This window comes from Actinomycetospora succinea (assembly GCF_004363095.1).
Lineage (GTDB): Bacteria > Actinomycetota > Actinomycetes > Mycobacteriales > Pseudonocardiaceae > Actinomycetospora > Actinomycetospora succinea.
Genome location: NZ_SNYO01000003.1, coordinates 508,767 through 624,109, shown reverse-complemented (window position 1 = coordinate 624,109; position 115,343 = coordinate 508,767). Strand labels below are relative to the sequence as shown.

100 protein-coding genes (2 of these 100 cut by a window edge) are annotated in these 115,343 nt (G+C 74.8%); 42 read left to right on the top strand and 58 right to left on the bottom strand.

Annotated elements, in window-relative coordinates; translation table 11 throughout:
- Window positions 1-799, bottom strand: partial view of a carbohydrate ABC transporter permease gene (locus tag EV188_RS14215; protein ID WP_133826888.1) — the 5' portion only. 149 nt of this gene lie to the left of the window's left edge; only the first 799 of its 948 coding nucleotides appear in the window; its start codon is at window positions 797-799; the stop codon falls past the left edge of the window.
- Entirely contained in the window at window positions 796-2,097 is a 1,302-nt protein-coding gene (locus tag EV188_RS14210; RefSeq protein ID WP_208114181.1) for an extracellular solute-binding protein, read from the bottom strand. Before EV188_RS14210 ends, EV188_RS14215 begins: the two co-directional genes overlap by 4 nt.
- Before the next feature lie 184 nt (window positions 2,098-2,281).
- Here EV188_RS14210 and EV188_RS14205 point away from each other — a divergent pair, with 184 nt between their 5' ends.
- Together EV188_RS14205 and EV188_RS14200 are read left to right on the top strand one after the other, a co-directional pair.
- Window positions 2,282-3,310 (top strand): LacI family DNA-binding transcriptional regulator, encoded by a 1,029-nt coding sequence (locus tag EV188_RS14205; protein ID WP_243741686.1) that lies wholly within the window; start codon window positions 2,282-2,284, stop codon window positions 3,308-3,310.
- Window positions 3,307-4,599, top strand: a complete 1,293-nt coding sequence (locus tag EV188_RS14200) for a DUF4032 domain-containing protein (RefSeq protein WP_133826886.1) — start codon at window positions 3,307-3,309, stop codon at window positions 4,597-4,599. The genes EV188_RS14205 and EV188_RS14200 overlap by 4 nt, the downstream gene beginning before the upstream one ends.
- On the opposite strand, the gene EV188_RS14195 is transcribed toward EV188_RS14200, so the two are convergent.
- The gene (locus tag EV188_RS14195; RefSeq protein WP_133826885.1) at window positions 4,600-6,243 is read right to left on the bottom strand and encodes a glycoside hydrolase family 13 protein; all 1,644 of its coding nucleotides are present in this window, start codon (window positions 6,241-6,243) and stop codon (window positions 4,600-4,602) included. It lies immediately after the preceding gene.
- A 29-nt stretch (window positions 6,244-6,272) separates the two neighbouring features.
- Window positions 6,273-6,752 carry a hypothetical protein gene (locus EV188_RS14190; RefSeq protein ID WP_133826884.1) on the bottom strand — a complete coding sequence of 160 codons (480 nt, stop codon included), beginning with the start codon at window positions 6,750-6,752 and terminating at the stop codon, window positions 6,273-6,275.
- A 108-nt stretch (window positions 6,753-6,860) separates the two neighbouring features.
- On the opposite strand from EV188_RS14190, the gene EV188_RS14185 reads away from it, so the two are divergent.
- Window positions 6,861-7,244, top strand: a complete 384-nt coding sequence (locus EV188_RS14185) for an HNH endonuclease (protein WP_133826883.1) — start codon at window positions 6,861-6,863, stop codon at window positions 7,242-7,244.
- Here EV188_RS14185 and EV188_RS14180 read toward each other — a convergent pair.
- From EV188_RS14180 to EV188_RS14160, 5 genes are all read right to left on the bottom strand, one after another.
- Window positions 7,226-7,864, bottom strand: coding sequence for a TenA family protein (locus EV188_RS14180; RefSeq protein ID WP_243741685.1), 639 nt, complete (start codon window positions 7,862-7,864; stop codon window positions 7,226-7,228). The two genes, EV188_RS14185 and EV188_RS14180, sit on opposite strands and share 19 nt — an antisense overlap.
- Before the next feature lie 182 nt (window positions 7,865-8,046).
- A complete protein-coding gene (locus tag EV188_RS14175) occupies window positions 8,047-8,877 on the bottom strand; it encodes an aldo/keto reductase (RefSeq protein WP_133826881.1) in 831 nt (276 codons plus the stop codon).
- Between the two features lie 53 nt (window positions 8,878-8,930).
- Window positions 8,931-10,487: an asparagine synthase (glutamine-hydrolyzing) gene (gene asnB, locus EV188_RS14170; RefSeq protein ID WP_133826880.1), complete on the bottom strand. Its 1,557-nt coding sequence runs from the start codon at window positions 10,485-10,487 to the stop codon at window positions 8,931-8,933.
- 135 nt (window positions 10,488-10,622) lie between these two features.
- Window positions 10,623-11,240, bottom strand: coding sequence for an NUDIX hydrolase (locus EV188_RS14165; protein WP_133826879.1), 618 nt, complete (start codon window positions 11,238-11,240; stop codon window positions 10,623-10,625).
- A 25-nt stretch (window positions 11,241-11,265) separates the two neighbouring features.
- Window positions 11,266-11,604, bottom strand: coding sequence for a DUF3024 domain-containing protein (locus EV188_RS14160; protein WP_133826878.1), 339 nt, complete (start codon window positions 11,602-11,604; stop codon window positions 11,266-11,268).
- A 147-nt stretch (window positions 11,605-11,751) separates the two neighbouring features.
- Between EV188_RS14160 and EV188_RS14155 the strand changes: the two genes are divergently transcribed.
- The 3 genes from EV188_RS14155 (at window position 11,752) to EV188_RS14145 (ending at window position 13,790) form a co-directional block, all read left to right on the top strand.
- On the top strand, window positions 11,752-12,252 hold the full coding sequence (locus EV188_RS14155; RefSeq protein ID WP_133826877.1) for a hypothetical protein: 501 nt from the start codon (window positions 11,752-11,754) through the stop codon (window positions 12,250-12,252).
- Between the two features lie 107 nt (window positions 12,253-12,359).
- Entirely contained in the window at window positions 12,360-12,932 is a 573-nt protein-coding gene (locus EV188_RS14150) for a peroxidase-related enzyme (RefSeq protein WP_133826876.1), read from the top strand.
- Between the two features lie 9 nt (window positions 12,933-12,941).
- On the top strand, window positions 12,942-13,790 hold the full coding sequence (locus tag EV188_RS14145; RefSeq protein ID WP_133826875.1) for an NAD(P)-dependent oxidoreductase: 849 nt from the start codon (window positions 12,942-12,944) through the stop codon (window positions 13,788-13,790).
- Window positions 13,791-13,852: 62 nt separating this feature from the next.
- Here EV188_RS14145 and EV188_RS14140 read toward each other — a convergent pair whose 3' ends face one another.
- The 5 genes from EV188_RS14140 to EV188_RS14120 all read right to left on the bottom strand — a co-directional run bounded on the left by EV188_RS14140 (window position 13,853) and on the right by EV188_RS14120 (window position 21,267).
- Window positions 13,853-14,890 (bottom strand): glycoside hydrolase family 6 protein, encoded by a 1,038-nt coding sequence (locus EV188_RS14140; protein ID WP_133826874.1) that lies wholly within the window; start codon window positions 14,888-14,890, stop codon window positions 13,853-13,855.
- A gap of 226 nt (window positions 14,891-15,116) precedes the next feature.
- Window positions 15,117-17,075 carry a radical copper oxidase GlxA gene (gene glxA, locus EV188_RS14135; protein ID WP_243741684.1) on the bottom strand — a complete coding sequence of 653 codons (1,959 nt, stop codon included), beginning with the start codon at window positions 17,073-17,075 and terminating at the stop codon, window positions 15,117-15,119.
- Window positions 17,072-19,981 (bottom strand): glycosyltransferase family 2 protein, encoded by a 2,910-nt coding sequence (locus EV188_RS32250; RefSeq protein WP_208114180.1) that lies wholly within the window; start codon window positions 19,979-19,981, stop codon window positions 17,072-17,074. Before EV188_RS32250 ends, glxA begins: the two co-directional genes overlap by 4 nt.
- A 341-nt stretch (window positions 19,982-20,322) precedes the next feature.
- Window positions 20,323-20,859 carry a metallophosphoesterase family protein gene (locus EV188_RS14125; RefSeq protein WP_133826873.1) on the bottom strand — a complete coding sequence of 179 codons (537 nt, stop codon included), beginning with the start codon at window positions 20,857-20,859 and terminating at the stop codon, window positions 20,323-20,325.
- Window positions 20,860-20,862: 3 nt separating this feature from the next.
- Window positions 20,863-21,267, bottom strand: a complete 405-nt coding sequence (locus tag EV188_RS14120; protein ID WP_208114179.1) for an SRPBCC family protein — start codon at window positions 21,265-21,267, stop codon at window positions 20,863-20,865.
- 107 nt (window positions 21,268-21,374) lie between these two features.
- Between EV188_RS14120 and EV188_RS14115 the strand changes: the two genes are divergently transcribed.
- The gene (locus EV188_RS14115) at window positions 21,375-22,718 is read left to right on the top strand and encodes a cytochrome P450 (RefSeq protein WP_243741683.1); all 1,344 of its coding nucleotides are present in this window, start codon (window positions 21,375-21,377) and stop codon (window positions 22,716-22,718) included.
- Here EV188_RS14115 and EV188_RS14110 read toward each other — a convergent pair whose 3' ends face one another.
- Window positions 22,719-23,915 carry an acyl-CoA dehydrogenase family protein gene (locus tag EV188_RS14110; protein ID WP_133826871.1) on the bottom strand — a complete coding sequence of 399 codons (1,197 nt, stop codon included), beginning with the start codon at window positions 23,913-23,915 and terminating at the stop codon, window positions 22,719-22,721. It abuts the gene before it with no gap.
- A 159-nt stretch (window positions 23,916-24,074) separates the two neighbouring features.
- Here EV188_RS14110 and EV188_RS14105 point away from each other — a divergent pair, with 159 nt between their 5' ends.
- From EV188_RS14105 to hchA, 3 genes are all read left to right on the top strand, one after another.
- Window positions 24,075-24,254 (top strand): YegP family protein, encoded by a 180-nt coding sequence (locus EV188_RS14105; RefSeq protein ID WP_133826870.1) that lies wholly within the window; start codon window positions 24,075-24,077, stop codon window positions 24,252-24,254.
- A 305-nt stretch (window positions 24,255-24,559) separates the two neighbouring features.
- Complete coding sequence (locus EV188_RS14100; protein WP_133826869.1) at window positions 24,560-24,814, top strand: hypothetical protein; 255 nt, start codon at window positions 24,560-24,562, stop codon at window positions 24,812-24,814.
- Between the two features lie 93 nt (window positions 24,815-24,907).
- A complete protein-coding gene (hchA, locus tag EV188_RS14095; RefSeq protein ID WP_133826868.1) occupies window positions 24,908-25,795 on the top strand; it encodes a glyoxalase III HchA in 888 nt (295 codons plus the stop codon).
- A 30-nt stretch (window positions 25,796-25,825) separates the two neighbouring features.
- On the opposite strand, the gene EV188_RS14090 is transcribed toward hchA, so the two are convergent.
- A complete protein-coding gene (locus tag EV188_RS14090; protein WP_133826867.1) occupies window positions 25,826-27,037 on the bottom strand; it encodes an acyl-CoA dehydrogenase family protein in 1,212 nt (403 codons plus the stop codon).
- Between the two features lie 13 nt (window positions 27,038-27,050).
- On the bottom strand, window positions 27,051-27,584 hold the full coding sequence (locus EV188_RS14085; protein ID WP_133826866.1) for an SCP2 sterol-binding domain-containing protein: 534 nt from the start codon (window positions 27,582-27,584) through the stop codon (window positions 27,051-27,053).
- A gap of 81 nt (window positions 27,585-27,665) precedes the next feature.
- Here EV188_RS14085 and EV188_RS14080 point away from each other — a divergent pair, with 81 nt between their 5' ends.
- Entirely contained in the window at window positions 27,666-28,331 is a 666-nt protein-coding gene (locus EV188_RS14080) for a TetR/AcrR family transcriptional regulator (RefSeq protein WP_133826865.1), read from the top strand.
- A gap of 97 nt (window positions 28,332-28,428) precedes the next feature.
- Here EV188_RS14080 and EV188_RS14075 read toward each other — a convergent pair whose 3' ends face one another.
- A complete protein-coding gene (locus EV188_RS14075) occupies window positions 28,429-28,839 on the bottom strand; it encodes a hypothetical protein (RefSeq protein ID WP_133826864.1) in 411 nt (136 codons plus the stop codon).
- A 155-nt stretch (window positions 28,840-28,994) separates the two neighbouring features.
- On the opposite strand from EV188_RS14075, the gene EV188_RS32595 reads away from it, so the two are divergent.
- Together EV188_RS32595 and EV188_RS14065 are read left to right on the top strand one after the other, a co-directional pair.
- The gene (locus EV188_RS32595; protein ID WP_243741682.1) at window positions 28,995-30,911 is read left to right on the top strand and encodes a sensor histidine kinase; all 1,917 of its coding nucleotides are present in this window, start codon (window positions 28,995-28,997) and stop codon (window positions 30,909-30,911) included.
- Window positions 30,908-31,549 (top strand): response regulator transcription factor, encoded by a 642-nt coding sequence (locus EV188_RS14065; protein WP_133827121.1) that lies wholly within the window; start codon window positions 30,908-30,910, stop codon window positions 31,547-31,549. The genes EV188_RS32595 and EV188_RS14065 overlap by 4 nt, the downstream gene beginning before the upstream one ends.
- Before the next feature lie 71 nt (window positions 31,550-31,620).
- Here the strand turns inward: EV188_RS14065 and EV188_RS14060 are convergent, their stop codons facing one another.
- The 5 genes from EV188_RS14060 to EV188_RS14040 all read right to left on the bottom strand — a co-directional run bounded on the left by EV188_RS14060 (window position 31,621) and on the right by EV188_RS14040 (window position 38,604).
- Window positions 31,621-32,112: a hypothetical protein gene (locus EV188_RS14060; protein WP_133826862.1), complete on the bottom strand. Its 492-nt coding sequence runs from the start codon at window positions 32,110-32,112 to the stop codon at window positions 31,621-31,623.
- 147 nt (window positions 32,113-32,259) lie between these two features.
- Window positions 32,260-35,946, bottom strand: coding sequence for an ATP-binding protein (locus EV188_RS14055; RefSeq protein WP_133826861.1), 3,687 nt, complete (start codon window positions 35,944-35,946; stop codon window positions 32,260-32,262).
- Complete coding sequence (locus EV188_RS14050) at window positions 35,943-37,280, bottom strand: sensor histidine kinase (RefSeq protein WP_133826860.1); 1,338 nt, start codon at window positions 37,278-37,280, stop codon at window positions 35,943-35,945. Before EV188_RS14050 ends, EV188_RS14055 begins: the two co-directional genes overlap by 4 nt.
- 53 nt (window positions 37,281-37,333) lie before the next feature.
- A complete protein-coding gene (locus EV188_RS14045) occupies window positions 37,334-37,999 on the bottom strand; it encodes a response regulator transcription factor (RefSeq protein WP_133826859.1) in 666 nt (221 codons plus the stop codon).
- Window positions 37,990-38,604 carry a sensor histidine kinase gene (locus EV188_RS14040; RefSeq protein WP_166659877.1) on the bottom strand — a complete coding sequence of 205 codons (615 nt, stop codon included), beginning with the start codon at window positions 38,602-38,604 and terminating at the stop codon, window positions 37,990-37,992. Before EV188_RS14040 ends, EV188_RS14045 begins: the two co-directional genes overlap by 10 nt.
- Before the next feature lie 197 nt (window positions 38,605-38,801).
- On the opposite strand from EV188_RS14040, the gene EV188_RS14035 reads away from it, so the two are divergent.
- The 5 genes from EV188_RS14035 to EV188_RS14015 all read left to right on the top strand — a co-directional run bounded on the left by EV188_RS14035 (window position 38,802) and on the right by EV188_RS14015 (window position 46,242).
- The gene (locus EV188_RS14035; RefSeq protein WP_133826857.1) at window positions 38,802-41,390 is read left to right on the top strand and encodes an Hsp70 family protein; all 2,589 of its coding nucleotides are present in this window, start codon (window positions 38,802-38,804) and stop codon (window positions 41,388-41,390) included.
- Window positions 41,391-41,506: 116 nt separating this feature from the next.
- Entirely contained in the window at window positions 41,507-42,697 is a 1,191-nt protein-coding gene (locus EV188_RS14030) for an ATP-binding protein (protein WP_133826856.1), read from the top strand.
- A gap of 232 nt (window positions 42,698-42,929) precedes the next feature.
- Window positions 42,930-43,259 (top strand): GroES family chaperonin, encoded by a 330-nt coding sequence (locus tag EV188_RS14025; RefSeq protein ID WP_133826855.1) that lies wholly within the window; start codon window positions 42,930-42,932, stop codon window positions 43,257-43,259.
- Complete coding sequence (locus EV188_RS14020; RefSeq protein WP_243741681.1) at window positions 43,256-45,349, top strand: VanW family protein; 2,094 nt, start codon at window positions 43,256-43,258, stop codon at window positions 45,347-45,349. Before EV188_RS14025 ends, EV188_RS14020 begins: the two co-directional genes overlap by 4 nt.
- Window positions 45,346-46,242: a DUF1206 domain-containing protein gene (locus EV188_RS14015; protein WP_166659876.1), complete on the top strand. Its 897-nt coding sequence runs from the start codon at window positions 45,346-45,348 to the stop codon at window positions 46,240-46,242. Before EV188_RS14020 ends, EV188_RS14015 begins: the two co-directional genes overlap by 4 nt.
- Here the strand turns inward: EV188_RS14015 and EV188_RS14010 are convergent.
- Together EV188_RS14010 and EV188_RS14005 are read right to left on the bottom strand one after the other, a co-directional pair.
- On the bottom strand, window positions 46,208-47,101 hold the full coding sequence (locus tag EV188_RS14010) for a DUF72 domain-containing protein (RefSeq protein WP_133826853.1): 894 nt from the start codon (window positions 47,099-47,101) through the stop codon (window positions 46,208-46,210). The genes EV188_RS14015 and EV188_RS14010 overlap by 35 nt on opposite strands.
- A gap of 3 nt (window positions 47,102-47,104) precedes the next feature.
- Window positions 47,105-48,964 carry an acyl-CoA dehydrogenase gene (locus EV188_RS14005; protein WP_133826852.1) on the bottom strand — a complete coding sequence of 620 codons (1,860 nt, stop codon included), beginning with the start codon at window positions 48,962-48,964 and terminating at the stop codon, window positions 47,105-47,107.
- Between the two features lie 151 nt (window positions 48,965-49,115).
- Between EV188_RS14005 and EV188_RS14000 the strand changes: the two genes are divergently transcribed.
- Complete coding sequence (locus EV188_RS14000) at window positions 49,116-51,557, top strand: FUSC family protein (protein ID WP_133826851.1); 2,442 nt, start codon at window positions 49,116-49,118, stop codon at window positions 51,555-51,557.
- On the opposite strand, the gene EV188_RS13995 is transcribed toward EV188_RS14000, so the two are convergent.
- The 3 genes from EV188_RS13995 to EV188_RS13985 form a co-directional block, all read right to left on the bottom strand.
- Complete coding sequence (locus tag EV188_RS13995; RefSeq protein WP_166659875.1) at window positions 51,500-52,804, bottom strand: D-arabinono-1,4-lactone oxidase; 1,305 nt, start codon at window positions 52,802-52,804, stop codon at window positions 51,500-51,502. The two genes, EV188_RS14000 and EV188_RS13995, sit on opposite strands and share 58 nt — an antisense overlap.
- Window positions 52,805-52,894: 90 nt before the next feature.
- Window positions 52,895-53,476 carry a DoxX family protein gene (locus EV188_RS13990; RefSeq protein ID WP_133826849.1) on the bottom strand — a complete coding sequence of 194 codons (582 nt, stop codon included), beginning with the start codon at window positions 53,474-53,476 and terminating at the stop codon, window positions 52,895-52,897.
- A 209-nt stretch (window positions 53,477-53,685) separates the two neighbouring features.
- Window positions 53,686-54,249 (bottom strand): hypothetical protein, encoded by a 564-nt coding sequence (locus EV188_RS13985; protein WP_133826848.1) that lies wholly within the window; start codon window positions 54,247-54,249, stop codon window positions 53,686-53,688.
- Window positions 54,250-54,620: 371 nt separating this feature from the next.
- On the opposite strand from EV188_RS13985, the gene EV188_RS13980 reads away from it, so the two are divergent.
- Window positions 54,621-56,222, top strand: coding sequence for an SDR family oxidoreductase (locus EV188_RS13980; RefSeq protein WP_133826847.1), 1,602 nt, complete (start codon window positions 54,621-54,623; stop codon window positions 56,220-56,222).
- Window positions 56,223-56,261: 39 nt separating this feature from the next.
- Here EV188_RS13980 and EV188_RS13975 read toward each other — a convergent pair whose 3' ends face one another.
- Together EV188_RS13975 and EV188_RS13970 are read right to left on the bottom strand one after the other, a co-directional pair.
- A complete protein-coding gene (locus tag EV188_RS13975) occupies window positions 56,262-57,137 on the bottom strand; it encodes an aldo/keto reductase (RefSeq protein ID WP_133826846.1) in 876 nt (291 codons plus the stop codon).
- Window positions 57,138-57,288: 151 nt separating this feature from the next.
- Window positions 57,289-58,215, bottom strand: a complete 927-nt coding sequence (locus tag EV188_RS13970) for an NAD-dependent epimerase/dehydratase family protein (RefSeq protein ID WP_133826845.1) — start codon at window positions 58,213-58,215, stop codon at window positions 57,289-57,291.
- Window positions 58,216-58,257: 42 nt separating this feature from the next.
- Between EV188_RS13970 and cutA the strand changes: the two genes are divergently transcribed.
- On the top strand, window positions 58,258-58,605 hold the full coding sequence (cutA, locus tag EV188_RS13965) for a divalent-cation tolerance protein CutA (RefSeq protein WP_133826844.1): 348 nt from the start codon (window positions 58,258-58,260) through the stop codon (window positions 58,603-58,605).
- 11 nt (window positions 58,606-58,616) lie between these two features.
- Complete coding sequence (locus tag EV188_RS13960; RefSeq protein ID WP_133826843.1) at window positions 58,617-59,825, top strand: MFS transporter; 1,209 nt, start codon at window positions 58,617-58,619, stop codon at window positions 59,823-59,825.
- Here the strand turns inward: EV188_RS13960 and dnaB are convergent.
- The 9 genes from dnaB to EV188_RS13915 form a co-directional block, all read right to left on the bottom strand.
- A complete protein-coding gene (gene dnaB, locus EV188_RS13955) occupies window positions 59,822-61,213 on the bottom strand; it encodes a replicative DNA helicase (protein ID WP_133826842.1) in 1,392 nt (463 codons plus the stop codon). The genes EV188_RS13960 and dnaB overlap by 4 nt on opposite strands.
- A gap of 583 nt (window positions 61,214-61,796) precedes the next feature.
- A complete protein-coding gene (gene rplI, locus EV188_RS13950; protein ID WP_133826841.1) occupies window positions 61,797-62,246 on the bottom strand; it encodes a 50S ribosomal protein L9 in 450 nt (149 codons plus the stop codon).
- Window positions 62,247-62,257: 11 nt separating this feature from the next.
- On the bottom strand, window positions 62,258-62,494 hold the full coding sequence (rpsR, locus tag EV188_RS13945) for a 30S ribosomal protein S18 (RefSeq protein ID WP_133826840.1): 237 nt from the start codon (window positions 62,492-62,494) through the stop codon (window positions 62,258-62,260).
- Window positions 62,495-62,533: 39 nt separating this feature from the next.
- Window positions 62,534-63,088: a single-stranded DNA-binding protein gene (locus tag EV188_RS13940; RefSeq protein ID WP_133826839.1), complete on the bottom strand. Its 555-nt coding sequence runs from the start codon at window positions 63,086-63,088 to the stop codon at window positions 62,534-62,536.
- Window positions 63,088-63,414, bottom strand: a complete 327-nt coding sequence (gene rpsF, locus EV188_RS13935) for a 30S ribosomal protein S6 (RefSeq protein WP_243741680.1) — start codon at window positions 63,412-63,414, stop codon at window positions 63,088-63,090. The genes EV188_RS13940 and rpsF overlap by 1 nt, the downstream gene beginning before the upstream one ends.
- 159 nt (window positions 63,415-63,573) lie before the next feature.
- Window positions 63,574-64,545, bottom strand: coding sequence for a hypothetical protein (locus tag EV188_RS13930; RefSeq protein ID WP_133826838.1), 972 nt, complete (start codon window positions 64,543-64,545; stop codon window positions 63,574-63,576).
- A 172-nt stretch (window positions 64,546-64,717) separates the two neighbouring features.
- Window positions 64,718-66,382, bottom strand: a complete 1,665-nt coding sequence (locus EV188_RS13925) for a glycosyltransferase family 87 protein (protein ID WP_133826837.1) — start codon at window positions 66,380-66,382, stop codon at window positions 64,718-64,720.
- 36 nt (window positions 66,383-66,418) lie between these two features.
- Entirely contained in the window at window positions 66,419-69,304 is a 2,886-nt protein-coding gene (locus EV188_RS13920; RefSeq protein ID WP_279536740.1) for a transglycosylase domain-containing protein, read from the bottom strand.
- Window positions 69,305-69,378: 74 nt separating this feature from the next.
- Window positions 69,379-69,786 (bottom strand): DUF5318 family protein, encoded by a 408-nt coding sequence (locus EV188_RS13915; protein WP_133826836.1) that lies wholly within the window; start codon window positions 69,784-69,786, stop codon window positions 69,379-69,381.
- A gap of 200 nt (window positions 69,787-69,986) precedes the next feature.
- On the opposite strand from EV188_RS13915, the gene EV188_RS13910 reads away from it, so the two are divergent.
- Both EV188_RS13910 and EV188_RS13905 read left to right on the top strand, forming a co-directional pair.
- On the top strand, window positions 69,987-70,661 hold the full coding sequence (locus tag EV188_RS13910; RefSeq protein WP_133826835.1) for a PadR family transcriptional regulator: 675 nt from the start codon (window positions 69,987-69,989) through the stop codon (window positions 70,659-70,661).
- 54 nt (window positions 70,662-70,715) lie between these two features.
- Window positions 70,716-71,792: an inositol-3-phosphate synthase gene (locus tag EV188_RS13905; protein WP_133826834.1), complete on the top strand. Its 1,077-nt coding sequence runs from the start codon at window positions 70,716-70,718 to the stop codon at window positions 71,790-71,792.
- 177 nt (window positions 71,793-71,969) lie between these two features.
- Here EV188_RS13905 and EV188_RS13900 read toward each other — a convergent pair whose 3' ends face one another.
- Window positions 71,970-72,920, bottom strand: a complete 951-nt coding sequence (locus EV188_RS13900; protein WP_133826833.1) for a hypothetical protein — start codon at window positions 72,918-72,920, stop codon at window positions 71,970-71,972.
- A 289-nt stretch (window positions 72,921-73,209) separates the two neighbouring features.
- The gene (locus EV188_RS13895; RefSeq protein ID WP_133827117.1) at window positions 73,210-76,137 is read right to left on the bottom strand and encodes a leucine--tRNA ligase; all 2,928 of its coding nucleotides are present in this window, start codon (window positions 76,135-76,137) and stop codon (window positions 73,210-73,212) included.
- A 137-nt stretch (window positions 76,138-76,274) separates the two neighbouring features.
- On the opposite strand from EV188_RS13895, the gene EV188_RS13890 reads away from it, so the two are divergent.
- Window positions 76,275-76,757: an SdpI family protein gene (locus EV188_RS13890; RefSeq protein WP_133826832.1), complete on the top strand. Its 483-nt coding sequence runs from the start codon at window positions 76,275-76,277 to the stop codon at window positions 76,755-76,757.
- Between the two features lies 1 nt (window position 76,758).
- On the opposite strand, the gene EV188_RS13885 is transcribed toward EV188_RS13890, so the two are convergent.
- From EV188_RS13885 to EV188_RS13855, 7 genes are all read right to left on the bottom strand, one after another.
- Window positions 76,759-77,247, bottom strand: coding sequence for a DUF427 domain-containing protein (locus EV188_RS13885; RefSeq protein ID WP_133826831.1), 489 nt, complete (start codon window positions 77,245-77,247; stop codon window positions 76,759-76,761).
- A 63-nt stretch (window positions 77,248-77,310) separates the two neighbouring features.
- Window positions 77,311-78,102, bottom strand: coding sequence for an endo alpha-1,4 polygalactosaminidase (locus EV188_RS13880; protein WP_208114178.1), 792 nt, complete (start codon window positions 78,100-78,102; stop codon window positions 77,311-77,313).
- Window positions 78,099-78,725, bottom strand: coding sequence for a spherulation-specific family 4 protein (locus EV188_RS13875; RefSeq protein ID WP_133826830.1), 627 nt, complete (start codon window positions 78,723-78,725; stop codon window positions 78,099-78,101). Before EV188_RS13875 ends, EV188_RS13880 begins: the two co-directional genes overlap by 4 nt.
- Entirely contained in the window at window positions 78,722-80,164 is a 1,443-nt protein-coding gene (locus EV188_RS13870; RefSeq protein ID WP_133826829.1) for a hypothetical protein, read from the bottom strand. The genes EV188_RS13875 and EV188_RS13870 overlap by 4 nt, the downstream gene beginning before the upstream one ends.
- Window positions 80,155-81,636, bottom strand: coding sequence for a GT4 family glycosyltransferase PelF (pelF, locus tag EV188_RS13865; protein WP_133826828.1), 1,482 nt, complete (start codon window positions 81,634-81,636; stop codon window positions 80,155-80,157). Before pelF ends, EV188_RS13870 begins: the two co-directional genes overlap by 10 nt.
- A complete protein-coding gene (locus EV188_RS13860; RefSeq protein WP_133826827.1) occupies window positions 81,633-83,606 on the bottom strand; it encodes a hypothetical protein in 1,974 nt (657 codons plus the stop codon). Before EV188_RS13860 ends, pelF begins: the two co-directional genes overlap by 4 nt.
- Window positions 83,607-83,755: 149 nt before the next feature.
- Window positions 83,756-84,346 carry a YqgE/AlgH family protein gene (locus EV188_RS13855; RefSeq protein WP_243741679.1) on the bottom strand — a complete coding sequence of 197 codons (591 nt, stop codon included), beginning with the start codon at window positions 84,344-84,346 and terminating at the stop codon, window positions 83,756-83,758.
- 172 nt (window positions 84,347-84,518) lie between these two features.
- Between EV188_RS13855 and EV188_RS13850 the strand changes: the two genes are divergently transcribed.
- Entirely contained in the window at window positions 84,519-85,979 is a 1,461-nt protein-coding gene (locus EV188_RS13850; RefSeq protein WP_133826825.1) for an MFS transporter, read from the top strand.
- 513 nt (window positions 85,980-86,492) lie between these two features.
- Here the strand turns inward: EV188_RS13850 and EV188_RS13840 are convergent.
- Window positions 86,493-87,995, bottom strand: a complete 1,503-nt coding sequence (locus EV188_RS13840; RefSeq protein ID WP_279536738.1) for a CCA tRNA nucleotidyltransferase — start codon at window positions 87,993-87,995, stop codon at window positions 86,493-86,495.
- Window positions 87,996-88,173: 178 nt separating this feature from the next.
- On the opposite strand from EV188_RS13840, the gene EV188_RS13835 reads away from it, so the two are divergent.
- The 9 genes from EV188_RS13835 to EV188_RS13795 all read left to right on the top strand — a co-directional run bounded on the left by EV188_RS13835 (window position 88,174) and on the right by EV188_RS13795 (window position 99,841).
- Window positions 88,174-88,602 carry an NUDIX hydrolase gene (locus EV188_RS13835; RefSeq protein WP_243741718.1) on the top strand — a complete coding sequence of 143 codons (429 nt, stop codon included), beginning with the start codon at window positions 88,174-88,176 and terminating at the stop codon, window positions 88,600-88,602.
- Window positions 88,599-90,905, top strand: coding sequence for a DUF6049 family protein (locus EV188_RS31575; protein ID WP_166659873.1), 2,307 nt, complete (start codon window positions 88,599-88,601; stop codon window positions 90,903-90,905). The genes EV188_RS13835 and EV188_RS31575 overlap by 4 nt, the downstream gene beginning before the upstream one ends.
- A gap of 599 nt (window positions 90,906-91,504) precedes the next feature.
- The gene (murJ, locus tag EV188_RS13825) at window positions 91,505-93,469 is read left to right on the top strand and encodes a murein biosynthesis integral membrane protein MurJ (protein WP_243741717.1); all 1,965 of its coding nucleotides are present in this window, start codon (window positions 91,505-91,507) and stop codon (window positions 93,467-93,469) included.
- Between the two features lie 125 nt (window positions 93,470-93,594).
- The gene (locus tag EV188_RS13820) at window positions 93,595-95,520 is read left to right on the top strand and encodes a protein kinase family protein (RefSeq protein WP_133826823.1); all 1,926 of its coding nucleotides are present in this window, start codon (window positions 93,595-93,597) and stop codon (window positions 95,518-95,520) included.
- Window positions 95,521-95,577: 57 nt separating this feature from the next.
- Window positions 95,578-96,249 (top strand): RNA polymerase sigma factor SigM, encoded by a 672-nt coding sequence (gene sigM / locus EV188_RS13815; protein WP_133826822.1) that lies wholly within the window; start codon window positions 95,578-95,580, stop codon window positions 96,247-96,249.
- The gene (locus tag EV188_RS13810) at window positions 96,246-96,914 is read left to right on the top strand and encodes a hypothetical protein (protein ID WP_133826821.1); all 669 of its coding nucleotides are present in this window, start codon (window positions 96,246-96,248) and stop codon (window positions 96,912-96,914) included. Before sigM ends, EV188_RS13810 begins: the two co-directional genes overlap by 4 nt.
- A gap of 49 nt (window positions 96,915-96,963) precedes the next feature.
- Window positions 96,964-98,070 carry a thioredoxin-disulfide reductase gene (gene trxB / locus EV188_RS13805; RefSeq protein WP_133826820.1) on the top strand — a complete coding sequence of 369 codons (1,107 nt, stop codon included), beginning with the start codon at window positions 96,964-96,966 and terminating at the stop codon, window positions 98,068-98,070.
- A 46-nt stretch (window positions 98,071-98,116) separates the two neighbouring features.
- A complete protein-coding gene (gene trxA / locus EV188_RS13800; protein WP_133826819.1) occupies window positions 98,117-98,443 on the top strand; it encodes a thioredoxin in 327 nt (108 codons plus the stop codon).
- Window positions 98,444-98,683: 240 nt separating this feature from the next.
- Window positions 98,684-99,841, top strand: coding sequence for an N-acetylmuramoyl-L-alanine amidase (locus tag EV188_RS13795; protein ID WP_133826818.1), 1,158 nt, complete (start codon window positions 98,684-98,686; stop codon window positions 99,839-99,841).
- An 18-nt stretch (window positions 99,842-99,859) separates the two neighbouring features.
- On the opposite strand, the gene EV188_RS13790 is transcribed toward EV188_RS13795, so the two are convergent.
- The 7 genes from EV188_RS13790 to yidD all read right to left on the bottom strand — a co-directional run bounded on the left by EV188_RS13790 (window position 99,860) and on the right by yidD (window position 106,086).
- Window positions 99,860-100,549 (bottom strand): GNAT family N-acetyltransferase, encoded by a 690-nt coding sequence (locus tag EV188_RS13790; RefSeq protein ID WP_133826817.1) that lies wholly within the window; start codon window positions 100,547-100,549, stop codon window positions 99,860-99,862.
- Window positions 100,550-100,744: 195 nt separating this feature from the next.
- Window positions 100,745-101,836 carry a ParB/RepB/Spo0J family partition protein gene (locus EV188_RS13785; protein WP_133826816.1) on the bottom strand — a complete coding sequence of 364 codons (1,092 nt, stop codon included), beginning with the start codon at window positions 101,834-101,836 and terminating at the stop codon, window positions 100,745-100,747.
- Window positions 101,833-102,765, bottom strand: coding sequence for a ParA family protein (locus EV188_RS13780; protein ID WP_133827112.1), 933 nt, complete (start codon window positions 102,763-102,765; stop codon window positions 101,833-101,835). Before EV188_RS13780 ends, EV188_RS13785 begins: the two co-directional genes overlap by 4 nt.
- A gap of 115 nt (window positions 102,766-102,880) precedes the next feature.
- Window positions 102,881-103,585: a 16S rRNA (guanine(527)-N(7))-methyltransferase RsmG gene (rsmG, locus tag EV188_RS13775; RefSeq protein WP_133827111.1), complete on the bottom strand. Its 705-nt coding sequence runs from the start codon at window positions 103,583-103,585 to the stop codon at window positions 102,881-102,883.
- A 97-nt stretch (window positions 103,586-103,682) separates the two neighbouring features.
- Window positions 103,683-104,255: a Jag family protein gene (locus EV188_RS13770; protein WP_133826815.1), complete on the bottom strand. Its 573-nt coding sequence runs from the start codon at window positions 104,253-104,255 to the stop codon at window positions 103,683-103,685.
- Window positions 104,256-104,422: 167 nt separating this feature from the next.
- On the bottom strand, window positions 104,423-105,742 hold the full coding sequence (gene yidC / locus EV188_RS13765) for a membrane protein insertase YidC (RefSeq protein WP_133826814.1): 1,320 nt from the start codon (window positions 105,740-105,742) through the stop codon (window positions 104,423-104,425).
- The gene (yidD, locus tag EV188_RS13760) at window positions 105,736-106,086 is read right to left on the bottom strand and encodes a membrane protein insertion efficiency factor YidD (protein WP_208114177.1); all 351 of its coding nucleotides are present in this window, start codon (window positions 106,084-106,086) and stop codon (window positions 105,736-105,738) included. The genes yidC and yidD overlap by 7 nt, the downstream gene beginning before the upstream one ends.
- Before the next feature lie 147 nt (window positions 106,087-106,233).
- Between yidD and EV188_RS13755 the strand changes: the two genes are divergently transcribed.
- Window positions 106,234-107,022, top strand: coding sequence for an FkbM family methyltransferase (locus tag EV188_RS13755; protein ID WP_208114176.1), 789 nt, complete (start codon window positions 106,234-106,236; stop codon window positions 107,020-107,022).
- Here the strand turns inward: EV188_RS13755 and rnpA are convergent.
- A complete protein-coding gene (gene rnpA, locus EV188_RS13750; RefSeq protein WP_133826812.1) occupies window positions 107,012-107,368 on the bottom strand; it encodes a ribonuclease P protein component in 357 nt (118 codons plus the stop codon). The genes EV188_RS13755 and rnpA overlap by 11 nt on opposite strands.
- A gap of 112 nt (window positions 107,369-107,480) precedes the next feature.
- On the bottom strand, window positions 107,481-107,624 hold the full coding sequence (gene rpmH / locus EV188_RS13745) for a 50S ribosomal protein L34 (RefSeq protein WP_133826811.1): 144 nt from the start codon (window positions 107,622-107,624) through the stop codon (window positions 107,481-107,483).
- A 398-nt stretch (window positions 107,625-108,022) separates the two neighbouring features.
- Here rpmH and dnaA point away from each other — a divergent pair, with 398 nt between their 5' ends.
- The 6 genes from dnaA to gyrB all read left to right on the top strand — a co-directional run.
- Window positions 108,023-109,693 (top strand): chromosomal replication initiator protein DnaA, encoded by a 1,671-nt coding sequence (gene dnaA, locus EV188_RS13740; protein WP_166659872.1) that lies wholly within the window; start codon window positions 108,023-108,025, stop codon window positions 109,691-109,693.
- A 696-nt stretch (window positions 109,694-110,389) separates the two neighbouring features.
- Window positions 110,390-111,622: a DNA polymerase III subunit beta gene (gene dnaN, locus EV188_RS13735; RefSeq protein WP_133826810.1), complete on the top strand. Its 1,233-nt coding sequence runs from the start codon at window positions 110,390-110,392 to the stop codon at window positions 111,620-111,622.
- 87 nt (window positions 111,623-111,709) lie between these two features.
- Complete coding sequence (gene gnd / locus EV188_RS13730) at window positions 111,710-112,609, top strand: phosphogluconate dehydrogenase (NAD(+)-dependent, decarboxylating) (RefSeq protein WP_133827109.1); 900 nt, start codon at window positions 111,710-111,712, stop codon at window positions 112,607-112,609.
- A gap of 8 nt (window positions 112,610-112,617) precedes the next feature.
- Complete coding sequence (gene recF, locus EV188_RS13725; RefSeq protein WP_133826809.1) at window positions 112,618-113,796, top strand: DNA replication/repair protein RecF; 1,179 nt, start codon at window positions 112,618-112,620, stop codon at window positions 113,794-113,796.
- Window positions 113,797-113,857: 61 nt separating this feature from the next.
- Entirely contained in the window at window positions 113,858-114,514 is a 657-nt protein-coding gene (locus tag EV188_RS32590; protein ID WP_424922928.1) for a DciA family protein, read from the top strand.
- 233 nt (window positions 114,515-114,747) lie between these two features.
- Window positions 114,748-115,343 carry the 5' end (the start) of a DNA topoisomerase (ATP-hydrolyzing) subunit B gene (gyrB, locus tag EV188_RS13715; RefSeq protein ID WP_133826807.1) on the top strand. It continues 1,426 nt past the right edge of the window, so only the first 596 of its 2,022 coding nucleotides appear in the window; the start codon lies at window positions 114,748-114,750; the stop codon falls past the right edge of the window.

Genomic DNA, 115,343 nt, shown 5'->3' with positions numbered 1-115,343 from the left:
ACACCGTCTCCGTGTTGTTCGCGCCGGCCGTCATGACGAACACGGAGTCGAAGACGCGGAACGCGTCCAGCGTGCGGAACAGGACGGCGACCATGATCGCCGCCTTCATGTTCGGCAGCGTCACCCGCCGCAGCCGCTGCCACCACGACGCGCCGTCGACCTTGGCCGCCTCCTGCAGCACATCGGGCACCTGGGCGAGGCCCGCGAGCAGCAGCAGCGAGATGAACGGCGTGGTCTTCCAGATCTCCGCGAGGCAGATGACGAACAGCGAGAGGCCCTGGGTGCCGAACCAGTCGGTCTCCGGGGTGGCGCCCAGGAACGAGAACCAGGAGTTCACGAAGCCCGAGTCGACGCTGAACGCGAACTGCCACGCGAACGCGGAGACCACGGTGATCACCGCGTAGGGGATGAGGATGACCGTGCGCAGGACCGGCCGCAGCGCCTTGAGGGCGTTGAGCATGACCAGGGCGAGCCCGAACCCGAGGACCAGCTCCACCGCCACGGTGACGACGGTGATGAACGTCGTGACGCCGAACGACGTCCACCACACCGAGTCGGTGAGGATCACGCCGTAGTTGCCGAGCCCGACGAACGAGGAGTTCTGCGGGTCGGTGAGGCGGTAGTCGAACAGCGAGTCGAAGACCGCCTGGACGATCGGGTACGCCGTGACCAGCAGCATCACGACGAACGCGGGGCCGGCGAGGTACCAGCCGAGCTTGCGCTCGGCCCGCGACTTGTCGTTGCCACGACCGCCGCTCGGGTCGACGGCACTGACCGGGCGATCGAGTGTGGCGCTCACAGCAGCGCCTCCTTCCGCAGCACCGCGGTGATGAGGGCCGTCGCGGCCTCGTTGGTGGCGCCCGGCGTGACCGAGCCCGGCGGGTGGAAGGTCCGCTGGATGCCGCCCGAGACCTCCGCGTAGTACGCGGTCTGGGGCCGCGGCGCGGCCAGGGTCAGCGACTCACGGATGGTCGGCGCCATCGGGAACTCCGCCAGCACCTCCGGGTCGTCGAAGACCGAGAGCCGCGACGACGGGTTGCCGTTCGAGACGAAGTAGTACGCGGAGTTCTCCGGGCTGGTGATGCAGGTCGTGGCCTCGTAGGCCAGGTCCGGGTGGTTGCTGAACGCGCCCACGCCGAGGTTGATGCCGCCGAGCGGCGGCGCGCTCGGCCGGTCCGGGAGCACGCGCGGGTAGAGCGTCCAGCCGTAGTCGTCGGGGACGGACTGCTGGAGCGTGCCCTCCTCGACCGCGGACTTGGCCTTCCCCCAGATGAACGGGTAATTGACCATGAACGAGGCGTCGCCGGACTGGAACGACTCGGCGTTGGTGTCCTCGTCGGCCGTCGGGAACCCGGGCGGCGCGACGCCGGCGTCGCCGTAGGTGCGCAGGACGCGGGCCGCCTCGATGCCGGGCGGTGCGGTGAGCCCCAGCTGGACGAGGTCCGGGTTCTCCTCGCCGACGTTGGTGATGATCGAGCCGCCGGCGGACTCGACGAGCGCGTTGACCCACACCGTCAGCGACTCGCCGCGCACGCCCTGGGCGGCGATCTGGGTGCGGTTCTGCGCGGCCGCCTGGATGATCCGGTCCCAGGTCACCGGCTGGTTCATGTCCAGCCCCATCGCCGCGACCGCGGACTTGCGGTACCAGAGCAGCTGGGTGTTGGCCCAGAACGGGACGACGACGAGCTGGCCCTGCCAGGTCGAGGCCTCGATCGAGCTGGGGACCCGGTCCTCCCGCGCGGCCGCCGCGACCTGCGGCGGCATCGGGGCCAGGAAGCCCGCCTGCGCGAACTCGGGCACGTAGGGCGGGTCGATGCTCATGATGTCGATCGACGAGTCGTTGGCCGCGAGGCGCCGGACGAGCTGCTGGCGCTGCTCGGAGGCCTGACGCGGCAGCGTCGACGTCGCGATCGTGTACCGGCCGCCGGCGGCGGCGGTGCAGCGGGCCGCGATCTCGGCCTGGCCCCCGTCGTCCGGGTTGATGTACCAGGTGAGCACCGGCGGGCCCGACGGCGCCGAACTGCACGCCGCGGCCATGGCCGCGATCACCGCGACGGCGAGGGCCACCGCGGTGAGCCGCCGACGTTGGTGGCGCATCGCTCTCCTTTCGGACACCCACACGAGAACTGGAAGCGCTTGCGGGTGGAGCGTGGTGATGCGGGTCTCACAAGTCAAGCACGAAGAGCGACGAACTGGTCGCACTAGGACGTCTGACACGGTCCGGTCGATGAGGGCCATTGCTGCTCTGGAAGCGCTTGCGGACCGGTGCCATGCTGACGTTGTGACCGGGGACACGCAGAGCTGGCGCCGTGCCGCGCCCGCCTCCCCGGTGACCCTCGACGACGTCGCGCGCCGCGCCGGCGTCTCGCTCGCCACCGCGTCGCGGGCCCTCGGCGAGCACCCGCACGTCGCCGCCGCCACCCGCGCCCGCGTCCGCGAGGCCGCCGAGGCGCTCGACTACGTCGCGTCCCCCGAGGCGGCGCGGCTCGCCGGCGGGCCGACCGGGCGCGTCGCGGTCCTCGTGCCGCACCCGTCACGGTGGTTCTTCGGCGAGCTCATCGAGGGCCTCGAGGCCGCGCTGCGCGCCGCCGACCTCGACCTCGTGCTCTTCCGCGTCGGCGGTCCCGAGGAGCGCGCCGCGTTCTTCGACCGCCTGCCGGCCCGCCGCAAGGTGGACGCGGTCGTGGTGCTCGCCGTGGCCGTCGACGACGCCGAGCACGCCCGGCTCGCGTCGCTGGGCGTCGACGTCGTGGTCGCCGGCGGGCGGGTGGCGCCGTACCCGTCGGTCGGCATCGACGACCACGGCGCCGGGCGCCAGGCGATGGACCACCTGCTCCATCTGGGCCATCGGCGGATCGGGCTGATCGCGGTGGACGACGACGCGCGGGCGTCGGCGTGGCGCACGGCCCTCGCCGACGCCGGGATCGAGCCCGAGGACGAGCTCGCGACCACCGTGGCGTGGGGCGGCGAGGGCGGCGCCGAGGGGATGGCGCGCCTGCTCGGGCTGCGCACCCCTCCGACGGCGGTCTTCGCCCACGACGACGAGACCGCGCTCGGCGCGATCCGCACCCTGCGCCGCGCCGGCCTGCGCGTCCCCGAGGACCTCTCCGTGATCGGTGTCGACGACCACCCGCTGGCCGCGCTGACCGACCTCACCACCGTCGCCCAGCCCGTCCGGGAGCAGGGTCGCCGCGCCGGGGAGCTCGTGGCGGCCGCACTGCGCGGCGACCTGCAGGAACCCCTCGCCGAGGTCCTGCCCACCCGGCTCGTGCTGCGCGGGACGACCTCACCTCCGGGAGCACCACGATGACCGCACCGGACCTGCGCCTGCGCGTCCCCTCGCCCGGCCTGATCGCCCTGCCCTGGGACCGGCCGCTGGCGTCGTGGGACCCCGCCGACGTCCCGCTGCGCGAGCTGCCCGTCGGCCCCAGCCGTCACCTCGTGCGGTTCGTCGAGGTCGACGGGACGCTCTGGGCGCTCAAGGAGCTGCCGCCGCGCATCGCGGGCAAGGAGTTCGACAACCTGCGCCACCTCGAGTCCGCCGGCCTGCCCGCCGTGCGCCCGGCGGGGCTCGTCACCCAGCCCGACCACGACTGCTCGATCCTGCTGACCCGGTACCTGACCGGCTCGTGGCAGTACCGCCGGCTGATCGCCCGTCTGCCCCCGAACCGTCCGGCCCAGCGCGCGCGGCTGTTCGACGCCATGGTCGGCCTGCTGGTCGAGCTGCACCGCCACGGCGTCTACTGGGGCGACTGCTCGCTCGCCAACACGCTGTTCTCCCGCGACGGCCAGCTGTTCCAGGCCTGGCTCGTCGACGCCGAGACCAGCGAGGTGCACCCGTCGCTGTCGGACGGGCAGCGGCAGATGGACCTCGAGATCCTCGTCGAGAACGTCGCGGCGGGCATGACCGACCTCGCCGCGAGCCTCCACCGGCCGCCGGAGATCGAGCCGCAGCTGATCGCCGAGGCGATGGAGCTCCCCGAGCGCTACGAGGCGCTGTGGAGCGTGCTGCACGGGCAGGCGCAGTTCGCGTTCGGCGACCGGTACCGCGTCGAGGGCACCGTGCGCGAGCTCAACGACCTCGGCTATGTCGTCGACGAGGTGAGCCTGGCGCCCGCCGACGACACGGCGGGCGGGATCGTGCGGCTGCGCGTGGCCGTCGGCGAGCGCAACCACCACGCCCGCTACCTGCGCGGGCTCACCGGCCTGGAGGTCGGCGAGGGCCAGGCGCGCATCCTGCTCGGCGACCTGCGGGCCACCCAGCGCGCGATCGCCCGCGAGCACCCCGAGCGCCGGGTCACCGAGGAGCAGGCGATCGCGAGCTGGCGCCACGACGTGCTGGCCCCGGGCATGCGCCGGGCCCACGCCGCGGTGCGCCACGTCGGCACGGCCGTGCAGGCCTACTGCGACCTCCTCGAGGTGCGCTGGCTGCTCTCCGAGCAGGCCGGGGCCGACGTGGGCACCGCCCGCGCGCTGGAGGCCCTCGCCGAGCGCGCGCCGACCGACTCCGCGGCGCGCTCGGTGGTCGTCGACACCGCCTCGGACATCCCCGTCGTCGAGGCGGACCCGGCGGTGCCGGACGTGCCTCCGGAGTGGTGATCAGCTCACGGCGAGCCACACCGCGGCGTCGGACCCCAGCCGGCCGTCCTCGAGCGGCACGCTCGCGAGCAGGACCTCGTCGTGCGCGGGGAGGTCGACGGGCTCGGGGCCGAGGTTGACCAGGCATGCGAACCCGGGCTCGCGGCGCAGGTGCAGCAGCGTGTCGCCGGGCGCGGACACCCAGGTCAGCTCGCCGTCGCCGAGCGCCGGGTGGGCCCGCCTCCGGTGCAGCGCGGCCCGGTAGAGCTCGAGCACCGCGCCGGGGTCGCCCTGCTGGCGGTCGGCGGCGTAGTCGGTCCACCCCGAGGGCTGCGGTAGCCACGGCGCCGCTGCACCCTCGGGGCTGAAGCCGGCCGACGCGCCGTCGGTGGCCGACCACGGGAGCGGCACGCGGCAGCCGTCGCGCCCGCGGACCGTGTGTCCCGAGCGCTCCCAGGTCGGGTCCTGCAGGGCGTCGGAGGGGATGTCCTCGACCTCGGGCAGCCCCAGCTCCTCGCCCTGGTAGACGTACATGCCGCCGGGCAGCGCGGCCTCGAGCACCAGGGCGGCCCGCGCGCGGCGGGTGCCGAGGGCGAGGTCCGGGGACTCGTCCGACGCCTGCGGCACCGCGGACGTCGGGACCTCCTCGGGCGCGCGCACGGGACGGCCGTAGCGGCTCGGGTGCCGGACGACGTCGTGGTTGGACAGCACCCACGTCGCGGGCGCGCCGGCGGCCCGGAGCCGGCCGGTGGTGACGTCGATCGTCTCGCGCAGCGCGGCCGGGTCCCAGGGCGCGACGAGGTAGTCGAAGTTGAACGCCGTGTGCAGGCGCCCGGGCGCGACGTAGCGCGCGAGGCGGTCCGGCGCCGGGGTCCAGGCCTCGGCGACGAACATGCGGTCGCCGGGGTACTCGTCGGCCACGCGCCGCCAGGCCTCGTAGACCTCGAGCACGCCGTCGCGGTCGACGAAGGGGTGCGTGCCCGGCGCGTAGGTGCGGCCGATGAGGTCGCGGGCGTCGGTGAGGTCGGGCAGCGCCGGGTCCTTGACCAGCCCGTGCGCGACGTCGATGCGGAACCCGTCGACGCCGCGGTCGAACCAGAAGCGCAGGACCGCCTCGAACTCGGCCGCGACCTCGGGGTTCGCCCAGTTCAGGTCGGGCTGGCCGGGGTCGAACAGGTGCAGGTACCAGGAGCCGTCCGCCACCCGCGTCCACGCGGGGCCGCCGAAGTGGGACTGCCAGTTCGTGGGCGGCTCGGCGCCGTCCGGACCGCGGCCGGGGCGGAAGACGTACCGCTCCCGCGCGCCCGGCTCGTCGGCGAGGGCGGCGACGAACCACGCGTGCCGGTCGGACGTGTGGTTGGGGACGATGTCGGGGATCAGCCGCAGGCCGTGCTCGTGGGCGTCGACGATCAGCTTCTCGGCGTCGCTGACGGTGCCGTACGCGGGCTCGATCGTCCGGTAGTCGGCGACGTCGTAGCCCGCGTCGGCCTGCGGGGACGCGTACCAGGGGTTGATCCACAACGCGTCGACGCCGAGGTCGGCGAGGTACGGGAGCTTCTCGCGGATCCCCGCGATGTCCCCGATCCCGTCGCCGTCGGCGTCGGCGAAGCTGCGGATGTAGACCTGGTAGATGACGGCCTCGCGCCACCAGGGCGTGTCTGTCACGCCCTCCACGATGCCTGACGGCCGCCGGCTCAGACGCGGGCCGTGGCGCGACCCTCCTCCTCGTCCTCGAACTCGTCGTCGACGTCCTCGTCGTCCTCGTCGTCCTCGTCGTCGAAGTCCTCCGGCGCGGGGATCTCCTCGAGGTCGGGCGCCTCGTCGATGCCCTCCGGCGCGCGGCGCTCACGGAGCCGCTCGGTGGCGCGGCGCAGCATCTCCAGCGCCTGCGAGGCGAGGCGGACGACGAACGCGAGGAACAGGCGCGCCTGCTCCAGGAGGAACGCGAACGCCGCGCCCGTGCGGCTCTGCCCCTCGGCGGGCTTCGGGGTGCGGGCCTGGGTGTCGGTGCTCTCGTGCAGGCGGTCGGCGAGCTGGTCGACCTTCTCGACGGCCCGGTCGGTGACGGCGGCCAGCACGCGGCCGGCGAGGACGGGGAGCATGCGGCGGGCGGCCTCGCCCAGGATCTGGTTGCTCATCTGGCTGGGGCGGGGAGCGGTGCCGTTGGTGGTCATCCCGCCTGACGCTAGGCGTGGATCACCGGGCGGACACTCCGCCGACGGCACCCACCCGCCGCGCACATGCGAGGTTCGCCGCCCGCATCCGGTGGCATCCTGGACACGATGCGACAGCCGGGGCGCCGTGAGCGGCTCGACGCCGCGCGCGAGCGTGACGGCGACGCCTGCCTGTGGTGCGCGCGCCCGCTGACCGGTGCCGTCGCGGCCACCACCGACCACGTCGTGCCCAAGGTCAAGGGCGGGCCGTCGTGGCTGGAGAACGAGGTCGCCGCGTGCCGCCGCTGCAACGGCGAGCGGGGAAACCGCGGGGCCGTGGACTGGCTCGAGGAGTGCGAGCGACGCGGGTGGTCGCCCGACGTGGCACGCCTCGAGCGGGTGCTGGCGTCGCTCGCGGCGGCGATCGTCGAGCGCGGGGGCCAGCGGCGGGCCCGTCCGCACCTGGACGCCCAGCTGCGGCGGCTGCGCAAGCGTCACCCGGCGGCGGCGTAGGCGGCGTCGAAGAAGACGAGCTCGAGGTCGACGGCACGGGTGAACAGCTCGGTCATGCGCTCCCGGGTCGTCCGGTCGGCGTCCCCGGCGACGCGGTCGGTCTCGCTGCGCAGCAGGTCGACCCACGCCGTGAACGCGGGGCCGCGGTGCAGGTCGATCCACTCGCGGTGCAGCCAGTCGTCGGGCGCGGCTCCTGGGTGGGAGGCCCAGTCGAGGTAGAGCCACTCGGCGACCAGCAGCACGGTCAGCGCGTCGCCGTAGGAGGTCGACCGCCGCGCCTCGTCCATCAGGTCGAGGAAGCCCCGGGTCGCCGGCAGCGGATCGGTTGGAGCCGTCGCGCCGAGGCGGGCGAGCGCGCGGTCGAAGTAGTCGTTCTCGTCCCCCGCGACCAGCCCGAGCTGGCGGGCGATCGCGAGCCGGGGAGCGGTGCGGTCGGCGGACGCGACGGCCTCGCCGAGCAGGGCGACGAAGCGGTCGAGGAACAGGGCGTCCTGCGCGAGGTAGCGGGCGAGCACGGCGTCGTCGACGGTGCCGGCCCAGAGCTCGTCGACGAACCGGTGCCCGACCGCGGCCTCCCACGTCGCCGCCGTGGCGACCCGCATGTCGTCGGCGAAGCCCACCGGACCTCCTCGCGTCGCACCGAGCTGGCGGATTTCCTGACGTTCAACGTCAGCGTGGCCGCCACGCTGACACACCCCGGACATGGCGCGGCCCGGGCATCGGCGGGCGGGGGCTTCCGCCGATGACCGGGCCGCGTTCGGGCATCCCGGCGCGCGGGGTGGTGTGCGCCGGGAGAACGTCTCTAGCGGGCGAACGTGTCGGGGTCGGGACCCAGACGCTCCGCCTTCTCCATGCCCTCGATCTTCTGCATGTCGTCGTCGGTGAGCTCGAAGTCGAAGATGTCGAAGTTCTCGCGGACACGCTCGGGCGTGACCGACTTCGGGAAGATGATGTTGCCGATCTGGACGTGCCAGCGCAGCACCACCTGCGCGGCGCTCTTCCCGTGCGCCTGCGCGATCTCGCCGAGCTCGGGGGCGTCGAGCAGGCCCTTGCCCTGGCCGATCGGGCTCCACGCCTCGGTCTTGATGCCGTGGCGCTCGTGGTAGGCGCGCAGGCCGGCCTGCTGCATGTGCGGGTGGAGCTCGATCTGGTTGATCGCCGGCACCGTCTCGGTCTCCTCGAGGAGCCGGTCGAGGTGGTGCGGCTGGAAGTTCGAGACGCCGATCGTGCGGACCTTGCCGTCGGCCCGGGCCTCCTCGAAGCCCTTCCACGTGTCGACGTAGAGGTCCTTGCCCGGCAGCGGCCAGTGGATGAGGTAGAGGTCCACGTGGTCCAGGCCGAGCTTGGAGAGGCTCTCGTCGAGGGCCTTCTGCGCGTCGACCCGGCCGTGGTTGCCGTTGTTGCACTTCGTCGTGATCCACAGCTCGCCGCGGTCGATGCCCGACTTGGCGATGGCCTCGCCGACCTCGGCCTCGTTGCCGTACATCTGCGCCGTGTCGATGTGGCGGTAGCCGACCTCGAAGGCCGTCTGCACCGACTCCGCCGTGTCCGACGGGTCGATCTGGAACACGCCGAACCCCAGCTGGGGGATGACCGTGCCGTTGTTCAGCTCGATACCGGGGACATCGCTCATGTCCAGCGGTTACCCCGGGTGGTCCGGAACTCAACCACCCGGGGACACCCTGCTCAGGCCTCCGCGAACGCACCCAGCGTGCGGTCGGGGCGCACGCCGGCGAACGAGCGGTGCCACGTCCGGTAGTACGCGACCTCCTCGTCGCTGCGCAGCTCCCAGCCGTGCTCGACCGTCGGGGGCTCCGCGTTCTGGGCGCCCTCCTTGGCCTTCTCCTTCTCGACGAGCTTGGAGAGCACGTCCTTGGCGCCGGAGCCGTCGCCGAACTGCTCCTTGCCGCGCCAGATGATGTCGAACGGCACCATCCCGTCGAACGCCTCGCGCAGCAGCTGCTTCTCCACGCGGTCGTGGATCTTGAGCTTCCACTCGGCGGGGAGGGCGAGCAGCTCGCGCATCACGGTGGCGTCGAGGAACGGCACGCGGGCCTCGAGGCCGTAGTTCATCGTGGTGCGGTCGCAGCGCTGCAGGTTGAGCTCGTGCAGGCTCTCGATCGACCGGACGAGCTCGGCCTGCAGGGCGTCCGGGGTCGAGAACTCCTCGCTGTGGATGTACTCGTAGCCGGCGAAGAGCTCGTCGGCGCCCTCGCCGGTGAGCACGACCTTGACGTGCTTCACGGCCTCGCGGGCCAGCAGCAGGTTCGGCACCGCGGAGCGCACGAGCGCCGGGTCGAAGTGCTCGATGACCGTGACGGCCTCGTCGAGCGCCTCCTCCAGGTCGTCCGCGGTGGGGACGATCTCGTGGTGGTCGGTGCCGAGGAAGTCGGCCACGGCGCGGGCGGCGAGCAGGTCGGCGGAGCCCTCGGTGCCGACGGCGAAGGTCGGCAGGCGCTCGCCCTTCTCCTCGGCGACCTTGGCGGCGACGGCCGCGACGATCGCGGAGTCGAGCCCGCCGGAGAGGAACACGCCGACCGGCACGTCGCTCATCATGTGGCGGCGGATCGAGTCGGTGAGGACGTCGCGGATCTGGCCGAGGTCCTCCTCGGTCCACTGCTTGTCCGGGGCGTTGCGCGCGGGGCGCACCTCGACCGGGACGGCGTCGGCGAAGCGCACCATGGCGCCCTCGGCGACGTCGCTGCCGGCGATGCCCGGCGTCCACACGTGCCCGGGCGGGAAGGCCTCGACGAAGGGCTGGTCCTCGGGGTCGAAGGCGCGCAGCTCGCTGGCGAAGATGGTCACGTCGTCGAGGCGGGCCCAGTACAGCGGCTTGATGCCGATCGGGTCGCGCGCGACCGCGCCGCGCCCGTCGGTGTGGGCCATCGCGAGCGCGAACATGCCGCGCACCTCGTACAGCGCGGCCGAGCCGTCGCGCAGCACGAGCCGGAAGGCCGACTCGGTGTCCGAGTCCGTCGCGAACCGGACCTCGGAGAGGACGTCGCGGATGTCCTCGTGGTTGTAGATCTCACCGTTGCCGACCACGTAGGCCGAGTCGGTGTCATCCGCGATGGGCTGCTTGCCACCGCTGACATCCATGATCGACAGGCGCTGGTGGCCGAGCCACGCGTTCTCCAGCTGCACCCGTCCCGTGTCGTCCGGTCCGCGGTGGTGGATCCGGGCGAGCATCCGCTCACACTTCTCGGGGTCGATGACGCCATAGGCGGCGACGATTCCGCACACGTGTGTTCACGTTCCTCGTATCGGGGTCGCTCTCCACATAACCACGATGGATGCAAGACACGCACCGCAACGGGGTCTGTGTCACGTGGCCTTAACGGTCAAGCAGCCCGATCTCCACGCCGCGTGTTTGATCCGTCACCGCCAGGCGAACACCGGTTGCTCGAGCCCGTCGACGCGCGTCGAGCGCCCGTGGAGCGCGACCTCGCGGAACTGCAGCAGCACCGCGCCCGTCGGGGCGTGGATGAAGTGGCCGACGAGCGGCATCTGGACGACGGGCCGCGGCGACTCCTCGATCGTCAGGTACCGCGGGTCGACGTCGAGCTCGTCGTAGGTGACGTGGAAGAGCTCCGCCACCTCGTCGGGCGAGGGCACGAGGTCGGCCACCGCGCCGGCCGCCGCCATCACCACCGGCGTGATCACGAAGCCGGACCGGGTCGGGTAGTCGTCGAGGAGGCCCAGGACGGCGTCGTCGCCGAGGCGCAGGCCCAGCTCCTCGTCGAGCTCGCGTCGCGCGGCCGTGACGACGTCCTCGCCGGGGTCGACCGACCCGCCCGGGAGGGCGAACTGCCCGGGGTGGTCGCGCAGCCGCGACGTCCGCCGGGTGAGCAGCACGCCCGGTCCGCGGTCGGGGTCGTCGAGCACGACGACGGCGACGGCGGCCGCGCGCAGGTCGGGGCGCTCGGCGACGCGGCGCTCGTCGCGGTCGTGGTCGCGGACGCGCGCGGCCACGTCGGCCGCGGTGGCGGTCGTCATCCGGGGCGACTCATCGGGCCGTGGTTCATCCCCAGAAGATGCCGGTCGGGTCCGCGTCGACGATGTCGAGCAGCGGGGCGGGGGAGCTCGCCTTGGTCTCGTCGGGGTAGCGGTGCCACCGTCCGCTCGAGTCCGGCCAGAGCAGGATCCAGCGCTCCTCGTCGGGCACGAGGCGCAGCTGCGCGATCGGCTCGGTGGTCCACCCGCTGCCGAGCTCGGGGAACACCGGGGAGCGGCGGGCCGAGATGGTGATGCGGCCGGCGCGCTCGGTGTAGGAGATGCGGACCTGGTCGCGCTGACCCTCGGGCACGCGGCGCGCGCACCACTGGCGCACCATCGCGCGGTGTTCGTCGGCGACCTCCACGCCGCTCACTGTGACACGCGCGCCCCGGCGGCCGGGAGTGGGCCGCACCACGGAAGTCCGGTGGCGTCCGATCAGCACCCGGTCCGGGTGGGGCCGGTGGGCCCTGCCAGCATGCTCGGCGAAGTGGAGCGTCGAGAGGGGCCGTCGGTGACCGCAGGACTCGAGCGGGCGGGCCGTGCACTGGCCGCGACGACCGCGGGCCTCGGGCTCGTCCTGGGCGTCGCGGCGTGCGGCGGCGGCTCGTCGGAGGCACCGGCCCCGGCGGGAGCGAGCGCACCGGCCGCCTCGGCCGCGCCCGCCACCCCCGACCCGGCCGTCAAGCCCTACTGCGACGCCATCACCCGCGTCCAGACCGAGCAGGCCGCGCCCGGCGCCGGCGGCAACGGCGTGCTCCCGTCGTCGGACGAGGCCCGTCGCCAGGTCGCCGACCTCGTCGCCACCGCCCCGCCCGAGATCGCGGGTGAGTGGCGCACCGTGCAGAGCCTCACCGAGCAGGCGCTCTCGTCGCTCGCGGAGACCGGCGGCGACCCGACCCGGATCGACCGCGCCGAGCTCGAGCGCCTGCAGCGCGAGGCCCAGCCCGCCGTGACCCGCATCCAGCAGGTCACCCAGGAGCGCTGCGGCATCACCTTCCGCCCGCCCGGCTGAGCGCCAGGTGTCGCGGCAAGCCGGTTCGACACCTCACGCTCCTTCGTCGCGTGACGTATCGACGTGCGGCGCCGCGCTCCGAGCTCCGCGTGGATTACGGTCCGCGAGTGACCGTGAGCCGCTTCCCCGTCGTCGAGCTCGACGACCTCCCGGACGACCTGCGCGAGCGCGTCGGCGCGATCGCCGAGCGCTCGGGGTTCGTGCCCAACATCTTCCGGGCGCTCGGGCACCGGCCCGCCGAGCTGCGGGCGTTCCTCGACTACCACGACGCGCTCATGGAGCGGGAGTCGCCGCTGTCGAAGGCGGAGCGCGAGCTGGTCATCGTCGCGACGTCCGGCGCCAACCACTGCACCTACTGCGTGGTGGCCCACGGCGCGATCCTGCGCATCCGCAGCAAGGAGCCCGAGATCGCCGACCACGTCGGCATCAACCCCTACGGCGCCGAGCTCGACCCGCGCCGGCGCGCCATCGTCGACCTCGCGCTCGCCCTCGCGCTGGACTCGGCGTCCCTGTCCGAGGACGACCTCGACGGCGCCCGCGACGCCGGGCTCTCCGACGAGGAGATCTGGGACATCGGGGCCATCACGGCACTCTTCGCCATGTCGAACCGCCTCGCCCACCTCACCGCGCTGAAGCCGAACGCCGAGTTCTTCGGCATGGGCCGCGAGCCGCGGGGGTAGGCCGCGGCCATGACGGTCGCAATCCTCGGTACCGGGATCATGGGCGCGGGCATGGCCCGCAGCCTGCTGCGCGAGGGCCACGACGTGACGGTGTGGAACCGCAGCACGGAGAAGGCCGAGCCCCTCGCCGACGACGGCGCCCGGGTGGCCGAGACGGCCGCCGACGCCGTGGCCGGCGCGGACGTCGTGATCACCATGCTGTTCGACACCGACGCGGTGGCCCAGACGATGGAGCCGGTGCTCGCGGGGTTCCGCGACGGCGCGGTGTGGGTGCAGGCGAGCACCGTGGGCATCGAGGGCACCGACCGGCTGGCGAGCCTCGCGCGCGACGCCGGCGTCGCGTTCCTCGACACCCCGATGCTCGGCACGAAGGCGCCCGCCGAGAACGGGCAGCTCGTCGTGCTCGCCTCGGGCCCGTCGTCGCTGCGCGAGCAGGTGCAGGCGACCTTCGACGCGATCGGCTCGCGCACGCAGTGGGTGAGCGAGACCGTCGGCGACGCCAGCAGGCTCAAGCTCGCCATCAACGCCTGGATCGGCGTGATGGTCAACGGCATCGCCCAGTCGATCGCGCTCGCCCGCGGGCTGGGGCTCGACCCGCAGCAGTTCCTCGACGCGGTCGACGGCGGGGCCGTCAACGCGCCGTACGTGCAGCTCAAGGGCAAGGCGATGATCGCCGGTGACTACACGCCCTCGTTCGAGCTCGACGGCGTCATCAAGGACACCGACCTCATCACCGCGGCGCTGCGCGAGGCCGGGGTCGACACGACGCTGGCGACCGCGGTCCGCGACCGCCTCGCCGCCGCGTCCTCCGACGGCCACGGCAGCGAGGACATGGCCGCCGTCGTCCACGCCTATTGAGGTGCGCTCCGCGCAGGTGAGCACTTTCGACGGCTATAGCCGTCGAAAGTGCTCACCTGCCGTCAGGCACCCGGCGTGTTGTTGGCGAGGTCGAGGGCGTACTGCGGCCAGAAGTCGCCGGCCGACGGGGCGCCGCGGCAGTCGCCGTCGGAGTCGCCCGGCTCCTTGACCCACAGGTACGCGGCGACGCGCTGCGAGCCGGTGTCGCGGGTGGGCGGCGTGCCCAGCGCGCGGCCCGGCGGGTTGCACCACGACGGCTGCTCGGGCCCGTCGTAGCTGCCGTTGCCGTTGCGGCTGGTGTCGATGACGAAGCGGGCGCCGCCGAGCTGGTTGGAGACGCGCTCGCCGTAGGCCTGCACCTGCTGGGTGTTCATGAAGTTCGAGACGTTGAGCGCGAAGCCCGCCGCGTCCTCGACACCGGACTTGCGCAGCCCGTCGACGAGCTTGCCGGTATCGGTGACGAAGCCGGGGTTGCCGGCGTCGATGTAGACCTCGCCGCCGGCGCGGGTCAGGGTCTGGACAGCCTGCGAGAGCAGCTCCTCGCGGCCCTCCTGCTCGCCCTCGCCCTCGCAGTTGGTGAGCGTCTGCGGCAGGGCGTCCGGCTCGAGGATCACGACCGAGCGGGTGCCGCCCATGCCGCGGGCGAACGAGTCGAGCCACTCGCGGTACTGGCCCTCGTCCTCCGCGCCGCCGCTCGAGTAGAGCCCGCAGTCGCGGTTCGGGATGTTGTAAGCGGTGAGGACCGGCGTGCGGCCGGCCGCGCGGGCCTGCGACACGACGCCCGACACCTCGCCCTCGACCCCGCCGAGCTCACCGGTGGGCCAGATCGCGACGGGCTGGCGCGCGATCTTCTCGAGCGCCGCCGCGTCCTCGGTGCGTCCCTCGGAGCGCCACTGCTCGACCTGGCGGGCGGCGGACGACGCCGGGTCGACCCAGAACTCGGAGGCCGCCGGGGGGACCGGCGGGCCGCCCTCGGTGCCGCCCTGGTCCGAGCCGCCCGAGCACGCCGACAGTCCGAGCGCGGCGATCGCGACCAGTGCGCCCGCCGCGAGACGTGTCCTCGTCAACCGTCCGGCCCCGCGGTGCGTGTCCTGCTTCATCGATCCCGTCCTGCTCCGGTGTCTCGTGCAGCCGTGTCTGGTTCGGCCTCGTGGTGTGCCGTGGAGGTCCTGGGCACTCGTCCGTACGGAGTCAGGCTCCCAGGCCACCCCGTGGAGCCCGTGTGGGGGTCGCGACCGCCCGTCGCCGCGAGCCCGCCGCTCGGCGGCCCGCACCCGGTCCCGGCCCCTGCCGGGACCCGGCGGACGGCTCCGGACGCGACCGAGGTCACGCGGCCGCCGCGCGCCCGGGCTCGGGCACCTCGATCCAGCGCCCCACCGACGGCACCCCGCGGTCGTCGAGGAGGAAGAGCATGTAGCGCCCGGGCGGGGCGATGGTGCGGTCGTCGGGCAGCGTGACCGAGACCCCGGCGGCGGTCTTCGTCATGTCCAGCGCGATCGAGCGCTGGTGGGTGTCGGTGACGTGCGTCGACGCCATCGGTGCCATGAGCCGGGCACTCTGGATGCGCGCCGCGTCGGGGCTGGCCACGTCGATGGTGGCGCCGAGCGCCGCGCGGGGCGGCGCGTCGGAGACCTGCGGCTGCGGGCCCCGGAACAGGTACGGCGGCGTGTAGATCTCGATGCGCTGCTCGAAGGTGCCCGGGATGGTGTTCGCCAGGTCGTTGAACAGCGGGTCCGAGCCCACGACCATCACGCGACCGTCGGGCAGCAGCATGCTCGCCGAGTGGTAGTTGCGGCCGACCGCGGGGTCGGCGGCGTAGTCGAGCGTGTTGGTCTGCGGCTTGTAGATGCGGGCGTTGTGGTTGTTCGTGTCGCCCTTGCCGCGGTAGTCCCGCGACCCGTTGCTGATCAGCATCGTGTCGTCGGGCAGCGTCGTGAGGTTCGGGTAGCGGGTGCCCTCGGGCAGCATCGGCCCCGGCTGCCACGTGGGGTTCGGGGTGTCGAGGTCGATCGTGTCGATCCGTGCCGTGGAGCGCGGGCTCTCGCCGACGCCGCCGCCGCCGACCACCGCGATCCGCTGGTCCTGCACCGGGCCCGCCCACGCCGAGCCCGCCGTCTCCAGCAGGTCCGGGTCGCGCATGCCGGGGATCGGCGTGAGGACGTTGTTCTTGAGGTTCCAGAACCCGGGGACGCGGCCGGCCTCGGCGGGCCCGTAGCCGGAGTTCGCCCCCGAGTAGAACAGCATGTCCTCGCGCGCGGTCTGGAAGAGCGCGGGGTAGGTCGGGAAGTACTGGGTGAGGTCCTTGCGCTCGGTCCACGTGCGCGTGACCGGGTTGTAGATCTCGTTCTGCCCGTTGAGCACCTCGCCGGTGCCGTCGAGGCCCGATACCGCGATGACGCCGCCGTCGGAGAGCCCGGTCAGGGTCGGGTACCAGCGCTTGAACACCATGTCGCCCACGCGCTCGTAGGACTCGGTGTTCGGGTTGAACTCGTAGGTCTGCTCGATGCCCTGGTAGTTCTGCTTCTTGAGCGTCATCGCCTGGCCCAGCGCGTAGACGTTCTGCGCGTCGGCGGCGGGCACGCCGCTCACCGAGTACTGGCGCGGGCCCTCGAAGACGTAGCCGGGGCCGGGCTCGACGGCCTCGGCGAACACCGTGGTCTCGCTGGCGGTCACCGTCGCCCCGCGGCGGGTGGCGACCTTCGTCGCCGGCTCCACGGTGAACGGGTGGGTGGCGCGGTAGACCAGGCCCTCGGGCGAGCGGAACTCGGTGCCGGCGGGGAACGGGATCGGCGCCGAGTCCGGGTCCTCGTTCTTGACGATCACGCCGCCGCCGGCGTTGGTGACCGCGCCGTCGAGGCGCTCGTAGCGCTGGGTGCCGCCGGCGACGAGCAGGTTGCCCGAGGCGAGGAACGTGTGCCCGGAGCAGAACATGTCGTCCGGGGTGGGGACGACGCGGCTACGGCCGGTCGCCGGGTCGTACACGAGGCTCTTGAACGTCCCCGCGTTGAACATGTCCTCCTTGTTGCCGGAACCGGCGATGAGGAGGATGCGCCCGGTCGGCAGGACCGCCGCGTGGATCGCGTTGACCTTCTGGTCGTCCGGGAGCTCCAGGACGTCCCACTTGCCGAACTGCTCCTTGTACTCCTGGCTGTTGATCAGCCGCTGGTGTCGGAGCTCCGAGTACCACGCCCACGCGGGCGGCACGTTCACGCCGAGCATCACGGCGGGGACGATGACGAGGAGCAGGAATCGCTTGACCCGTCTGGTCAGTCCCTGCCCGATCAACTCGCCTCCGTTCGTCGCCCTTCGATGTCCGGCGGCATCCCGGCACCGGAGTGCTGGGCGGGCCCGGCCACCGCGGCCAGTGCCACCACGCGTACCGCGACCGTCGGGGCGTTCACCGAGACAGCGTCGGACGTGCGGGGTCCACCGTCTCGTCCGTCGTGTCTCTTTGCTGTTTCGTTACTGATGCTAGACCCAGTCGAGACCGGGATCACCGGCTGGACACCGTCCGCCTCGAGCTCGGCCGCGGTCGACAGCAGCATCGGCGGGCGCTCACGCCGCGGACCGGGCCGCGGACCGCGGGTCCGCGTCTCGTCCGGACGGGGGGTGGGGCTGGGCGTGGGCGGGGTGGGACGACCGGGCTGGCCGTCCGCGCGCACGTCCGGCCGGGGGGCGCCGGGGCGCGCCGGTCCCTGGTGCTCGGCCGCGGGCGCCACGTACCGGCCGCCCTGCTCGGCGGCCGCGGGGCGCTCGGCCGGGCGGTCGCCGGGACGCTCGCCGGGCCGCTGACCCGGCGCCGCGAACGGGCTGGGCCCGGGGCGGGGCGTGGGCGTCGGGCGGGGGCGCGACCCGGGCGGGGTCGGGCGCGGGGCGGGCGGCGGGGCCGCCCCCGGCGTCGGCATCGGCGGGCGCCCGGCGGGGCGCTGCTGGCCGGGCTGACCGGGCTGCGGCTGACCGGGCTGAGCCGGCTGCTGGCCCGGCTGCTGCTGACCCGGCTGCTGCTGACCGGGCTGGGGCGCCGGACCCGGGTGCGGGGTCGGCCGGGGCGCGGGCTGCTGGCCCGGCTGGCCGGCGGCCGGCGCGGCGGGCGCGGCCGGGCGGCGCCGGTCGCGCGGCACCGGCGACGGCGCCGGGTCGATGCCACGTCCGTCCTCGGCGCGCCGGCGGCCGGGGGTGGGCCGGGCGTCGGGACGCTCGTCGGGCCGGCGCGGCGCCGGCGACGGGGCGGCGCCGTCGCGCTGGCGGTTCGCGAGCGAGGAGGTCCGCACCCAGCCCGCGGGCAGGTCGCCCTCGAGGGCGGCCCCCGCGTACGCCGGCGCCGGCTCGGCCGTCTCCGGGCGCTGGGAGCGCCGCGTCGCGCTGCCCGCCGCGAGCAGGGCGTCGAGGGCCGCGCGCTCGAGCGACTCGGTGGTGACCCCGGACCGTCCGTCGGCGAGCACCGGCGCCGACTCGATGGCGGGCTGGCGGCCGACGATGCGCTCGACGAGACAGAGGATCGGTGGCGCGAGGCAGGCCGCGAGCGCGACGGCGGGCCACAGGAGCACCGCCGGGGTCGCGTAGCCCTGGATGATCGCGAGCACGATCGCGCCCGCGAGCAGCGCCGCCCACTGGAGGTGGCGCCGGAACGTCAGGATGTGGTCCGCGCTCGAGGACAGGCCCTTGGGCGTGACGACGAACTTCGCGGGCAGGCGCAGGATCGTGGCGATCAGGGACGCGGCGAAGATCGGTGCCGCGAAGATCGACATCAGCATGCCCTTGACGCCCGAGGAGCCCTCGGCCTCGTAGGGGCTGACGTTGTAGCGGCGGTTGCGCAGGTAGACCCACAGCTGGAACGCCGTGGCGTCGACGTAGAGCGCCAGCCAGAGCTGGACCGGCACGACCACGCCCTGGACGCCCAGGGCCAGGAAGAGGCAGGCGTTGACCGCCCCGAGGACCCACCCGATCGCCATCGACGGGTAGAAGGTCGTGATGAGGATGTAGTGCAGCGCGCGGCCCGGCGACAGGCGCGGCAGCCGCAGCAGCATCTCCTTGAGCAGCACCTCGAACGTGCCGCGCGACCAGCGCATCTGCTGGCTGAAGAAGTCGCCCCAGGACGACGGGCCCTCGCCGACCGCGAGCACGTCGGGCGTGTAGACCGACTTCCACCGGCGCTTCGAGGCCGGGTTGCGGCGCGTGTGGAACTTCAGCCCGGTGGCCATGTCCTCGGTGATCGAGTCGGACAGGCCGCCGATGCCCTGCAGGGCGCTGATGCGGATGGCGTTGTTGGTGCCGACCAGCATCGCCGCGTTGTAGCGGTTGGCCGCGCGCTGGATCAGCGAGTGGAACGGGAACTGCTGGGACTCCGCGGCACGGGTCACGAACGTCTCGTCGTTCGCGTAGCACTGCGGGCCGACGACGTAGGCGACGTCGGGGTCGCGGAAGTACCCGAGGATGCGCTCGGCGTAGTTGGGCAGCGGCACGTGGTCGGGGTCGACCGAGAGGAAGACCTCGTAGGAGGCGCCGTGCTCGGCGACCCAGGCGTTGTAGTTGCCGTGCTTGGTCTTCGCCTTGAAGGCGCCCTTGCGCTGGTTGTACTGCGCGATGCCCTTGCGGGTGAAGTGGTTGACGCCGAGCTCGCGGCACATCGCCTTGACGTCGTCGTCGTCACCCTCGTCGAGGATCCAGACGTCGAGGATGCCGTCGTACTGGATGCGCAGCGCGGCCTGCAGCGTCCCGCGCACGACGTCGATCGGTTCCTTGCTGGGCACGATCGTCGTCAGGAACGCGATGCGCCGGTCCGGTTCGGGCGGCACGGGGACGGGGTCGCGCGCGATGACCGAGGCCAGCGACAGCGACAGCACGTTGATCAGGCGCAGGAGCTCCATCAGCCCGATCGACCCGATCACGACCCAGTTGGCGTAGATCGCGAAGTCGGACCCGATCACCGGCGGCCGGTGCGAGGGGTGCAGGAGCCAGAGGAAGAAGAGGGCCTCGAAGGCGAAGTTCAGGCCGGCGACGAGCAGCGACCGGGCGACGCGGCCACGGCCGTGCACCGCGTCCACGCCGCGGTAGGCGACGCGGTAGGGGCCGTCGGCGGGATCCGGCTCGCGGATCGGGCCGGCCAGCTGGGAGAACTCCTGGATACGACGGCCGACGACGAGTTCTGACTCGTCGACCTCGTCCGGGGGTCGCTCGGCAAGAAGGGTCATCGGCCGTTTCGTCTCGATCCTCGCGACTGCACCGACCACACCGCACCGGCGATCGTCACGAGCCTCCCGTCGTCGTCCTGCCCCTCGCGGGTCCGCGCGAGAGCGGTACCGCCGACGTGCCGTCCTCCTGCCCGGTCATCGGTCGTCCCGAGCCGCTGGTGTTCCACCGGCCCCGGAAACGGTAAGGCCATCACCCACCGTGCTCACCGAGGGGGACGGTTGTTGGTCCATCCCGTTGTCGACGACCAGCAGCATCGCCGAAAATTCGCCCGACCGGGCGAAGCCGGGCGGACTCCACACCCGGATCCGCCTATCCGGGGACGATGACGGACGGTAGTACCTCAGCGACCGCGCGCCGCGGCCGGTGCCAGCTCGTGGCGGCGGACGACGGCCAGGGCACCGTCGCGGACCTCCGCGGTCATGTAGGTGCACGCCGGCTGGCGGCGGCGCTCGGTGGGCGACCCCGGGTTGAGCAGCCGCACACCGCCGGGGGTCGTCGAGTCCCACGGGATGTGGCTGTGCCCGAAGACGAGGACGTCGACGGGGGTCTCGCCGCCGGGCCCGAAACGGACGTCGGCGCGCCGCTCGCGCCCGTCCGCGGCGCCGGTCTCGTGCGTGACCGCCAGCCGCAGCCCGCCGACGTCGGCGACGGCGGTCTCGGGCAGGCGGGCGCGCAGGGCGTCGCCGTCGTTGTTGCCCCAGCACGCGACGAGACGCGCCGCCCGCTCCTCGAATGCGTCGAGCAGCTCGGGGGCCATCCAGTCGCCGGCGTGCACCACGACGTCGGCCGTGTCGACGGCCGCCCAGAGCTCGTCGGGCAGGCCGCGGTTCGGGTAGCGCGGGGTGAGGTGGGTGTCCGCGGTCAGCAGGAGGCGCACGCCTCAGCGCTCCAGGAGCAGCGAGTGCAGCGCGATGAGCGCGAGCGGGGCGTAGGGCAGGACGACGGGCGCGGGGCCGGTGGTGCGCAGCCACGTCCGGGCGCCGACGCGCGGGGCGTCGTCCGGAGCCGGGTCGTCGACGCCGTGCTCGAGGTGCAGGCGGATCGGTCCGAGGCGCACCCGCCACGACCAGGTGCGGGCCGCCTCGTCGACCGCGAGGACCTCGAACGGCACGTGGACGACGCCGGCCGCGCGCACCGTGCCGCGCAGGCCGGTGCGCAGCCGCCGCTGCTCGGCGGAGACCCCGGAGATCTGCGGGGCCCAGTGGGTCCAGCGGTCGAGGTCGGCGTAGCGCTCCCACGCCGCGTCGGCGGGCAGCGGACCGGTGGCGCGGAGGGTCGTCTGCACGGTCGTGGACGTACCCGCGACGGCCCTGGACGACGAACACATACTCCGAGTATGGTTTCGCCCAGCCGCCGGTACGGACTCGTACCAACCGACCGCGGGAGGCCGCCGTGTCCCTCTTCTCCTCTGTCGGCACCACCCTGCGCTGGGGTGCCACCCACGGCCTGATGCGCGCGGCGATCCGCCGCCAGGTGCGCGCCAGCAACCCGGACGCGCGCCTGCTGCTCGACCCCGCGATGCAGGCCGACCCGTTCCCGCACTACGAGACGCTGCGCGCCTCGTACCCCTTCGCCCCCGGCGCCTTCGCCAGGCTCACCGTGCACCACGACGTCGCGACGGCGGTGCTGCGCAGCGACGACTTCGGCGTCACCCATCCCACCGAGGTCGTGCCGGCGCCGGCGAAGGCTGCCCTCGCGCTCGCCGGTCCGCCGCGCAACCCCGGCCCGATCGAGCCGCCCTCGATGCTCGCCGTCGACGCGCCCGACCACGCGCGCTACCGCAAGCTCGTCAGCCGCGCCTTCACCGCGAAGCGCGTGGCCGCCCTGCGCGAGCGGACCGGCGAGGTGGCCCAGGACCTGCTCGACGAGATGGACCGGGCCGCGCGCCAGCGGGGCGACCTCACCGTCGACCTCGTCGAGCGCTACGCCAGCCTGCTGCCGGTCACCGTGATCAGCGAGATGCTCGGCGTGCCGACCTCGATGCGCGACCAGTTCCTCGCCTGGGGCGACGGCGCGGCCACCTCGCTGGACATGGGGCTCACGCGCGGGGCGCACGCCTCCATGGAGCGCAACCTCGCCGCGCTCAACGACTGGATGCGCGAGCACCTGCGCCGCCTGCGCCGCGAGCCCGGCGACGACCTGCTCTCGAGCATCGTCGGCCAGGTCGACGACGACGGCGCCGGCCTCACCGAGCAGGAGCTGGTCTCCACCGCGCTGCTGGTGCTCGCCGCCGGCTTCGAGACCACCGTGAACCTCATCGGCAACGGGACCAGCCAGCTCTTCGCCCACCCCGAGCAGCGCGAGCGCCTGGCCGCCGAGCCGGAGCTGTGGCCGACCGCGATCGACGAGATGCTGCGCTTCGACCCGCCCGTCGAGCGGACCGCGCGCCGGGCGAGCGTCGACACCGAGGTCGCCGGCAAGGCCGTGGCGGCGGGCGACCTCGTCGTCACGGTGCTCGCGGGCGCCAACCGCGACCCGCAGGTCTTCACCGACCCGGGCACGTTCGACGTCGGGCGCGCCAACGCGAAGGACCACCTGGCGTTCTCCAGCGGCGCGCACTTCTGCCTCGGTGCCCAGCTCGCGCGCATGGAGGGCGAGGTCGCGCTGCGCGCCCTGTTCGAGCGCCACCCGCGCCTCGCCCCGGCCGGCCCGTCGACGCGGCGGCCCACCCGCATCCTGCGCGGGTACGCCGCGCTGCCGGTGCGCCTCGAGCCGGCGGTGACGGCAATCCGATGATCAGGTGAAGGCGCTGTGGCCCGTGATCTCGCGGCCCACGATGAGCGTCTGGATGGTCTCGGTGCCCTCGAAGGTGTGGATCGACTCGATGTCGGCCATGTGCCGCACGACGTGGTTGTCGAGCAGGATCCCGTTGCCGCCGAGCAGGTCGCGGGCGTGCGAGAGCACCCAGCGGGCCTTGCGGGTGTTGTTCATCTTGGCGAGGCCGGCGATCGTCGGCGCCAGGTCGTCGTCCTCGGCGAGCTGGGCGATCTGCATGCAGTAGAGCTGCATCCCGGTGAGCTCGGCGAGCATCTGCACCAGCCGCTCCTGGACGATCTGCATCGCGGCCAGGGGCTTGCCGAACTGCTGGCGCTCGAGGGCGTAGCGCAGCGCGGCGTCGTACCCGGCGGTCGCGTGGCCGAGCGCCATCCAGGCGCAGGTGCCGCGCGTGGTGGCCAGGACCCGCCCGGTGTCCTTGAAGCTCTCGGCGCCGGGCAGCCGGTCGCGCTCGGGCACCCGCACGCCGTCGAGGCGGAGGTCGGCCTGCCAGACCGAGCGCATCGAGCCCTTGCGCGGGATGACCTCGGCCTCGTAGCCGGGCGAGGACGTGTCGACGAGGAACCCGAGGACCGTGTTGGTCTCGGTGTCGCGGGCCCAGACCACGGTGCGCCCGGCGATGCTGCCGTTGCCGATCCAGCGCTTGCGGCCGTCGAGCACCCAGTCGTCGCCGTCGCGGCGCGCCGTGGACTCGAGCGACACGGAGTCCGACCCGTGCTCCGGTTCGGTGAGGCCGAAGGCGCCGACGAGGTCGAGGCGCGCCATCGCCGGCAGGAACTCCTGCTTCTGCTCCTCGGAGCCGAGCATCGCGATCGACTTCATGGCGAGCCCGGACTGCACGGCGTGGAACGTCGCGAGGCTGCCGTCGCCGCGCGCGAGCTCCATGGCGACGAGACCGCACGTCAGCGGGTCGTGCCCCGGGCAGCCGTAGCCGGCGATGTCGTCGCCGACGACGCCCAGGTCGGGCAGGCCGCGGATGACCTCCCACGGCATCTCGGCGGCGTCCCACGCGGCGGGCGCGGCTGGGCTCACGACGCGGTCGACGTAGCGCCGCACGGCCATGAACGTGTCCCACTGCGCCTCGGTGAACCGGCGGCGCACCGAGAAGAAGTCGGTGCCGAGTGCCTCGGTGAGCGGACCCTCGCTGTCGACCGTCATGGCGTCCACCTTCCCCGTGGCGCGCGTCACCACGCCCCTCGTCCGGCGAACGATCGACCGCCCCCGGCACGCCCACCCGCCGGATGCGCCGCACCTGCGTCCTTTCGTACTAGCGTCCGCCCTCGCCCAGCACGTTCAGCATCGAGCGGAGGAGGCCGCATGGCGGGCAAGTTCGAGGTGTACGAGGACAAGGCCGGCAAGTACCGGTTCCGGCTGAAGGCCAGCAACGGCCAGATCGTCGCGTCCGGCGAGGCCTACGAGACCAGGGCCGCCGCACGCAAGGGCTGCGAGTCGGTCCAGAAGGCCGCCGACGGCGCGCCGATCGAGGAGACCGTCTGAGCGGTCCCCGAGGGGCCTGACGGACCGCGCGGCCCCGGTCGGCCGGGTCGACGACGCGGCACGACCGGGGTCGTCGTCCGTCCGGCCGATCTCGAGGTTCCTCCGATCGGGCCTGCTCACGTGGCCACGCAGCGATAGCTCTGACACCTCAACGCAATCCATGCGAGATGATCTGTTCCCTTCACCCCCTCGCCGGGGTATATCCACTGTCCTGCGTCACCCGTGTGGCCGAGTCGGCTGCGCGGACCACGGTGGACACCTGCTGGGCGTCGCCCACGCCACCGTGCGACCTCCGGGGGGAGTGGATGGACGGACAGGCACATCCGATGTACAGCGGCTTCACCGACGGGCGCTCCGAGTACCTGGTGGTGGTCGTCGACACGCTCGGGCGCTTCCGCGACGCCTACGGGCCCTACGCGCTGGGCGCGGCCCATCGCGAGGCCGAGCGGCACCGGCGGGCCCTCGCCGAGGCGGGCGAGGACACCGCGGACGTCCGCATCGCCCGGCACCACCCCGTCGCGATCCCGCGACCGCGCGGTGCCTGGCGCCCGGAACCGTGAGCGACGCTCGGACAATGCGCTGACAACCGTGTCGTGCGACGCCGTCGGTCGGCGCGCGCGGGTCCGGCACGACACCGACGAGAGGAGCCCACCATGACCCCTCACGACACGGCCGACGACTCCACCGAGCCGACCCCGGACCGGGCGGAGCGCGACGCGTTCTTCCCCTCGCCGTACTCGCTGGGCCAGTACGTCCCCCCGCGCACCGACTTCACCGGCGTCGACCAGCCGGACGGCTACACCGGCGGGCGCTGGAAGGTCCTCGTGATCGGCGTCGACGAGCGCTACCTGCCCATGCAGAACGGCCGCCTGTTCTCCACTGGCAACCACCCGGTGGAGACCCTGCTGCCGATGATGCACCTGCACCGGACCGGGTTCGGGATCGACGTCGCCACCGTCTCCGGCAACCCGGTGAAGTTCGAGCACTGGGCCATGCCCGCCGACGACGACGCCGTGCACAAGGCCTACGACACGTTCGCCCCCCGGTTCCGGGACCCGCTGAAGCTCGCGGACGTCGTCGAGCAGGGGCTCGGGCCGGACTCCGACTACCTCGCGGTGTTCATCCCCGGCGGCCACGGTGCGATGGTCGGCCTGGCCGAGAGCGACGACGTCCGGGCCGTCCTGGACCGGGCCCTGGCCCTCGACCGCTTCGTCATCACCCTGTGCCACGGGCCGGCCGCCCTCGTCGCCGCCGGCCGCCACCGCGACCGCTCCCCGTTCGAGGGCTACCGGATGTGCGTGTTCCCCGACGCCCTCGACACCGGAGCCAACCTCGACATCGGCTACATCCCGGGCCCGATGCCCTGGCTCGCGGCCGCCCGTCTGCGGGAGGAGGGAGTCGTGGTGACCAACGAGGACATGGCCGGCCACGTGCTGCGGGATCGCCGGCTGCTGACAGGCGACAGCCCCTTGGCCGCGAACGAGCTCGGCCGACTCGCCGCGAGCGCCCTGCTCGAGGACGTGCGGGAGCGCGACCGCTGACCCGCGGGACGACCCGCCGTCCTCGACGCCTCAGGCGATGTGGCGCCCGCTGATCGCGCGGGCGATGACGAGCTGCTGGATCTGCTCGGTGCCCTCGAAGATGTCGTAGATCTTCGAGTCGCGGTGCATCCGCTCGACGGGGTGCTCGCGCGAGTAGCCGGCGCCGCCGAGGATCTGGATGGCGCGCTCGGTGGCCCACACGGCGACGCGTCCGGCCTTGAGCTTGGACATCGAGCCCTCGCCGGCCTCGAACGCCACGCCGTTGCGGCCCATCCACGCGGCGCGCCACACGAGCATGCGGGCGGCGTCGATCTCGGTCTTCATGTCGGCGAGCGTGAACGCGATCGACTGGTTGTCGATGATCGGGCGGCCGAACGTCTCGCGGCTCTTGGCGTAGTCCAGCGCGTACTCGTACGCCGCGCGCGCGATCCCGATGGCCTGCGCGCCGACCGTCGGGCGGGACAGCTCGAAGGTCTGCATGGCCGACGAGCCCTTGGACTTCACGCCCTCGCGCGCCCGCGCCAGGCGCTCGTCGAGCTTCTCCTTGCCGCCGAGCAGGCACGAGCCGGGGACCTTGACGTCGTCGAGGAAGACGTCGGCGGTGTGCGACGCCCGCAGACCCATCTTCTTGATCTTCTTCGCCGTCTCGAGCCCCGGGGTGTTCGGGGGCACGACGAACGCCGCCTGGCCGCGCGAGCCGAGCGAGGAGTCGACGACGGCCTGCACGACGTGGATGTTCGCGATGCCGCCGTTGGTCGCCCACGCCTTGGCGCCGGTGAGCGTCCACTCGTCCTTCGCCTCGTCGTAGGTCGCACGGGTGCGCATGGCCGAGACGTCCGAGCCCGACTCGGGCTCCGACGAGCAGAACGCGCCGAGCTTCACGTCGGCGGCGTCGCCGTAGCACTGCGGGATGAACTCGACCATCTGCTCGGGCGTGCCCGAGGAGAAGATGCCCGCGACGGCGAGGGTGGTCCCGAAGATCGCCATCCCGATGCCGCCGTCACCCCAGAACAGCTCCTCGTTGACGATGGGCAGGCTCAGGCCCGTCTCGTCGCCCCAGAAGCTGGCCAGGGTCTCGAAGTTGTACAGCTCGATCTTCGCGGCCTCCTGCAGCACCGGCCACGGGGTCTCCTCGCGCTCGTCCCACTCGGCCGCGGCCGGGCGGATGACGTCGGCGGCGAACCCGTGGGCCCAGTCGCGCAGGTCGGTGTGCTCCTCGGAGAGCTCCATGGAGAAGGTCATCGCGGGGCTCCTGTCACGCCGAGGGGATCGTGAACATCTTCTGCAGGGCCGTCGCGAAGCCGACGTCGCCCGAGACCTTGAGCTTGCGGGTCATGAACAGCGTGACCGGCGAGGCGTTGTTGGTGACGACCTTGAGGAACTGCACGCCGTCCATGGACAGCTCGGTGCGCGGCTCCTCGGAGAGCGTCTCGGACACCTCGCACCTGCCGTGCTGCATGACCGTCTGGAAGTCGTCGCTGCCCGACGGCGCGCCGGTGACGTGCCAGTGCACGACCTGGCGCTTCGCACTGGAACCCTTCGAGGAGTAGAACTCCGCCATCCGCCCGAAGATGGCGTCGAGCACCGGCCGGCGGACGTCCGACGCCATGACGGCCTCGAGCTGGCCCTTGCCGGTGCTCTTGACCAGACGAGCGAACAGGGAGGGGTCGATGTCCTTGCCCCCGCCGTCGGCCAGGCCGTCGCGCAGGGCGCCGACCAGCTCGTCGTCGGACAACGACTTCGGGTCGACGGTGCGACCCAGCTCGTTGACGTCGATCTTCTCGGGCACGGGCTCACTCCGTCGTGGTGTCCGGTACTGGCGGTCCCGCCAACGCGCCGTACTTTACGCACCGGTAGTTAGGACGCAAGCGTGACCGCGGAGACGTCCCGCACGGGACGCCAGCGCCTCGCGCCCGAGGTCCGCCGTCGCCAGGTCCTCGACGCCGCGGTCGCGGTGTTCTCCGAGGAGGGCTTCCACGGCGCGTCGATGGACGCCGTCGCCGCCCGGGCCGGGGTGAGCAAGCCGCTGGTCTACGTGCACGGGGGCAGCAAGGACGAGCTCTTCGCCGCCTGCCTGCACCGCGAGGCCGGGCGGCTCCTGGACGCGGTGCAGACCGCCGCCGGGGAGAGCGGCGACGCCCCGCTCGTGCGGCTGCGCCGGGCCCTGCGCGCCTTCTTCCACGCCCTGACCACGCAGCGGGCGGGGTGGACGGTGCTCTATCGGCAGGCGTCGACGGGCCCCTTCGCCGGCGAGGTCGACGCCCTGCGCCGGCGCATCGTCGAGCAGGCCGCGGACCTCATGGCGGGCGGCCTCGGCGTGCCCCGGGCCGTCGCGCTGCCCTACGCGCACACGCTCGTCGGTGCCGCCGAGGGGCTGGCGGACTGGTGGCTGGGCGACCCCGACGCCGCGCGGGTGGGCGACGCCGAGCCTGCCGACGTCCTCGCCGACATGCTCCTCGCCGTCGTCGGGCCGGGGATCGAGGCGCTGACGGGCGGGGCGATCGCGTCGTCTCCGGGGATATCGGGCGAGCGCTAGACGGGTGGATACGCGGCGATCGAGGTACCCGGGCCGCGAGCGGACGTCACCCTCGCTGCGTCGGGGGCAGCGAGGGTGACGTCCGCTCGTCCCGGGATCAGCCCGCCGGGACCGGCGCGCGGCGGGTCGCCGGGGCCCGCAGGCCCGTCACGCCGACGACGAGCAGGGCGACGACGAGGACCGCGATGCCGCCCTCGGTGCCCGCCACCGTGCCCTCGCCGAAGACCGCGTTCGACACGATCGACAGGCCCGGCACGAGGAGCACGGTCAGCACGGCGCCGCCGACCACGGCCGACGTCGTCACCACGGCGGACCGGCCGCGGGTGAGGCGCAGGGTGAGCGACGCCGAGCCGATCGCCGCGAGCACGAGCCCCACGAAGAACACCGAGACGTCGACCAGGCTCTGCCCGCCGCCCTGGGCCGCGATCGCCGCCCACTTGACGATCCACGCCAGCGCGCCGAGCAACGCCGCCACCGCCGTCACCCGGATCCATGCCTGCCGGTCCATCGCTGCCTCCGTGATCCCGCGCCGCCCCGTCGGCGGCGTGCCGACGACGAGCACAGCGGGCGGGCCGACCGCGACGGCAGAGCCGCGGTGTCCCGAGATGCCCGGGACGTCCTGACCGTGGCGATCCGGGACACCGGTCGGCGATGCTGATCGACGTGCCCGCCGACCCCGTGACCCGCCGCTGGCCGTGGGCCGTCGCCGGGCTCGCGGCCGCGCTCGTCGTGATCGGGATCCCGCTGGCCGTCGCCAACGCCGCGGAGCACGGCGTCGCGGGGGTCTACGTGGTGGACGCCGTCATCGGCGGGCTGGTCCCCGTCGCCGGCGCGCTGGTCCTGACCCGCGCGCCGCGCCACCGGGTGGGGCTGGTGCTGCTGTCGACCGCCGGGCTCGCGGTGAGCTTCGTGCTCGCGGAGTGGGCCGGGCACGTCGGCCCGACGGTGCCGGCGTCCTGGGCGCGCTGGATCAGCGAGATCACGTGGGTGCCGTTCCTCGCGATCCCCACGCTGCTGCCGCTGTGGTTCCCGACCGGCCGGGTGCCGTCGCGACGGTGGCGCCCGCTCCAGGCGCTGGTGCTGACGCTGCTCGGCGCGCTGGTCGTGGTCGGGGTCCTGCAGTCGCGGCTCGAGGACGGGACGGCGTCCCCGCTGGGTCTCGGGCTCCCCGTCGACGGGGCCACCGCGGTGCTCACGCTCGCCACCCTCGTCAGCGCGCTCGCCTGCCTCGCGTCCGCGGTCGTCCGGTACCGGGGAGCGCCGCGCGCCGACCGGCGGTCGCTGCGGCGGTTCGTCGTCGCGGTCGCGCTCCTCGTGGTGCTGGTGTTCCTGCCCGGCGTCCCGATCGTGGTCGGTGACCTGCTCATGGGGATCGGGGTGGTGATCGTCGCCGGCACGGTGGCCGCCGCGGTCCTCGACGGCCTGCCGGGCCTCGACGTCGCCGTCGACCGGACCGTCGTCGCCGGCCTCGCCGCCGCGACGTGCTCGGTGCTCTACGTCGTCGTGGTGGCCGCGGCCGGGGCGTGGGTGCCGGACGCGGCGGGCTTCCTCGGGGTGGCCGCGGTGGCCGTCGCCTTCGCCCCGCTGCGCGAGGTCGCCGCCCGCGGGGTGCGGCGCTTCGTCCACGGTCCGGCGGCCGAGCCGCTGACCGCGCTGGCCTCGGTCACCGCGCGCCTCGACGGGCCGCTGGCGGGCGCGGCCGAGGCCGTCCGGGCGGGCGCGGCGCTCGACGGCGTCGCGGTGCTCGACCGGGAGGGGATCGAGCTCGCCCGCGCCGGCACGCCGCCCGCGCCGGGCGCCGGCACCGCGATCCCGATGGTGGTCGCCGGCGCGACCGTCGGCACCCTGCGCGTCACCGGCGACCGGTCCGCCGACCCCCTGCTCACGGCGTTCGCCCGCACGCTGGGCGCGACGCTGCACGCGTCCGCGCTGGTCGACGAGCTGCAGGCGGCGCGCGAGGGTCTGGTGCTCGCGGCCGAGGAGGAGCGCCGGCGCCTGCACCACGACCTGCACGACGGCCTCGGCCCCGTCCTCGCCCACGCCGTGCTGGGGCTAGACGGCGTGCGCGTCGCCGCCGACCCGGCGGTCGCCGCCGAGCTCGACGCGGTGAAGGCCGGCCTCCGGGCGGCGATCGCCGACCTGCGCCACCTCGTGCACGGGCTGCGGCCACCGGCGCTCGACGAGCTCGGCCTGGCCGGGGCGCTCGCCGAGCACGCACGGCGCGCGGCCGGGCCCCGGGTGGTCCTCGACCTCGACGAGGTGCCCGCGGACCTGCCGGCCGCGGTGGAGGTGGCGACCTACCGCATCGTCTGCGAGGCCCTCGCCAACGCGGCCCGGCACGCGGGCGCGTCCCGCTGCGACGTGACGATCGCGGCGACGGGCGGCGAGCTCGCCGTCGAGGTGCGCGACGACGGCGTGGGCTTCGAGGCCGCCGCGGGCGAGGGCGTCGGGCTCGGGTCGATCCGGCGGCGCGCGGCCGAGCTGGGCGGCACGACGCGCCTGACGTCCGTCGAGGGCGGGGGCGCCCGGGTGGCGGTGCGCATCCCGCTGCGGGAGCCGGTCGCGGAGCCGGCGCCGTGAGAGAGCTCCGGCTCGTGCTCGTCGACGACCACCCGCTCTACCGGTCGGGCCTGCGCGCCATGACCGAGCGCACCGCGGGCCTGGCGTGCGTGGGGGAGGCGTCGTCGGGCGAGGACGCGCTCGCGCTGCTGGCGGGCACGGCGTGCGACGTCGTCCTCATGGACCTGCGGATGCCGGGCATGGGCGGCGTGGAGGCGACGCGGCAGATCGCGGCGGGGGAGGCGCCGCCGGCCGTGCTCGTGCTGACGATGGTGGAGGACGACGAGGCGGTGCTCGCGGCCCTGCGGGCCGGCGCGCGCGGTTACGTGCTCAAGGGCGCCGACAGCGACGAGCTGTCCGCGGCGGTGTCCGTCGTCGCCCACGGCGGCCTGGCCGTCGGGACCGCGGCCGCCGCCGGGCTCGTCGCCCGCCTCGACGACGACCGTGGCCCCGCGGCGCCGTTCCCGGACCTCACGACCCAGGAGCGACGCGTCCTGGCCCTGCTCGCGAAGGGCCGCTCGACCGCGGGCATCGCCGCCGAGCTCAGCCTGAGCAGCAAGACCGTGCGCAACTACCTCTCGAGCACCTACGCGAAGCTCGCCGTGACCGACCGCTTCGCGGCGATCGCCCGCGCCCGCGAGCACGGTCTGGGGCGCTGAGCGCATCCCGGGACGGCGCGGACGTCACCCTCGCGGCGTCGGGGGCAGCGAGGGTGACGTCCGCTCACGCCTCAGCGCCGGGTGGGCTTCCGGTGCCCGCGGGCGAGGGCGCGCTCGACGGCCGGGGAGAGCGGGCGCGTGGGGCGCGGGGGCAGCTCCGGGGTCGCGTCGGCGGCGTCCTGCACGGGCTCGTCCGGTCCGATCGGGCCGGCCGGGGCCTGGATCTCGATCCAGCCGGGCGCCAGCTGGGTGAACCGCACGTTCTCGACGCCGAGCGCGTTCGCCATGTGCCGTCCGGCGCTCGTGGCGTCCTCCCAGATCTGCGCGGGGCGCAGGCGGATCGTGAAGCGCAGCGGCGGGCCGAGGTGGACCGCGGTGACGTCGGGGACGGCCCACACGGTCCCGGTCGGCGAGAGGATCTTCTCGCCGAGCCCGCCGCGGACGGCGGCGGCGCGCCACAGGGTGCGGACCTCGTGCTCGCGGAAGTGGATGTCGGCCCACTCCTGGTCCCGGCGGCGGCCGCGCGACCACGGCGTGGGCACGGCGGTGGCGATGATCGACATGGTGGCCTCCCGACTCCGGCGGACCGTCTGATCGGCGTGTTCGCGCTGGTCGGAAGCCTGCGCCGGTGAGAGCCAGGTCACGATGGAGTGCGCCCCCGACCGGTGGGGGCCGGCCCCCGCGCCGCGGCGGGGGAGAACCCCCGGGCCTCAGCGCCCGAGCCGGGCCCGGAGCTCGTCGCAGGTCCGCAGCGCGGCCTCGGACGCGATCCGCAGCCCGTGCGTCGACGCCGGGTGGGCGAGGCGGAGCTGCCAGGACCGCCGTTCGGTCTCGAGCGCCTCGGCCAGGGTCGTGTGGTCGGCGTCCGGGGCGAGGCCCAGGCGGAGGTGGGGTGCGTCCCCGTCGCCGCCCCAGAGCCGTTCGGCGCGGTCCAGGTCGGGCGGGGACAGGCTCGGTGGGCGGGCCAGGAGCTCGACCTCGACGAGCGCGTGGTTCCCGACCCGCAGGCCCTCGAGGCGGTAGCGCAGCCGGTCGGTCCGCGGGTCGCGCGGGCTCGCGCGCAGGAACACGTCCAGCGCCTCGACCGCGGTCCGGGCGCGCAGGACGTCGGAGCGCGCGACCAGACGCCGGTCGACCGCGGCCGCCGACCACTGCGGCGTCCCCGCCGCCACGCGGGCGTGGGGCAGCGGGGGTCGGGGACCCGGCCCGCCGACGTCGGTGAGCACGACGACGCCGTCCGGGCGGGCGTCGTCGACCACCACCGTGCCGCGGGCCAGGTGCTCGCCGAGCACCGCGCGCAGCGTCGCGGCGGGCGCGGGCCCGACGCCCGCGCGCACGGCCAGGCGCAGCGCGCCCTCGAGGCGGGTGCGGATCTCGGCGATCCGCGCCGCCTGCGGGCCGCCGGGCCAGGTGGTGCGTGCCTCGCCGAGTATCTCGCGCACCCGGTCGAGCAGGATCCGCCCGGCGTGCGGGGGGACGCTCACCGGGACCGTCCGGGACGACTCCCGGGGACTCGGCACGACGGCGAAGGGCGTGAGCGCGGTGACCGGCTCGCGACGCGGTTCCGGGGCGCGCGGGATCGGGCTCGGGGCGCCGTCGGAGGCGGGCGGCGCGCCGGAGTCGCCGGGTCCCGCGTCGGGCTCGTCCTCGGCGGCGTCGGCGGGCTCGTCCTCGCCGGAGTCCTCGGGCTCGTCGGCGGCGGAGTCCTCGGGCTTGTCCTCGCCGGGGTCCGGCTCCGCGACCTCCGGTGCGGTCGCCGCGTCCGGCTCCGCCGCGGCGTCCGGCTCCGCCACGTCGTCCGGCTCCGCCGCGGCATCCGGCTCCGCCACGGCATCCGGCTCCGCCACGTCGTCCGGCTCCGCGACGTCGTCCCGATCGGGCTCGTCAGCACCCGGCGTGAGGACCCTCGCCGTCACGGCCGTGCTGGGGGACGGTCCTGCGAGGTCCGCGACGACCACGGCGTCCGTCCCGGCGGGCGCGTGCTCCGGCGTGATCGGGACCGTCGGGCCCGTCGCACCGGGGGGCGGGGGCGGCGACGGCGGGCGGCGGACCGGCGCCGTCGTCGAGGGCGGCCGGTCGGTCAGCCCGGTGAGGGTGAGCGTGCGGCGGTCGAGCAGCGAGGGCCCGACGTCGCCGGCGTCGGCCTCGGACAGCGGTTCGACCGGGGCCGCGGGCGCCGGCTCGTCCGGTGCGGGCGCCACCGGGACGTGGCCCTCGACCGTCGTGCCCTTCCCCGGCGCGGAATCGAGTGCGATGCCGCCGCCCGCGCGGACGATCCGCGCGCTGAGGTTGCGCATCCCCTTGCCCGCCGCGTCGCCGAGGACCGCCGGGTCGAAGCCGGGGCCGTCGTCGCGCACCACGAACCGCAGCTGCGCGCCGGAGGCGGACGTCGACTCGCTGACGCGCACGGTCACGGTGGCGCCGGGCGCGTGCTTGCGGGCGTTGTTCACCGCCTCGAGGCAGCAGAAGTACACGGCGGCCTCGACGTCGGTGTCGAAGCGGCGGCCCTCGGCGAGCTCGGAGGACAGGGTGACCGGGGGGTGCACGCCGAGGAAGTCCGCGGCGAGCGCCGGCACGATGCCGCGCTCGGAGAGCACCAGCGAGGACACGCCGGTGGCGGTCTCGGCGAGCCTCGACTCAGCGGTCGCGATCCGCTCGAGCGCGTCGGCGAGACGCTCGCGCGCCGTCTCGACACGACCGGCCCGCACGTGGTGCTCGACGAGGCCGAGGCCCAGCCGCAGCGACACGAGGTGGTGCTGGGCGCCGTCGTGCAGGTCGCGCTCGATGGCGCGGCGCTCGTGGTCCATCTCGGCGACGACCTCGCGCCGCGAGGCCGCGATGTGCTCGGCGTGGGCGCGGGCGGCGCGCAGCTGGCGCTCGAGGTCGATCCCGAGCCTGCTCGCCTCGAGGACCGGGGTGAGGCTGTCGGCGATGTCGCCGAGCAGCCGGCGGCGTTCGGCGTCGAGCCCCGCGCCGGCGCCGCGGTCGACCGCCAGCGTGCCGATCCGCTCGTCGCCGCGGCGCACGACCACCTCGACCCCCTCGTCGCCGTCGGACTCGCCGCCCGCGGCGGCCCAGCGGTAGGTGCGGTCGCGCAGTCCGGGGCGGGTGACGGTCAGCCGGCACCAGCGGGCCCCGAGCCCGGCGCCGACGGCCTCGGCGATCGCGGCGACGTCGGGGCCCTCCTCGTCGCCCGGGCCGGTCAGCGCGACGATCCCGGCCAGCGCGCTGTACGGGGTGGGCCGGCGCCCGTAGAGGAGCTGGTCGACCGTGCGCTCGATGCGCTCGGAGAGCACGGGGTAGAGCGCGGCGCCGACGAGGATCGCGACCACCAGGGCCGGCACGCTGCCGAGGACCCCCGCGAGCGCGGCCTCGGTGATCACGACCGTGCCGCCGGCGAGGACGACGAGCACCGCGAGGGCCAGGCCGCGTCCGAAGCGCCGCTCCGCGGACCACAGGCGCGGCCGGTCGGCGGCGACGAGCACGGCGAGCGCGATCGCGACCGAGGCGAGGCGCGAGGCCCAGAACAGGGGCCCGGTCGGCGCGTGGGTGCCGTGCGCCGTGGGGTCGACCAGCTCGAGCCCCGGGCGCCCGACCAGCAGCAGGACGACGGTCATGACCCCGAGGACCGCCATGGTGACGACCGCCGCGAGGAGCACGCTGACCACGAGCCGGACCTGCGTGCGCTGCTCGGAGCCCAGGCGCCCCGACCGTTGCCGGTGGGTCAGCGCGACCAGGCCGGCCCCGGGCACGACCGCGCCGAAGAACAGCACGCAGCTCACCGTGTGGGGGAGCAGCGCCGTCCCGAACCCGACCACGAGCAGCCCGACCGACCCGGCGGCGACCACGAGACGCCCGGTGGTGGTGCGCATGTCGACGCCGGGGCGGCCGGTGGGGTGCAGGAGCAGCGCGACGACGTAGGCGAGGCAGGCGACGGCGTGCAGGACGACCTGGTGCACGCCGCCGATCTCGATCCCGGCCGCGGAGCGCGCCGCGGCCGCCGCGGCGTGCGCCTGCAGGTTGAACGCGCCCGCCGACCCGACCAGCGCGATGACCAGCCACCGCGCCACCCACCACCGCGGTGCGCGGCGCATCAGGGCGACGGCCAGCACGATCGCCGCGACGGACAGCGCGTAGTCGACGAGCGCCTGCCCGGCGGGCTCGCTGCGGGCGGCGGCGTCGGCGATCGCCCGCGACCAGGTCCCCGCGTCGGCGGCGGGGTCGGCCAGGCCGGGGACCCAGGCGGCCAGGGCGATGACCGCGCCGAGGCCCAGCCAGACGAACGAGAACAGCGACGTGAGGGTGAGCAGCAGCGCCCACCCGAGCGTCGCGGGGTGCGGTCCGCGCGCGCGGGCGACGGCGGGGACCGGCTCCGCCGGCGCGGCCGTGGCGGTCATCCGCGCTCCTCCGGAGAGGACTCCACCACCGGCTCCAGGTCGTCGGGCACCGAGGCCACCATCCGCACGCGGCCGTGGTCACGTTCCACGTGGAGCCGGCCACCGAGGGCGGCCAGGCGGTCGGCGTCCTCGGACACCGCCGCCCGCAGCGCGTCGACCGTCCCGGTGCCGCCGTCGACGACCGCGCCCACCTGCACCGCGAGCTGCCCGCCCTCGTGGGTCACGAGGGCCTCGACCGGGCCCTCGCCCTCGACGCCGGCGAGGTGGGTCAGCGCGGCCGCGGCCACGTAGTAGAGGCCGGACTCCACCTCCCAGGCCAGGCGCTCCTGGAGCCTGCCGACCACCGTGGTCGCGCGGGGCAGGTCGGCGGCCATCTCCTCGAGCGCGCCGACGGGTCCCTGCGCGGTGAGCACGGTCGGGTAGACGCCGCGCACGATCACCCGGAACCGGTCGATGAGGTCCTCGAGCCCCTCGAGCGCGCGGGTGAGCGCCGGGCCGGCGCCGTCCGGGTCGTCGGCGTCCAGCGCGGTCGCCGCCTCGTCGAGCGCCGCGCGCAGCGCCTCGAGCCGATCGGTGGTGACGTGCGCGAGCTCGGTGACCAGGCGGCGGCGCTCGGCGTCGCGCGCCCGGGTCAGCCGTCGGCGCGACTCGCTGAGCTCGCGGCCCAGGTCGTCGGCCCGCTGCACCCGCGCCGTCAGCCGGGCGTTGAGACGCGCGGCGCGCACGAGCAGCCCCGCCCCGGCCGCGACGTCCCGCACGAGGCGGCGGTCGGCGGGCGTCACGGCCTGCCCGGGCTTCTCGAGGACCAGCACGGCGCGCAGCGCGTCGCCGTTGCGCACGGGCACCGCGTGGTCGACCTCCGGGCGCGCGAGCAGCGCCGCGAGGTCGGGCACGAGCACCTCGGGGCGGGCCGGGTCCGCCTCGGCGGGGACCAGGCCGTGGTCGAGCGCGAGCCAGATCGACGCCCGCCGCGCGCGGGTGCCGTCGGCGAGCACCTGCGCGAGCCCGGCCAGCGCCGCCTCCAGCGACTCGGCCCCCGTCCGCGCGCCGGCCGCCGCGAGCGCCGCGTACGGCGAGGTCGGGCGCGGGTCGAGGCGGGTGGCGACGCGCTCGAGGGCGGGCCCGGCGAGGCGCAGGACGACGACGGCCAGGGCGGCCCCGAGGAAGGGCGACCACACCGCGGCCCCGTCGGGCGGCGTGAGCGCCGACGCCACGGCGACGACCGCCCCCAGCACGACGACGACCACGCCCGCGGTGATGAGCGGGCGCACCCAGTGGACGCGCAGGGGCGCCGTGCCCACCGTGGCGGTGCTCGTCGTGCTGTCGCTGCTCACCCGCCCTCCCCTCCGGCGCGAGGCTAGGGCGCCCGGGGGCCCGGAACCAGGCGTCAGCCGTCCTCGCGCTGCGAACGCAGGTAGGTGAGGACGGCGAGGACCCGCCGGTGGTGCGCGGCCGTGTCGGCCTGGAGCCCGAGCTTGTCGAAGATGTTCGCGATGTGCTTCTCGACCGCCTTCGGCGTGACGAACAGCTGGCCCGCGATCCCGTTGTTGGACCGGCCCTCGGCCATCAGCCGCAGCACGTCGATCTCGCGCTCGGACAGGGCCGAGATCAGGCCCTTCTTGTCACCCTGGGGCTTCTCCACCAGCCGCTTGGCGAGCACGGGCTCGATGACGATCTCGCCGCCCTCGATGCGCTCGAGGGTGTCGGACAGGACGTCGACGCTGCCGACCTTCTCCTTGAGCCGGTAGCCGACGCGCTCGGTGCCGATCCCGAGGATCCGCATGAGGTAGTGCGACTCGGCGTAGTGCGAGAGGAACAGCAGCCCGATGTCCGGGTGCAGCGCACGCAGGCGCTCGGCGGCGGTGAGGCCGCCGTCGGGCTCGGGGGGCATGCGGATGTCCAGGATCGCCACGTCCACCGGCTCGGTGGCGAGCAACCGGACGATCGCGTCGCCGTCGGCCACCGAGCCGACGATCTCGTGGCCGGCGGCCTCGAGCAGCATCTGGAGGCCCTCGCGAAAGAGGGCGCCGTCCTCGGCCAGGGCTACGCGCACGGGATCCTCGCCGTCACGGACCCCGAGGGCCCCACGTCGGCGCGCCCGCCCAGCGAGCGCGCGGTCTCCTGCAGGCGCCCGGTGGCGCCCGGCTCCAGTCCGGTCACCGCGAGGACGAGCTCGTCGCCCTCGCGGCTGATCGCCACCTCGACCGCGGGCGCGCCGACCGGCAGCGCGGCGAGGCACTCGGCGACCGCGAAGTACGTCGCGCCCTCGAGCGCGGGCCCGAAGCGCTCGGAGTTGTCGACGATCGCGATCGGGGCGTCGGTGTGCTCGGCGACCTGGCGCAGCGCCGGCCCGAGGCCCGCCTCGTCCAGGATCGGCGGGTAGAGCTTCCCCGCGAGGTTGCGCAGCTCCTCCAGGACGGCGTGCAGCTCGTCCTGGACGCCGGCGATGCCCTCGGCGAGCGCGGGGTCCTCGCAGCGGTGGCTCATCAGGCCCAGGCGCAGGGCGAGCGCCGAGAGCCGCAGCGCGGGCCCGTCGTGCAGCTCGCGCTCCAGGCGCATGCGCTGGTGCCAGGGGTCGTCGGCGCCGACGCCGACGGTCGAGCTCCGCTCCGCTCCGTCTCCACCGGAGAGGACCGCGGGGAGCGAGTCCGGTGTCATGACGTCATGGTCCGGGCACGGCGCGTAGGGCGGGAAGGGTGCCCACCCGAGGGCGGGGTGGGGTTTACCCCCCTTGCGCCCGGGCCGCGGCGACTGTCCGCAACGGCGCCGGACGCCTCCTCGATCCATCGGTGCAGCCACTCGGCTTTCCTCCCCGTGACAGTTACGATGCGTAGCAATATCGGGGGAGGCGGCCGATGTACAGCCTGGGTGTCGACATCGGGACGACGTTCGTCGCCGCGGCGATCGCGCGGGACGACCAGGTCGAGATGGTCAGCCTCGGCGACCGGTCGGTCGCGACGCCCTCGGTGGTCTACCTCCGCGAGGACGGCTCCCTGCTCACCGGCGACGCCGCCGCCCGCCGGGCCGTCAGCAACCCCGACCGCCAGGGCCGCGAGTTCAAGCGGCGCCTCGGCGACCCCACGCCGGTCATGCTCGGCGGGACGTCGCAGCCGGTCACCACGCTGCTCGCCGCCCTGCTGCGCGACGTCCTCACCAGCGTCACCGAGACCGAGGGCGGCAAGCCGGACCGGGTGGTGCTGACCCACCCGGCGAACTGGGGCCCGTTCCGCCGCGGCCTGTTCGAGGAGGTGCCGGCCCTCGCCGGGCTGGAGAACCCGCCGACCGTCACCGAGCCCGTCGCCGCCGCCGCGCACTACGCGTCCTCCCACGCGCTGCGCGACGGCGAGGTCATCGCCGTCTACGACCTCGGCGGCGGCACGTTCGACGCCACCGTGCTGCGCGCCCGCGACGGCGGCGTGGAGATCCTCGGGTCGCCCGAGGGGATCGAGCGCCTCGGGGGCGTCGACTTCGACGAGGCCGTCCTCGCCCACGTCAACCACGCCTCCGGCGGCGTGCTCGACGACCTCGACCTCCGCGACCCGACGACCAGCGTCGCCCTCGCACGCCTGCGCCAGGACTGCGTGCTCGCCAAGGAGGCGCTCTCGGTCGACACCGAGACCGTGGTCCCGGTGTTCCTGCCCGGGCGGCACTTCGACGTCACGATCACGCGCGCCGAGCTCGAGGACATGGTCCGCGCGCCGCTCGAGACCACGGTGACCGCGCTGGCCCGCACGCTGCGCTCCGCCCACGTCGAGGCCTCCGAGCTCAGCGCGGTCCTGCTCGTCGGCGGCTCCTCGCGCATCCCGCTCGTCGCCGAGATGGTGGCCGCGGAGATCGGGCGCCCGACCGTCGTCGACACCCACCCGAAGTACGCCGTGGCGCTGGGCGCAGCGATCCTGGCGGACGCGCTGCCCGAGTCCTCGGGGCGCCCGTACGCGCCGGCAGCCCGCACGTCGCCGCCGTCGGGGCCGATGCCGGTGGTCGGTCCGCCGTCGGGCGGCTTCCCCGCGGGCGGGGGTTACCGGCCCGACCAGCCGTACGTCCAGCAGGCGACGACCGCCGCACCCCCGGCCGGCCCGCCGCCGGCACCCCAGCAGCCGTCGCACCCGCCGGCCACCCCCACCGACGAGGGCCTGACCACGGCGTTCTCGCCCGGCGGCGCCGGCACGCGGCCCGCGGACGAGGCGGCCACGGTCGGCACGGGCGCCGGCCGCAGCCACTCCGGCCACTCCGGTGGCTCCGGCGGCACCCGTCCCCCGGGCCCCACCGGACCGGCCCGCGTCCCCGCCGAGGACGACGCCCCGACCGGCCCGATCGGGCCGGTCCCGCCGACCGGGCCGGCCGCCGCCACGAGTCCCCCGCCGCCCCCGCGACCCTCGGGAGCGCCGTCACGCCGGCGGATCCTGGCGGTCGTCGCCGGTGTGCTCGCCCTCGCGCTCGTCGTGGGGGCCGCCGTCGTCGGCTTCCGCGTGCTGGGCGCGAGCACCCCGCAGGAGGAGGCGGCCGACGCGCCGCCGCCGACCACCGTCGCCGCGAGCGTCCCGATCCCCACCCTCGGCGCGACGATCCCCGCGGGCCAGACCCCCGGGTACGCGCAGGTCTCCCCGAACGGCCGGCTCGTCTACGTCGCCAACCGGACCGCCGGCGTCGTCACGGTCGTCGACACCTCGGTGAACGCGGTGACCGCCACCATCGCGATCACGTCCGGGCCGCCGCAGTACCTGACGTTCTCGCCCGACGGGAAGCGGGTCTACGTCAGCGTCTTCGACGACGCCCGCACGATCGCCGCGGTCTCGGTGCTCGACACCACGACCAACCAGGTCGTCGCGACCATCCCCGTGCAGACCCGGCCGTTCGCCGCGGCGGTGTCGCCTGACGGCTCCCGGCTGTGGGTGCCCAACCACGACTCGGGGTCGATCTCGGTCATCGACACCGCGTCGAACACCCTGATCCGCGACGTGAAGGTGAAGCCGAACCCCCACTGGGTCGAGTTCTCCCGCGACGGCACGCGCGCCTACACGCCCAACCACGAGTCCAACCTGATCACCGTGCTCGACACCGCGACCTACGGCGTGATCGCGGAGGTCCCGGTCGGCACCAGCCCCCACAGCGTGGCGGTAAACCCGGTCCGCCCGCTGCTCGCCAACGTGAACTACGACAGCGACAACGTCACGGTGATCGACACGACCACGAACACGCTGGTCGCGACCATCCCGGTGGGCGACAACCCGCAGGAGATCACCTGGGCGCCCGACGGGCGGTTCGCCTACGTCGCGAACAACAAGAGCAACACCGTGTCGGTGATCGACGCGCAGACCCTGGCCGTCACCGCGACGCTGCCGACCCCGGCGGGCCCCAGCAGCGTGACCGTCACCCCCGACGGGCGCACCGGCTACGTCTCGACGATCCAGGGCGGCGTGCTCGCGGTGCTCAACCTGTCGTGAGGCCAGCACGCGACACGCCGATCGGGGTTTCTCGGGAGATATCGGGTGCGCGCTAGAGAGCCCCATACGCTCTGAGGGAGACGGAGCGCAGCGGAGCTCGACCCGAGAGGTTGGTCATGGACCCCGTGCGGAACCCGTACGCGCCCGGCGCCGGACAGCGGCCGCCGGAGCTCGCCGGACGCGACCGGGAGGTCGACGCCTTCGACGTCGTGCTCGAGCGGGTCGCGCGCGGCCGCCCGGAGCGCAGCCTCGTCCTCACCGGCCTGCGCGGGGTGGGCAAGACGGTGCTGCTCGGCGAGCTGCGCTCGATGGCCGTGCGGGCGGGGTGGGGCGCCGGCAAGCTCGAGGCCCGCCCGGACGCCGACCTGCGCCGGCCCCTGTCCGCCGCGCTGCACCGCGCGGTCCGCGACCTCGCGGTCCACCACCGCGCGCCCGACCGCGTCGAGGAGACGCTCGGCGTCCTCAAGGCGTTCGCGCTCAAGGCGACGCCGTCCGACGCCAAGATCAAGGACCGCTGGCAGCCCGGCATCGACGTGCCGGTGCAGAACGGGCGCGCCGACTCCGGCGACATCGAGATCGACCTCGTCGAGCTGTTCGGGGTGTGCGCCGAGCTCGCCGCCGACGTCGGGGTGGGCATCGCGCTGCTCATCGACGAGATGCAGGACCTGCGCGACGACGATGTCTCCGCGCTCTGCGCCGCCTGCCACGAGCTCTCGCAGTCGGGCGCCCCGCTGGTCGTCGTCGGCGCCGGCCTGCCGCACCTGCCCGCCGTGCTGAGCGCGTCGAAGTCGTACTCGGAGCGGCTCTTCCGCTACGCGATGATCGGGCAGCTGAACCGCGCCGACGCCGACCTCGCCCTGACCGTCCCCGCCAAGCGCGAGGACGCCGAGCTCACCGAGGCCGCGCTCGACGCGCTCTACGAGGTCTCGGGCGGCTACCCGTACTTCGTGCAGGCCTACGGCAAGGCGGCGTGGGACGCGGCCGTGCAGAGCCCGATCGACGCCGACGACGTCCGCATGGCCGCCCCGGAGGCGAGCGCCGAGCTGGCCGTCGGGTTCTTCGGCTCCCGCTACGAGCGCGCGACGCCCGCCGAGCGCGAGTACCTGCAGGGCATGGCCGAGCTCGGCGAGGGGCGCGACGAGCCGGTGCCCACCTCGAAGCTGGCCGCCCACCTCGGCCGCAAGCCCTCGTCGCTCTCGCCGGCGCGCGACAGCCTCCTGCGCAAGGGCCTGGTGTTCTCCGCCGAGCGCGGCTGGATCGCGTTCACCGTCCCGCACTTCGGGCGCTTCCTGCTCGGCCGCGACTGAGACCGGGCCGTCCGGCGCCGTACTACTCCGAACGTGTGAACTCGAAAAGCGCTGTTAACGCCGTCCACTCCGGGGACGAACTACCCGGCGAGCCCCGTGGCGCTGCCGGACCCCCGACCTGGCAGGGCCACGGGGCGTTCCACGTTCCGGGCCTTCTCCGGCCCGCACCGGCCCCGCTGCGCCACCCGGCCCTGCGCTCCGTCCGAATCCGGGCGCCCCGTACGATCCCGGCGTGTCGGATCCCAGGCTGGAGATCCAGATGCTCCACGACCGTGTCATGGTCGCCCCCGTCCAAGGCGAGGGCGAACGTCGCAGCAGTGGCGGCATCGTGATCCCCGCGACCGCCCAGCCCGCCAAGCGGCTGGTGTGGGGCGAGGTCTTCGGCACGGGGCAGCACGTCCGCAGCGTGGCGGTGGGCGACCGGGTGCTCTACGCGCAGGACGACCACTTCGAGGTCGACGTGACGGGGCGGACCTACGTCGTGCTCCGCGAGCGGGACCTGCACGCGGTCGCGAGCGAGACCAGCGAATCGAGCTCGAGCGGGACGGGGTTGTACCTGTGACGTCACCCGGGGGACGCACGCCCGAGGACACGGCCGTCGACACCGACGAGTCGGTCACCGAGCACGGGGCGCACACCGAGGCCCGCACCGAGCACGGGGCGCTCGACGAGCCGACGCGCGCCATGTCCGGCGACACGGTCGGCGCGCCGGGCAGCACGGTCGTCGGGCCACCGCTCGAGACCGACTCCTCCCCACACGGCGGCCCACACGGCGGCCCCCACGACGGCCCGGACGACGGCCCGGCGCACGCCGCCGCGACGACCGACCCGGACCGCACCGCGTGGATCCCCACGGTGCCCGGCGACGGCCCGCCCCCCGGTCCCGGCGCCCACGAGGCCTCGTCGGGCGGGGGCCGCCGGCGTCCCGTGCTGCTCGGCGCGGCCGTCGTCGGCCTGCTCGCCGTCCTCTACGTCGGCGACCTGCTCCTCTCGTCCACCGACGTGCCGCGCGGCGTCGCCGTCGCGGGCGTCGAGATCGGCGGCATGGGCAAGCCCGAGGCCGAGGAGGCGCTGCGCTCGCAGCTCTCCGGGCGCACCTCGGAGCCGGTGGCGCTGCAGGCCGGCACGGCGTCGGCCACCGTCGACCCCCGCGCCGCGGGCCTCGAGCTCGACGTCGAGGGCACCATCGCCCGCGCCGGCGAGCAGCCCTTCAACCCCTGGACGCGGCTGACCTCGCTGTTCGGCACCCGCGACGTCGCCCCGGTGACCCGCGTCAACGCCTTCGCGCTCGGCCAGGCGCTCGACGGCGTGCGCCCGCAGCTCGACCGCCCCGTCGCCGAGGGCACCGTGCGCTACGAGGGCCTCGAGCCCGTCGCCGTCCCCTCGGTGCCCGGCTCGGTCGTCGACGGCGCCACCGCGGGCCAGGCCGTCGTCGACCACTGGCTGGACCCGACGCCGGTCGCGCTGCCGGTCGCCGAGACCCCGGTGACGGTGACGCCCGAGGGCATCCAGCGCGCCATCGACGGCTTCGCCCGCCCCGCCGTGGCCGGCCCGCTGACCGTCGTCGGCGACGCGAAGAACGCCACGGTCACCACCCGCGCGATCACCTCGTTCGTCCGCTTCACCCCCGACGGCCGCGGCGGCCTCACGCCCGGCATCGACGAGCCGGCGGCGATCGCGGCGATCGAGCCGCAGCTGCGGACCACCGAGGCCGAGCCCCGCGACGCCACGCTCGCGTTCAACGGCGCCACGGCCGAGGTCGTGCCGGCCGTGGTCGGTCGCGAGATCGACTGGCCGCGGACGTTCTCCGGGGTCGTCGAGGCGCTCGGCCGCCCCGACGGCGAGGCCCCGCCGGTGTTCACCCCGCCGCCGACGGCGCCCGGCGCGGAGCCCGTGGCCCCGCCGCCCGCCACCGGGCGGGCCATCAACGCCGTCTACACGACCACCCCGCCGAAGGTGACCACCGAGTCGCTCGCCGCGCTGGGCCCGGCCGAGATGATCGGCGAGTTCACGACCCGGGGCTTCAAGCCCGACTCGGGCCAGAACATCAAGCGCGTCGCCGAGATCGTCAACGGTCAGGTCATCGCCCCGAACTCGGTGTTCAGCCTCAACGAGGCCTCGAGCCCCCGCAACGAGGCCAACGGCTTCGTCCCGGCCGGGATCATCGACGACGGCGCCCCGGGCCGCGGCGTCGGCGGCGGCGTCTCCCAGTTCGCCACGACGCTCTACAACGCCGGCTACTTCGCCGGGCTCCGCAACGTGGAGCACAAGGAGCACAGCTACTACATCACCCGCTACCCGGCGGGACGCGAGGCGACGGTCTTCGAGGGCTCGATCGACCTGCGCCTGGGCAACGACGGCCCCACCCCGATCTACATCCGGACGCAGTGGACGCCGTCGTCGATCACCGTGCAGCTCTACGGGATCAAGCGCTTCGAGGTGACGTCGGAGCCGGGGCCGCGCACCAACCAGACCCCGCCCGGCGTGCGTGACCTCGGGGGCAACCCGGAGTGCAAGGCCTCCCAGGGCTCCGAGGGCTTCACGATCACCGACACCCGGGTGCTGCGGAACCTGCAGACCGGCGAGGTCCGCCGCGAGCCGCGCACGGTCCGGTACGAGCCGCAGCCGACCGTCACCTGCAACGGCCGGTGAGCGCCTCCGCGGAGCACTCCTCGCAGGGTTCCTCGGGCGACGCCGTCTCCCGCGTCGTCGACGGCGCCCGCGACCGGCTCGGCGACGTCAGCCACGGCGACGGCGAGGGCGAGGCCCCGCACCGGGCCGTCGAGCTGCTCGGCCGCGTCGGGCTCGTCGGGTACGGCCTCGTGCACCTGCTGATCGGCGTGCTCGCCGTCCAGGTCGCGACGCAGGGCGGCGGCCAGGCCGACCAGCAGGGCGCGATCGCCACGCTCGCCGCGGAGCCCTTCGGGTTCGTCGCGATCATCGTCATCGTCGTCGGTCTCGTGGCCTTCGCGCTCTGGCAGGGCATCGCCGCCGTCAACGGCTTCCGCTGGGCCACCGGCTGGAGCCGCACCCAGCGCCGCATCGGGGCGGGCGGCAAGGCCCTCGGCGTCCTCGGTGTGGCCGTCGTCGGCGTCCAGCTGCTGGTCACGGGGTCCTCGGGCTCGAGCAGCGGCGGCTCCCAGCAGGCCACCGCGAGCCTGCTGACGCTGCCCGCGGGCCAGGTCCTCGTCGGGATCGTCGCGGTGATCGTGCTCGTCGTCGCCGGCGCGACCGCCTGGTCCGGGGTCACCGTCGACTTCGCCGAGGACCTCGACTGGTCCCGCATCCCCGCCCGGCTGCGCACGCCCGTGCGCTGGCTCGGGATCGCCGGCCACGTGCTGCGCGCCGTGGCGTTCGCGGTGATGGGCGTGCTGTTCGGCGTCGCGGCGATCCGCGCCGACCCGTCGTGGGCGAGCGGCCTCGACGGCGCGCTCAAGACCCTCGCCGGGCAGCCCTACGGCCCGCTGCTGCTCGTGGTCGTCGCACTGGGCTTCGTCGCGTTCGGCCTGTTCACGATCGTCGAGGCGCGGGCGCGCCGGATCTGACCCGCTCCCGCAGACCCATCGCGTCGAACGGCGCGTGCACCTTGATGTCGTTGTCGAAGTACACGACGACGTCGCGCCCGTCCGGGGCCGCGGGCGGCGGGTCGTCGGGCGCGACGGTGTCCTCCGAGGTCGGCGCGTCGCCCGCGGCCCAGGCGCGGATCAGCGCGGCCCAGCGGTCGAGGGAGCCGGCGGTGTAACCGCTGGCGTAGAGCTCGGTGTCGCCGTGCAGGCGCACGTAGACGAGGTCGGCGGTGACGTCGTCGAGGCGCGGGAACGTGCCCGCGGTGTCGGAGACGACGAGCGCGACCCCGTGCCGGCGCAGCTGCGCGACGAACCCGGGGTCGCGGTACGTCGCGTGCCGGACCTCCAGGGCGTGGCGCATGGGTCGATCATGCTCGGTCTCCGTGCAGGGCTCCGGGACCTTGTCGGTGTGCCCGGCGGCCATCGCCGCGGCCTCGCCGGTGGTGCGCGGCAGCAGGGCGAGGAAGTCCTCGATCCGCTCCGCGTCGTAGCCGAGCTGCGGCGGGAGCTGCCAGAGGACCGGCCCGAGCTTCGGCCCGAGGGCCAGCGGGCCGGACGCGAAGAAGTTGGCGAGCCCCTCCTCGACGCCGCGCAGCTTCTTCATGTGCGTGACGAAGCGCCCGCCCTTGACCGCGAACACGAAGTCGTCGGGCGTGCGCTCCGCCCACGTGCGGTAGCTCGAGGCGCGCTGGAGCAAGTAGAACGAGCCGTTGATCTCGACGGTGTCGAGGCGCTCGGCGAGGTAGGTCAGCTCACGACGCTGGACCAGGCCCTCCGGGTAGAACACCCGCCGCCAGGGCGGGTAGATCCACCCGGAGGTCCCGATCCGTACGGCCACGCGTCAGAACGATGCCACGTCCATCTCCATGATCGAGTTCTCGGCGCCCTCGATGATCGCGCGGCGGGACGTGAGCTCGGGCAGGACGTTGCGGGCGAAGAAGCGCGCGACGGCGATCTTGCCCTCGTAGAAGGCCTGGTCGCGGCCGGCGGTCCCGGCGTCGAGCACCTGGCCGGCGACCTCGGCCTGGCGCAGCAGCAGCCACCCGATGAGCATGTCGCCCACGCTCAGCAGGAAGCGGACCGCGTGCTGGCCGACCTTGTAGAGGTTGGTGACCTCCTCCTGCGAGGAGGTCAGGAACCCGACCATCGCCCCCAGCGACGCCTGCACGTCGCCCAGCGCGGTGGCGAGCAGCGCCCGCTCCTCCTTGAGCCGCCCGTTGCCGCCCTCGGCGTCGAGGAACGCCTGGACCTGGCCGGCGACGTGCATGAGCGCCTGGCCGTTGTCCCGGACGATCTTGCGGAAGAAGAAGTCCTGCGCCTGGATCGCCGTGGTGCCCTCGTACAGCGAGTCGATCTTGGCGTCGCGGATGTACTGCTCGAGCGGGTAGTCCTGCAGGTAGCCGGAGCCACCGAGGGTCTGCAGCGCCTGGATGAGCTGCTCCGACGCCCGCTCCGACCCGACGCCCTTGACGATCGGGAGCAGCAGGTCGTTGACCTTCTCGGCGAGGGTGATCTCCTCCTGGGAGACCGCGCCCCGCTCGGCCTCGGGCGCCTCGCCGAAGCGGATGACGTCCTGGTAGGTCGCGGTGAACCCGTACACGGCGCGCAGGCCCTCGGCGTACGCCTTCTGCGTCATGAGGCTGCGGCGCACGTCGGGGTGCTGGGTGATCGGGACGCGCGGGGCGGTCTTGTCGGTCTGCTTGGTGAGGTCGGCGCCCTGGATGCGCTCCTTGGCGTACTCGAGCGCGCGCAGGTAGCCCGTCGACAGGGTGCCGATGGCCTTGGTGCCGACCATCATCCGCGCGTACTCGATGACCTGGAACATCTGCGCGATGCCGTCGTGCACCTCGCCGAGCAGCCAGCCGATCGCGGGCGTGCCGGTGGCGCCGAGCGTCAGCTCGCAGGTGGCCGAGGCGTTGAGGCCCATCTTGTGCTCGACGTTGGTGACGTACGCGCCGTTGCGCTCGCCCGGCTCGCCGGTGGTGTCGTCGAAGTGGAACTTCGGGACGAGGAACAGCGAGAGGCCCTTGGTGCCCGCCTTCGCGCCCTCGGGGCGGGCGAGCACCAGGTGCATGATGTTCTCGTGGAGGTCGCCCGAGTCGCCTGAGGTGATGAAGCGCTTGACGCCCTCGATCGACCAGGTGCCGTCGCCGTTGTCGCGGGCCTTGGTGCGCCCGGCGCCCACGTCGGAGCCCGCGTCCGGCTCGGTGAGCACCATCGTGGCGCCCCAGCCGCGGTCGACCATGATCTGCGCCCAGCGCTTCTGCTGCTCGGTCCCGTTGCGGTAGACGACCGACGCGAAGTTCGGGCCCGCCATGTACATGAACACCGGGGCGTTCGCGCCGAGGATCATCTCGCCGGCCGACCACTGCACCGAGGGCGGGACGCCCATGCCGCCGATGGCGTTGTCGGCCGAGAGCCGCCACCACTCGCCGTCCCACAGCGCGCGGTAGGACTTCTTGATGCCCTCGTCGAGGTGGGCGGTGTTGGTCGCCGGGTCGAAGCGGACGGGGTTGCGGTCGCCCGACTCGTAGGAGTCGGCGAGCGGCCCCTCGGCCATCGACGCGACCTCGCCCAGCAGGGCCCGCGCGGTCTCCTCGTCGGCGTCGGCGAAGGGCCCGGAGCCGAACCGGTCCTGGACGCGGAAGACCTCGAAGAGGTTGAACTCGATGTCGCGGACGTTCGCCCGGTAGTGGCCCATCCCGCCTCGCTCCTCGTGGTGTCGGCCAGCGTTCTTCTACCGACCGGTAACCAGAGCCTATTACCCGCAGGTAACCCTGTCGAGGACGGTCCGGACACGTTCGCTCGTGCGAGACTCCGCGGACCAGGTGACCTCGACGGGGGAGGGGACGGTGAGGGGGCGGCGATCCGGGAGGTCCCTCGATCTCCGCACGTGGCTCGCCGGCATCGACCCCGGTCTGACGCGCCTGCGCCTCGCCTCGATCGCGGTCGCCGCGATGGTCCTCGCGGTCGGGGTCGTGGCGGTCGGACGCGCGCTGCTGGCCCCCGCCGAGCCCGTCACCGTCCTGCTGTTCGCGGGCGTGCTGGCGATGGTCTCGAACCTCGCGGTCAACGAGCCCGACCTGCCCCGGCGGCGGGTCACCACCGCGCTGATGATCCTGCCCGCGGCGGCCAGCACCGTGGCCGGTGCCTTCGTCGCGCCCTACCGCATCCCGGCGGCCGCGGCGTTCGTCGCGGTGATGGTCCTCGCGGTGTGGGTGCGCCGCTACGGCCCGCGCGGGTTCGCGCTCGGCATGGCGGGCTTCATGCCCTTCTTCTTCACCCAGTTCCTGCGCGTCGCGCCCGCACAGGTGCCGTGGCTGCTCCTGGCCATGGTGGTCGGGATCGCCTCGACCCTGCTGCTGCGCGGCGTCGTGTTCGCCGAGCGCCCCGCCCGCACACTGCGCCGGATGGTCACCGCGTTCCGGGCGCGGGCCTTCGCGCTGGTCGGGGCCACCGACGCCGTGCTCGCCGACGTCGGCCAGAGCAGGCTGGACGAGCGCGGGCCGGACGAGCGCGACCTCGAGGCGCTGCGCCGCGCCCGCGCGCGCCTGCAGGAGGTGTCGCTGCTCGTCGAGGACACCCTCGAGCAGACCACCGCCGGGCGCGTCTGGCCCGGGCTCGAGGACGACACGCTCGCCCTGCGCGTCGCCGACGCCGAGCTCGCCCTCGAGCGGCTCTCCGTCGTCGCGCGCCGGCTGGCCCTGCCGCAGCGGGACGACGCGCAGGAGCCGATCGACGCGGTCGTCGTCGCCGCGCTGCGCACCGGGCTGCGGCACCTGCAGACGGCGCTGACCGCCGGCCAGGGGCACCTGGCCATCCTCGAGGCCGCCAACGACGCCCGCGCGGCGGTCGCCGGGCTCGTCGCGGACACCCGGCCCGGGCGCGAGCGGGTGCAGCGCACGGCGTTCGCCGTGCGCCGCGTCGCCGACGCGATCCACCACGCCCAGGTCGACGCCCCGTCACGGCGTCCCGACGGCGGGGCCCCGGGCGCCGGCGCACCCCTGCGGCCCCCGCCCCCGCCCGCCGGGGGCGGCCCGGCCCCGGACGCGCTGGCCGGGCGCTCCCGGCCCGAGGACATGCCCCAGGAGCTGCCGCAGGACGACCGACCGGGTCCCGCGTCGGAACGCCCCGAGGACGACGACGTCCGGCGCGAGAAGGAGCCCGCGCCGGAGCCCTCGCCCGGCGGGATCGCGCTGTCGACGCGGCAGGCCGTGCAGGTCGGGGTCGCGGCGACGCTCGCGATCGTCGTGGGCGAGTCGATCGCGCCGTCGCGCTGGTACTGGGCCGTCATCACCGCGTTCGTGGTGTTCGCCGGCACCAACAGCCGCGGCGATCTGCTCTCCCGCGGCTGGGGGCGGGTGCTCGGGACGGTCGGCGGCGTCGTCGCCGGGATGGGGCTCGCGGCCCTCGTCGGCGGCAACACGGTGCTCTCGCTCCTGCTGCTGTTCGTCTGCGTCTTCCTCGCGCTCTACCTGGTGCGGGTGTCGCCCTCGATGCTCGCCTTCTGGATCACGGCCGTGCTCGCGCTGGTCTACGGCCTCATCGGGCAGTTCAGCGTCCAGGTGCTGGTGCTGCGGATCGAGGAGACCGCGATCGGGGCGGTGGCCGCGGTCGTGGCCGCGTTCCTCGTGCTCCCGCGCGGTACCCGGGCGGCGTTCGGTGACGCCGTCGGCGAGGTCGTCGACGCCATGGACCGGGTGCTGGCCGAGGCCACCGACCGGCTGGTGGGACGCCGGTCCGCGGCGCCGGCCCGGGAGGGCGTGCGGGCCATGGACGACGCGCTGGCCACCCTGCGGCTGCGCGCCCAGACCCTCGCCGCGCCCTTCGCCCGTCGCCGGGCCCGGTCGAGCTACCAGCGCGGGCTGCGGGTGCTCGTCGTGTGCGACGTCTACGCGCGCTCGCTGGCCCGCACCGCCGACCACGTCGCCGACCCGTCCTGGGCGGCGACGCTGGACCCGGCGGCCGCGCAGGTGCGGGCGAACCTCGACGGGCTGCGCGACGTCCTCGTCCGCGGCCGGCGGGCCTCCGACGGCGGGCAGGTCGAGGCGCGCTCCGCCGAGCGGCTTGTCGACGCCGCCGAGGAGCACGCGGCGCGCACCGACGACCCGCACCGGCGCGCGACGATGCTCACCGCCGCCCGGCTGCTGCGCCGCATCGACCAGGCCGTGGTCGGGCTCGCCGTCGACCTCGGGGCCGCGGAGGACCCGGACGAGGACGACGCCGACGGGGACGGTCAGTCGCCGAGCACCGCGTCCAGCGCAGGCGTGGCGAACACCCGGTCGGGGTCGTAGTCGTCGCGGACCCGCCGGAAGTCGGGCAGGCGGGGGTAGGACGCGGCGGTGTCCGCGGCGGTCCAGTCGGAGCGTGACGCCCAGTGCGGGCGGCCGCCGTGGTCGCGCAGCACCCGCCAGGCGCGTTCGAGGACGGGGGCGTGGTCGGTGCCGCGCGGGACGCGGACGGCCACCCAGCCCGTCGGGCGGTCGTGGGCGGGGTGCAGCCAGCCCGTCTCGGGGGGCCCGACCCGCAGGCGCACGGGGAGCCCGACCTCGAGGTGGTCGTCGGCGAGGGCGGCGAGCAGCTCGCGGGTCCCGGCGGCCATCGCGGCGCGGGGCAGCGCCCACTCGGTCTGCTCGAAGCGGACCGCGGGCGGGCTGGAGAGCACCCGGTGCATCGGCCCGGTCGCCGTGACGGTGCGGGCGAGCCGGGAGACCGCGCGGTTGAAGCGGGGCACGAGGCGGGGCAGGGCGCGCTCGACGAGCGTGGCCCCGCCGAGCGCGGTCCGCCCGGTGGCCCCGGCGACGGTGACGCCGACGGTGCGCTCGGGCTCGTCCTCGTCGTCCTCGCCGTCGTCGTCCTCGGCGTGGTCCGGGCGGGGCTCGAGCCAGCGGGTGAGCGCCGTGCTCGCCGACGGGAACACGGCGGCCTCGACCACCGGGTGGGCGGTCCAGAAGTCCTCGTCGAGCACCTCCTCCACCGGCCGGGGCTCGCGGGTGACCCGCACGCGGCCGGCGGGCACGACGGCGAGCTCGGCCTCGAGCACCACGCCGAGGGCGCCGAGCGAGGTGCGGGCGGCGTCGAGGTCGGCGGCGGCGACGTCGCGGAGGCGCCCCCGACCGTCGACCAGGCGCAGGCCCACGACCGCCGCGGACAGCGAGCCGACGGCGGGCCCGCTGCCGTGCATGCCGACGGCCAGCGCGCCGCCGACGGTCGGGGCGGCGAGCTCGAGCGGCGCGGCGAGGGCGAGGCCGCGGTCGGCGAGCTCGTCGTGGAGGCGGGCGAGCGTGGTCCCGGCGCGGACGCGCACCGTGGGACCGCTGGGGCGACCGCCGATGCCGGTGATGCCGCTGAACGCGGAGAGGTCGACGTGCACGCCGTCGGTGACGGCGATCGCGCTGAAGGAGTGCCCGGACCCGACCGGCCGGACGGCCTGGCCGCGCTCGGCGGCGCGGCGCACCACGGCGGAGACGCCGCTGTCGTCGAGCGGGCGCACCGTCGCCGTCGGCCGGCACTCCTGGCCGCCGGACCAGTTCGTCCACACGGCCGACACCCTAGGGGCTCGCACCGTCGAGGGAGCGCGCCAGACCGGTCCCGGGGGCCGCCACCCGTGGGCGGCGACCCCCGGCCTTGGTCAGGACGCGAGCGAGCCGATCGCGACGTCGACGCCGTCGACGACGTTGCGGCGGACCTTGTCACCGGCCTCGCGGAGCTTGTCGCCCGCGTCGTCGGAGTGGCCGGTGAGCTCGCCGGTGAACTCGCTGGTGCGCTTCGCGACCTTGCGGGCGGCGCGACGGCCCCGCCAGCCCAGCGACGGCTTCCCGTGCGTGTCCACCGAGGCCAGGATCAGGCCGCCGAGGATGCTGACGTTCTTGAGGAACTGCTGCTGGTCGGCCTGCTTCTCCGCCGGGTCCGACTTCTCCCAGAACGGGTGCCCCGCCACCGTGGTCGGCACGAGGGTCGCGGCGAGCGCCAGCGACGCCACCCGCGGGAACTTGTTGATCGCCAGGAGCGACCCGGCCGCGATCTTCACGCCGGCGTCGATCTTGACGAGCTGGTGGGGCTCGGACGGGACCTGCTCGGGCAGGCTCGGCGCGGCCTTCTCCAGCAGCGGCGTGGCCTTCTGGATGCGCGGTTCGGGGTTGAGCAGGGTGTCGACCCCGCCCTTGATGAAGATGGCGGCCAGCATGGGCCGGGCGAGACGACGGACGATCACGGAAGCGACCTCCACGGGGCGCGAGGGACGGCTCGGGTGCGGCGCCGGGACGGGCTCGCGTGAGGCCCGACGGGGCCGCCCACGGGCCGCCAGGGGCGGCAGCATAGCCCCGCACCGACCCGGCCCGAGCCGGTCGCCCGGCCCGCGCCCGCCCGGAGCGCCCGGCCGCCCCGGCGGGGCGACCGGACAATCGGTACCCGCCCGCGGCGTCAGCGACGCAGGGCGTGCCGCCCGCCGCGGATCTCCTCGCGCCAGGCGTGCCGCCCGCCGTCGCCGCGCGCCTCGTCGGCCCGGGGGCGACGGCGGCGCTCGGCACGGCGACGGAGCTCGTCCTCGGGGGACTCGTCGAGGCCGGCGGCGTCCGACACGTCGGCCCGTCCACGCAGCGCAGCGGAGCTGGACCCGTCGGCCCGTCCACGCAGCGCAGCGGAGCTGGACCCATCCACCGCCGGCGGCGGCACGGTCGGGACCTCGGAGAGCCCGGAGCGCCGCGGCCCGGACGCGTCCTGCACCGGCAGCGGCCCGGAGCCGGGGTGCGGCTCGGGCACGGCGAGCGCATCCCGGTCGCGGTAGGCGCGCCGCGGCCGCGTCCGGTCCTCGGTCAGCTCGTGGAAGATCGGCGTCGGCTCCGAGCCGGGGTTCCCGAGGCTCGCCAGGGCCCGGTCGCCGCCGCGCCGCACCGTCCGGCCCTCGCCCTCCCGGGCCGGCTCACCACGCCGCAGCGCCCCGATCCCGGCGCCGGGGCGCTCGAGCGGCGACGGCTCGTCCCACACCCACGTGCCGTACGCGTCCAGTCGCCACCCACCGGCCCCGGAACGCGCTTCCCCGGATCCCATGTCGTCCCGCCACACCCACACGATCTCTCGACCTCCCCGACAGCTGATCGTTCGGCCCGTTCCTCGCCGCACCGCCGAACGGCGCAACGACATCGAGCGTCTGGCCCCACCAACGGCAGCCGGGGCGCGGAGACTGAGGGGCGGATCCGCGGCGATTCCCGGCGACACGGCCTTTCGCCCGCGACACGCCGACGGATCCCTCGTCTGTGTGTCACCCCGATAGCGGCATCGGGGTTTCAGGTCGGGCCGCAGCGGGTCCTGCACAGATCGACACTGCGCCGCGGCGCGCCAGGCACGACGATCGCCTCGTGCGATGCGTGGTCACCGGGGCGACCGGATACATCGGCGGGCGACTGGCCCCGCGACTGGCGGCGGAGGGGCACGACGTCCGCTGCGTGGTGCGCAACCCCGACAAGGTGCGCGACGTCCCGTGGGCCCAGCAGGTCGAGATCGTGCGCGGCGACGTGCTCGACGAGGAGTCGATGCGGCGCGCCTGCGCGGGCGCCGACGTCCTGTACTACCTCGTGCACTCGCTGTCCGAGAAGGGCTTCGCGGCCGTCGACCGCCAGGCCGCGATGATCAGCGCGCAGGCCGCCCGCGAGGCCGGCGTGTCGCGGATCGTCTACCTCGGCGGCATGCACCCCGACGGCGTCGAGCTCTCCGAGCACCTCGCCTCGCGCGCCGAGGTCGGCGAGATCTTCCTGCGCTCCGGCGTCCCCACGGTCGTCCTGCAGGCCGCGGTGATCCTCGGGTCGGGGTCGGCGAGCTTCGAGATGCTGCGCTACCTCACCGAGCGGCTGCCGGTGATGCTCACGCCGTCCTGGGTGCACCACCGCGTGCAGCCCATCGCGATCCGCGACGTCCTGCACTACCTGGTGCGCGTGGTGACCCTGCCCCACGAGGTCAACCGCACGTTCGACATCGGCGGGCCGGACGTCCTGACCTACCTGCAGATGATGGAGGGCTTCGCCGAGGTCGCCGACCTGCCGCGGCGCGCGATGCTGCCGGTGCCGGTGCTGACGCCGCGGCTGTCGTCGCACTGGGTCAACCTCGTGACCCCGGTACCGCGCTCGACCGCCGTGCCGCTCATCGACTCGCTGGTGCACGAGGTCGTCGCCGGCGAGCACGACATCGACACCTTCGTCCCGCAGCCCGAGGGCGGGCTCACGAGCTTCCGGCGCGCCGTGTCGCTCGCCCTGGCGCGGATCGGCTCCGGGCAGGTGGAGACACGCTGGTCCGGCGCCAACGCGAGCTACGCGCCGTCGGACCCGCTGCCCTCGGACCCCGAGTGGGCGGGCGGCACCGTCTACACCGACGTCCGCGAGCGCCCGTCCACCGCGTCGGCGGACAACGTCTGGCACATCGTCACGGGGATCGGCGGCGAGCGCGGCTGGTACTCGTTCCCGCTGGGCTGGTGGGCGCGCGGGGTGCTCGACCGCCTCTTCGGCGGCGTCGGTCTGCGCCGCGGGCGCCGGGACGCCGACTCGCTCAAGGTGGGCGACGCCCTGGACTGGTGGCGGGTCGAGGAGTGCCTCGACGACACGAGCGACCACCGCGACGCCGCCGACCTCGCCCCCGGCGAGCGCCTGCTGCGCCTGCGCGCCGAGATGAAGGCCCCGGGCCTCGCGTGGCTGGAGCTGCGCGTCGCGCCGACCGCGCAGGGCTCGCTCTACCGGCAGCGGGCGATCTTCTTCCCGCACGGGCTCGCCGGGCACGCCTACTGGCGCGTCATCGCCCCGTTCCACGTCCTGGTGTTCGGCGGCATGGAGCGGCGCATCGTCGCGGCCGCCGAACGGGCCGAGCGCGGCGAGGACCCGGACCCGCCGACCGGGCTCGTCGCCCGGCTCAAGGACCGCCGCGCCCGCCGGGACGCCGAGCGCGCGCGTCCCGCGGTGCGCACCGGGACCTGACGTCGTGGACGGGGCCCGCGGGCCCCGCCCACGAGCGGGTCAGGCCGCGGCGTCCAGGGTGGCCACGGTCTCGCGGTCGAGGTCCAGCGACGCGGCGCCGCAGTTCTCCTCGAGGTGCTCGAGCGAGCTGGTGCCCGGGATCGGGAGCATCACCGAGCTGCGCTGCAGCAGCCACGCGAGGGCCACCTGGGCCGGCGTCGCGCCGAACTTCTCGGCGGCGCGCTCGGCGGCGTTGCCGGGCTCGGCGAGCTTGCCCGCGTCGGCGGGGGCCCACGGGATGAACCCGATGCCGTGCTCGGTGCAGTGGCGCAGGACGTCGTCGGACGACCGGTCCACCAGGTTGTAGCGGTTCTGCACCGACGCGACGTCGACGATCTTCCCGGCGGCCTCGATGTCGGCCACCGAGACCTGGCTCAGCCCGACCTCGCGCACCTTGCCCTCGCGCTGCAGGTCGGCGAGCAGACCGAACTGCTCGTCGGCGGCGACGTGCGGGTCGATGCGGTGGAGCTGGAAGAGGTCGATGGTCTCCACGCCGAGGCGGCGCAGGCTCATCTCGGCCTCCTGGCGCAGGTAGTCCGGGCGCCCGCAGGGGATCCACTTGTTCGGGCCCGTGCGCAGCAGCCCGGCCTTCGTCGCGACGGTCACGCCGCGGTACGGGTAGAGCGCGTCGCGGACGAGCTCCTCGCTGACGTACGGCCCGTACGAGTCCGCGGTGTCGATGAAGTCGACACCGAGGTCGACCGCCCGCCGCAGCACGGCGAGGGCGTTGTCCGGGTCCTTCGGCGGGCCCCAGATCCCCTCGCCCGTCAGGCGCATCGCGCCGTACCCCAGGCGACGGACCGTCAGGTCCCCACCCAGCGTGAACCGTCCCGAGGCGGCCACGATGCCGCCCCCGTTCTCGCTGTCGTCGGTCATCTGCTCACTCTCTCCCGGCCGTGTCAGGTTCAGCCGTGGGATCCAGACTGGCATCCCCGGCCGACCAGCGACGGCGGGCGTGTCCGATCTCCCACCGGACCCTCCCCTACGTGCCCGAACGGCTGACGTCCGGGTGCTCGTCCGGGACCGCTCAGGCCATCCAGCGCGCCGTGAGCGCGAGCCCCTCGGTGATGCCGCGCGGTGCCGCGCCCAGCGCCCGGGCGCCCTCGTCGCGGACCCGGTAGCCACCGAGGTGGCCGTAGACCACCGACCGGTCGGCGAACGGCGGCGCGTCGGGGGGCAGCTCGCTGCCCTGCGGCAGGGCCCGCACCCGGTGGGGGCTGCCGGCGAACCCGCAGTAGGTGTCCAGGACCTCCGGGAACGACGCGACCTCCCCGCACAGCACGTAGCGCCGGCCGACCTCGCCGTCGGTGTACGCCAGGAGCTGGCCCGCCGCCACGTCCTCGGCGAGCGTCCAGCCGACGCGCGTGTCGACGATGCCGTCGACCTCGCCGCGCGCCGCCGCCGCGAACAGCTGGTTGTAGCTCAGCGGCCCGCGCGGCGAGGGTCCGTACACGTTGACGACGGTCGCGACGACGGCGTCCAGCCCGTCCGCGGCGACGGCGTCCATCACGACCGCCTCCGCCTCGGCCTTGGTCGTCGAGTACGTGTCGGTGAGCGCGGTGCCGCCGGCGGCGTCCTCGGCGATGACGCAGCCGGGCCCGTCGGGATCGGGGACGCAGACCGCGGCGCTGGTCGAGGTGTGGACGAGCCGGCGGACCCCGGCGCGGCGGACCGCCTCCACGACCCGCCGGGTGCCACCGACGTTCAGCTCGCGCGCCTCCGGGCCGGGCACGCCCACGGCGGCGGCGAGGTGGAAGACGCCCTCGCAGCCGTCCATCGCCCGGGCCAGCGAGTCGGCGTCGGCGAGGTCGGCGGCCACCCGCTCGACCCCCGCGGGCAGGACGTCGGCCCGGGACGGGTCGCGGACCACCGCGCGCACCGCGTGCCCCCGCTCGTGGAGGTACGCGGCGACCGCCGACCCGACGAACCCCGTGGCGCCCGTGACGAGGAGCATCGGCGCATCGTGGCACGGACCGACGACCCGGGAGATGAGCTGATGACCTCCGACCCGACCGCGCGTGTCGTCCTGACCACCACCGACTCCGCCGACGAGGCCGAGCGCCTCGCCCGCGTGCTCGTCGACGCGCACCTCGCGGCGTGCGTGCAGATCAGCGGGCCGGTGCGCAGCGTGTTCCGGTGGGAGGGCGCGGTGTCGGTGGAGCCGGAGTGGCAGCTCTGGCTCAAGACCGACGCCGCGCGCGTCGACGACCTCACCGCGCGCCTCGTCGCCGAGCACGGCTACGACGTGCCCGAGGTGCTCGTGCTGCCGGTCGTCGGCGGGCACGGGCCGTACCTGGCGTGGGTGACGGACGAGACGAAGCGCGAGGACACTCAAGACCGTTAGCCTCGGCAATGATGTCGACGTCGGTGGAGCTCGCGGAGCCGGCGGCCCTGCGCCGCGGGCAGCCCGGCTTCCGTCCCGTGTCGGTCGGGCTCTTCTTCGCGGGCTTCACGACGTTCGCGCTGCTCTACGCCACGCAGCCGCTGCTCCCGGCGCTCGTCTCCGCGTACGCCATCACCCCGGGCACCGCATCGCTGTCGATCTCGGTGACCACCGCCGCGCTCGCCGTCGGCGTCATCCCCGCCAGCGCGCTCTCGGAGCGCTGGGGCCGCCGGCCGGTGATGGTCGGCTCGCTGGCGGCGGCCGTCGTGTTCGGTCTGGCCGCGGCGCTCGCCCCCGGCTTCGGGATGCTGCTGGTGCTGCGCGGGCTCGAGGGCCTCGCGCTCGCCGGGCTCCCTGCGGTCGGGATGGCCTACCTCGCCGACGAGATCCACGGTGCGCACCTCGGCGGCGCGATGGGCCTCTACGTCGCCGGCAACTCCGTGGGCGGGTTCGGCGGCCGGATCGTGGTCAGCGCGCTCGCCGAGCTCACCGGCTCGTGGCGCTGGGCGCTCGGCGGGATCGCCCTGCTCTCCGGCGCCTGCCTCGTGGTGTTCGCGCTGGTCCTGCCCGCGTCCCGGCGCTTCCGGCTCGCGCCGGTCTCGGCCCGGGAGCTGCTCGGAGCGGCCCGCGCGCACCTCGCCGACCCCGTGATGCGCCGCCTCTACGCCGTCGGACTGCTCGTCATGGGCGTGTTCGTCTGCGCCTACAACTACGTGACGTTCCTGCTGCTCGGCCCGCCGTTCCGCCTGCCCGCGCTGGTGGTCGGGTTCGTGTTCGTGCTCTACGCGGTCGGCACCGCCACCTCGACCCGCGCCGGACGCCTCGCCGACCGCCTGGGCGCCCGCCCCGTCCTCCTCGGCGCCGCCGGGGTGGGCGTCGTCGGCGCCGTGGCGATGCTGACGCCGTGGGTGGGCGTCGTCGTCGCCGGCCTGGGCCTCATCACCGTCGGCTTCTTCGCCGCCCACACGGTGGCCAGCGCGTGGGTGGGGCGGCGCGCCGAGCACGGCCGCGCCGTCGCGTCCGGGCTGTACCTGGGCTTCTACTACGTCGGCTCGTCGGTGGGCGGCACCCTCGGCGGCGTCGCCTTCGGCCTCGCGGGCTGGCCCGCGACCGTCGGCTTCATGGTGGTGCTGCTGGTGCTCGCGGCCGCCGTGGCACGCCCGCTGCGCGCCCGCGCCTAGCCCCGGGCGATGTCGCTGAACCGGCTGTAGTGCAGCTGGTGGGCCACCGTGATGGTCGCGGTGGGACCGTTGCGGTGCTTGGCGAGGATGAGGTCGGCCTCGCCGGCGCGGGGGTCGTCGCGCTCGAAGGCGTCGGGGCGGCTGATGAGCATGACCATGTCGGCGTCCTGCTCCAGCGACCCGGACTCGCGGAGGTCGGAGAGCATCGGCTTCTTGTCGGTGCGCTGCTCGGGACCACGGTTGAGCTGGCTGATCGCGACCAGCGGGACCTCGAGCTCCTTGGCCAGCAGCTTGAGCTGGCGGGAGAACTCCGAGACCTCCTGCTGGCGGGACTCGACCTTCTTGCCCGAGGTCATCAGCTGCATGTAGTCGAGGATGATCAGCTTGAGGTCGTGGCGCTGCTTGAGACGCCGCGCCTTCGCCCGGATCTCCATGATCGTCATGTTGGGCGAGTCGTCGATGAACATCGGCGCCTCGCTGATCTCGCTCATCCGCCGCGCGAGCCGCGTCCAGTCGTCGTCGGTCATCGTGCCGGCACGCATGTCGGCGAGGCGGATCTTCGCCTCGGCCGACAGCAGGCGCATGACGATCTCGGTGCGGCTCATCTCCAGGGAGAAGAACGCCGAGGTCAGGCCGTGCTTCACACTTGCTGACCTGGCAAAATCCATCCCCAGGGTCGATTTCCCGATACCGGGACGGGCCGCAACGATGATCATCTGGCCGGCGTGCAGGCCGTTGGTGACGTCGTCGAGGTCGGTGAAGCCCGTGGGCACGCCGAAGGACACGCCGCCGCGCGAGGCGATGGCGTCGATCTCGTCCATCGTCGGCTGCAGGACGTCCTCGAGGGCGACGTAGTCCTCGGTGACGCGCCGGTCGGTGACCTCGTAGACCGCGGCCTGCGCCCGGTCGACGATGTCGTCGGTGTCGGAGCCCTCGGCGCCGTGGTAGCCGAGCTGGACGATGCGCGTGCCCGCCTCGACCAGGCGCCGCAGGATCGCGCGGTCGGCCACGATCTCGGCGTAGTAGCCGGCGTTGGCGGCCGTGGGCACCGTCGCGATGAGCGTGTGCAGGTACGGGGCGCCGCCGACGCGCAGCAGCTCGCCGCGCTTCTCGAGCTCGGCCGAGACCGTCACCGGGTCGGCGGGCTCGCCACGGCCGTAGAGGTCGAGCACGCACTCGTAGACCGTCTGGTGGGCCGGGCGGTAGAAGTCGTCGGGCTTGAGCATCTCGATGACGTCGGCGATCGCGTCCTTCGAGAGCAGGATCGCGCCCAGCACCGACTGCTCGGCCGGGAGGTCCTGCGGCGGCTGCCGGTCGAACTCCGGCGGAGCGGCCCCCGGCCGCTCCGGACCCCGTCCGGACGTCCCCCGATCGTCCAGCACCGCCACGTCGGCCACTCTCCCTCCGCTCGCCCGCAGACGGGCACGTCGGATTCCCGTGCCCGTCGAACACCCGTTCTAGCAGCGCCCACCGACAGCCCGGCGGGACCGGCCCGCCCGAGACGTCCCGGGGGGCGCCGACCGCCGCCGTCGCGACCGCGTCGACGGCACGTTAGGTCCCCGACGACCGCCGTTCCAGCGGCCCCTGGGGATGCCCTGGGGACAACCCGGGGATCGGTCCACCGAGCACACCTCCGCGGTGGGCACACACCTGGGGACAACCTGTTGGCAACCACCCTTGTGGGTGCATCGCCGCAGCTCAGCGCCGTGTGGGCGTTGTGGACAACAAGTGGATGAAGGACTGCTCGGCGCGTCGCGCGGGGGCGTGTCGTCGGCGTGTTCGTCCGCGTGCGGGGCGTGGCGAGCCGAGCGGCGGCCCGGCCTCGCCGGGCGGTGCGACGACGATCGGGGACACCCGCGCGCCACCTCGCCGACACCCGGGCCGCACGGTCCGGCCCCGGACACACGTCGGGCCCGGACCGCGTGGTGCGGTCCGGGCCCGAGGTGGGTCGTGCCGGTGACGGTGCGGTGCTCAGCCGCCCTGGACGTCCAGGGGCAGCGCGACCGCGACGTCCGGGTGCAGCCGCACGGTGACCTGGTGGTCGCCCGTGGACTTGATGTGCCCCGTGATGTCGACGAACCGCTTGTCGAGGTTCGGGCCGCCCTGCGAGCGGACCGCGGCCACGACGTCGGCCGGGGTGATCGAGCCGAACAGGCGCCCGCCCTGGCCGGCCTTGCCGGTGACCGTGACGGTGCCGAGGCCCTGGATCTGCCCGGCGACCTCCTTGGCGTGGTCGAGGTCGCGGATCCGCTTGCCCTCCTGGGTGCGGCGGATCGTCTCGACCTGCTTCTGCGCGCCGCGGCTGGCGACGATGGCCAGCCCGCGGGGCAGCAGGAAGTTGCGGCCGTAGCCGTCCTTGACCTCGACGTTGTCGCCGGGGCCCCCGAGGTTGGGGACGTCGGCGGTGAGGATGAGCTTCATGTCGTCCTCCCTCAGCGCGCCGTCGAGGTGTAGGGCAGGAGGGCCATCTCGCGCGAGTTCTTCACGGCGACGGCCACGTCGCGCTGGTGCTGCGAGCAGTTGCCCGAGACCCGGCGCGCACGGATCTTCCCGCGGTCGGAGATGTACTTCCGCAGGAGGTTCGTGTCCTTGTAGTCGATCAGCTGGTTCTTGTCCTTGCAGAAGGTGCAGACCTTCTTCTTGGGCTTGCGCACCGGCGGCTTCGCCATGGTGTTTCTTCTCCTGAGCAGAACTGGGATGAGTGAGATCTAGAACGGGGGCTCGTCGTCGTAGCCGCCGCCACCGCCGCCGCCCCCCGAGGAGCCCGCGGCCGGGGCCGACGCCCACGGGTCGTCCGACCCGCCGTAGCCGCCGCCACCACCGGAGCCTCCGGAGCCGCCGCCGTAGCCGCCGCCACCGTTGCCGCCGCCACCGCCGTAGCCGCCGCCACCGCCGCCCCGGGAGGCCTTGGTGACCGACGCCGTGGCGTAGCGCAGCGAGGGGCCGATCTCGTCGACCTCGAGCTCGATGACGGTGCGCTTCTCGCCCTCACGGGTCTCGAACGACCGCTGCTTGAGGCGGCCCTGCACGATCACGCGCGCGCCGCGGGTGAGCGTCTCGGCGACGTTCTCCGCGGCCTGGCGCCAGATGTTGCAGCGCAGGAACAGCGCCTCGCCGTCCTTCCACTCGCCGCTCTGGCGGTCGAAGGTGCGCGGCGTCGACGCGACCGTGAAATTGGCGACGGCGGCACCCGACGGCGTGAACCGCAGCTCCGGGTCGGCGGTGAGGTTGCCGACCACGGTGATGACCGTGTCGCCGGCCATCAGTTCGCCTTGCCCCGGCGCCCGGCGAAGGCGGGGTCGCGGCGCATGACCTTGGTGCGGAGCACGGACTCGTTCAGCGCGAGCTGGCGGTCCATCTCCTTCACGGTCGCGGGCTCACAGTTGATGTCGAGGACGGCGTAGATGCCCTCGGCGTTCTTCTCGATCTCGTAGGAGAGACGGCGACGTCCCCAGACCTCGACGTTCTCCACGGTGCCGCCGTCGTTGCGGACGACGTTGAGGAACGTCTCGAGGGACGGAGCGACGGTCCGCTCGTCGAGGGCCGGATCGAGGATCACGACCAGTTCATAATGGCGCACGAGGACCACTCACCTCCTGTGGGCTCAGCGGCCACGGACGATCCGTGGCAGGAGGGGTCTTCAGCGACTCAGGTTATCAATCGCCGACCGCGTGCCGCCGAGGCCCCTACCAGGTCCGACGCAGCAGCGCGGCCCACGGTTCCGTGCGGGACCGTGCGGGTTCCGGCCTCAGGCCGGGACGGGCGTCCGCGGAGCCGCGGTGGTGGCGTCCTCGCCGGCGTCCTCGTCCTCGACGTCGTCGAGGTCCTCGAGCTCGGCCTCGGCGGCCTCCTCGGACTCCTCGGCCTCCACGGCCGGCTCGTCGGTCACCGGCGCGGCCGGGGCCACGGACGACGCCGCCACCGGGGCCTTGCCGAGCACGATCCGGCGGACGGTGAACGCCGCGACACCGGAGAGCGCCAGGACCGCGATGAGCGCGGGCACGCCCACGCCGCCGTCGGTCAGCCCGTCGACGGGCAGGGCCTGGACCTGGCTCGCGGTGGTGACGGCACTGGCGGCGTCGTAGCCGAGGTAGGCGGGCGCGCCGGCACGCAGGCCGGGGAACGCCGAGCCGAGCAGCATCTTCGGGTCGTAGGTCGCGAGGCCCGGAGCCGGGCCGGTGGCCGACTTGAGGAACGACGACGGGAGCGTGCCGAACGCCGGCGCGAACGCGGGCGCGGCGGCCGCGGCCTGCTGCGGGGTGAACGTCGGCACCGCGGCGGCCGGCGGCACGACGGCGGCCTGCGAGCGCGGGGTCGTCGCACGCGACTGCGGGGTCGGGTCGAGCACGGCGCCGGTGCCCCGGCTGAGCTGGTCGGTGGCCGGGCGCAGCGGCGGGGCCGCCTGGGCGACCCCGGCGGCGACCGGCTCGACGACCTGGACCTGCACGCGGCAGAGCAGCCCGCCGATCCCGCCGACGACCTGGCTGATCGGGTCCATCCCGGTGCGCGCCGTGCGCTCGAACGGCAGACCCAGCTCCGGGATCACCTTGATCGTCTGGCCCGGCTCGGCGCGCACGGTCTGCCCGCAGCGGGCCTCGACGACGTCGTCACCGGCGCTCGGGGCCGCCAGCGCGGAGCCGGCACCGAGGAGCAGCGAGCCCGTCACCAGTCCGCCCGCGAGGACGGCGGTCAGCAGGCGGCGGGGAGCACGCAGCGCCATGTGGGGGACCTTTCTCCGAACTGCCCGGGGAATGCCGGAACGACCCCGCGGGGGAGCGGGCCGACCGGCGGCACGTGGTGACCAACGAGTAGGTCGCCCGGTGGTGACGGGCAGCCTCACCCGGCCGCCGGTCTCGTCGCCCAGCGACACGCCCGTCCGGGGGCACACGACCTCATCGAGGGACTCCAGTCCGTTCCCGACGGCGCAGCGGGCGGACCAGGGCCTCGATCACGGCGTCGGCGCGTGACAGGCGCCGCATCTCGTCCGGTGCCCCGTCGAGCACGCCGCCGTCGGGGTCGTCGAGGCCCCGGGAGAACGACGGGTCCCGCGGCGTGCGGACCGGGTCGAGCTCGGGACGCAGCACCGTCCGCACGATCAGTCCCGCGACGACGAGCACCGCGACGTCGCGCACGACGACCGCCCCGTAGAACCAGGGCGCGGGCAGGCCCTTGGCGTCGGTGCCGAGGTAGTAGTACATCCGCGGCGCCCACACCAGCGCGTCGATCAGCATCCAGGCGAGCAGCGGGCGCCAGCGCGGGTAGGCGAGCACCGCGAGCGGCACGAGCCACAGCGAGTACTGCGGGCTCCACACCTTGTTGGTCAGCAGGAACGCAGTGATCACCAGGAACGCGATCGAGGCGAAGCGTGGTCGCCGCGGCGCCTTCACCACGAGCACCGCGATCGCGAGGCAGCACACCGCGAACAGCACGGCGCTCACGGCGTTGAGCACCGACGGCGGCTGCCCGGGCGCGAGCGGGCCGTCGAAGCCGCTCCAGCCCGTGAAGCCGGCGACGACGTTGTAGAGCGAGTCGGGGTCGGCGCCGCGCTGGCCGTTGAGCCGGAAGAACTCCCACCAGCCGGTGGGCGCGGCGAGGGCCAGCGGCAGGTTGAGCGCCGACCACGTCAGCACGCCGGCGCACGTCGCCTGCGCCCAGGCCCGCATCCGCCCCGCCCGCAGGCAGAGCAGCAGGAGGGGGAAGAGCAGGAACAGCGGATAGAGCTTCGCGGCGGCGCCCACGCCGAGGATCACCCCCGCGAGCACGGGTCGTCGCCGGGCCCACGCCAGCATCCCGAGGGTCGCCGCGGCGACGGCGAGCGTGTCGAAGTTGGTGAAGGCGTGCACCGCGACCAGCGGCGACACGGCGGCGAGGGCGGCGTCCCAGGGACGCCCGGGTCGCAGCCGCACGAGCGCCCAGACCGTGACCAGCCACGCGAGCGCGAGCCAGAACGCCGACAGGTCGAAGTAGACGACCACCGGCAGCCCGCCCGGGAGCAGCCCCGCGTCGGCACCCGCGAGCCAGAGGTCGGCCAGGCGGGCGTTGGCCCACTGGAAGAACCCGGTGAGCACCGGGTACTCCATGTACCGGACCTGCTCGCTGCCGTCCTCGCGCCGGTCGACCCACGACGTCAGGTACGGGATGCCGCCGACGTCGAGGCGCTCCGCGGTGTAGAGCGGGACGGTGTCCGAGTAGCACATCGCCACGTACTGGCGGCCGTCGCGCCAGTCGAGCTCGAGCCCGTTGTCACCCGGGTACTGCTGCAGGCACGGCGCCTTCGCGAACCACGCGAGCGACAGGACGACCACCGCGAGCAGCAGCACCACCCGCAGCGGCGTGAGGAACCGCGCCCGCCCGGCCACGGCGTGCTCGCCGAGCGGGCCGCCGACCACCGCCGACAACGAGCCGACGAACGGGTCCTCCTGCGTGGGGCGGACCCGCTGGTCCGGGCCGAGCGAGGCCGGGTCGTGGGTGCGGGCCCGTCCACTTGGGCCGCCGTCGGTCGCACCGCCGGCGCCCCCGTCGCCGTCGGTGCTGCTGCGCGTCGGGGCGCCGGTCATGCGGTCCTGCCGGGGGAAGATCGGTCAGCGGTCCGGTCAACCACCGAACAGACCGCCCCCAGGGTTCTCGCCACCGGTGGCGCCGTCGCCTTGTGCGCCGTCACCGCCTCCGCCGCCATCACCCTGCGCGCCGCCGCCGTCACCACCGCCTTGGCCGCCGTTCTGACCGTTGTTCTGGCCGTTGTCGCCGCCGCCCTGGTTGCCCTGGTCGCCGCCGTTCTGGCCCTGGTCGCCGCCGTTCTGGCCCTGGTCGCCGCCCTGGCCCTGGTCACCGTTCTGCTGCTCCGGCGGGCACGGCTGGCCCTCGACGCACTGCTGGTCCGGCGGCGCGGTCGGGGTGGTCTGCGGCGGGGCGCCGATCGGGCGGAAGTCCGAGAACTGCTCGACGGGGTCGTTGCGCACGGCGTCGTTCATGTAGCCCTGCCAGATCTGGCCGGGCACGCCGCGCCCGTAGATCGGGCGCCCGTCGCGGGTCTTGATCGGGGTGTTGTCGTCGGTGCCGACCCACACCGCGGTGGAGATCGACGGCGTGAACCCGACCGTCCAGGCGTCGTTGTTCTGCCCGTCGACCGACGACTGCACGGTGCCGGTCTTCGCCCCCACCGGGCGCCCGCCGGAGAGCGCGATGCCGGAGTGGTCGGCCACCTGCAGCATCGACTCGGTGACGTTGCGGGCGAGCTGCTGGGTCATGCGCTGCTCGCCCGCCGGCGCGCCGGCGTCGAAGAGCACCCGCCCGTCGGCGGTGGTGACGCGGCTGACGAGGTGCGGCCGGTGGTAGACGCCGTCCGCGGCGAACGTCGCGTAGGCCGCGGCCATGTCGCCGGGCCGGACCTCGCGGTCGCCCAGCGAGATGCCGCCGCTGGGGTTGGGCAGGTCGGCCGAGATGCCGGCCTGGTGCGCGGCATCGGCCACGCGCTGGGGGCCGACCTGCACGCCCAGCTGGTAGAAGACGGTGTTGATCGACTGCGTCATCGCCGTGCGCAGGTCGCAGTTGGCGCAGTTCTCGCCCTCGTTGTTCTCGACCTCGGTGCCCGCGATGGTCTGCGGGCTCGACCCGTCGAAGGTGGTGCCGAGACCGATCGGCGAGGGGTTGCGCTGCAGTCCGGCCAGCAGCACGAACGGCTTGAACGACGAGCCCGGTTGGCGCTGGGCCTGGGCGTAGTCGAAGCCGGAGCCGTCCTCGCCGCCGTAGTAGGCGACGATCGCGCCCGTGCGCGGGTCGACCGAGACGAGCGACGTGCGCAGGTTCTGCGGCTGGCCGCGCAGGCGGCGCTCGACGGACGCGACGGCATCGTCCTGCAGGTCGGGGTCGATCGTCGTCGTGACCTGGAGGCCCTCCTGGTTCACCTGCTGCTCGGTGATCCCGTAGGTGTTCAGCTCGTTGCGCACGGCGGAGACGATGTGGCCGCGGTCGTTGTCGGGGATGCCGCTGCGCCGGGGCTGCGGCGGGATCGCCGCCGGGAAGACCTGCCCGACCCGTTCGGCGGCGGGGAGCCAGTTCTGGCTGACCATGCCGTCGAGGACGAAGTTCCAGCGCTGCTCGGACATCCCGCGGTCGACGGCGGGGTCCCAGCGCGACGGCGACTGGATGAGCCCGGCGAGCATCGCGCCGTCGGAGACCGAGAGCTGCGAGACGTCCTTGCCGAAGTACGCCTGGGAGGCGGCCTGGATGCCGTAGGCGCCGCGCCCGAAGTAGATCGTGTTGAGGTAGTTGCCGAGGATCTCCTCCTTGCTCTGCTCCTGGGAGATCTTCGCCGCGATCACCACCTCGCGGTACTTGCGCCAGATCGAGTACTCGTCGCCCACCAGCACGTTCTTCACGTACTGCTGGGTGATCGTCGACCCGCCGCCGCTGCCGCCGGTGGCCTGGAGCCACACCGCGCGCAGGATGCCGACAGGGTCGAAGCCGAGGTTGGAGTAGAAGGAGCGGTCCTCGGCCGAGAGCACCGCCTGCTGGACGTGCAGCGGCACCTGGGTGATCGGCACCTTGATCCGGTTGCCCTGCTCGGGCACCAGCGAGGCCAGCGAGGAGCCGTTCGCGTACGAGATCGTCGCGAGCTGGTTGTTGGTCGCGTCGTCGGGCGTGGGCACGCGAAAGAAGATCCAGCCGACGGCGAAGGCCAGGACCGGGCCGAGCACGACGACGCCGAGCGCGACGTAGGCGATGCGCCGCAGGCGCCGGTTGCGGCGCTTGCGGGGGTCGGGTCCGGGGGCGGGGCGCTTCGACCGGCCGCGCGGGGGCTCGTCGCCGCCGTCGTCCCCGCCGCCCGGGCGGGTGCGGGCCGGGGCCACGGCGGTGCCGGACAGGCCGCCGGCGCCCATCCGCGAGGTCGCGGCGGCCGTGGGCGCCATCGCGCGGGTCGCCGTGCCGGTGCGCCCGTTCTCGGCGCGACGGTTCGGGCCGCTGTCGTGGGTGAGCAGGCGCGGCTCGCGCGCGGTCTCACGGCCCTCGGGCGGGGTGACCGTGCCGACGGCGCTGCGCCGCGCGGTCGACGCAGCGACCGCGGCGCCGTTCGAGACCGTCGGCGCCTCGGTGGGCGCGTGGTTCGGGTGGTGGGTGGGGTTCTGCGACGGGGGCACCGGCCGCCAGCCGGGCGGGAGGCCGCCCTCGGGCGGGCGCTGGGGGCCGCCGGGGCCCGGCGGGCGGCCCTGCGGCGGGAGCGGGCGCCCGGGCGGCGGGCCCTGCTGCGGAGGCGGCGGCGGACCGGGCGGGGGTCCGGGGGGACGGCCGTGGGGGCTGCCGTTCGCGCTGCCGTTGCGGGCGCCGTGCGGGCTGCCGTTGCTCGGGGCGCCGTTCGGGCCTCCGGGCGGGCCGTGGCGGTCGCCGGGCGGACCGGACCGGGCCGGGGGTGCGGGCGGGGTGCCGCGATCCGGACCCGGGGGTCGACCACCCCCGCGGTCCGTGCGCCGCTCGTCGTCCACCGATCGCCTCCCGATGCCGGGTGGTTCCCTCGTCCGTCCGTGGGCGTTCCCGTCGGACCCGGGTCCGACCGGCGTCAGGGGGAGGCGGTCCGGCGCCGCCGGCGGCCCCCTCCCGACGCATCGTCGGTTCCCAGGACGTATGACTGTACGAGGTGGTTCCACCGGCACGACCGGCAGACCTCCACGACGTGCACGGTGAACTCGCTGATCGCATCCGCCAACCGGTGGATCTCGTCGGCGGAACGAGCGGATCCGGCGGCCGCGCCGAGCCGTTCACCGAAGATCCACATGACCTCGACGAGGGGATCCCGCTGGCAGAGCGGGCACATCCGCGTGGTCGTCCGGCCGTGGTACGAGGCGGCCTGGAGCAGGTAGGTCCCCGCGTCACAGGCGTCGGCGGTGGCCGTGCGGCCGGCCGCGACGTCCGCGATCGCCGCGCGGCGCTGCAGCGCGTAGTCGACCACCTGACGGACTCCCGGCACGGCTCCAGCCTAGCCATGCGCGCGGCCCTGCGTCCCCTGCTCGCGGGCGGTCGTGGACACCCGGCCCGACTGTGACGTGATCGCGGATCGCCGACGCCTGATGTATCGGTCCGATATGGTCGTCGACAAGGACGCCGTGCTCGACGCGGCGGACCGGCGATCGGGACGGACGGTCCGTCCGGGATGCGGGGGAGGTGGCCGTGCTCGAGCTCGCGGTGCTCGGCCTGCTCCACGAGGCCCCGATGCACGGCTACCAGCTGCGCAAGCAGCTGCACGCCCGCCTCGGCACGTTCCGCGCGTTCTCGTGGGGATCGCTCTACCCGACGCTGCGCAGGCTCCAACGCGCCGGGCTGATCGCCGAGACCTCCGACGCACCGGCCGAGGGGACCGAGGAGGGCGCCGAGACCGCCGCGTCCGCCCGGTCACGGTCGTCGTCCCGGGGCTCCTGGGGCTCCAAGTCGAAGACGCGCCGGGGCCGGCGCGTCTTCGAGCTCACGGCCGAGGGCAAGGACCGCTTCGACGAGCTCCTCGCCGAGGTCGGGCCGCAGGCGTGGGACGACGAGAGCTTCGGCATCCACCTGGCCTTCTTCTCCCGCACGCCGGTCGAGGTGCGGATGCGCATCCTCGAAGGCCGGCGCCGCCAGGTGGAGGAGCGCCGCGAGGGGCTGCGCTCGACGCTGTCCCGCGCGGGCGAGCAGATCGACCACTACACGCGCGAGCTGCACCGCATCGGCCTGGAGTCCACCGAGCGCGAGGTCCGCTGGCTCAACGAGCTGATCGCGGCCGAGCGCGGGGAGACCCCGCCACCGGCAGCTCCGCCCACCCCCGACGACGAGCCGGGCGCCGGAGCCCGCCCGACCCCGAACGGCGCCTGACCCGCAGGTCCCGTCACCCGTCACCCCCAGAAAGAGACACAGAGGAGAACAGCCATGGGTTCGGTCCGAGTGGCGATCGTGGGCGTGGGGAACTGCGCCTCGTCCCTCGTCCAGGGCGTGCAGTACTACGCCGACGCCGACCCGGCCGCTTCGGTGCCGGGGCTGATGCACGTGGACTTCGGCGGCTACCACGTCGGCGACCTCGAGTTCGTCGCGGCGTTCGACGTCGACGCGAAGAAGGTCGGCCAGGACCTCGCCGACGCCATCGTCGCGTCGGAGAACAACACGATCAAGATCGCGGACGTCCCGCCCACCGGCGTCACCGTCCAGCGCGGTCCGACGCTCGACGGCCTCGGCCGCTACTACCGCGAGATCATCACCGAGGCCGACGGCGACCCCGTCGACGTCGTCGCCGCGCTGCGCGACGCGCGGGCCGACGTACTCGTCTCCTACCTCCCGGTGGGCAGCGAGGACGCCGACAAGTTCTACGCGCAGTGCGCCCTCGACGCGGGCGTCGCGTTCGTCAACGCCCTGCCGGTGTTCATCGCGTCCGACCCCGAGTGGGCGCAGAAGTTCACCGACGCCGGGGTTCCGATCGTCGGCGACGACATCAAGTCCCAGGTCGGCGCGACGATCACCCACCGCGTGCTCGCCAAGCTCTTCGAGGACCGCGGCGTGCAGCTCGACCGCACGATGCAGCTCAACGTCGGCGGCAACATGGACTTCCAGAACATGCTCGAGCGCGAGCGCCTGGAGTCGAAGAAGACCTCCAAGACCCAGTCGGTCACCTCGCAGGTGGACCGCGACATGGGCAAGGGCAACGTCCACATCGGCCCGTCGGACCACGTGCCGTGGCTCGACGACCGCAAGTGGGCCTACGTGCGCCTCGAGGGCCGCGCCTTCGGTGACGTGCCGCTCTCGCTGGAGTACAAGCTCGAGGTCTGGGACTCCCCGAACTCGGCGGGCATCATCATCGACTGCGTGCGCGCCGCGAAGATCGCGCTCGACCGCGGGATCGGTGGCCCGCTGCTCGGCGCGTCGTCGTACTTCATGAAGTCGCCGCCGGAGCAGTACCGCGACTCCGTCGCCTACGACCGCGTCGAGTCCTTCATCCGCGGCGAGGACAGCTGACCGACGGTCGACGCGGGTGGGGCGCGCCGGCCGTTCTGAGCGAAGGGCACCTTCGCTCGGATAGAGCGGCGAGGGGCGCCCATCGCCGGATTCCAGCGCGGTACCAGGTTCTGAGCGAAGGGCCCCTTCGGTCGATCTTGTCGACCGAAGGGGCCCTTCGCTCGTCCGGGACGAGGCTCAGGCCGCGCTGGGCGATACCTGCCGGGCTCGCAGTTCCTCGAGAGCAGCGCGGAGCTTCCGGCGCACGCCCGCGGGGTCGTCGCGCACTTCCTTCGGGGTGAGGGGAACGACGAGGTAGCCGGCTGCGGCGAGCTCTCCGTGGCGCCGCATGGTCGCGTCGTACGTCTCGAGGTCGGCGTGGTGGGCGAAGGAGTGGAGCTCGATGACGAGCGGCACGCCGTCGACCAGCCCGTCCACCGTGGCGAGAGGGGAACCGTCCGGTCGCTCCAGCTCGACGTTCCACCGCACGGCCGGGAAGTCGTCCATGCCTAAGACCAGCTCGCGGAGCCACGCCTCGGCCGCCGACAGGATGCCGTCCTCCAACTCCGCGATCACGATCCGCACCAGGGCCGCGCCCCGGCACGAGCCGGCCTCGATCTCGGCGCGCAGCGCGGCGACCGTGACCTTGTGCCGCTGGACCGCCTCGCAGAGCAGGGCCCGGACGTCGTCGATGCGACTCAGGCGGCGCGCGCCGTCGAGGAGCGCCCTGTGCAGCGCCGCGCAGCGGATGCCGTCGAGGATCCGAGACGTCGGCATCCGCTTGGTCCGTTCGGCCACGAGGAACCCCTCGGAGCGGTGCCGGTTCCGGTGCGGGATGAGGACGTGGACCTCGTCGTGCTCTGGCACTCGCTCGAGACCGTGGAGCCGGCAGGCGGCGAGGCCCGTGACGACGGCGTCGTCGCCGGCGACGAGCAGGGCGGCGACGAGTCGCTGGTGGACCGTGAGGACCCCACGGGCGAGCGCCACGAGACCGAGGAGCGGGCGCCACCAGACCCCGCCCACCTTGCGGCAGCGGAAGACGATCGTGCTCGACGGGACGCCGAGCGCGCGGAGATCACGGACGAGGATGAGGCCGTCAGGAGCGGCGGCGCCCACCGCGTTCCAGTCGACCCGTGCACGACGAGGCATGCCTGGTTCGACGCACCGCGGACGCCGTGGGATCCCGTTTTGCGCGAAGGGACCGTTCGCTCAGAACCCAGGGTGGGCGCAACGGGTCGCGGGGTGGCTAGACGCCGCGCGGAACATTCCGGCGGAGGGCGCCCACCGCCCGTCTATCCGAGCGAAGGTGCCCTTCGCTCAGAACTGGCGCGACGGGCATCGGCCGGCGAGCACTCGGTTCGTCCGGCGAGGGGCGCCCCTCGCCCGTCTATCCGAGCGAAGGTGCCCTTCGCTCGGATACCAGGAGCCACCCGAAGTCTCAGCGGACGATGTTGACCAGGCGGCCGGGCACGACGATGACCTTGCGGGGCTCGGCGCCCGCGAGGAGCTCGGCCACCTTGGTGTCGGCGAGCGCGGCCGCGCGGACGTCGTCCTCGCCGGCGGCGGCGGGCACGGTGATCCGTGAGCGGACCTTTCCGTTGACCTGGATGGGGTACTCGACGGTGTCCTCGACGAGCAGGGCCGGGTCGGCCTCGGGGAACGGGGCGTAGGCCAGCGTCTCCGCGTGGCCCAGCCGCGACCACAGCTCCTCGCCCAGGTGCGGGCACAGCGGCGCCAGCAGGAGCACCAGCGGCTCGATCACCGAGCGCGGGGCGCCGCCGTTCGGGTAGGTCTTGGTCAGGTGGTTGGCCAGCTCGATGAGCTTCGCGACGGCGGTGTTGTAGTGCATCGCCGGTAGGTCGCGGCGCACGCCGTCGATCGCCTTGTGCAGGGCCGTGAGGGTGTCGCGGTCGGGCTCGACGTCGGAGACCCGCAGCTCGCCGGTCTGCTCGTCGATCACCAGGCGCCAGACGCGCTGCAGGAAGCGGTGCGAGCCGACGACGTCGCGCGTCGACCACGGCCGCGAGGCCTCCATCGGGCCCGTCGACATCTCGTAGAGCCGGAAGGTGTCGGCGCCGTACGCCTCGCACATCTCGTCGGGCGTCACCACGTTGCGCAGCGACTTGCCCATCTTCCCGTACTCCTGGCGGACGGGCTCACCGTTCCACGTGAATCCCGTCGACGACGAGGAGTCCTCGACGACCTCCTCCGCCGGCACGTAGACCCCGCGCGCGTCGGTGTAGGCCCAGGCCTGGACGTAGCCCTGGTTGAACAGCTTGCGGAACGGCTCGGACGAGGTCACGTGGCCGAGGTCGAACAGCACCTTGTGCCAGAACCGCGAGTAGAGCAGGTGCAGCACGGCGTGCTCGACGCCGCCGACGTAGAGGTCGACGCCGCCGGGGTCGCCCGGGGTGCGCGGGCCCATCCAGTAGCGCTCGACGTCGGGGTCGACGAAGCGCTCCTCGTTGTGCGGGTCGAGGTAGCGCAGGTAGTACCAGCACGAGCCCGCCCACTGGGGCATCGTGTTGGTCTCGCGCACGTAGTCGGCGAACCCGCGCTCCGGGTCCGAGGGCAGGTCCGCGGCGAACGACACCCAGTCGGTCGCGCGGGCCAGCGGCGACTCGGGGGAGGAGTCGCGGTCGTCGGGCGCGTACGACTTCGGCGAGTAGTCCTCGACGTCGGGCAGCAGGACGGGCAGGTCGCCGTCGGGCAGGCCGCGCGGGATCGACGGGCCGCCGTCGGTCTCGCCGTCGGCCGCGTAGGCGATCGGGAACGGCTCGCCCCAGTAGCGCTGGCGCGAGAACAGCCAGTCGCGCAGCTTGTACTGCACCACCGACTCGCCGGCGCCCTTCCCGGCCAGCCACGCGACGATCGCCGCCTTGGCCTGGTCGACCTCGAGCCCGTCGAGGCTGACCTCGTCGTTCGCCGAGTTGATCGCCGCCCCGGCGCCGGTGTACGCCTCGCCGTCGAAGTCCGCGGGGGGCTGCACGGTCCGGCGGATCGGCAGGCCGAAGACGGTGGCGAAGTCCCAGTCGCGCTGGTCCTGGCCGGGCACGGCCATGATCGCGCCGGTGCCGTAGCCCATGAGGACGTAGTCGGCGACGAAGACCGGCAGCGCCTCGCCGTTGACCGGGTTGGTGGCCCAGGCGCCGGTGAACACGCCGGTCTTGTCGCGGGCCTCCTGGCGCTCCAGGTCGGAGCGGGACGCGACGACGCTGCGGTACTGGGCGACCGCCTGGGCCGGGGTGTCCGCGCCGCCGGTCCAGCGGCCGTCGAGCTCGTCGCCGGTCGGCGGCGACGGCCACGCGTCGGGCGTCAGCGCGTCGACCATCGGGTGCTCGGGCGCCAGCACCAGGTACGTGGCGCCGAAGAGGGTGTCGGGGCGGGTCGTGAAGACCTCGATGGGCGGAGTCGATGGTCCGGCTCCGCGGCGCTCCGCATCCGCCGCCGTGTCGAACCGGACCTGCGCCCCCTGCGAGCGCCCGATCCAGTTGCGCTGCATCGTCTTGACCGAGTCCGGCCAGTCGACGCCGTCGAGGTCGTCGGCCAGGCGGTCGGCGTAGGCGGTGATCCGCATCATCCACTGGCGCAGGTTGCGGCGGAACACGGGGAAGTTGCCGCGCTCGGAGCGCCCGTCGGCGGTGACCTCCTCGTTGGAGAGCACCGTGCCCAGCGCGGGACACCAGTTCACCGGGGCGTCGGCGAGGTAGGCCAGGCGGTGGCCGTCGAGGACGCGGTCCTGCTCGGGACGGGAGAGCGTGGTCCAGTCGCGGCCGTCGGGCAGGGCGCGGATGCCCGCGCGGAACTCGTCCTCGAGCTCGGTGATCGGGCGCGCGCGGCCGGCCTCGGTGTCGTACCAGGAGCCGTGGATCTGCAGGAAGATCCACTGCGTCCACCGGTAGAAGTCGGTGTCCGTGGTGGAGACCGAGCGGTGCTGGTCGTGGGCCAGGCCGAGCTGGCGGATCTGGGCGCGGTAGCGCGCGATGTTCGCCTCGGTGGTGGTCCGCGGGTGCGTCCCGGTCTGCACCGCGTACTGCTCGGCGGGCAGCCCGAACGCGTCGAAACCCATGGTGTGCAGCACCGTGCGCCCGCTCATGCGCAGGAAGCGGCCCAGGACGTCGGTGCCGATGAACCCCAGCGGGTGCCCGACGTGCAGCCCGGCGCCGGACGGGTAGGGGAACATGTCCATCAGGTAGAACTTGTCGCCCGCCGGCGGCGCGTCCGGGGACGGGTTCGCGACGGCGAAGGTGTCGGCGGACTCCCAGTGGTCCTGCCAGCGCCGCTCGATCTCGTTCGCGAGCGCGGCGGTGTAGCGGTACGGCGGGGCGCCGTTGCCGCTGCCGGCACTGTCGGCGCGGCTCGCCACCTCGGGCTCGGCGGTCACGGCTTCCTCCTGCGTATCGATCGGGGGTCCTCCCGCGGGGATCCCGCGACCGGGTCCGGCGCCGCACGACGGGGCACCGCGGATCCCTGCGAGGACGCAGGCGAGCCTACTCTGGGGGTGTGATCGTCCCGGCCCTGGTCCTGGCGGCGGCGGCCCTGGTGGTGGGCGGCGCCGGCGTCCTCGCGATGTTCCACCGCCTGCCGCGCAACCGCGTGCTCGGCGTCCGCACGGTGTGGACCATGGGCAGCGTCGACGCCTTCCGCCGCGCCAACCGCGCCGCCGCGCCGGCCTTCGTCGGCGCCGGCGTCGCCGGGCTCGTCGGGGCGGGGGCCGCGCTCGGCGCCGCGACGACCGCGGCGGGCGTGACGATGCTCGTGCTCGGCGCCCTGGCGCTGGTCGGCCTGCTCGGTGCCGGCGGCGTCGTCGGTTCCCGCGTCGCGGACGCGGAGCACGCCGAGAACGACGCCCTCATGGCCCTGCCGGCGACGCCGTGCACGGCGGTGACGCCGGAGGAGCCCTCCCCGGCCGACGAGTGCGCGCCTGCCACGGGCCTGTGCGGGGGCTCGTGCGCGATCTGCCCGCGAGCTCAGGCAGAGGCCTGAGTCACCAGCCCCAGGTGCCCGGCGCGCCCTTGAACGGGCCGACGACGTCCGCGGTGATCCACCCGCCGTAGAACCCGCCGGGCTGGGGCTCGACGCGCTCGCCGTCGAGGGTGATCTCGTCGAACGGGGCGGGGTAGAGCGCGACGCGGTCGGCGAGCGCGGGGTAGACGGCGTCCTCGGGATACCACCAGCCCACGTCGGTCAGCGGCGCCGCACCCGGGACCACGATGTCGACGTAGCGCGCGGTCCCCTTCCACTCGCAGACCGTGCGCCGCTGCGCCGGACGCAGGACGCCGTCGGCGAACGCCGTGCGCGGCAGGTACCACGTCGGCGGGTGGCTGGTCTCGAGCACGCGGACGAGGTCGTCGGAGTCGGCGACGACGGTGCCGGCGTGCGTGACGACCGCGCGCCGGCGGACGGCCTCGGCGCGCGGGGGGCGCGGGTAGTCCCACACCGATTCCTGGCCGGGTCCGGGTTCGACGCGTCGCACGGCGTCGACGCTAGGCCCGGTCGGAGCACTCGGCGCGACGAGCGAGCGGCGACACCTCGTGGCTCAGGGCGCCGGGGCGGGGCAGGTCTCCACGGGGGCGTCGAGGACGATGTTCTTGCGGATCGAGCGGAACCCCGTCGGCGGCGGGCAGAACGACGCCAGCGGGAGGTCGTACTCCACGTGGTAGACGGGCTTCTGCGCCGCCACGAACGGCGCGAGCGCCTCGCACTCGCGGTACTGGGCGCACTGCTCGTTGACCGCGAAGTCGAAGTCGCCGACGAGGTCGTCGACCTGGTCGAGGTCGTTCTTCAGCCCGACGGCCAGGCCGCGCTCGTGGGCGAGGCGGGCGAGCAGGCGGTTGTAGGCCAGCTGGTCGTCCTCGGTGAGCGGGAAGCCGGTGGGGTGGGTGTAGCCGTCGACGTTGTCGGGCTCGACGGCGTCGAAGCCCTTCTCCTTGCACAGGTCGAAGCGCGCCGCGAGCCAGGGCTCGAGGACGTCGGTGCGCCGGACGTCGAGCCAGTACTCGTCCGGCCAGTCCTCCAGCTCCTGCCCGCGCACCTCCTCGGGCAGCGCCCCGGCGTCCGGCCGCCAGTCCTCCAGCGCGCCCGCGTTGACGTAGCAGACGACCTGGCGCCCGTCGGCGTGCAGCGCCGCGACGGTCTGCGCGGAGGTGCTGAACAGGTCGACGTCGTAGGTGGCCGCGTCGACGGACGTGTCCACGGGGCCCTGGAGCTGGTACTGCCAGGTGCTGCCCGCCGGCGCCGGGACCCCGCCGCCGGCCCCGGCGGGCGACCCGCACGCGAGCGCCATCATCAGCCCGCCGCACACGAGGGCCACGAGGCCCGCGCGCGTCACGGGCCCAGCCAGGTCGGCAGCGCGCCCCAGGGGTTCGGTAGCGCCGCCCCGGTGGCGTAGGCGTGGGTCGCCCCCAGCGCGGTCGCCCGCGCGAGCGTCCGCTCCTCCTCGCCGTCGGGCACCCCGTGGACGAGGTGCCAGGTGGCGGCGAGGCCCGGCGGGTCCGGCGTGTCGAGGGCGGCGTGCGCCGACCACGGGCCCTCGAAGGTCACGACCACCGCGGCCAGCCGCAGGTAGCCGGGGTCCGGGCGCACGCCCGGGTTGAGGATCAGCGCGGCGTCGACGGCCGCCGCGAGGCGCGCGTAGTAGGGCAGGTGCTCGGCCGACGACGTGACCTGGTCGGCGAAGACGGCCTCGATCCCGTGCAGCCGGCAGTACGCCGCGACGTCGGCGAGCACGTCGGCGAGCGGGCGGCGGGCGTAGTCGGTGTCGACGTAGCCGGCGACCAGCCCGGGCAGGTCGCGGACCGCGGTCCGGTACGCGGCGTCGCCGGCGCCGGGCCCGGTGTCGGGGTTGACCACCACGATGCCCAGCCGGTCGCCGAGGGCCCGCAGGCGCGCCCAGTCGGCGGCCTCGCGCCGCGGGTGGAAGTAGGCGGGGACGCCCACGCTCGTGACGCTCATCGGTGCCGCACCGGGACCCCGGCGGAGCGCCGCACGAGGACCCCGAGGACGGCGAGCAGCACCACGCCGGTCCCGAGGTGCCAGAGGATCGCCGCGGTGCCGGAGGCGGGCACGGCCTGGCCGCGCACGATGAACGCCGCCAGCCCGGCCACGGCCGCCGCGAGCAGGGCGAGGACGCGGTCGCCCCGGCCGAGCGCGGTGGCCACGGCCGCGGCGAAGAGTGCGGTGCCGAGCACGACGTAGTCGGCCCCCAGCAGCACCAGGCGGACGTCCCAGCCGGGCATCGAGACCGCCACCGCCGCGCCGAACAGCACGGTCGCCCCCGTGAGCGCGACGAGGTACAGCAGATGGGCGCGCAGCGCCGCGTGCCGCGCCCCGCGGGCGAACCGCGACGCCGAGCCGGTGGCGGCGAGCAGCGCCCCGGTCCGCTCCCGGAAGCGGACGAGGAGCCACTCCGCGACGCCCGTGGTCAGCACCAGCGGCAGCGCGAGCGAGGTGAGCGTGAGCGGCAGCGGGTCGAACCCCGGGTCGAGCAGCTGCTCGAGCGCCGGGAACAGCACGAGCACGGCGACGAAGAGCCCGAACCCGACCTGCGCGCCGGCGTGCGTCCACGCCGACCGGGGCAGAGCGGACACCGGCCGGCGTCCGCCGCGGGTCGCGACGAGGGCGAGGACGACCGCGAGCACCACCGACGCGGCCGGCCACAGCAGGTCGCGGGCGGGGACGCCGCTGGTCGGGTTGGCGAGCGCGCTCGCCGGCCCCTCGTGCGGCACGAGCAGACCGAGCACGGCGCCGACGACGGCCGGGAGCAGCGCGCCGAGCAGCCAGGCCTCCCGGCCGCACAGCAGCAGGGCCGCCGCCGCGAGCAGGTACGCCGCCTGCCCGGTGAGCAGCACGACGGTGACGAGGTCGACCGACATCGTCGCCGTGAGCACCAGCGCGCCGAACACCGCCGCGACCGCCAGCACCAGCGCGACGCCGGTCCCGACGAGCAGGGCGCGCCGCAGGAAGCGCCGGGCGGCGGGCCGGTCGAGGTTGCCGAGGTACGACCAGGCCACGCTCGCGACGCCGTACGCCGCCGCCCAGGCCAGCACCAGCCCGCCGAGCATCAGCGTGGCCGACACCGGGTCCTCGCTGGGCAGCAGCGCGAGCGCGACCACCGCGGGGACGGCGTAGAGCACTCCCCGCGCCGGGAGCCACCGCGGGTCGCCGGCCGTGGACCACGTCCGGCGCGGGGGCGCGGCGGCGGGTTCCGAGCGCGGGCGGCGCCGGTCGGCGACGAGCCGGCCGGCGAGGTCGAAGACGTCGGCGGCGCCGTAGCGCTGCGAGGCCACGCGGTCGTTGACCCCGGCACCCTCGATCACCACGGCCGCCTCGAAGCGGGTCGTCGACGAGCCCGCGGCGTGCGCGACCGCGGAGTCGACACGTTTCACGCCCATCCGCGGCCGACCTCCTCGACCGTGCGGCCCTCGTCGGACGGCGCGGGGGCGAGGCCGTGGGGCGCCGGCGCCGCGGCGGACCCGGTGTGGTGGGCGTAGATCGCCCGGATGTCGGTGCGGAAGCGGTCGAGCGTGAACCGCCGCCGGGCGTGGTCCCGCCCGGCGCGGGCGAGCTCCCGGCGCAGCGAGGCGTCGGTGAGCAGCTCGACGCACGCGTCGGCGAACGCCGCCACGTGGCCCGCCGGCACTACGATCCCGCCGTGGCCGACGGCCTCGGCGACGCCGCCGACGTCGGTGGCGACCACCGGCCGCCCGCACATCGCGGCCTCGATGACGGTCAGCGGCAGGCCCTCGGAGACGCTCGAGAGCACCACCACGTGGCCGGCCTCGAACGCGCGGCGCACCGGGCTGATCGGCCCCTCGAACACCACGGCGTCGCCCAGGCCGAGCTCGGCGACCAGCGCGTCGCACGAGGCCCGGTAGCCCTCGTTGCCCGCGGGCACGCCCCCGAAGAGGCGCAGCCGGGCGCCGGGCACCGCGAGGCGGACCCGGGCGAACGCCGCGAGCAGCGTGTGGAGGTCCTTGAGCGGGTCGATGCGCCCGGCGTAAACGAGGGTCGGGACGTCCGGTTCGGTCGCGAGCGGCGCGAGCCCGGCGGGGTCGACCCCGTTCGGCAGCAGCCGCACCGCGTCCGGGCGGGCGCCGCCCTGCAGCGCCCAGCGCGCGTTGAAGCCGCTCACGGGCAGCACCGCGTCGGCCCGCCGGTAGCCGAGGCCGGTGAGCGCGGCGTAGAACCCGTGCAGAGCGGCCCGCTCGGCGCGCCCGGCGCCGGAGCGCCGCGTCGCCATCAACCGTTCCCGCAGGTAGACGCCGTGCTCGGAGAGCAGCACGGGGGTCCCGTGCTCCCAGGCGGCGCAGATCCCCAGCAGCATCGCCGGCCCGTTGACCGTGCAGTGCACGAGGTCGGCCCGCGGCGCGGGGAGCTGCAGCGGGCGCAGGAAGTGCTCGACGAGGTCGGTCACCGCCAGGGCGTCGGCGAGGGTCGGGGTGAGCTCCGGGAGCGCCGCGGTCACCTCGAGCACCAGGTCGACGGCCTCCTGGCTGCGCAGCGCCTCGGTGAGGTCGACGGTGCGGGCCATGTCGCGCAGCGTCCGCACGGCGTGCTCGAAGTCCCGCGGGGCGGCGAGCCCGCCGAGCAGCATCGCGTCGAGCAGGTCGGTGTAGGTCCGCAGGAACCGGCGCCCGGGCGGCCGGGGCCGGCGGGGGCGCGCCGGCTCGGCCCAGAGCCCGATCCGCCGCACCGCGGCGACGTTGGGCGGCGGCGTGTAGGTCGCCGTCTCCCGTCCCGACCCCGACAGGGCGACGACCTCGAAGTCGATCTCCGGGAGGCTCCGGACGAGCTGGGCGCACCAGTCGCTCACGCCACCCGCGTGGATCGGGTACGTCCCCTCCGTCACCAGCGCGACCTTCACGGGGCCACTCCTCCGATCCGTTGCTCCCCGGCGACCGGGACCCAGCCCGAGCGCGTGGTGCCGTAGGGCTCGCCGAACGCGCCGTCGAGCGCGGGCGGCACGGTCACCGGGACGTCGACGGGCCGGTCGGACGCCCCGCCCGACACCACCGTCACGATGCCGTCCTGCAGCCAGGCGCGGGTGCTCCCCGCCGCGGTGGCCCAGGCGGCCTGGCGCCCGAGCACCTCGGCCGACTGCGTCATCGTCGGCACCAGCAGCGGGCGCGCCTCGGTGTAGAGCGCGCGGTAGGAGCCGAGGACCTGGTCCAGCACCGGGTAGAGGGTGCGGTCCTCGGTGAGCTGCGGCTGGTGCACGTAGTGGGGCCGGGGGTCGTTGGCCAGCGCGTGCCCGAGCGCCTTCGTCACCTCCATCGGCACGATCCGCCCCAGGAACCCCGCCCTCGGATCGCCCGCCGGCACGGGCGGCACGCAGCCGCCGTCGGCCTCGCAGGTGCCGTCACCGCCGTCGGCGCGGGAGGTGTGCGACCAGTTGTACTGGTCGACGGTCTCGGCGAACGTGGCCGTGTCGAAGTCGAGGTCGATGGGGTGGCGCGGCACGGTCCGCGCCCCGCCGATCGGGCGCTGGCCGGCCTCCTTCGACGCGTCCGCGGCGACGCTGCGGATGCCCTCGTCGTCGAGCGCGCCGGCGAGCCCGGGGTTGTCCTCGGGCATCTCCTCGTCGCCGCGCAGGCCGCTGTGCTCGCCGGTGACCAGCTCGGACGGGTTGATCGGCAGGCCGACGTCGCGCGCGAACGCGGTGTTGCGGGCCACCTCGTCGTCGATCACCCGCTCGGGCACGTACCGCGTCCAGCCCAGGAGGGGGACGGTGGCGCAGCGCCAGGGCACGACCCCGTGGTCGCGGACGCAGCCGAGGTACTGGTGCGACCAGGTGTGGTTGATCCAGCCGAAGGCGCCGCGCCGCGCGAGCAGCGCCGCGAGCAGGGGGTCGTCGCCGCCGGGCGCGGCGAGCCGCGAGCCCGCCCCGTTGAAGGCCAGGTCGAGGCGGAAGTCGTGGTCGTGCGACCAGCTCGCCGCGGCGTCGACGTCGGCCGGGGTCATGCGGATGGTCGGCGCCGGCGGCACGGTCGGCGGGCAGTCCGCCCCGTAGGCGCAGTGGGCCCCGGCGACCCAGCGCGCGTCCGGGAGGAGCACGTCGTCGACGTGGACGGCGAACCAGGCGCGCCGCATCCCGAGGTGCACCCCGCGCGTCAGCCACTCGACGAGGCCCGGCGCCAGCGCGGCGAAGGGCATCGACCCGGGCGCGTAGGAGAACGAGAGGCCGAGCTCCTCGCGGCCGCCGGTGCGCAGGACGCCCAGCAGCGGCCCGCGGTGCGTCCCGTCGGGCGAGCTCCCCGTCAAGAGCGTCGTGTAGCCCGCCAGCGGGGTCCCGATCTCGACCCAGGTGTCCTCGCCGACCGGCACGTCGCCGCGCATGTCCCCGAAGCCGTCGGCGCGGGCCGCATCGGTGAGCCGGGCGACCCCGCCGTCCAGCCGGCCCGACCAGCCCGCACCTGGGCTCGGCTCGGCGAGCCCGGTCCGCGCCGTCGCGCGCACCGTGGCGTTCAGCTGGCGCAGGCGGAACTCCCGCTCGACGTCGTGGAGCACCGTGAGCTCGGCGGGGGCCAGCTCGACCGGCGCGTCGCCGGGCAGCACGACACCCTGGTAGCGGGCGTGCGGCACCGCGTCCGGGACGGTCAGCGAGGCGCGGTCGACCGGGCGACGGGCGGGGTCGGACAGGTCGACGACGTCGGTGGGCACCCCGCCCTCGGTGAGCGCCTCGAGGACGGCGTCGACCTCGGGGCTGCCGTCCTGGACGACCAGGACGCGGAGGTCGACGCGCGGGCCCGGGGGCGCGGCCGAGGCCGGGACGGCGACCAGGACCGTCGTGGTCAGCGCGCAGAGCAGCGGCACCAGGACACGTCGAGCGCCCACCCGTCCCCCCGATCCACCCGCGACGACGGTCATCGTGTGTCCGGGCGTGGACCGCGCCCAAGGGTTCTCAGCAGGTCGGGGGACCCCTGGTCACCCGATGGCGTCACGGAACGTCGGCGCTCCCGCCCCGCACGCCACAGGGATGAAGATCAGTTGCGGCGGGGCTCGCTGACGTGGGTGGCGAGGAGGGCGAGGGGGACGCCCTGGCGGCGCAGCACCCCGCCCCAGAGGTCGTAGCCGGCGGGGGCGAGGACGTCGTCGGGCAGGGCGGGCACGACGTACCAGTCGCCGCGCCCGATCTCGCCGTGCAGCTGGCCCCGGTCCCAGCCCGAGTAGCCGGCGAAGACGCGCAGGCCGCGGACGCGGGGGGCGAGGTCGTCGGGGTCGCCGTCGAGGTCGACGAGCGCGAGGGGGCCGCGGACGCCGACGACGCCGCCGGTGCTGGCCGGGTCCTCGCCGGTGCGCAGGGCCGCGAGGCACAGGGCGGTGCGCTGCTCGACCGGCCCGCCGACGAAGACGGCGTTGGGGCGGGTGGTGTGCGGGTCCCAGCCGGGCAGGACGTCGGCGACCGAGACCTCGCTGGGCCGGTTGAGCACGACACCGAGGGTGCCGGCGGGCCGGTGGTCGATCACGAAGACGACCGAGCGCGCGAAGTTCGGGTCGGTCAGGGTCGGGGAGGCCACGAGCAGCGTCCCCGCCTCGACCTCGGCCTCTTGATGTTCACCCACACCACTGGCCACGCGTCCCATCGTCGCACCGGCACGGCCCGGCGCGGCAGGCGCGTCGGGGCGTCGTCCTTCTCGCCGAGGTGATCGGGCGAGACGGGGCACGGCCGTGCGCCGATCGGGCGGACCGGCCTCCGGGACCGCACCCGGGGCCACGGTCGTCCCCGACCGCGTAGCGTGGGCTCCCGTGTCCGTTGCTCCCGGTCCGACCGCTCCCGCGGTGGGCGGGGCGACCCCGTCGCCGGGCCCGGTCCGGCGGTTGCGCGAGCTGCTGACCCACCCCGGCTTCGGCAAGCTGCTGACGGTCCGGCTCGCCGCGCAGTGGGGCGACGGCGTGTTCCAGGCCGCGCTCGGCGGGCTGGTGCTGTTCAGCCCGGAGCGTGAGGCCGACCCCCTGATGGTCGCGCTGGGGCTGGCGACGGTCCTGCTGCCGTACTCGCTCATCGGCCCGTTCGCCGGGGCGCTGCTCGACCGCTGGGACCGGCGCCGCGTCATGATCGTCGCGGGCGCCCTGCGCGGGGTGCTGACGCTGATCACGGCGGCGGTGGTGCTCGCCGGGGTCACCGGGCCGGGGCTCTACCTCGGCGCGCTGGCGACGATCGGCGTGAGCCGCTTCATCCAGGCCGGCCTGTCCGCGGCGCTGCCCCACGTGGTCGCCGACGAGCACCTGGTCGGCGCGAACTCGCTGGTCACGACCTCGGGCGCGGTCGCCGCGGCCATCGGCGCCGGCTGCGCGATCGGGCTGCGCGGGATCATCGGCCCCGAGGACGCGAACGCGGCGTGGACGACGTCCGTGGCCGCCGTCGGCTCGCTGGTCATCGTGCTCGTGGCCGCGACGATCGCCCGCGGCTCGCTCGGTCCCGACGAGCGCAGCGAGGCCGCGCAGGCGCTGCGGGCCGTGGCGCACGGTCTCGTCGACGGGGCCCGCGCGGCCCGCGACGCCCCCGGCGTGCTCGCCGCGTTCGGCGCCGTCGCCGCCCACCGGCTGGCGTTCGGCATCACGACGCTCGTGGTGATGCTGCTGATGCGCAACTCGCTGACCGACGTCGGGCCGCTCAAGGCCGGGATCGCCGGGCTGGGCGAGGTGGTGGCCGTCGTCGCCGCCGGTCTCGGGGTCGCGGCGTTCCTCACCCCGTGGCTGACCAGCAGGGTCGGGCGCCCCGGCACCGTCCGGATCATGCTCGTGCTGGCCGCGGTCGCGCTGCTCGGGCTGGGCCTGCCGATGACGCTGCCGACGATCCTCGCCGGGTCGTTCGTGCTCGGGCTCGTCGGCCAGGCGATCAAGCTCTGCTCGGACGCCGCGGTGCAGCGCGAGGTCGGTGACGATGTGCGCGGGCGGGTGTTCTCGCTCTCGGACACCACGTTCAACGTCACCTACGTCGTCGCCGTGGCCGGCGCGGCGTTCCTCTGCCCGCCCAGCGGGCGCTCGCCGCTGCTGCTGGTGATGGCCGCCGCGATCTACCTGCTCGGGCTCGTGGTGCACGAGCTGGCGCTGCGCTGGCAGGCGAACCGTCAGGGCGGCGCTCACGGTGGGACCCAGCCCGCCGCCCCCTCGTTCACCAGCGCGTCGACCGACCCGTCGCCGTCGGTGTCGAGCAGCAGCACGTCCCAGCGCGCGGAGGGCGAACCGGGCTCCGACGACAGGTAGGCGAGCTCGTGGCGGCCGTCGCCGTCCGCGTCGACGAGCAGCTGCTCGGCGCGCCCGTCGCCGTCGAGGTCGCACACCACCTCCGAGCCGCTCTCGTGGTCGGCGTCCACGGCGACGCCGTCGAGCACCCCGTCGCCGTCGGTGTCGAGCGCCGCCACCGCGTCCGACGACCGGCCGCGAACGTCGGCCCAGGTCAGCGTCGCGCCGAGCGGCTCCGGGCCGGGCAGGTCCGCGCGGGTGTCCCAGAGCCCGCGCCCCGACGGGTCGGTGTAGGCGTGGTCCGGGCGGCCGTCGTCGTCGAGGTCGAGCACCGAGCGGTCGGCGACCCCGTCGCCGTCGGCGTCCCACAGCGCGTCGTCGACCCGGCCGTCGCCGTCGAAGTCGAGCGCGACCGCGTCGGTCGCGCCGGACGGGCCCAGGTCGAGGTCGGCGGGCGAGACGTGGCGGTGCACCGGGCCCTCCCCGGTGCCGAAGACATAGGCCAGAGATGTCACACCCGGTTCGACGCAGGCGTCAGGCGTCCGGTTCCGTCCCGGTCTCGACTCCCTGGTCGGCGGCCCACCGCAGCAGCTCCTCGCGGGCCTCGTCGTGGTCGAGCGGCCCGCGCTCGAGCCGCACGTCCTTGAGGTGGCGCCACGCCTTCCCGACCAGCGGGCCCGGCGGGATACCGAGCAGCTCCATGATCGCGTTGCCGTCGAGGTCCGGGCGCACGCGCGCCAGGTCCTCCTCCTCGGCGATCCGCGCGATCCGCTCCTCGAGGTCGTCGTAGGAGCGCTGCAGCGCGGCGGCCCGGCGCTTGTTGCGGGTCGTCGAGTCCGACCGCACGAGCTTGTGCAGCCGGTCGAGCAGCGGCCCGGCGTCGGTGACGTACCGGCGCACCGCGGAGTCGGTCCACTCGCCCTTGCCGTAGCCGTGGAAGCGCAGGTGCAGGAACACGAGCTGCGCGACGTCCTCGATGACCTGCTTGGGGTAGCGCAGCTCGCGCAGCCGCTTGCGGGTCATCTTGGCCCCGACCACCTCGTGGTGGTGGAAGCTCACGCGGCGGCCGGGCTCGACCTTGCGGGTCGCCGGCTTGCCGATGTCGTGCAGCAGGGCGGCGAGGCGCAGCACCAGGTCGGGGCCGTCCTCCTCGCGCCCGATCGCCTGCTCCATGACCGTCAGCGAGTGCTCGTAGACGTCCTTGTGCTGGGCGTGCTCGTCGATCTCCAGGCGCATCGCCGGCACCTCGGGCAGCACGACCTCGGCGAGCCCCGTGTCGACCAGGAGCTCGATCCCGCGCCGGGGGTACGCGCCGAGCAGGAGCTTCGAGAGCTCGGCCTGCTCCCGCTCGGCGGTGATCCGCCCCAGCTCCGGGGCCATCTCGGTCATCGCCTGCTGCACGCGCGGCGCGACCTCGAACCCCAGCTGCGCGACGAAGCGCGCCGCGCGCAGCAGGCGCAGCGGGTCGTCGCCGAAGGAGGTGCGCGGGTCGGTCGGGGTGTCGAGGACACCCCGGGCCAGGGCCGCGAGCCCGCCGTACGGGTCGACGAACGTGCGGTCGGGCAGCGAGAGCGCCATCGCGTTGGCGGTGAAGTCGCGGCGCACGAGGTCGCCCTCGACGGTGTCGCCGAACGCGACCACGGGGTTGCGGGTCACGCCGTCGTAGGCGTCGGCGCGGAACGTGGTGACCTCGCAGGTCACGCCGTGGCGCACCGCGCCGACCGTGCCGTACGCGATGCCCGTGTCCCAGACCGCCTCGGCCCAGCCCGAGAGCAGCCGCTGGATGACGTCGGGCCGCGCGTCGGTCGTGAAGTCGAGGTCGTGCTCGACGGGTCGAGCTCCGCTGCGCTGCGTCTCCTGGTCCAAACGACCGAGCAGCGCGTCACGCACGCTGCCGCCGACGAGGTAGAGGCCGTGGCCGGCGTCGGCGAACCGGCGGGCGAGCTCGTCCGCCACGGGGGAGTAGCTCAGCATCTCGACCACCGCCGCGTGATCGGCGCCGGTCGTGGGCGAAGGGGCTGGCGCGGGTCCGGGCACGACAGGACAGGCTACCGCGAGCAGGGAGAGTGGCCGGGAGGGCGGATCCGCGAGCACGACACCCGCGCGTCGACCGGCCGACAGATCCCCGTCACCGCGGGGGCGCCGTACGATCGCGGGCGTGTCCAGCCCGTCCCGCCGGTCCGGCGACCGGCGACGACGCGGCTCCCGGCGGCGGATGCGCACGGTCGACGAGACCTCGGCGGGAGGCCTCGTCGTCGACGCCGCCGGCACGAGTGCGGCCCTCATCGGCCGCCTCGACCGTCGTGGGCGCCTGCTGTGGTCGCTGCCGAAGGGCCACCTCGAGGAGGGCGAGACCGCCGAGCAGGCCGCCGTGCGCGAGGTCGAGGAGGAGACCGGCATCATCGCGTCCGTGCGGGCGTTCCTCGGCAGCATCGACTACTGGTTCGTGGCCGAGGACCGGCGCATCCACAAGACCGTGCACCACTACCTCCTGCGGGCCCACGGCGGCGAGCTCTCGGACGCCGACGTCGAGGTCACCGAGGTCGCGTGGGTGCCCCTCGGCGAGCTCGACTCCCGCCTGGCCTACGCCGACGAGCGCCGCCTGGTGCGCCGCGCCGCCCAGATCCTGGAGGAGTCGGCGTGAGCCCTCCCCGCGGTCCGCGGGGAGCCCTGCGTCGTCTCCGTCGTCCCCTGCCGGGCCTCGTGGTGGCCCTGGTGGGGCTGCTGCTCGTGCTGCTCGCACCGCCGGCCGCGGTGGCGGCGCCGGGGGAGCGCTCGGTGGACGTCGTCCTCGACACCCTCACGCCCCGGGTGGTCACCGCCGACGGGCCGCCCGAGCTCGTCGTCAGCGGGCGGGTCGTCAACCGGTCCGCGGTCACCGCCCGCGACGTGGGCGTGCGCCTCGAGCGCGGCGCGGCCGTGTCGGGCAGCCGGGCGGCGCTCGGCGCGCTCGACGGGGCGGACACCGCGGGCGCCCCGGTGCGCACGCCCTCGATCGAGGTCGCCCCGCAGATCGCCCCGGGCACCGAGGCGCCGTTCCTCGTGCGCGTGCCGCTGACCGGCCCCGGCTCGCTCGCGATCGCCGCGGCCGGCGTGCACCCCGTGGTGGTGGGCGTCGACGGCGCGCTCGGCGGCGCGGGCGCGACGCGCCTCGGCGCCGTCCGCTTCCTGCTGCCCGTCGTCGGCGTGCCCGGGGGCGGCCCGCCCGCGGCACCCCCGGTCGGCCGCGCGGTCGGGGTCTCGCTGCTCTACCCGCTGGCCGACCGGCCCCGGCGGATCCCGGTCCTGCCCGGCGCGCCGACGCTGCTCACCGACGACGACCTGTCCACGTCGTTCGCCCCCGGCGGCCGGCTCGCCGGGCTCGTCGACGCCCTGGGCCGCTCCGCGCCGCCCGGGTCGGCCGCGGCGCGCTCGGTGTGCCTCGCGGTCGACGCCGACCTGCTCGAGACCGCCCAGGCGATGTCCGGCGGCTACGAGGTCCGCACGCCGGGCGGCGGCACCACGGCCGGCACGGGCGCGGCGGCCGCGGGCCGGTGGCTCGACGCCGTCCGCACGCAGGCGCGCGGGCGCTGCGTCACCGCGCTGCCGTACGCCGGCACCGACCTCGTCGCCACGACCCGCGGGGGCCAGCCCGACCTCACCGCGGCCGCCCTGAGCACCGGGACCCGGCGGGTCGGCGACATCCTGCAGACCACGCCGGTCGCCGACACGGTCTGGCCCGCCGGCGGCGTCGTCGACGAGCGCACCGCCGCCGCCCTCGCCGCCGGCGGCACGCGCAACCTCCTGCTCGACGGCGACGTGCTCGACGGCACGCTCCCGACCGGCGCGCTCGCCCGGCTCCCCGGCACGCCCGGGCCCGCGGCCGTCACCCTCGACCCGGTCGCCGCGGAGGCGCTCGGCCCCCGCACGGACGACGACGGCGACTCCACGAGCCCCGCCGGGACCTCCGCGCCGCTCGCCGCCCAGGACGCCCTCGGGGTGCTGGGGCTGCGGGCCCTCCAGGACACGCCCGCGACCGGGCCCCCGCCGGTCGAGGTGGTCGCCCCGCCCACCGACTGGGCCGCCGACGACGCCGAGGCGGGCGCGCTGCTCGCCGGCATCGAGGACCTGACCCGCCTCGGGCTCGCCCGCCCCCTCGACCTCGGCAGCGTCGTGGCCGGGGTCGACGCGACCACCCCGCTGCCCCGCGGCACGCTCGGCGCCCGGTCCCGCGACGTCGACGCCGTGCAGGAGTCCGTCGTGGCCCGCGCCGCCGCCGCCCGCGACCGTCAGCGCGAGCTGCTCGCGGCCACGGAGCGCGACGGGGTCGGCGCGCCGTCGCCGTCGGACTACGTGGAACCGCTCACCGACGCGATCCTGCGCAGCCTCTCCGCGGCGTGGCGCGGGGACCCGGCGGTCCAGGACGCCCAGGTCGGTGCCGTCGAGCGACAGGTCGGCGACCTGCGCGCGGCCGTGCGGGTCGTCCAGCCGTCGGGGTCGTACTCGCTCGGCACGAACGACGCCCCTCTGCTGCTCACGGTGGAGAACCGCCTGCCGGTGGCCGTGCGGGTGCAGGTCGTGCTCGAGCCCACGAACGGCCTGCGCACCGCGCCGCTGCCCGTCGTGACCGTGCCCGCGTTCGGCAGCAGGCAGGTCCAGGTCGAGGTGGAGGTCACCCGCGCCGGGCAGTTCCAGGTGGACGCCCAGGCCCGGACACCGGGGGGTGAACCTCTCGGTCCGACGGCTCGTCTGCTGCTGCGATCGACGGCCTACGGCACGATCACGGTGTGGTTGACCGCGTCCGCAGCCGTCGTGCTGGTGATCCTGGCGAGCGTCCGGATCGCTCGCCGGGTGCTGGCGGCGCGCCGCGACCGGACGTCCCGCCGCAGGCATCGCCGCGGGGACCCGACCGGTCCGGAGGGGCCGGAGGGGACGGACCTCCCGACGCGCGAGCTGCAGAAGCGGTGACGGCCCGCCGGCCGGACGACGCGCCCGCCGACGAGGTCGGGGCCGGGCGCGATCCCGACGCGGCTCCCGACGTCGTCCCCCCGCCGCCCCCGCCGGCGCCCGCCGACGGGCCGCCGGCGCGGCCGGGTGCGCCCGGCGCGCCCCTGGGGCAGCCCGGACGTCCCGGACCGCCGCCCGCCCCGCCCGCCGGGGCGCCGCGGCCGCCCCAGGGGCTCGCTTCCCCGCCGCAGGGGCCCGGCCCGTCGCCCCAGGGACCGCAGCCACCGGGTCCCTCGCCGCAGGGACCGCCTCCGCAGGGGTCCCCGCCCCAGGGGTCCCCGCCCCAGGGGTCCCCGCCCCAGGGGTCCCCGCCCCAGGGGTCCCCGCCCCAGGGGTCCCCGCCGCCGGGACCACCGCCGGGGCACCCCCGCCAGGGCCCGCTGCCGCCGCCCGCGCCGCCGCGTCCTCCGCCGGCCGGCCCGCCCGCCGGACCCCCGGGCCACGGCGGACCGCCCCCCGGCCCCGTCCCGCCGGGCCACCCCTCGGGACCGGCCGCGCCCGGACGTCCCGGCGCCCCGACCAGCCGCTCCGGACCGCCCGGACGGCCCGCCGGCGGCCCGGTGCCCCCGACGCGCCCGCCCGGCTCGCCGCCCGGCGCCGCCGCGGCCGAGCCGTCGACCACCGGCCTGACCGCCCCCACCGCCGCGGTCGAGGCCGTCGACGCCACGGGGGCCGCCGACCCGGCCGACGCCGGCGACCTCACGGCGACCGTGCCCGGCCGCCCGGCGGTCGACCCGCACCGCACCGAGGCCCTCCGCACCGGCCCGCGCGACGAGCGCACCGTGCGCACCGCCCGCCCGGCCCCGCTCGCGTCGTGGAGCGTCGCCGGGTCCCTCGACGAGACCGTGCTGCTCCCGCGCGCGCCGCTGGAGCAGGACGCGTCCGCGGTCCCCGCGCCCCGCGACCCGGCCGACGACTCCGCCCGCGACGACAAGGCGCTGGTCAAGGCGTCGGGCGGCATGGCCGTCGCGACCCTCGTCAGCCGTCTCACGGGCTTCCTGCGCACGCTCGGGCTGACCGCGATCGTCGGCCTCAACCTCGTCGGCAGCTCGTTCAACGTCGCGAACACGCTGCCGAACATCATCTTCGAGCTGCTGCTCGGCGGGGTGCTGACCAGCGTCGTCATCCCGGTGCTCGTCCAGGCCGCGAAGGAGGACGGCGACCGCGGCGACGCGTTCGCCCAGAAGCTGCTCTCGGGCGCGACCGTGGGCCTGCTCGTCGCGACGACGCTCGCGGTCGTCGCGGCACCCCTGCTCATCCGGCCCTACCTGGACCCGAGCGTCGACGTCGACCTCGCGGTCGACTTCGCCTACCTGCTCCTGCCGCAGATCTTCTTCTACGGCATGGGCGCCCTGTTCGGGGCGATCCTCAACTCGCGGGCCAACTTCGGTCCCGCCGCCTGGGCGCCGGTGCTGAACAACCTCGTCGCGCTCGTCGCGCTCGGCATCTACGCGGTCCTCCCGTCACCCCCCGTGGGCATCTCGAGCACCCAGCTGCTGGTCCTCGGGCTCGGCAGCACGCTGGGGATCGTCGTGCAGGCCGCGGTGATGCTCCCGGCGATGCGCCGCGTCGGCTTCCACTGGAAGTGGCGCTTCGGGTGGGACCGCCGCCTCTCGGCGTTCGGCGGGCTCGCGGCCTGGGTCGTCGGGTACGTGCTGGTCAGCCAGGTCGGGCTCGCCGCGATCCTGCGCGTGGCCTCGGGCTCCGACGAGGGCGGGCCGGCGATCTACAGCTACGCCTGGCTGCTCATCCAGGTGCCCTACGGCGTGCTCGGCGTGTCGCTGCTGACCGCCCTGATGCCCCGGATGAGCGCCGCCGCCGCGAACGGGCGCACCGACCAGGTCGTCGCCGACCTGTCGCTGGGCACGCGGCTGTCCACGGTGACGCTGCTGCCGATGAGCGCCCTGCTCACGGTGTTCGGCTCCCAGCTCGGCGTCGCGCTGTTCAGCGTCGGGCGCTCCGGCCCGGAGGGCGCCGCGTCGCTCGGCGGGGCGATGGCCGCATCGGCCTTCGGGCTGCTCCCGATGGCCGTCGTCATGCTCCAGATGCGCGTGTTCTACGCGATGAACGACGCCCGCACGCCGACGCTCATCATGGTCGTCATCACGGCGATCAAGGTGCCGATGGCCTACCTCTGCCCGGTGCTCCTGCCGCCCGAGCAGGTCGTCCTCGGGCTCGCCGGGGTGAACGCGTTCGGGTTCGTCGTCGGCCTGGTGGTCGGCAACATCTGGCTGCGCATCCGCCTCGGCCACCTGGACACCCGGCGGGTGCTGCGGACGTTCGTGCTGTCGCTGCTGGCGTCGATCGTCGCGGTGCTCGTGGCCGTGCTCTGCGTGACGCTGCTGGAGCGGGTCCTCGGGGGGAGCACGTCGCTCGTGCTCCGGTCGTGGCTGGTGCTCGTCAGCGGCTCGACGGCCTTCCTCGTGGTCGTCGCCGTGGCCATGCGGCTGCTGCGCGTGCCCGAGCTGGAGCCGGTGGTCTCCCGTCTGCGCCGCCTGCTGGGCCGAGGGCGCGCGCGGACCTGACCACCCGCCGGACCGGCGTTCGTCCACGCGGGTGTCCGGGGCAACCCCGACGGCGGGCCCGGCGTCCCCCGAGGCGGACCGACAGTCCCGTAGGCTCGCACGACGTCGAGGGGGAGGTGAGGGAGGTGGCCGGCGAACCGTCGGGGGACCGCGCGCCCGCGAGCCCCCCGTCCGAGGAGACCGAGGCCGCCGGCCGGGAGACGAACGGGCACGAGCCGCCCGCGTCGACCCCGCCGCGCCGCACCGGTGTCGGCATCGACGGTCCGACCATGCACGTGGCCCGCACCGAGTCGGCGTCAGCGACCTCGGCGACCTCGGAGGCCACCGGCACGACGTCCGCCACCCCCAACGGCGCCGGCCGCTCGCCGCGCGGGCCCGCCGCGCAGGGTCCGGGTCCGGCCGGTCCTCCCGGGCCGCCCTCGGGGCCCTTCCCGGCGCCGCCGCGTCGCCCGCAGCGTGGTCCGGGCGGTGCCCGCCGCCCCGGTCCGCCGTCCGGTCCCATGCCCGCCGCCGGGGCGCTCATGCCCGGCACCCTGCTGGCCGACCGCTACCGCCTGGTCGCCGAGGTGGGCCGCGACCGCAGCGCCGACGCCACCCTGTGGAAGGCGCGCGACGTCATGCTCGAGCGCGACGTGGCGATCACCCTGCTCGTCGGCTCCTGGCAGGGCGACGCCCGCGCCGGGGCGGCGCTGTCCCGGGCCACGCGCTCGGCGCACTTCGAGCACCCGCACGCCGCCCGCATCCTCGACGTCGTCCGGCCCGGCGGCAGCCCGCTCCCGCCCGGGGTGCTGGGGGCCGCGGTCGCCGAGTGGACGCCGGGGCGCGACCTCGCCGAGCTCGTCGCCGACGGCCCGCTGCGCCCGAGCGCCGCGCTGCGCGTCATCGAGCCGCTCGCCGACGCCGTGGCCGCGGCGCACCGCTCCGGGCTCGTCCTCGGCCTCGACCACCCGCAGCGCGTGCGGGTCAGTGCCCGCGCCGCCACCCGTCTCGCGTTCCCGATGCCGCGCGGCGACGCCACGAACGCCGACGACGTCCACGGCCTCGGCGCCCTGCTCTACCTGCTGCTGACCGCCCGCTGGCCCGGCAGCGAGGGCGCGCGGACCCCGGCCGGCCTGCGCCCCGCGCCCCACGGGCCCGACGGCGCGCCGGTGTCGGCCCGCCAGCTACGTCCCGACCTGCCGACCGAGCTCGCGGCGCTGGTCGACCGCACCCTCGACGAGGACGGCGGCATCCGCACCGCCGCCGCCGTGCACCGCCTCGTCACCCAGATGCGCGAGGGTCTCGAGGACGACGGCGTGCTGCTGCCGGTGCTCGAGAACGGCCAGACGATCGACGCCGACGACCCCACCGAGGTGTGGCACGACGACGGCGTCCCGGAGCCGGGTCCCGACCCGTCGCGCAAGAAGAAGCTGCGCCTCGGGGTCACCGCGCTCGTGCTGGCCACGCTCGCGATCCTCGGGTTCCTCACCTACCAGGTCGTCTCGGTGGTCGCGGGCGGCGGCTCGTCGGCGCCGCCCGTCGTCGTCATCCCGCCCGAGACCCCGTCCGCGGCCGCCCCGCCCCCGGGCACGCCGGCTCCCGCGCCCGCCCCGGCCCCCGCGCCGGGCGGCCCGGTCCAGCTCTCGAGCGTCGCCGTGTACAGCCCGGCGGGCAGCCCCGACAACCCGACCCGCATCAACCGCGCGGCGGACAACGACCCGTCGACCACCTGGTCGACCTCGCAGTACCGCCAGCAGCTCCCGGCGCTCAAGCCCGGCATCGGGATGATGACCACGTTCACGGCGCCGTCCGCGGTGGCCGCGGTGACGGTCCGCTCGCCCAGCCCCGGCACCCGCATCGAGATCCGGTCCGCGCCCGCCGCCGACGTGCCGATCGCCCAGACCCAGCTGCTCGGCAGCGGGACCGTCGAGGGCGACCAGCTCCGGATCCCCCTGCAGGCCGCGCCGCCGACCGGCAACCTGCTCGTCTGGATCACGGCGCTCGGGCAGGACGACGACGACCGCTACATCAGCGAGCTCGCCGACGTGACGATCGAGCGCGCGGGTCCCTGAGCCGGCTTTCCCCAAACGGCCCCGGGGGCGGCGCGCCGGTGGCTAGCGTCCCGGTCCGTGCCCGAGCCGCCCCCGTCGCCTGCTGACGTCCGCAGCGACCGCGCGCTGCTCGCGGCGCACGTGGCGGGGCAGGCCGGGGCGTTCGACGAGCTCGTGCGCCGCTACGCCGAGCGCCTGTGGCTGCTCGCCTTCCGCACCCTCGACCATCGCGAGGACGCCGCCGACGCCGTCCAGGAGACCTTCGTGTCCGCCCTGCGCAGCGCCCACCGCTACCGCGGGGAGTCCGAGGTGTCGACGTGGCTGCACCGCATCACCGTGAACGCCTGCCTGGACCGCATCCGGCGCCGCCGCACCCGGGCCGTCGAGCCGCTCGCCGGCCACGACCTGCCCACCCCGCGCGACGGGATCGACGACCACCTCACCCGGCTCACGGTCGCCGACGCCCTCGCCGCGCTGCCGGACGGCCAACGGCTCGCGGTGGTGCTCGTCGACGTGCACGGTTTCTCCGTCACCGAGGCCGGGGCGATCCTCGGGGTCGCCGAGGGCACCATCAAGAGCCGGTGCGCCCGGGCGCGGGGCCGCCTGGCGGGGCTGCTCGGCCATCTGCGGCCCCGCGACGAGACCCGCGACACCACCCGCGACGAAGCCGGCGGGAACGACGGGGGCACCGGCGGCGTCCAAACCACGAGCGGACCGACCAGGCGGGCCCGGAGGGGAGGAGGACCGTGACCGACGACGACCGTGCCGACCACCGGCCCGACCGGCCCGACATCCCCGACCCGGGCGACCCCGAGGTGGCCGCCGCGCTGGCGCGCACCCGTGCCGACCTCGCGGCCCACGCCGCGCGCACCCCGGCGATGCCGGCCGGGCTCCTCGGCGACATCGACCGGGCGCTGGCCGCCGAGCGTGCCGAGCCCGTCGACGACGCCGTCCACGACCCCGTCGACGACCCCGTCCGCCCCCGCCGGTTCCGGCGCCTCCTGGTCGGCGCCGCGGCGCTCGCCGTCGCCGCAGCGGCCGCGGTCGCGGTGGTCGTCGCCTCCGTCGCCACGCCGGCCGTGCCCGCCCCGACGCCGACCGCCGCGCCGGCCCCGCCGCCCGACACGCCGGTGCTGGGCAGCGGCGACGGCGTGTCGGCCCTGCGGGCCGGTCTGGGGCGCGCCGACTACGGACCGCTCACCGATCCCGGACGCCTCGCGGGCTGTCTCGCCGCCCACGGGGTGCCGCCGGGGACCCGACCGGCGGGCGCACGGCAGGTCGTCGTCGACGGGCGCGCCGGCGTGCTGCTCGTGCTGCCCACGGGTACAGCGGCGCGCTTCCGCCTGCTGGTCGTGGAGCCCGGATGCGCGCCCGGGGCGCCGCTCACCGTCTCCGACACGCTCGTCGGCCGGTGAGCGGCGTCGCGTGGGGAATCCTGAGGGCCCCCGAGACGTTGACGACCACGTGAGCGACCAGACCATCCACGACGTCATCATCGTGGGCTCGGGCCCGGCCGGGTACACGGCAGCGGTCTACGCCTCGCGGGCCCAGCTCGACGTGGTGGTGTTCGAGGGCAGCCAGTTCGGCGGCGCCCTCATGACCACCACCGGTGTCGAGAACTACCCCGGCTTCGCCGAGGAGATCCAGGGCCCCGAGCTGATGGACCAGATGCGCCGCCAGGCCGAGCGCTTCGGCGCGGTGCTGCGCCCCGAGGACGTCGACGCGCTCGACCTCACCGGGGACGTCAAGTCGGTCCGCGCGCACGGCACCGAGTACCGCGCCCGCTCGATCATCCTCGCGATGGGCGCCCAGGCCCGCTACCTCGGCGTGCCCGGCGAGGAGAAGCTGCTCGGCCGCGGCGTCAGCGCCTGCGCCACCTGTGACGGCTTCTTCTTCCGCGACCACGACATCGTCGTGGTGGGCGGCGGCGACTCCGCGATGGAGGAGGCCACCTTCCTCACGCGGTTCGCCCGGTCAGTGACGATCCTGCACCGCCGCAGCGAGTTCCGGGCGTCGGGCATCATGCTGGACCGCGCCCGCAAGGACCCGAAGATCACCATCCGCACCGACACGGTGGTCGAGGAGGTCCTCGGCGAGAACACCGTCGAGGGCGTGCGGGTCCGCAACACCGTCACCGGCGAGGAGGAGACGCTGGACGTGTCCGGCTTCTTCGTCGCCGTCGGCCACGACCCGCGCTCGGGCCTCGTGCGCGACGTCGTCGACACCGACGACGAGGGCTACGTCCGCGTGGCGCTGCCCGGCACGGGCACCAACATCCCCGGTGTCTTCGCCTGTGGCGACCTCGTCGACCACACCTACCGGCAGGCCATCACGGCCGCCGGCAGCGGGTGCCAGGCATCCATCGACGCCGAGCGCTGGCTCGCCGAGCAGCCGAGCAACACCCGCGACACCGCGCCGCCGCCCACCCCGGGGGTGGACGGTGCCGAGGTCGACGAGCTCGACTCGATCCACGCCCGCGACGGTGGCCCCGAGGCCCGTGGGGGCACCCGCGGCTCGGTGGACGAGGGATCGTCCGAGCCCGCCGGCGACGCCGTCCCCGCCCCGTCCTGATCCGTCCCGACATCCCGTCACCGTCCCCTGGGAGAGGAAAGCCGCGATGAGCGCGCCCGTGAACGTCACCGATGCCACCTTCGCCGACGAGGTCCTGCAGAGCGACAAGCCCGTCGTCGTCGACTTCTGGGCGACCTGGTGCGGCCCCTGCAAGATGGTCGCGCCGGTCCTCGAGGAGATCGCCGCCGAGCACGGCGACAAGCTGACCGTGGCCAAGCTCGACATCGACCAGAACCCCGCCACCGCGCGCGACTACCAGGTCATGTCGATCCCGACCCTGCTGGTCTTCCAGGGCGGCAAGCCGGTCAAGCAGATCGTCGGCGCCAAGCCGAAGTCGGTCCTGCTCGACGACCTCTCCGACGTCATCAACTGACACGGCCCGATCCTCCCGATCGACCGTTCGTCGCGCCCGGCGCCGGGTAGCCATCCCCGTGGTGGCCGCCCGGCGCCGTCCTGCGTCCGCCCGTCGAGCCCGAACCGTGACCCGCGGCCCGCGAACGACATCGCCCCACTTCACGGTGGGAGGCGCCGGACAGGGCACAATGAGACGCCAGTGAAGCGCGACGAGACGTGGAGTCCGGACAACGGACGCGGACGAGCGGGAGCGAACTGCATGCAGCTGCTGAGCCGCGGTGACGCCGGCCCGCCGGTCGCCGAGGTCCGGGCAGCACTCGAGGAGATGGGCATCCTCGAGCCCGCGGGCCCCGGTCCGGCCCTGTTCGACGACCAGCTCGAGCAGGCCGTGCGCATCTTCCAGCAGCACCGTGGCCTCATCACCGACGGCATCGTCGGGCCCGCCACCTACCGCGCCCTGCGCGACGCCCGCTGGGCCCTCGGCGACCGGATGCTGCTCCTCAACACCCAGCAGCCCCTCACCGGCGACGACGTGTTCTCGCTGCAGGAGCGGCTCCTCGAGCTGGGGTACGACTCCGGACGCGCCGACGGCGTGTTCGGCCGCCAGACCGAGCAGGCCCTGCGCAGCTTCCAGCGCGACTACGGCATGAGCCCCGACGGCATGTGCGGCCCGCGCACCCTGCGCCACCTGGGCTACCTCGGTCGCAAGGTCACCGGCGGACGCCCGGGCCTGCTGCGCGAGCAGGAGCGCCTGCACCGGGCCGGCCCGCGGCTCTCCGGCAAGCGCATCGTCATCGACCCGGGTCACGGGGGCGCCGACCGCGGCGTCTCGGTGGGCCAGGGTCCGGAGGCGGTCACCGAGGCCGGGATCGTCGGCGACATCGCCCGCCGCCTCGAGGGGCGCATGGCCGCGGCCGGCATGGAGGCGCTGCTCTCCCACGGCCCGCAGGACTGCCCCACCGACGCCGAGCGCGCCGGGTTCGCCAACTCCGCGGGCGCCGACGTCGTGCTCTCGCTGCACGTCGACGCCAACGCCAGCCCCGCCGCCAACGGCCTCGCCGCGTTCCACTTCGGCACCGGCAACGGCGCCACCTCGACGGTCGGCGAGGCCCTGGCGGGCTTCATCCACCGTGAGCTCCTCGCCCGCACCCGCATGCTGGACTGCGGCGTGCACCCGCGCCCCTGGGAGCTGCTGCGGCTCACCCGCATGCCCGCGGTGCGCGTCGAGATCGGCTACCTGACCAACGACCGCGACCGCGCGGCCCTGCTCGACCCGGGCTTCCGCGACGTCGTCGCCGAGAGCATCCTCGTCGCGGTCAAGCGGCTCTACCTGCTCGGCCAGGACGACAAGCCCACCGGCACGTTCACCTGGGCCGAGGTCCTGCAGCGCGAGAGCAACCGGCCCGCCGGCGTCTGAGCCGACGGGCCGGTCACCTCACGGGGTGGTTCGGCAGGTCGCCCTCGCCGGGGACGGCACCGCGGCCGGGGCCGTCGAGATCGTCACCGAGCCCAGCAGCTGGGCGATGGCGGCCTCGACGTCCTCCTTCCAGTTGAATCCGGTGCGCAGCTCGTAGCGCAGCCGCGGCCACCGCGGGTGCGGCGCGACGGTCTTGAACCCGACCGCGCGCAGGAACGCCGCCGGCAGCACGCAGGTCGGCGTGTCGAGGTCCGTGCGCCCGTGCGCCTCGGCCCGCGCCCGGTCGGTGTCGTCGGCGAACGCCTCGACCGCCTTGACCCCGCGGCGGGTGAGGTCGCGGACGACGTCCTGGATCAGCAGCCGACCGATGCCCTCACCGGCGAAGTCGGGCAGCACGTGCAGCCCGCACAGGAGCACGGCGTCCGGGGACACGGGCGCCGTCGGGAAGGCCGCGGCGCGGGGCACCACCGTCGGCGGGGCGAAGAAGGCGAAGCCGGCCGGGACACCGTCGACGTGGGCCACCCGCCCGCACGAGCCCCACTCGAGGAGCACGCCGGAGACCCAGGCCTCCTTCTCGAGCTCGAGGGTGCCGAACTCCTCGGCCTGGTCGGTCAGGTGTGGGGGGATCTCCCAGTAGACACAGCGACGGCACTGCTTCGGCAGCTCCTCGATGTTGTCGAGGGTGACCCCGACACAGGTGCGCGACACGCGTTCCGCCTTCCCCGACTTCCCGACCGTCGTCCGCGGTGAGGATACGGTCCCCGCTCCGGACGGTGCCGCTCGCGGGTCCCCCGGGTGGACGAACGGTTCCCCGGAATCACCCAGTGTGGTCCTACCCGGACACGGCCGCTGCTCTGCGTCGATCTCAGGGCGCCCCCAGATCGACGCTGAGCCCCGGGACGATCAGTCCCGGGGTGGGGGCCCCGAGGAGGGGTCCGGGCCCATCAGACGGGCGATGCGCTCCAGATCGTCGACCGAGCCGAACTCGACGACGATCCGTCCCTTCCGCTGACCCAGTTCGACCTTCACGCGGGTGTCGAAGGTGTCCGACAGCCGCTCGGCGAGGTCCTGGAGGCCCGGGGCGTGCATCGGCCGGCGGGCCGGGGCGCGCTTGGCCGGCGGCTGCCCGCCGCGGGCGAGCGTGACCGCCTCCTCCGCGGCGCGGACCGACATCCCCTCCGCGACGATGCGGGCCGCGAGCTCCTCCTGGGCCGCCGCGTCCTCGAGGCCGAGCAGCGCGCGGGCGTGGCCGGCCGACAGCACGCCGGCCGCGACCCGGCGCTGCACCGCGACGGGCAGCCGGAGCAACCGGATGGTGTTCGTGATCGCCGGCCTGCTGCGGCCGATGCGGTCGGCGAGCTGCTCGTGCGTCACGTCGAACTCGGTGAGCAGCTGCTGGTAGGCGGCCGCCTCCTCGAGCGGGTTGAGCTGGACGCGGTGGATGTTCTCGAGCAGCGCGTCGCGCAGCAGCGTGTCGTCCGGCGTCCGGCGCACGATCGCCGGGATGTGCTCGAGGCCGACCTTCTGGGCGGCCCGCCAGCGGCGCTCGCCCATGACGAGCTCGTGGGTCAGCGACGGCCCGCCGTCGACGCCCGGCTCCGGCTCGGGCAGCTCGCGGACGACGATCGGCTGCAGCAGCCCGAACTCGCGGATCGAGTGCTCGAGCTCGCCGAGGGCTTCCTCGTCGAACACCGTCCGCGGCTGCTTCGGGTTCGGCCGGATCCCGGAGAGGCGCACCTCGCGGTACACCGCGCCGGCGACCTCGCCGGACGCCTCGGGGGCGGCCGCGGCGCCGTTCGCCGTGGGCGCGGTGTCGTCCGCGGTGGGGGCGGGCGCGTCACTGCGACGGGCCCCGAACATGACGTCGGCGGCCTGGTTGCCCAGCCCGTGGCGCGACGGCGGGGCGGCGGTCCCGTCGGTCTCCGGGGGACCGGTGGGGATCAGGGCGGCGAGCCCGCGCCCCAGCCCGCCCCGACGCTCGGTCCGCTCGGTCATCGTGCCCCCTCGCCCTCGGGCTGGCGCCGCACCATCGTGCGGGCCGCGAACTCCCGGGCGGCGTCGAGGTAGCTCATCGCTCCACGGGATCCCGGGTCGTAGGTGAGCACCGTCTGGCCGAAGCCCGGCGCCTCGGAGACCTTGACGCTGCGCGGGATCACCGTGCGGAGCACGACCTCGCCGAAGTGGTTGCGCACCTCGGAGGTCACCTGGTCGGCGAGCTTGGTGCGGCCGTCGTACATGGTCAGCAGGATCGTCGAGACGTGCAGCCCCGGGTTGAGGTGCGACTGCACGAGGGCGATGTTGTTGAGGAGCTGCGACAGCCCCTCGAGCGCGTAGTACTCGCACTGGATCGGGATGAGCACCTCGGGCGCCGCGACCATCGCGTTCAGCGTGAGCAGGCCCAGCGACGGCGGGCAGTCGATGAGGACGTAGTCGACGTCGAGCCGGTCGAGCGCCTCGGTGGTGAGCGCGTTCTTGAGCCGCGACTCCCGGTTGAGCATCGAGACCAGCTCGATCTCCGAGCCGGCGAGGTCGATCGTCGCCGGCACGCACAGGAGGTCCTCGGAGCGCTCGCAGACCGCCGCGGCCTCGTCGATGGTCATCTCGCCGAGGAGGACCTCGTAGATGGACGGCGTCCCGCTGCGGTGGTCGACCCCGAGCGCCGTGCTCGCGTTGCCCTGGGGGTCGAGGTCGACGACGAGCACGCGCGCGCCGTGCAGCGACAGCGCCGCGGCGAGGTTCACCGTGCTGGTGGTCTTGCCGACGCCGCCCTTCTGGTTGGCGACGGTGATGATGCGTCGCTCCGAGGGGCGGGGCAGCCGGTGGTCCTCGGGGTGCAGCACCCGTGCCGCGCGGGCGGCCTCCTCCGCGATCGGCGTGAGGCCCTCCTCGCCGTGCGGGTAGAGGACCTCGCCGGCGCCGACCACGCCCGCGCCGACACTGGCCGCGGCGTCGCTGACGGCCTCGCGCACCTTCTCGGCGGAGGGTCGGTCGCCGCGCGTTTCACGTGGAACGGTGCGGCCGGACGGGGAGGTCGGTCGCTCAGTCACGGGCACGATCCTTCCTGCCGCGGACGCGGCGCCCAGAACCGGGGGAGGGGCCGCGTCGTTCGCTCCGGCTTACCAGCACGACGGTGGTCGCCGCGTCTCCCACGCCGCAGCTCACCACCCGCGGGTCGTCCCCGCCGGCCGCGCGGATCTCCTTGAGGTCCCGCTCGATCTCGCTCGCGGCGCTCGCGCCCTTCATCGCGGCCAGGATCCCACCCGGCCGCACGAGGGGCAGCGTCCAGGTGGCGAGTCGCCCGATCGGCGCCACGGCCCGCGCGGTGACGACGTCGCTCTCGCCGCACCGACGCCGCGCTTCGCGCTCCTCCGCGCGCCCGCGGACGACGGTGACAGTCGTCAGCCCGAGCTCGTCGACGACCCGCTCCAGCCACGCGACCCGGCGGGCCATGGGCTCCAGGAGCGTGATGGCGAGGTCGGGGCGGGCCAGCGCGAGCGGGATGCCGGGGAGGCCGGCGCCGGAGCCGACGTCGACCACCGAGGCGTCGGCGGGCAGCACCTCACCGATCGTCGCGCTGTTGAGGACGTGCCGCTCCCACAGACGCGGCAGCTCGCGAGGCCCGATCACCCCTTGCTCGTGACCGGGGCCCGCGAGCAGCGCCACGTACCGCTCCGCCGCCGCCAACCGGTCGCCGAACACCTCGGCGGCACCGGTCGGCGTCTCGGGGACGGCCGGGGTGTCGATCGGGCCCGTGCCGTCCGTGGACCCGTCTTGGGTCGTGCTCACGGTCGTGTTCCACGTGGAACACACCGAGACGGTGCACCGCAGAACGCCACGGTCGTCAGCCCGCCGGGTGGACCACGACGCGACGGCGGGGCTCCTCGCCCTCGCTCTCGCTGCGCACCCCGCCCGCCGCGGCGACGGCGTCGTGCACGATCTTGCGCTCGAACGGCGTCATCGGGCGCAGGCGCTGCGAGCGCCCGGTGTCCTTGGCCTCCTGGGCCGCGGTGCGGCCGAGGTCGGTGAGCTCCGACCGGCGCTGCGAGCGCCAGCCGGCGACGTCGAGCATGAGGCGGTTGCGGGATCCGGTCGACTGCTGCACCGCGAGGCGCGTCAGCTCCTGGAGCGCCTCGAGCACGTCGCCGCGCGCACCGACGAGCTTCTCGAGGTCCTTGCCGCCGTCGACGCTCACGATCGCGCGCCCGGCCTCGACGTCGAGGTCGATGTCCCCGTCGAAGTCGAGGATGTCGAGCAGGCGCTCGAGGTAGTCGCCCGCGATGTCGCCCTCACGGACGAGCTGGTCCTCCGAGCTGCGCTCCGCGCGGGGTGCGTCCTCGGACGGCCCGGCCGCCCCCGTCGACCCGGTCGACTCGGTCGACTCGTCCTTCTCCTGCGACGCCACCGTCTCCGACACGCCGTCTCCTTCCGCCGGGCCCCGTGACGGGGCCTCTCCTGGCACGCTCCGCGCCCCTCTCGCGTGCGTGCGGGTCTGATGGGTCCGGCTCGCGCTGCCGCGCGGTGGCCGGGACTCGCGGCGGCGGGCCGACGGATCGTGGGCCGTCGGCGCTCGCCGTCCGCGAGCTACTTCTTCTTCTTGCCGCGCTTGGTGCCCTGGCCCGACGAGGTGAGCTGGCCGCCCTTGCCGCCGCCCTTGCCCGCGTTCCCGGAGCCGTTGCCCGAGCCGTTCCCGGAGCCGTTGCCCGACCCGTTGCCCGACCCGTTGCCCGCCCCGTTGCCGCGGTTGACCTTGCCCGGCGTCGCGTTGCCGGAGCCCTGGCGGGCACCGCCGCCGCCGTTGCGCGCGGGGCCGACCTTGCCCGGGGCGCGCCGCCCGGACCCGCCGGCGTTCTTGCCGCCGCCCTTGCCCCCGCCGGTCTGGGCCACGCCGTTCTTGCCCCCACCGGCCTGGGCCCCGCCCTGCGGGGCGGGAGCGGAGTCGCCGGGTGCGTCATCGGCCGTCGTGTCGACGGCCTCGTCGGCGGCGGCGGTGTCGGCGACCGCGGTCTGGCGCTGCGGCTTCTGGCCCACCTGCGGCTTCTGGCCGACCTGCGGCTTCTGGCCCGGCTTGGGGGCGAGCGCGTCACGCTGCTCGCGCGCCTGCTCGCGCTTCTCGTCCTCCTCGCGGGCGATCTTGCGGTAGATGAGGAACTGCTGGCCGAGCGTCCAGGTGTTCTGGCTCAGGAAGTAGATGAGGATCGCGATCGGGAAGAAGGCACCGAAGACCAGCAGACCGGCCGGGAACAGCCACATCGTGATCTTGCCCATGATCGCTGCCTGCGGGTTCGCCGCGGCCGCCGGGCTCTGGTGCTGCTGCGAGACGCGCGCCGTGAAGTGGGTGGCGACGGCCGCGAGGATCATCAGCGGCAGGGCCACCGGGAGGACGTGCGCCTGGAACTCGCCGAAGTTGAACGAGATGGTGCCGAGCGACTGCATCCCGCCGGCGATCGCCTCGTTCAGCTTCACGCCGAAGATGTCGGCGTTGGTGAACGACTCGATGTCGGCCCGGTCGAAGACGTAGTTGTACGGGTAGTTCGGCTGGAAGCCGCGCAGCACGTGGAACAGGCCGATGAAGACCGGCAGCTGGACCAGCAGGGGGAGGCAGCCGCCGAGGGGGTTGACCCCGTGCTCCTTCTGGAGCTTCTGCATCTCCTCGGCGAGCTTCTGCTTGTCGTTCTTGTACTTCTCCTGCAGCTTCTTGATCTGCGGCTGGAACTCCTGCATCTTCCGCATCGAGCGGACCTGGCTGATGAAGGGCTTGATCAGCAGCGCGCGCAGGGTGAAGACCAGGAAGATGACCGACAGCGCCCACGCGAAGCCGTTGGCGGGTCCGAGGACGAAGCCGAACACCTCGTGCCAGAACCACATGATCCCGGACACGGGGTAGTAGATGAAGTTCAGCACTGCTCTCGCTCCTCGGTGTTGGGGGTGTCGTCCCCCGTCTCGGCGGCGCGGCGGGGCCACCCGCACCACGTCCGGTGCTCACGCGGTGGCACCGGGTCCAGGCCTCCAGGGTGCCAGGGTGCGCACTTGGCCACCCTGACCAGGGTCAAGCCCGTGCCGATCACGACCCCGTGCGTGCGCAGCGCGCCGACCGCGTAGGCACTGCAGCTGGGGTGGAAGCGGCACGACGGCGGGAACATCGGCGAGATCCACCGCTGGTAGAACCGGAGCACGGAGACCAGCGCGCGGACCGCGATCGACGGGCGACCCGCGCCGGCGTCGGGGGACGCGGCCACCTCACCCACCGATGCCGTCCTCCTCGTCGGGGTCACGGTCGCGCACCGCGGATGTGCCCGCGCCGACCCCGGTCGTCGGTTCCATGGTGCCCGTCCGCGCGCCGGGAAGCGACCGCCCGGGCAGGACCGTCGCGTGCCCGTGGGAGCATCCGCGCCGTGTCGATCGCCGGAGGGCAGCCCACCGAACGACCCAGCGCCGAGCCCGGCCGCCGCGGCGGGACGCGCCGGTCGCGGGCGGTCCGCGGGGCGCTCGAGGCGGCCGCCCGCCGGGGCACCGTCGTCGAGAAGGAGATCCTCGGGCTCGCCGAGCTGGTCGGCCCGGGCGACGTCTGCCTCGACATCGGCGCCGAGTTCGGGCTCTACACCCACGTGCTCGCCGACCTCGTCGGGCCGGACGGCACCGTGCACGCCTTCGAGCCGCAGCACGGCGCCCACCGGGCGCTCGAGCTCGGGGTCCGCGCCGCCGGCCTGTCGTGGGTGCACCTGCACCGGCTCGCGCTCGGTGGCACGCCCGGCACCGCCGAGCTCTCCGTGCCCCGCCGGCGCGGGCTGCCCGTCCACGGGCGCGCCTACGTCACCGCGGGCGCGCACGACGCCGGCCCGAACCGGGAGTTCGCCGGGTTCCGCCTGGAGTCCGTGGCGATCGAGACGCTCGACGCGGTCGTCGCCGACCTCGCGCCGGGCGGGGTGTCGTTCGTGAAGGCCGACGTCGAGGGCGCCGAGGGCGCACTGCTCGACGGGGCCGCCGGCACGCTTGCCGCTCACCGGCCCCACCTCCTGCTCGAGATCGAGGACCGGCACACGCAGAAGTACGGCGTGCGCGCCGCGGACCTCTTCGCCCGCCTCACCGGCGAGCTGGGGTACCGCGCGTACACGTGGTCGGCGGGCTGGCGGGCCGCCCCGGGGATCGTCGACACCGAGCGCAACTACCTCTTCAGTCCCTGAGCCGCAGGCGGGCGAGGGCGGCGTCGAGGTCCTCGCCGAGCTCGGCCGAGGTGGCGTCACCGGCGGCGGGCTGGGCGCGGATGACGAGGTCGGTCCCGGCCGGCAGCGCCTCCAGCCGCGGGCGCAGCAGGTGCCGCAACCGCCGGCTGACGCGGTGCCGGACGACCGCGGGGCCGACCGCGCGGCCCACGACGAGACCCGCCCGCGCCGGACGGTCCGGGGTCGGCGGCACGACCGAGGGCGCCAGGGCGTGCACGACCAGCCGGCGCTTGCCGGCACGCCGTCCCCGGCGCAGCACGAGGCGGAAGTCCTGGGGCCGGGTGATCCGGAGGGGGCGCGGGAGCACGGTGGGAGGCGGTCCGGCCGCGGGCACGGGTGTCCGATACACGACAACGGGACCGCGTCCACGTGGGAGCGGTCCCGTCAGGTCGTGCCGGCGGGCCGTGCCCGCACACCGATCAGGCGCTGAGCGTCTCGCGGCCCTTGCGGCGACGCGCGGCGAGCACCGCACGGCCGGCGCGCGTGCGCATGCGCAGCCGGAAGCCGTGCGTCTTCGACCGACGGCGGTTGTTCGGCTGGAACGTGCGCTTGCCCTTGGCCACGACGAGTACTCCTGCTCCAACGCGCCGCGTGATCGCGACGCCACGGTGGGTGCCGGGCGCCCCCGTCGGACGCCGGCTCCGGTCGTGACCAGGGTAGCCGGTACCGCCACCGACGCTCCCACCCCGGGTCCGCACGCTCGTGGCAGGGAGCTTGTGGGGTCCGCCGCAGCCTTGTTAGCGTCCACCTCTCGCCGAGGACGCGGTCCTCGGCCCCGGGTCCGGCACTCGTGCCGCCCGAGCGGGGGAGACACAGAGGACCCGGGTGCTGGGGGGCGCCCGTCGCACCCGCTCGTCACCGCCAGCGAGCCGTCGTGCACAGTTGTGGACAAGACTGTGGACGCGCATGCCCACGAGCGGGTCGGACGGTCCTCACGGCGGCAGGACGGAGGGGGTGCGCGGTGTCGGACCAGCTCTTCGACCTCGACGAGACCTGGGGCCAGGTCGTCGCCGAGCTCACCGCGGGCGACGCGGCCGTGCTCTCCCCCCAGCAGCGGGCCTGGGTGCGGGTGACGCGACCGCTCGGTCTGCTCGACGACACCGCGCTGCTGGCCGCCCCCAGCGAGTTCGCCAAGGAGGCCATCGAGCGGGCCCTCCGGGACCCGATCGTCGCCGCGCTCTCGCGCCACATCGGCCGTCCCGTCTCGCTCGCCGTCCGCGTCGACCACAGCGCGCGGCCCACGCCCGAGGTCGGCCCCAGCACCTCCCCGCTCCCGCGCGTGACGCTGCCCGCCTCCCCGAACGGCGACCCGTCCACCGACGGGCACCACGGCGACGGCCCGGACACCGGCTACCTCGCGGCGACCTCGTCGCCCTCCGAACCCACGTCCTCCCACCGGGCCGAGGCGATCGCCGCGGCCGCCGGCGTCGGACGGGTCACCCACAACCCGGACCGGGCGCACCCCGAGGAGGAGGTCGACGAGGTCCGCGACGGCCTCGCCGCCGTCCACGAGATCTGGACCCCGCGCGGGCCCGGCGAGGCGGTCACCGAGCTGCGCGACACCGGCCCGGACCCCGCCCGCGGCGCCCCGCGCTCGCAGACGCGCCTCAACGAGAAGTACACCTTCGACACCTTCGTCATCGGGGCGTCGAACCGGTTCGCGCACGCGGCCGCCGTCGCCGTCTCCGAGGCCCCGGCCCGCGCCTACAACCCGCTGTTCGTGTGGGGCGACTCCGGGCTCGGCAAGACCCACCTGCTGCACGCCGTCGGGCACTACGCCCAGCGGCTGTTCTCCGGCATGCGGGTGCGGTACGTGTCGACCGAGGAGTTCACGAACGACTTCATCAACTCCCTGCGCGACGACCGCAAGGTGGCGTTCCAGCGCCGCTACCGCGACGTCGACGTGCTCCTCGTGGACGACATCCAGTTCCTCGAGGGCAAGGAGGGGACCCAGGAGGAGTTCTTCCACACCTTCAACACCCTCCACAACGCGAACAAGCAGATCGTCGTGTCCTCCGACCGCCCGCCCAAGCGGCTGGAGACGCTCGAGGACCGCCTGCGCACGCGGTTCGAGTGGGGCCTGATCACCGACATCCAGCCGCCCGAGCTCGAGACCCGCATCGCGATCCTGCGCAAGAAGGCCGCCGGCGAGCGGATGGCCGCGCCGCCCGAGGTCCTCGAGTTCATCGCCGACCGCATCGAGCGCAACATCCGCGAGCTCGAGGGCGCGCTGATCCGTGTCACGGCGTTCGCGTCGCTCAACCGGCAGCCGATCGACCTCCAGCTCGCCGAGATCGTCCTGCGCGACCTCATCCCCGACTCCCGCCAGTCGGAGATCACGGCGCCGACGATCATGGCGGTGACCGCCGAGTTCTACTCCGTCTCCATCGACGACCTCTGCGGCCCGGGCAAGACCAAGGCGCTCGCCCTGAGCCGGCAGATCGCGATGTACCTCTGCCGCGAGCTCACCGACCTCTCGCTGCCCCGGATCGGCCAGACCTTCGGCAACCGCGACCACACCACGGTCATGCACGCGGACAAGAAGATCCGCAAGGAGATGGCCGAGCGCCGCCGGACCTACGAACAGGTCCAGGAGCTCACCGCGCGCATCAAGCAGCGCGCCCGCGGCTGACGGTCTCCCGCCCGTCCGCGATCTGAGCGAAGGGCACCTTCGCTCTGATAGACGGGCGAGGGGCGCCCCTCGCCGGCGCCGCGGGTGCCGCCTCGCCCGCCCCTCGACACGCCGCCGACGCCCGTGACCATCACACTGCGTCGAGATCTGACGTCATGTCGAGCGACACAGCGTGACCGAGAGGTGCAGTGGCCGACGACGAAACGACGGCCGGGATCGCCGAACACCGACCCCGGTAGCACACCGCGATCGTTCGACTCCCGATCGACCCACAGCTGGGGACAACTCTGTGGACATCCACCGCGCGCCGGTGGAAACGGCAGGGACGAGCAGCCCGGGCCGTCGCCCGTCCACCGGACACGCCGCTCTGTCCCCGGATCCGGGCACGGTCCGGGTCGAGGTGTCCACACCGGATCCGGCCGCCCCACCAGCGCCGACGGTCTCGATCCACACCACGCACAGGACCTACTGGTACTGCTGTCTTTCTCTTCTAGGAGAACTCCAGAAGAACAGGTGGTGTGGACGCGTGGAGGGACCGACGCGGTGATCGGGCGAGGGCTACCCGATCGGCTCGAATCGAGACCGGGCCCGGAGTGTCGGACCCCTCCTGCACGCTCTACCGTGATGCACCCGCGCCGGGGTGCGTCCCGCGTCCAGGGATCGACACAGCACGGCCGAGCAGGGGGAGGACCCGCGATGAAGTTCCGCGTCGAACGAGACGCCCTCGCCGACGCCGTCGCCTTCGTCGCCCGCAGCCTGCCGAGCCGCGCGCCCGTCCCGGTCCTCGGCGGCGTCCTGCTCGACACCGAGGGCGACGGGACGCTGACGGTCTCGGGGTTCGACTACGAGGTCTCCGCCCGCGTCGAGGTCCCGGCGATGATCGGCGACGCCGGCCGCGCGCTGGTCTCCGGCCGCCTGCTCGCCGACATCACCCGCGCCCTGCCGCCGCACCCGGTCGACGTCACGGTCGACGGGCCGCGCGCGGCCATCGCGTGCGGCAACGCCCGGTTCAGCCTCCCGACCATGTCGGCCGAGGACTACCCGCAGCTGCCGGACATGCCGCCGGTCGCCGGTGCGCTCGCGCCCGAGGTGTTCGCCCAGGCGGTCTCGCAGGTCGCGGTCGCCGCCGGCCGCGACGACACGCTGCCGATGCTCACCGGCATCCGCATCGAGATCGACGGCTCGACGCTCACGCTCGCCGCCACCGACCGGTTCCGCCTCGCCGTCCGCGAGTTCGCCTGGGAGCCGGGCGAGAGCGCGGGCGGCGGCGAGTCGGGCGAGGTGGCGCTGCTCGCCCCCGCCAAGACGCTCGCCGAGGCCGCCAAGACGCTGACGTCCTCCGGCTCGCGCATCGAGCTCGCGCTGGCCCGCGGCGACGGCCTGCTGGGCCTCGCCGGCGGCGGGCGCCGGTCCACCACCCGGCTGCTCGACGCCGAGTTCCCGCGCTACCGCCAGCTGCTGCCCAAGGAGCACACGTCGGCGGCGGTCATCGAGATCGCCCCTCTGGTCGAGGCGATCAAGCGCGTGTCGCTGGTCGCCGAGCGCGGCACGCAGGTGCGTCTCGAGTTCGCCGACGACACGCTGCGCCTCACCGCCGGCGGCGACGACGAGGGCAGCGCCGAGGAGGAGCTGTCCTGCCGGTTCGTCGGCGAGCCGCTGACCATCGCGTTCAACCCCGGCTACCTGCTCGACGGCCTGGGCGCCCTCGGGGCCGACCACGCCCACCTGTCGTTCACGACGCCGAGCCGCCCCGCCCTGCTGCGGCCCGCCTCGCCCGCCGACGCGAACGACGACGGCGCCGGCGAGGCCGAGCCGGCCGAGGGCGGCGCCACGGCCGTCGAGCCCGGCCCGAGCGACCACGCCGAGGACCTCCCGGATCCCCGTCCCGGATACCTCTACCTCTTGATGCCGGTGCGGCTCCCGGGCTGAGGCCCGCCCCGCCCGCCCCCGACCCGAGCGCAGGACACGTCCCGTGGTGGGGCGGTAGACGAGAGGAATGGCGACGTGCAGCTGGGGATGGTCGGTCTCGGACGGATGGGCGGCAACATGGCCGAGCGGCTGCGCGCCGCCGGTCACGAGGTCGTCGGGTACGCGAACGACGGGTCGGGCGACGTCGCCTCGCTCGACGAGCTCGTCAAGACGCTCACGGCGCCGCGCACGATCTGGCTGATGGTCCCGGCCGGCGAGGCCACGAACTCGACCGTCACCGCGCTGGCTGACCTCCTCGAGGCCGGTGACCTGGTCGTCGACGGCGGCAACAGCAAGTTCACCGACGACGCCGTGCACGCGGAACTGCTCGACACCTTGGGCGTCCGGTACGTCGACTGCGGCGTCTCGGGCGGGGTCTGGGGCCGCACCGAGGGCTACGGCCTCATGGCGGGCGGCGACGCCGCCGACATCGAGCGGCTGCTGCCGGTGTTCGACGCCCTGCGGCCCGAGGGCCCGCGCGAGGAGGGCTTCGTGCACGCCGGCCCGGTCGGCGCGGGGCACTACGCGAAGATGGTCCACAACGGCGTCGAGTACGGCCTCATGCAGGCCTACGCGGAGGGCTACGAGCTGCTGTCCGCCGGCGGCCCGGTCGACAACGTCGGTGCCGTGATGAAGGCGTGGAGCCGCGGCACCGTGGTGCGCAGCTGGCTGCTCGACCTCATGGTCCGGGCGCTCGAGGCCGACCCGCACCTCGACCAGATCACCGGCTACGCCGAGGACTCCGGCGAGGGCCGCTGGACCGTCGACGAGGCGATCGTGCACGCCGTGCCGGCCCCGGTGATCTCGGCGGCCCTGTTCGCGCGGTTCGCCTCGCGCCAGGTCGACTCGCCGGCCATGAAGGCGGTCGCGGCGCTGCGTGCCCAGTTCGGCGGGCACGCCACGCACAAGGCCGGCGAGGCCGCTAACGAGCCGCCCACGGGGGGCTGAGGGAGCGGATGTACGTCCGGGCGCTCTCGGTCACCGACTTCCGCTCCTGGGAACAGGCCGACCTCACCTTCGCGCCCGGGGTATCGGTGCTGGTGGGGGCCAATGGCCAGGGCAAGACCAACCTGGTCGAGGCCGTCGGCTACCTCGCGACCCTGTCCTCGCACCGGGTCGCGAACGACGCCCCGCTGATCCGGCGGGGCGCGTCGTCGGCGTCGGTGCGGGCGGTCGCGGTCAACGAGGGCCGCGAGCTCACCGTCCAGGTCGAGATCGCGAGCGGGAAGGCCAACCGGGCGCGGGTCAACCGCGCGCCGGTGCGCAGTCCGCGCGAGGTGCTCGGGATCGTCCGCACGGTCGTGTTCGCGCCCGAGGACCTCGCGCTGGTCCGGGGGGATCCGGGCGAGCGGCGCCGCTTCCTCGACGAGCTGCTGGTCTCCCGCGCGCCGCGCTGGGCGGGCGTGCGAGCCGAGTACGACAAGGTGCTGCGCCAGCGCTCGGCCCTGCTCAAGACCGCGCGCCACGCCCGCGGCGACACCAGCACGCTCGACGTCTGGGACGCCCACCTCGCCCGGGCCGGCGCCGCGCTCGTCACCGGGCGCCTCGAGCTCACCGCCGCGCTCGCGCCGCACGTGACCGCCTCCTACGCCGAGGTCGCGCCCGAGTCGGAGCCGGTCGGGGCGCGCTACCGCTCGCGCGCGGAGACCGTGGACGCCCTGGGCGCGCCGGAGGCGGTGCAGCCGGCCGTGGAGGACGTCGAGGCGATGCTGCTCGAGGAGATGCGCCGGCGGCGCAGCCAGGAGATCGAGCGCGGCGTGTGCCTCGTCGGCCCCCACCGCGACGACCTCGAGCTCACGCTCGGCGACGGCCCCGCGAAGGGCTACGCGAGCCACGGCGAGTCCTGGTCGCTCGCGCTCGCGCTGCGCCTCGGCGGCTTCGAGCTGCTGCGCGGGGAGGGCTCGGAGCCGGTGCTGGTGCTCGACGACGTCTTCGCCGAGCTCGACGTCCGGCGCCGCCGGGCGCTGGCGCGCACCGCCGCACGCGCCGAGCAGGTGCTCGTGACGGCCGCGGTGGACGACGATGTGCCGGACGACCTGCAGGGAGCACGCTACGTGGTCGATTCGGGCACGGTCCGTGAAACGACTGCGGTCGCTAGGACGACAGGGGGTGGATCTGGTGGCCCGGACGCGTGATGTCGGTGGAGGTTCTGGGGACAGACCTGTGGATGCTGTGGACAACTCGGTCGGGAGATCCGTGTCGGGCGGTCGTCCGGACCCGGATCCGGGGCACGAGCAGGGCCGCTCCCGCGAGCAAGGTGTCCACACCCCTGATCGTGATGATCCGGGCAGGCCGACCGACCCGTCGGCGAGCGGTCCGGAGACCCCGCGACGGGGTGCCGACCTGGCGCGCGACGCCCTCGCGGCGGCCCGCGCGGCGGCCGCCGAGCGGCGGGCCGCGACGGGTGGCGGGAACGGCATCCGCAAGCCCGTCCGGCGGTCCGGGGCGGGCCTCGGGCGGCCGCGTCGCCGCGGCTGGTCGGGGGCCGGCGCCGACGACCGCGACCCGCAGACCCTCGGGCGCCTCGCGTCCCGGCTCTCGGGCGACCGCGGGTGGGCGCCGCGCCTGTCGTCGGGGGCGGTGTTCGGGCGCTGGGCCGAGCTGGTGGGCGACGAGGTCGCCGAGCACGCCCGCCCCGAGTCGCTGCGCGACGGCGTGCTCACCGTGCAGGCCGACTCGACGGCCTGGGCGACCCAGCTGCGCCTGCTCCAGCGCCAGCTGATCGGGCGCCTTGCGGCGGGGCTGGGCGACGGCGTCGTGACGAGCATGCGCATCCACGGCCCCGCGGCCCCGAGCTGGCGGCGCGGACCCCGCCACGTGTCGGGTCGGGGACCCCGCGACACGTACGGCTGAAGCGTCCAGGCCCCCACACGCGTTCTCAGGGCGCGTCGTCGGCGGCTCAGAGCCTCGCAACCCCGTTCGCGGCCGGTCGGACCCTCCGGCGGTCGTTTCGTGCGCCGTGTGACGCGCTGAGCCGCGTGCCCGGGCCGTTTCTGAGGAGGCGACCCGGTAGACTGGAGTCAGAACTTTCCGCCCGCGCGCGCGACGCGCGGGCACGTGTCCACGCGAGGGAGACACCAGAGCCCGTGGCAGCCGCACCGAACTCGGCCCAGAAGAAGAACAACGGGGACTACAGCGCCTCGTCGATCACCGTCCTCGAGGGTCTCGAGGCCGTTCGCAAGCGGCCCGGCATGTACATCGGCTCCACCGGTGAGCGCGGGCTCCACCACCTCATCTGGGAAGCCGTCGACAACTCCGTCGACGAGGCGATGGCGGGCTACGCGTCGTACGTCCACGTCACGCTGCTCGCCGACGGCGGCATCTCCGTCGTCGACGACGGGCGCGGCATCCCCGTCGACGAGCACCCGGTCGAGAAGAAGCCGGCCGTGGAGATGGTGCTGACCATGCTCCACGCGGGCGGCAAGTTCGACGACAAGTCGTACGCGGTGTCCGGTGGTCTGCACGGCGTGGGCATCAGCGTCGTCAACGCGCTGTCCACCGCCCTCGACGTGGAGATCCACCGCGACGGGCAGATCTGGACGCAGCACTACGACCACTCGGTGCCCGGCGAGCTCGTGGCCGCGGGGAAGACGAAGAAGACCGGTACGTCGATCACGTTCTGGGCCGACCCGGACATCTTCGAGACCACGACCTACAACCTGGAGACCGTCTCGCGGCGGCT

Excerpts from the sequence above, each read along its gene's own strand:
- gnd (WP_133827109.1), top strand. The coding sequence starts at position 111,710 with ATGGTCGGTCTCGGACGGATGGGCGGCAACATGGCCGAGCGGCTGCGC.
- EV188_RS13900 (WP_133826833.1), bottom strand. The coding sequence starts at position 72,920 with ATGCCTCGTCGTGCACGGGTCGACTGGAACGCGGTGGGCGCCGCCGCT.
- EV188_RS14105 (WP_133826870.1), top strand. The coding sequence starts at position 24,075 with ATGGCGGGCAAGTTCGAGGTGTACGAGGACAAGGCCGGCAAGTACCGG.
- EV188_RS14185 (WP_133826883.1), top strand. The coding sequence starts at position 6,861 with ATGCGACAGCCGGGGCGCCGTGAGCGGCTCGACGCCGCGCGCGAGCGT.
- EV188_RS14110 (WP_133826871.1), bottom strand. The coding sequence starts at position 23,915 with ATGACGGTCGACAGCGAGGGTCCGCTCACCGAGGCACTCGGCACCGAC.
- rplI (WP_133826841.1), bottom strand. The coding sequence starts at position 62,246 with ATGAAGCTCATCCTCACCGCCGACGTCCCCAACCTCGGGGGCCCCGGC.
- EV188_RS14210 (WP_208114181.1), bottom strand. The coding sequence starts at position 2,097 with ATGCGCCACCAACGTCGGCGGCTCACCGCGGTGGCCCTCGCCGTCGCG.
- EV188_RS13905 (WP_133826834.1), top strand. The coding sequence starts at position 70,716 with ATGGGTTCGGTCCGAGTGGCGATCGTGGGCGTGGGGAACTGCGCCTCG.
- EV188_RS13960 (WP_133826843.1), top strand. The coding sequence starts at position 58,617 with ATGTCGACGTCGGTGGAGCTCGCGGAGCCGGCGGCCCTGCGCCGCGGG.
- EV188_RS13870 (WP_133826829.1), bottom strand. The coding sequence starts at position 80,164 with ATGGGCGTGAAACGTGTCGACTCCGCGGTCGCGCACGCCGCGGGCTCG.
- EV188_RS14040 (WP_166659877.1), bottom strand. The coding sequence starts at position 38,604 with ATGACACCGGACTCGCTCCCCGCGGTCCTCTCCGGTGGAGACGGAGCG.
- dnaN (WP_133826810.1), top strand. The coding sequence starts at position 110,390 with ATGAAGTTCCGCGTCGAACGAGACGCCCTCGCCGACGCCGTCGCCTTC.
- trxA (WP_133826819.1), top strand. The coding sequence starts at position 98,117 with ATGAGCGCGCCCGTGAACGTCACCGATGCCACCTTCGCCGACGAGGTC.
- cutA (WP_133826844.1), top strand. The coding sequence starts at position 58,258 with ATGACCTCCGACCCGACCGCGCGTGTCGTCCTGACCACCACCGACTCC.
- EV188_RS14100 (WP_133826869.1), top strand. The coding sequence starts at position 24,560 with ATGGACGGACAGGCACATCCGATGTACAGCGGCTTCACCGACGGGCGC.
- EV188_RS13835 (WP_243741718.1), top strand. The coding sequence starts at position 88,174 with ATGCGCACGGTCGACGAGACCTCGGCGGGAGGCCTCGTCGTCGACGCC.
- EV188_RS14165 (WP_133826879.1), bottom strand. The coding sequence starts at position 11,240 with ATGACGACCGCCACCGCGGCCGACGTGGCCGCGCGCGTCCGCGACCAC.
- EV188_RS14030 (WP_133826856.1), top strand. The coding sequence starts at position 41,507 with ATGGACCCCGTGCGGAACCCGTACGCGCCCGGCGCCGGACAGCGGCCG.
- EV188_RS14175 (WP_133826881.1), bottom strand. The coding sequence starts at position 8,877 with ATGAGCGATGTCCCCGGTATCGAGCTGAACAACGGCACGGTCATCCCC.
- EV188_RS13940 (WP_133826839.1), bottom strand. The coding sequence starts at position 63,088 with ATGGCCGGCGACACGGTCATCACCGTGGTCGGCAACCTCACCGCCGAC.
- EV188_RS14140 (WP_133826874.1), bottom strand. The coding sequence starts at position 14,890 with ATGAAGCAGGACACGCACCGCGGGGCCGGACGGTTGACGAGGACACGT.
- EV188_RS13930 (WP_133826838.1), bottom strand. The coding sequence starts at position 64,545 with ATGGCGCTGCGTGCTCCCCGCCGCCTGCTGACCGCCGTCCTCGCGGGC.
- EV188_RS14005 (WP_133826852.1), bottom strand. The coding sequence starts at position 48,964 with ATGGGCCACTACCGGGCGAACGTCCGCGACATCGAGTTCAACCTCTTC.
- EV188_RS14190 (WP_133826884.1), bottom strand. The coding sequence starts at position 6,752 with ATGACCACCAACGGCACCGCTCCCCGCCCCAGCCAGATGAGCAACCAG.
- EV188_RS13875 (WP_133826830.1), bottom strand. The coding sequence starts at position 78,725 with ATGAGCGTCACGAGCGTGGGCGTCCCCGCCTACTTCCACCCGCGGCGC.
- EV188_RS13970 (WP_133826845.1), bottom strand. The coding sequence starts at position 58,215 with ATGCTCCTCGTCACGGGCGCCACGGGGTTCGTCGGGTCGGCGGTCGCC.
- EV188_RS14035 (WP_133826857.1), top strand. The coding sequence starts at position 38,802 with ATGTACAGCCTGGGTGTCGACATCGGGACGACGTTCGTCGCCGCGGCG.
- EV188_RS14145 (WP_133826875.1), top strand. The coding sequence starts at position 12,942 with ATGACGGTCGCAATCCTCGGTACCGGGATCATGGGCGCGGGCATGGCC.
- EV188_RS14060 (WP_133826862.1), bottom strand. The coding sequence starts at position 32,112 with ATGTCGATCATCGCCACCGCCGTGCCCACGCCGTGGTCGCGCGGCCGC.
- EV188_RS14075 (WP_133826864.1), bottom strand. The coding sequence starts at position 28,839 with ATGGACCGGCAGGCATGGATCCGGGTGACGGCGGTGGCGGCGTTGCTC.
- EV188_RS14090 (WP_133826867.1), bottom strand. The coding sequence starts at position 27,037 with ATGACCTTCTCCATGGAGCTCTCCGAGGAGCACACCGACCTGCGCGAC.
- EV188_RS13785 (WP_133826816.1), bottom strand. The coding sequence starts at position 101,836 with ATGACCGAGCGGACCGAGCGTCGGGGCGGGCTGGGGCGCGGGCTCGCC.
- EV188_RS13925 (WP_133826837.1), bottom strand. The coding sequence starts at position 66,382 with ATGACCGGCGCCCCGACGCGCAGCAGCACCGACGGCGACGGGGGCGCC.
- EV188_RS13975 (WP_133826846.1), bottom strand. The coding sequence starts at position 57,137 with ATGACCGACGACAGCGAGAACGGGGGCGGCATCGTGGCCGCCTCGGGA.
- EV188_RS32250 (WP_208114180.1), bottom strand. The coding sequence starts at position 19,981 with ATGACCCTTCTTGCCGAGCGACCCCCGGACGAGGTCGACGAGTCAGAA.
- recF (WP_133826809.1), top strand. The coding sequence starts at position 112,618 with ATGTACGTCCGGGCGCTCTCGGTCACCGACTTCCGCTCCTGGGAACAG.
- rpsR (WP_133826840.1), bottom strand. The coding sequence starts at position 62,494 with ATGGCGAAGCCGCCGGTGCGCAAGCCCAAGAAGAAGGTCTGCACCTTC.
- hchA (WP_133826868.1), top strand. The coding sequence starts at position 24,908 with ATGACCCCTCACGACACGGCCGACGACTCCACCGAGCCGACCCCGGAC.
- EV188_RS14200 (WP_133826886.1), top strand. The coding sequence starts at position 3,307 with ATGACCGCACCGGACCTGCGCCTGCGCGTCCCCTCGCCCGGCCTGATC.
- EV188_RS13795 (WP_133826818.1), top strand. The coding sequence starts at position 98,684 with ATGCAGCTGCTGAGCCGCGGTGACGCCGGCCCGCCGGTCGCCGAGGTC.
- EV188_RS14055 (WP_133826861.1), bottom strand. The coding sequence starts at position 35,946 with ATGACCGCCACGGCCGCGCCGGCGGAGCCGGTCCCCGCCGTCGCCCGC.